Raw genomic sequence first — 111,365 nt, forward strand, 5'->3', positions numbered from 1 at the left:
CGACACGATCGTGAACGCCTGGGGCAACGCCGACCTGACGTTCGCATCGGGCCTGACCTCGCCGTATACGCAGCTCTGGAGCCTCCCGGTCAAGACGATCGACCCTCAGCTCACCCAGTTGGACGCCGTCCTTCGTGGACCTGAGCCGCCGACCTGGTTCGTGATCCGCAAGCACGTCCACTCCTGGGGACTTGACACTGCACAGACCGGCTTGATTCTCGATCACGACTACCACCGGGTCGCCCGCCTCTGCGGCCACGCCATCTTCCTGCGAAACGGGGTCGACCGGCCCACACCTCGCATCGTCGGCGACTGCCGGGGTGCCACCACGCCACTCGTCACGATGAAGGAACTCATCCCATGAACCCAGTGGTCATTATCCCGACCTACAACGAGGCGCTCGGCGTCCGGATCTTGCTCGACACGGTGCTGCGCACAGCCCCGGACATCGAAATCCTCGTCGTCGACGACAGCAGTCCGGACGGCACCGGAGAGGTCGTGAAGGCGCATCCGAAGTATCCCACCCAGATCCACCTCTTGACCCGGCCTCAGAAGGACGGGCTCGGCGCGGCCTACCGCGCCGGATTCGCCTGGGCCCTGGATCGCGGCCACGACGTGATTGTCCAGATGGACGCCGACCTGTCACATCCGCCCGCCAAGATCCCGGAACTCGTCGCTGCCCTTGAGCAGACCGACATTGCGATCGGGTCGCGCTACGTCAAGGGCGGTGGCGTCGGCAACTGGACCTTGCGCCGGCGTCTCATCTCACGGGCAGGCAACGCCTACGTCCGCATCGTCCTGGGTCTGCGGGTGCGGGACGCCACGGCAGGGTTCCGAGCCTTCCGCCGCGACGCCCTCGTGAAGCTTGGAGCGCTGGGATCACAGTCGAGCGGCTACTCGTTCCAGATCGAGAACACCTGGCGGACTGCCCGCCTCGGCCTGAGCACCACCGAAGTTCCCATCACCTTCACAGACCGCACGATAGGTGTGTCGAAGATGTCACCAGAAATCGTCCGAGAGGCGGTGCTCCGGGTTCTGGCGTGGCGCTGGCACGAGCTCCGCCACGGCCGGCGTACGGTCGCTGGGGCGAGGGCAGAACGGACGATCGATGCTCGTGTTTGATCGCATTGCTGGTCGTCTGTCGAGTCCCGAGGTCGTCAGCTTCCTTGCTGTGGGCGGTGTCGGGTACATCGTCGACATTTCCGCCTTCAACTGCCTTCGGTCGGCTCCGGTCTTCGTCGCCCTGGATCCGTCGGTAGCAAAGACTGTCGCCGTAGGCCTCGCCATGGTCGTGACGTACATCGGCAATCGAGCCGTCACGTGGCGCGGCGCAAGTGCCGGTGGCCGTCACCGTGAGGTCGCGCTTTTCGTCCTCTTCAACGTCATCGGCCTCGGGCTCTCCGTCCTAACTCTGGCGATTTCGCACGACGTACTCGGCTTGACCAGCAGAGTCTCCGACAACATCTCAGCGAATGTCATCGGGCTTGGTCTCGGCACCTTGTTCCGATACTGGTCTTACAAGCGATTCGTCTTTGCGACCGCGGAACCTGATCCAGGTGCGATTCGAGGCCGACAGGTGAAGTCCTGGTCATAGCGAGGGTTGCTCCCGCGCTCCCGTACCGACCGTCATCGCGTCGACCAGCGTCTCGAACACGCCCGGCACGGGAGTGGACCCGCCTCGACGCAAACATCCGAGAGTCACCTGAAGTCAAAGACGTCGCCTTCCGTCATGTTTGCCGGAGCGGCAACAGCACCGTGATCGTCATGCGATCGTCGTGGTCGCACTCCAGATCCAGAGCCGCCCCGAACCGTTCGTGGTGACCACCGAAGCACAGGCGAACCTGACCCCCCGCGCCCGCGACGATGATGTCCACCAAGGAGAGTCCGAGCCCTGAGCCGGGACGTGCTCGGGCATCTGGTGATCGGGCGAAGCGTTGGGTGGCGGTGCTGAGCAGGCTCGGGTGCATGCCGTCGCCCGCGTCGGCGACGGCAAGCCGAGCCAACTCGTCGATGGCCTCCACCCTGACCATGACAGGCGGTGCACCGTGGAGCGCGGCGTTGTCGAGCAGGTTGTCGATCAGCTGGATGAGACGCGTCGATCCCACCGCGACGACGGCAGGCCCTGACGCCGCCACGTGCAGGGCGTCTGGAGCGCTGAACGGTGAGGCAGGCGTCGCCAGTGAGCGGCGGAGCTCAACTCGTTTGAGAGCCACTGCGGCGAGGTCCGCGGACTCGGCTGAGGCGGTGGCGGACTGTTCGGTGCCGAGGGCGAGCAGTTGTTCGGCCAGCCGGGACAGACGGCCCACGTCCGTGCCGATCTCCTCGAGGATGCCTTCATACTCAGCGACACTGCGACGCCGGCGCAGCGCGAGCTGCACGCGGCTGGTCAACAGGGTCAGGGGGGTGCGTAGTTCGTGGCTGGCGTCGTTGACGAACCGCCGCTCGTGCTCGAGGGCATCCTCGAGGGCCGACAAGACGTCGTTGAGCGTATGGCCGAGGCGGGTGACTTCATCGTCGCGGTTAACGGGGATGTCGAGTCGCACGCCTGAGGCTCCGGACGCGATGTCGGCAGCCTGCGATCGGTAGCGTTCGACTGGTCTCAGTGCGGCGCGGGCCAAGCGGTCGCCGACCAGGGCCGTGATGATCAGGGCGCCGAAACCCGCGGCAACGAGTTGTCCCAGGAGCTCGCGCAGCGCTTCATCGCGTTGGTTGCGTTTGGTCGCCACGACCAGCACGGCGGCAGCGCCGTTGGCGCGAGCGGGCAGTGCTTTGGCGTAGACCCGCAGCGGCCGGTCGCTGGCGGGGAGGAACTCTCCTACATCCTTTCGGAGCGGATGCCGAAGTGCGGCACGGATCTCGCTGCGGTTCAGCAGGGGTCTCGGGCCGGCGGTCTTGTCGGCGGTCAGGACGTGGCCGGCTCGATCGAGGACTTGGTAGTGGTCGCCGGCGGCGTGCAGCGCGTCGTCATCGGAGATCTCGCCTGTGGAGGTGACCAATGGCGCGACAACCCGGGCGGTCTTGGCCAGTTCTGTGTTGAGTCGGTGGTCGACGGCGTACTGGACTCGCCAGTACACGAACGCTGCTGCCGCGGTCAGCACGAGCAGCATGGTGGCCGAGAAGCCTGCGACGAGGCGCACCCTCAGTGGTAGACGGGAGAGCCGGCCTCCGTGGGTCCTCATCGGGGGTCCGCGTCGACCCGATAACCGGCCCCGCGCAGGGTGGTGATCGTCTGGGTGCCGAAAGGTTTGTCGATCTTCGTTCGCAAGGTGGCGATGTGCACGTCGATCACGTTGCTCTTCAGATCCGTGTCGCCGTCCCAGACCTCGTCGAGGATCGCGAATCGCGTCACGCATTGCCCGGCGCGATCGAGCAGCAGTGCGAGGATGTCGAACTCGCGCGCCGACAGATCGATCTCAGCGTCGCCGCGGGTGACGCGCCTGGAACCCGGATCAAGTTCGAGGTCGCCAGCACGCAGTGGTCCACGCTGTTCCGGAGCAGATGCTCGGCGGTGCAGGGCTCGGATCCTGGCCAGCAGCTCATCCAGGTCGAATGGTTTGGCGAGGTAGTCATCCGCGCCGGCATCGAGCCCGGCGATGCGGTCCGGAACCCCGGCGCGCGCAGTCAGCATCATCACCGGCGTGCTGACGCTGAGCTCACGGAGGCGACGACACACCGCCATGCCGTCGAGGCCAGGCAGCATCCAGTCCAGCAGGAGGACATCGAAGTCGCGTTCCGAACCACCGGGAAGCGCTGCTTTGAGGGCGCTTCGACCGTCGTGGTGGAGCTCGGTCTGCCACCCGGCCTCTGACAAGGCTTGAGCGAGGATGCCCGCCAGTCGCACGTCATCTTCGGCAATCAGGACGCGCCCGCGGCTGGTCACCTTTCCAGAGTAGTTCGGCTACGTGAAGTCTCGATGAAAGTCGACAACCGCTCATGCCGGGCCCCGGAGTGGGGCGAAGACTTCATTTTCTCTTCATCTGAAATTCCTAGCGTTGATCCAGGGATCGGGTCAGTGGATCCGACAGGGAAATGAAGGGCGGTGGGGACTCATGGGGACGGTCCTGTCTTCGGATGCAGCCGGGCTCCTGGTCCGGCTTGGCATTGACGTGTTGGCGTTGTTCGTGCTGGTGGGCTGGCTGTATCGGCGCCGGCACTCCGCGCCGGCGATGCCGCTGGTGTTCGCGGTCTTGAACATCGGTCTGTTCGCCGCGCTGTCGGCGATCTCAGCCGGCAGCTTCAAGGCCGGCGTGGGTTTCGGCCTGTTCGGTCTGCTCTCGTTGGTCCGGCTGAGGAGCACCGCGTTCACCCTGAAGGACGTCGCCTACACCTTCATCGCCCTGGTGCTCGGGCTCGTCAACGGGCTCCAGGAGCGCCAGCTGTGGCTCGTCGTGGTCCTCAACGTTCTACTGGTGCTGGTGGTCGCGGTCACCGACGACTCCCGCACCCAACCCGCAACCCGCGTCATGCGCCTGACCATGGACCATCTGGTCCTGGATCCGGAGGAAGCTCGCCTCGAGCTGTCCGCCCAACTGGCCGTGCCGATCGTCGCCGTCATCATTGACGACGTCGACTTCGTGCGCGAGACCACCCGGGTTGCCGTCAGGTATGCAGTCGCCGACCAGGTCTGGCAGGCCACCGACGCGCCGGACGCCAGCTCTGCACCGGACGCCGAGCGGGTGGACGCGTGACCGCGCTCCGCCACGAGCCCGAGCTGGGCGAGAGCCTCACCGATCTCTTGCTCTTGTCCCAGCTGCATCCGGTTTCGTTGGAAGCGGTAGTCGACAACGCGGCCCTCCTGCACCGTGTCGACCGCAAGTACCTGGTCCCGGTTGAGACAGCCCGCAGCCTGGTCGACGCGCTCGACGGAAGTCACGCCGTGCTGCAGATTGCCGGTCGCCGATCAACGACGTACCGCAGCACATACTTCGACACACCGACGTTCAGCTCATCGAAGGCCCACGTCCAGCGCCGCCGCCGCCGATGGAAGGTCCGGAGCCGCCTCTACGTCGAGGACCAGCTGTGCCGCATCGAGGTCAAGACGAAGAACGGCCGCGGCGACACGATCAAGACCGTCGCGCCCTCAAACCCTGGCCACTATGCCCGCCTCGAAGGCGCTGAGCACGAGTTCGTTCGTACGGTTCTGGCAGTGACGCACCCTGAGGTCGAGGTCGATGCGCTCGTCCCGACGGCAGAAGTCACGTACGCCCGGGCCAGCCTTGCCGATCTCAAGGCTGGCACCCGCGTCACGTTCGACTGGAACCTGCTGGCAACGCTTCTCGGGGGTGAAGCTTGGGTTGATGAGAACTACGTGTTGATCGAGACCAAGGGTGGGCAAGTCTCCACGCGGGCGGATCGCGTGCTGACGAGTCTCGGCGCCCGGCCGCGGTCCTTCAGCAAGTACGTCGCCGCGACCTCACTCATACGACTAGAGATCGCCGACAACGACCTGCGGCATCTCCGCGGCACCAGCCTGCACTCCAGACTCCACCCCAGCTCGCCGAACGGACACCCATGACCCGCAATACACCTCCCACCAAATCTCCGAGCCGGATCAGGCTTCGCTATCTGATCGTCCTAGTCCTGGCGGTGCTTGCCGTCGCAGCAGGGTTCGCGCGACCGCTCGTCGCCGACAACGCGGCCAAGCTCTCCGCCACCGACCGCATCAGAGCCAGCCCGCCACCGACGCTGTTCAGTGACGCACAGATCGCGCCGATCTCGGCCGATATCGCTGCCCAGGTCAAGACCGCGACGACGCTCATGGCGTCGTGGTGGAAGACCCACGGGACCGCGCCCGACGACAAGGCATTCCTGGCCTGGGTCGAAACCCAGGTGCCCGCGCCGCCGTCAGTCGCGCAGCGCCAACGCCAGCTCAAGCAAGTCCAGGCGCTCGACAAGCAACGCACCCCCGCCGGAGTCGCGGCCGCCACGTGGTTGGAAGCCCACGGCAAGAAGGACATCTGGAAGCTCTACCTGCACGACCAACGTGAGCTCGAGCCCGCCAAGACCGGCAAGGCCGACAAGAAGGAGCTCAAGCTCATCCTCAGCATGGCCAAGACAGCTGCCGACGACCTTGGCACGAATTACCAACAACCAGCGCCGTACGTCCTCGACCCGTCGCTGCGCACCGACCACACCGTCAAGAAGGGCGCGGTCTGCCCGTGCTCATATCCGTCCCGTCACGCCGCGCGAGCCGCCGCAGCGCGGACATACCTCGGCCAACTCGAACCCCACCGCATCGCGGACTACCGATGGATGGAGGGCGAGATCACGTACTCACGGCTCTACATGGCCGGCCATGTCAGCAGCGACATCACCGTCGGCAGCCTGCTCGGCGACATGATCGGTCAATACGTTTTGGTCACTCGTGGGCATCAATCGGTGACGAAGTAGGCATATCGGAGTGTCGTCTAAGCACTTCAGTTTGCCGACTCAGTGGAGCTGTCAACATCGCGTCAGACTAGGCCGTTCGTGCAACCCGCCGATCGAAAATGGCCGTTCTTCCTCAACGACGGTCATCAACGCTTGCCGTCCAGGGGTATCCGACCCCGGCCGTCGAGCTCGCCGGACGACCAGACTCCGGCCTCGGGCACGAGTTCATGATCATGGACCTTGCCGCAGGGGACCCGATGCTGGCGTGGCTGAGGGGTCTCGGCGCCGTGACGGCTCTGCCGAGACCTGCCCGTCAGCTCCCCGAGGTGCTGGCAGACTCCATGGCTCGCTTGCACCAGCTCGACCCGACGCCAGTGCGCGACCGTCTTGCGTCGTCCGGCACTCACGCCTGGGATGGGCCAAGTGGGAGAGAGTCTCGGCGCGGACCGCGCGGCTGCTCGCTCGAGAGGATTTGGCCGAGGTCGTGAACTGGCTCGCTACGCATCGACCGATGCGTGAGCCGGATGTGATCTGTCATGGCGATCTGCATCCGTTCAATGTGCTGGTCACCTTGGGTGGGTCGATCACGGTTCTCGACTCGTCAGCGGCGCTACTCGCGCCAGCAACCTACGATGTGGCCTTCACCGGGCTGATCCTGACTGAGCCGCCGGTGGCAGTCCCGCGGCCACTGCGGCCGCTTGCCCGAATAGCGGGTCGATTTCTGGGGCGTCGGTTCCACGCCGAGTACCAGAACTCGCAGGGCATTTGCTGGACGATCGCTCTTTGAGCTGGCACGAGGGGGTCGTGTGCCTAAGAGCGCTTGTCGAAGTCGCTGGCTGGGTTGCGGCCGGCCAACTGAGCGAACGGCGCGGTCATCCGTGGCTCGTGTGCGGACCGGCGCTACCTGCTCGCCTGCACGCTTTGACCGGGGCCGACCGACGTCCGCTCGCGCTGAAAACAGGTTGGTTTTGGCGCGTTGACCCACTGGGTGACGATCCTGGAAGTCGGTCAAGCGGATCTCTAAAGAGATTTCTTGAACGACAGAATCGTGTGGCATGCTTGTCAAGAGAAGTCTTGAACAACATTTTCGGAGGTGACCACGGATGGGCGACCATCAGGCCAAAGCAGCCTTGTACGACGCGCTGGCCGAAGCGGCGAAGGCGCTCGCAAATGGTCGGCGGGCGGAGCTCGTCGACGTGCTGGCACAAGGCGAGCGATCCGTGGAGGAACTGGCAACGGAGATCCATCAGTCGGTTGCCAACACCTCGCAGCACCTGCAACGGCTGCTGAAGGCAGGGCTGGTCACTTCCCGCCGAGACGGCACTCGAATTCACTACTCGCTGGCCAGTCCGATCGTCGGGTCACTGTGGCGCACCATGCGGGAGGTGGCCGAGCTTCATGTCGCGGAACTGGATCGCCTCGCCTCCGACTACCTGGGGGACAGAAGCCAGCTCAACACCGTGACCCGGGACCAGCTCCGGGCCCGCCTTCGGCAAGGCGACGTCGTCGTGCTTGACATACGCCCCGAGCCCGAGTTCGCGGCCGGCCACATCCGCGGTGCAATCTCCGTGCCACCCCAGGCATTGAAGTCGCGACTGGGGGAGATCCCCGACGGCGCTGACGTTGTGGCCTACTGCCGCGGGCCCTACTGCGTGTATGCGGACGAGGCGGTGCGGCTCCTCACGCGCCGCGGGGTCAGCGCATCCCGCTTGGAGGACGGCTTCCCCGAGTGGGCCGCGGCCCGACTTCCGGTGAGTGGTCGATCCTCGTGAGAGAGGTGGGCGGGGTAAGAATCGAGGCCCTGGTCGACGTGGGTCTGGGCAACAGTGCCTACCTGGTCGACCTCGGTGACGGTCGAGCCTTGGCGGTCGATGCCGCACGTGACCTGCGATCGGTCCGCGAACTGGCTGAACGGCGCGGGCTCACCGTCGCGTATGCCGCTGACACTCACCTACATTCCGACTTCCTCTCCGGGGCGGTGCAGCTCGCTGCCACCGACGGCGCGGTCGTGTTGGCATCCGGAGCTGGGAATCGTGCCTTCCCGCATTGCGGCCTGCGCGACGGCGACGAGGTCGACCTGGGTGGGCTGGTGCTACGCGCCTGGGCGACGCCGGGTCACACTGACGAACATCTCGCATTTCTTCTCCTGGACGGCGACTCGCCCGTCGGTGTGTTCACGGGAGGCTCTCTCATTGTCGGTGCGGCGGCCAGGACCGACCTCGTCGCGTCCGACCGCACCGAGGAATTGGCTCGGGCGCAGTATCACTCCCTCGAGCGCCTGATGCGTTTGCCCGACGAGGTCGCCGTCTGGCCGACCCACGGCGCGGGGAGCTTCTGCACCTCGCCGCCGGGGTCTGAGCGAACGAGCACCGTTGGACACGAGCGAGCCACCAACTCGCTGTTGGCGGCCCCGAGCGAGGATGCGTTCGTGGCCCGAATGCTCGGCTCGCTGGGATCCTTCCCGACGTACTTCCGCTGGCTGGGGGAGGCCAACCGCCGCGGCCCCGAAGTGCTTCCAGAGCCGTTGACCTTTGCGCCGCTCACGGTTGAGCATGTGCAGCGACTCGTAGAAGAAGGGGCGACGGTCGTCGACGTCCGTCCGATCGAGGAGTACGCCGCAGCGCATGTGCCCGGATCGCTGTCGATCGAGCTCCGCCCGGCGTTCGGCACGTGGCTCGGCTGGTTGCTGCCCGAAGGTGCCGTGGTCGTTGTGCTCCGCAATCCCAACCAGGACTCCGACGAGATCCTCGGCCAGGCCGCCAAGGTCGGCTATGACATCGCCGGTGAGCTGACCGGGGGAATCGCGGCTTGGACCGAGGCTGATCTGGTGACGACCTCGACGACGCTGGTCGTGCCGACCACGATGACGGATGCCGACCGGGTGCTCGACATCCGCCAGGACTCAGAGTTCGCTGCCGGGCACCTACCGGGCGCCGAGCACCACGAACTGGGGAGTCTCGCCGACGCACGGGCGTTGTCGATCAGCGGGCCGGTGACGGTGATGTGTGGACACGGAGAGCGGGCGATGTCCGCGGCCAGTGTCCTGGAGCGGGCCGGCCGCAACGACGTGAGTGTCCTGCTCGGCGGGCCTTCGGACTGGGCTACCTCCCACGGTGTCGAGCTGGAGTCCGACCCGTGACGGCTGGCCCGACGAATCGGTCACGGTCCGTACGTCTCGGGCTGCGCGCCAATCTGGCCCAGTTCTCGCTGCTGGTCGCGGTCAACGCGCTGGTGGGCGGGATGCTCGGCCAGGAACGCACCGTTCTGCCGCTGCTCGCCGATCAGGAGTTCCACCTCGACGCCTACACGGCCGGGATGACGTACATCCTGGCTTTCGGCGTGGCCAAAGCGGCCACCAACTACCTGGCTGGGACTTGGTCGGATCGCTACGGGCGCAAACCGGTGCTGGTTGCGGGCTGGCTGGTCGCCGTGCCGGTGCCGTTGCTGCTCATCTGGGCACCCTCGTGGTGGTGGGTGGTCGCAGCCAACATCCTCCTGGGCGTGAGCCAGGGGCTGACGTGGTCAACCACCGTGATCATGAAGATCGACATGGTCGGTCCGGAGCGGCGTGGGCTTGCGATGGGGCTCAATGAGGCGGCCGGCTACGGTGCCGTTGCCGCGACCGCGTTGGCAACCGGCTACATCGCGTCCGAGCAGGGACTGCGCCCGGAGCCGTTCTACCTCGGGATCGCGTTCGCTGCGCTCGGACTGGGTCTGTCCACGCTGTTCGTGCGAGAGACCCGCAGCTACGCCGACGCCGAGGCTCGCGCGCACGTGCCCCAGGCCGACGGCAGCGAGGCCCTCCTGCACGGAGGACTCACTCAGCGCGAGGTTTTCGCCCAGACCAGCCTGCGCGAGCCGGCCCTGTCCTCGGCGTGCCAGGCCGGGATGGTGAACAACCTGAACGATGGTTTGGCGTGGGGCCTCTTCCCGCTCCTCTTCGCCAGCGGTGGGCTGTCTGTAGGGCGTATCGGCATCCTTGCTGCGCTGTATCCGGCGGTGTGGGGTCTCGGACAACTCGGAACCGGTGCATTGTCGGACCGCATCGGGCGTAAAGCCCTGATCGTCGACGGCATGCTCACCCAAGCGGTTGCCCTCGGCCTTGTCGCAGCCTCCGACACCTTCGCGCTCTGGGCCGTCGGCGCCGCAATGCTCGGAGCAGGGACCGCCATGGTCTATCCAACTCTGCTTGCCGTGATCGGCGATGTCGCCCACCCTGCGTGGCGGGCCCGGTCAGTCGGCATCTACCGCCTTTGGCGCGACGGCGGCTTCGCGGTGGGCGCCGCCCTGTCCGGTGCCGTCGCGGACCTGTGGGGCATACGCGCTGCGGTGTGGACCGTGGCAGCGCTGACTGCGCTCTCGGGCGCTCTGGTGGCCACCCGCATGTACGAGACCCGCCGCCACACGTGATCTGTCAGCCTCCACCTTGCGCGTTGCGGCAACGGTTGAGTCTATTGAATTCAAGAATTTGCTTGACAAGGAAGACTCGAGTGGTGCTTAATCAAGCAAGGTCTTGAATAGCAGTTGGATACCCAGACCCTCAATCCGCGGCCGGGTCCGCCGACCGTCCATCCAGGAGGAAGCCATGACTGTCACAGCGAACCCGAACAAGGAACTTTGGGAGAAGGGCGACTTCACCCAGGTCGCCGCGTCGATGCGCGCCAGCGGGGAAGCTCTGGTTGCACGCCTGGGCATCACGCCCGAAACGCACGTGCTCGATCTCGGCTGCGGTGACGGCACGACCGCCCTGCCGGCGGCGCGGCTCGGCGCGGATGTGCTGGGCGTGGACATTGCCGGCAACCTGGTGGCGGCGGGCAACCAACGGGCCCAGGCAGAAGGCTTGAGCAACTGCCGGTTTCAAGAGGGCGACGGCTCACACCTGGACGACCTGGCCGACGACTCCTTCGACCTGGTTGTGAGCATTTTCGGGGCGATGTTCGCCCCGCGCCCGTTCGATGTCGCCAAGGAGATGGTCCGGGTGACCCGGCCAGGCGGCCGGATCGTGATGGGCAACTGGATCCCGAACGACCCGACCCTCGTGGCCCAGATCCTGAGGATCTCCGGCTCGTACTCTCCGCCGCCGCCGGAGGGCTTCATCAGCCCGATGACGTGGGGCGTGGAGGAGAACGTCATCGAGCGGTTCGGGCAGGCGGGCGTCCCGGCCGAGCGGGTTTCGTTCGATCGCCAGACCTACACCTTCGAGTTCCCGACGGCTCCGACAGAGTTGCTTGCGACCTTCCGTGAGTACTACGGGCCGACCATGAACGCCTTTGCCGCAGCAGATGCGGACGGCAGGACCGAGGCTCTGCAGAAGGAGCTGGCGGCGCTGTTCACCAGCCAGAACACCAGCCCGAACGCCGACACAACCTCGATTCCTGCGACCTTCCTGCAGGTCACCGTGAACGTCTGACCAAAGCCAGGGGACGCCCCACCCACGAGGAGTACCGGTGACCGAACGACTGCAGCAGGACGACATCACAGGACTCAACCGACGCGGCATCCGTATCGACGTCGACCAGTTGTCCCGGCAGGTCAGGCTCCGCAACCGAGACCACCTGACGCTGCTTGACGCCGTGTCGTTCGCTGTCGCCCCTGGCGAGCTCGTCGCGATCGTCGGTCCCAGCGGCGCCGGCAAGACGACGTTGCTGGAGGCGGTGGCGGGCATCGCTCCCGCTGACTCAGGCTCGGTGCGCTTCGACGGCGTCGACGTGTACGCAAACTTGAGGACATTTCGCAGTGTGCTCGGGTACGTGCCGCAGGACGACATCATCCACGTCGACCTGCCCCTTGAACGCACGCTCCGCTACGCGGCCCGTCTGCGGCTCCCGTCGTCGACAACGGCGGCGGACGTCGATGGAGCGGTCCGTGATGCACTCGACGCCGTCGGCCTGAGAGATCAGGCTGAGGTCCGGGTCGCCTCGTTGAGCGGTGGGCAGCGAAAACGCGCCAGCATCGCCGTCGAGCTGCTCACCGACCCGCACGTCTTCTTCCTGGATGAGCCGACGTCGGGCCTCGACCCCATCACCAGCTCCGAGCTGATCGGCCACTTGCGCGAATTGACCAGCCGGTCGGCGACGGTCGTGTTCACCACGCACGCGGTCGACGACCTCGCTGCGTGCGATCGTGTCGTGTGCGTGACGCATGGTGGGCGACTCGGCTTCGTCGGGACTCTCGATGAGGCGCTTGAGCTGTATGGCGTCGGCTCGGTGCACGAGCTCTACCGGCACCTGACGGATCCAGACGGCAGTCACCACTCAGCCCTCGTGGGCCCTGCCGAGCCAGTTCGCGACGCACGTCACCAAACCGTGAACTGGCGACCGGTGGCGAGCGGGCTCACGCAATGGGGTGTCCTCACCCGGCGGACACTGGAGACGCTCGTGCGCAACCGCTTGACGCTCGCGATCCTCGTCGGGTCTCCAGCAATGGTCATCGGCATGTTCGCCATCCTCTTTCAGCCGGGCGCGTTCGACTTCGAAGACCCGAGCCCAAGCTCGATGGTGATGATCGGCTTCTGGGTAGTCTTCGCAGCGTTCTTCTTCGGACTCACTTACGGCTTGCTGCAGATCTGCACCGAGCGAGCGATCCTGCGGCGCGAGCACCTGGTCGGACTGCGCCTCGGCGCCTATGTGGCCTCAAAGGTCACGGTTCTGGTGCCCTTCCTCCTGCTTGTGGTCGTGGGGATGCTGGGCGTGCTTCGGCTGTTGGACAGACTGCCCAGTCGCCCATTCTCGACATACATCTCGATGGGGGTCGGTCTGTCTCTGTGTTCCGTTGCGGCCCTCGGCCTCGGCCTGCTCACCTCCGCCGCAGTTGGAACCGTGCCGCAGGCGACGCTTGCGCTGCCCATGCTGTGTTTCCCCGCAGTCTTGTTCTCCGGGGCCATCCTCCCGGTGAACCTCATGGCCGGGGCGGGCGCAGCCCTAAGTGCCGTGATCCCAACCCGCTGGGCTTTCGAGGCCATCGGCAATGACCTCGGGGCGCGACACATCCTCGCCGAGGGCGGCTCACCACTCGGGCCGCCGCTGCTCGAGTCATATGGCGATGCGGGCACCATGTCCATCGGCACCTATTGGCTGATCCTTGCAGCGTTCGCCGCCGTCTTCCTGATCGCCACCTGGACGGTTCTCGTCCACAGCACACGCAGATCGCGTCGTTGACGGGGTACTCGCCCCGCCTTGCATGCCGACATGCCTCACGATCAGCTCATCGAACGCCGAGATGGCAGTGCTCGTCGCCGAGACAATGGCGCTGAGCCTCATGTCTGGGCTGCCGGAAAATGTGTGGTGACCACCACCCTCAGCGTGGAATCGCCTACCTCCGCCTGGAACCACCGCGCGCAAGCAGGGCCGTGTGACGGGAGAGAACGCGATCGGCGGCCACGCCCGATTCGCGGGGAGCCTGGCCCCAGGTCGTCAAGGTCTTCGACTCGTCGCCGCACGCACGGGACTGCGCGAGCACGAAGCCAAGGCGGTGGGGCACACCCCGGTCACGACCCAGTCGGCCCCGGACGACCACAAGGCGTACTACCCCGGTGCCAAGGCCATCACGATTCGCTCACCGGCGACGGCGAGACCGGACAACTGCTCGGCGCCCAGCTAGTCGGTGCCCGCGGCACTGAGACGGCCAAGCGAGTCGACACCTTCGCGGTCGCGCTCTTTCATCAGATGACTGTTGAGGGCACGGCGGAGCTTGACCTGTCGTACACCCCACCGCTGGGTTCTCCTTGGGACGCGGTCCAGATCGCCGCGCAGGCGTGGGTGCAGAACCAGGTCACATAGACCTGGAGCGTGTCAGCCCCGCGTCAGCGAACTCGCGTCGGGCAACACTGGGGCAACACCAGGATCAAAAATCGCCGCTATCTGTCACAAATGTCCAACAATGACAGATCGAAAAAGGCCTGAAATTTCAATGAAAAACAGCAGTGACCACCACTGTCCCATCAGGCCTCATTTCAACTCTCAAGGCGGTAGCGCGGGTTCGAATCCCGTCGGGGCTACCATGGCGAAGACCCCCTGACCAGCGGAAACGCTGGCCAGGGGGTCTTCTGTGTTCGATCCTGCTCAGCGGACCTCGTGGCCGGAGATCAGCAGGTGGAACGACCTGCCGTCGAGACCGAGCCGCTCATGGCGCACGCCGAGGCCGGCCTCCGCGAGTCCCGCCGTCAGCTCCTCCGGCGACCGGAGGCGGAAGCCGTGCTGCGTCATGGGCATACGAGCCATCGCCGCGGGGTCGCCTATGCCGATCACCGCCCGCCCAGCCGGTCGCAGCACCCGGGCCAGCTCACGGAACACCGCAGCGGCGTCCTCGATGAAGTACAGCGTGTTGACGGTGATCAGGCCATCGACTGATGCGTCCTCCATCGGCAGCTTCTCGAGCACCCCGCCGACAAGAGTCATCTGGCCGGCGACCACCTCAGCCCGGTGCCGGCGTTGCGCCGCGGCGAGCATCGTGTCCGACAGCTCGACGCCGTGGACGTGCCCGGCTGGGCCGACGGCATCGAGCAGCAGCTGGAGCCCGAGACCCCCGCCGAAGCCGATGTCGGCACCGACCTGGCCCGGCTGCAGCCCAGCTTCCTTCACAGCCGCGGTGACGGCTGCACGATTGCCGCGATTGAGGCCGCGGCCCAGCAGCCGACCGCGCAGCCCCTCCGGCCGACCGAGCTGCCGGGCCAGACCTACCATGAACCGATCGCGAGCACTCATGAACTCACTGTCGCACGCGGCGACTTGATGGCCCCGCGTCCATGTCCGAAACCCGCCGGTAAGTGTCGGTCCCGGCCGTCATGATGGACGTATGCACACCGACCACGAACGCTGCTACCGAGCCGCATCGTCGCGCGACGCGCGCTTCGACGGCGTCTTTTACGTTGGCGTGAAGACGACCGGCATCTACTGCCGGCCCTCCTGCCCGGCGGTCACGCCGAAGAAGGAGAACGTCACGTTCTATGCCACTGCGGCCGCAGCCCAGGACGCGGGTTTTCGCGCCTGCCGGAGGTGCCGCCCCGACACGACGCCCGGCTCACCTGAATGGAATGTCCGCGCCGACGCCGTCGGTCGCGCGATGCGGCTGATCGCTGACGGCGTCGTGGAGCGGGAGGGCGTCGAGGGACTCGCAAGCCGCCTCGGCTACAGCCAGCGGCACGTGACCCGCATGCTGACCCAGGAGCTCGGTGCCGGCCCGTTGGCCCTGGCCCGCAGCAACCGCGCTCATGCAGCCCGGGTTCTCATCGAGACCACCGACATGCCGATGTCCGACATCGCGTTCGCGGCCGGCTTCGCGTCGATCCGGCAGTTCAACGACTCCGTGCGTCACGTCTACGCCCTCTCGCCGACCGAGATGCGAGGCCGCCGCCGCAGCACGCCGACCGGTCGCGTGACGTTGCGCCTTGCCGTACGCCAACCGTTCCACGCCGACGGGCTGCTCGAGTTCCTCGGTGGCCGCACGATCGCGGGCGTCGAACGGATCGACGGTCGGACGTACGCCCGGGTGCTCCGGCTGCCCCATGGCCTCGGCGCGGTCCAGCTGACGCTGCACGACGATCACGTCGCCTGCGAGCTCGAGCTCGCCGATCTGCGTGACACCGCGGTGGCCGTGCAGCGCTGCCGTCGTCTGCTCGACCTCGATGCCGATCCTCTGGCGATCGACGAGGTCCTGTCGGCCGATCCGTTGGTCGCCCCGCTGGTGGCGTCCACGCCCGGCCTGCGACTGCCGAGCCAGGTCGACGGGTTCGAGGTCGCGGTCCGCGCGATCGTCGGCCAGCAGGTGTCGGTCGCCGGTGCGCGTACGATCCTCGGCCGGTTTGCCCAGGCTTACGGCACGCCGGTCACGTTCGACCTCGCCGCCGCGCACGGCCTGACGCACGCATTCGCCACTCCCGAAGCGCTCGCCGAGGCCGACGACACGGCGTTGAGCATGCCCCGCAGTCGCGCCAGGGCGCTGATCGGCGTCGCACAAGCGGTCGCTGACGGCAAGATCGAGCTTGATCCCGGCGCTGACCGCGACGCCGTGCGAGCCGACCTCGTCGCGCTGCCCGGCATCGGGCCGTGGACCGCGGACTACATCAGCATGCGGGCTCTCGCTCACCCCGACGTGATGCTCGAGACCGACCTGATCATCCGCCGCATGCTCGAGCGCCACGGCGTCGAGCCTGAGCGGACCGAACGATGGAAGCCATGGCGGTCATACGCCGCCATGCACCTCTGGCGCGCAAGCGTCGATGTCGAAGGGACACCGAAATGACCACACGTTGGATGGAGTCGCCGATCGGCGGGCTCCGCATCCATGCCTCCGCTGGCCTGATCACGGCGATCGACTTCGGAGCGACCAACCCGCGCAAGCACCGGGCGAACGACCCGCTGCTCGACCGGGCCGAGCAACAGCTCAGCGAGTACTTCGCGGGGGAGCGCACCGAGTTCGACCTGCCGCTCGCGAGCGAGGGATCGGAGTTCCAGAAGAAGGTCTGGGCCGAGCTGCAGCGCATCCCGTACGGCGAGACGGCCAGCTACGGCGACATCGCCCGACGTCTGGGCTATGAGCCAGTCATCTCGCGGGCGGTCGGCGCAGCCAACGGCGCCAACCCGATTCCCATCGTGGTGCCGTGCCACCGCGTCATCGGGTCGGACGGCTCGCTGACCGGATACGCCGGCGGGCTGGAGCGCAAGAAGACGCTCCTCGACCTCGAGGTGCCCGGCCTGTTCTGATCGTTCGTGCGGTCCGACCCGCTCGTTTGCCCTCCGTTCACGTTCGTGCGCCAAGGTGCGAGGCACCCGAACCCGGAGGTGGAGATGGCCGACAAGTCCCGCGCCAAGGCTGCGCGCGGCAAGACTGACAAGGCGGGCAAGAAGCTCGCTGCCGCGACCGCGACGGTCGAGGAGCTGACGGCCGAGGTCAAGACGCTGCGAACCCGCGTCAAGGCTCTCGAGGCTGAGGCCGAGACCTGGAAGAAGCGTGCGGAGAAGCACAAGTCGCGAGTCCACCAGGTGCGCGCCAAGGCCGAGAAGGCGATTGCCGAGGCGACGGCGAAGCGGAAGAAGGCCAAGGCGAAGGCACGTCAGGCGATTGCGGACCATCCGCGGGCCGAACCGCTGGCTCTCAAGAATGCTCCCGAGCTGCCGCAGCCGACCTGGACGGTGACGCGGCTCCGTGCGGCGGCCAAGGACCAGGGCATCGCGGGCTACTCGCGCATGCGCAAGGACGAGCTGCTCGCGCAGCTGATCTAGGGGGCGACGGCTGTGGACAACGAGCTCGACGGCGGCCGGTGTCTCCGCAGATCGTTGAGCATGACCTCAATCGACATTCCGGATGTTCACACGGTGGCCGACCTGGAGCGCGTATGGCGCAGGCTCATCGAACCCCTGGGGTTCGGCAGCCGGCAGATCTTCGCGATCATGCTCGATCGTGACGGCCGGGTGCACCCATCGATCGTCAACGTGACGGACTGCCCGGCAGCGCCCGACGGCCGGATGCTCGTCAGCCTCGCGCGATCACTGCGGGAGGTGCTCGATGAGGCCGATCCTGACGGCTCCATCGCCCTGCTATGGGCTCGTCCCACGCAGGCCGGGACGCGGGCGTCCGACATCCAATGGGTGCGGGCGATCACCGCGGTCACGCGGGCACACTCACTCGGCGAGTGGCCGCTGCACACGGCTGACGACTCGGTCCTGCGGGTGATGTCACCCGACGACCTCGCGGCCTAGTTGGAGCGGCGGAGGCTCTGCGAGAGGCGTTCGGCGGCGGCGACCACGGCGGGCGCGTGCATACGGCCGGGCTGACGGGTCAGGCGCTCGAGCGGTCCCGACACCGACACGGCGGCGACGACCTTTCCGGAGGGGGAGCGGACCGGTGCGGAGACCGAGCCGACGCCCGTCTCACGCTCGCCGACGCTCTGCGCCCAACCGCGGCGACGTACGGCTGACAGCTCCGCGGCCGAGAACGTGGCCTTGAGCAGCCCCTTGTTCATGCGCTCGGGGTCTTCCCACGACAGCAGCACCTGCGCGGCCGAACCGGCGCTCATCGTGAGCTGGCCGCCGACGGGGATCGAGTCGCGGAGGCCGGTCGGGCGGTCAGCAGCGGCGACACAGACGCGGAAGTCGCCCTGGCGACGGAACAGCTGAGCGGACTCGCCGGTGATGTCACGCAGGCGTGCGAGGACGGGTCCCGCGGCTGCAAGCAGGCGGTCCTCGCCGGCGGCAGCGGCGAGCTCGCCCAGGCGCGGGCCGAGGATGAAGCGTCCTTGCATGTCACGGGCGACGAGCCGATGATGTTCAAGTGCCACCGCGAGGCGGTGGGCGGTCGGCCGCGCAAGCCCTGTGCTCGCGACGAGACCGGCCAGTGTCGCGGGTCCTGGCTCGAGCGCGGCGAGCACGAGAGCGGCTTTGTCGAGAACGCCGACTCCGCTAGAGTTGTCCATGTCTTGATACTGCCGTATCGCATTGTGAGACGCAAGTGCATACTGGTGGGGACGCCGTAGGGCATCGAACGCAGCTGAGGAGAGCACCATGGGCAAGACCCTTGCCGAGAAGATCTGGGACGAGCACGTCGTACGCAGCCACGAGGGCGAGCCCGACCTGCTCTACATCGACCTTCACCTGATTCACGAGGTGACGAGTCCTCAGGCATTCGACGGGCTCCGGATCGCCGGGCGCACCGTGCGCCGCCCCGACCTCACGCTCGCCACCGAGGACCACAACATCCCGACGACCGACCTCGACAAGCCGATCGCCGACCTCGTGTCGCGCACTCAGGTCGAGACGCTCCGCCGCAACTGCGAGGAGTTCGGCGTACGCCTGCACCCCATGGGCGACATCGACCAGGGCATCGTGCACGTCGTCGGCCCGCAGCTCGGCCTCACGCAGCCCGGCATGACGATCGTGTGCGGCGACTCGCACACCTCGACGCACGGCGCGTTCGGGTCGATCGCATTCGGCATCGGTACGTCCGAGGTCGAGCACGTCCTCGCGACGCAGTCGTTGTCGCAGGCCAAGCCCAAGATGATGGCCGTCGAGGTCGTCGGGGAGCTGCCGCTGGGCTCGACCGCCAAGGACCTGATCCTGTCGCTCATCACGCAGGAGACGACCGGCGGCGGCCAGGGCTACATCGTCGAGTACCGCGGCGAGGCGATCCGCAAGCTGTCGATGGAAGCCCGCATGACGATCTGCAACATGTCGATCGAGTGGGGCGCCAAGGCCGGGCTCATCGCGCCGGACCAGACGACGTACGACTACCTCCAGGGCCGTCCGAACGCGCCGCAGGGCGATGACTGGGACGCCGCGGTGGCGTACTGGGACAGCCTGGTCACCGACGACGACGCCGAGTTCGACAAGGTCATCACGATCGACGCGTCGACCATCACGCCGTTCGTCACGTGGGGGACCAACCCGGGCCAGGGTGTCCCGCTGTCGGGCAACGTGCCCGACCCGGCGTCGTTCGAGGACGACAACGAGCGCATCGCTGCCGAGAACGCCCTGCGCTACATGGGCCTCGAGGCCGGCACGCCGATGCGCGACATCAAGGTCGACACGGTGTTCATCGGCTCGTGCACCAACGGTCGCATCGAGGACCTGCGCGTCGCCGCCAACTTGATCGAGGGCCACAAGGTCGCTCCGGACACCCGCATCCTGGTCGTGCCGGGCTCCGTGCGCGTACGCCTGCAGGCCGAGCAGGAGGGTCTCGACGTGATCTTCAAGGACGCCGGTGCCGAGTGGCGCGGCGCGGGCTGCTCGATGTGCCTCGGCATGAACCCTGACCAGCTCACGCCGGGGGAGCGCAGCGCGTCAACCTCCAACCGCAACTTCGAGGGCCGACAGGGCAAGGGCGGACGTACGCACCTCGTGTCGCCCGACGTCGCCGTCGCGACCGGCATCCTCGGCCATCTGGCCGGGCCTGCCGACCTCGCCGAGCTCGAGAAGGCAGGAGCCTGACCCATGGAGAAGTTCAGCAGTCATACAGGTGTGGGCGCTCCACTGCGTCGCAGCAACGTCGACACAGACCAGATCATCCCCGCGGTGTGGCTCAAGAAGGTCACGCGTGACGGCTTCGAAGAGGGGCTGTTCTCGGCCTGGCGCAACGATCCGTCGTTCGTGCTCAACCAGGACGCCTACAAGAACGCCACGGTGCTCGTTGCCGGTCCGGACTTCGGCACGGGTTCGTCGCGTGAGCACGCCGTGTGGGCTCTGCAGAACTACGGCTTCAAGGTCGTCATCTCGCCGCGCTTCGGCGACATCTTCCGCGGCAACTCCGGCAAGGCCGGGCTGCTGGCGGCGCAGGTCGACGACAAGGTCGTGCAGCGCCTCTGGGACTATCTCGACACCAACCCCGGCGCGACGATCACGATCGACCTCGAGTCGCGAACGGTCAAGGCCGGCGACGGCGTCGACGCGATCGAGGACTCGTTCACGATCGACGACTACACACGCTGGCGCCTGCTCGAGGGGCTCGACGACGTCGGCATCACGCTGAGCCACGAGGACGACATCGTCACCTACGAGAAGTCACGCCCGAGCTTCAAGCCCGCCACCCTCTGACCCCACCGCTGACGAGTCACCGAGCAAGGCGTGACGAGTCACTGGGCGAGGGGTGACGAGTCGCTGCGGGCGTACGGAGTGACTCCTCGGACCGTAGTGAGTGACTCCTCAGCGCAATGGGACTGACTCGTCAGCGCCTATTTCCAGAGCTTGATGGACGTGATGTCGCCGGAGGGTGCGGTCTCGATGAAGACCCGCTGGCCCACGCGCAGGTGACGGATGTGCTCGGCGAGCGACGCAGCGGGGAACTCCAGCGGCATGCCCTCGTCGGTCAGGAGGCTCCCGGCCCGGGTGGACTGGTCGAAGCTCGCAACGGTGCCCTGCATGGCAGTCACCCTAGTCGGCAGCGGAAGGATTAGGCTCCCCCTCATGGTGAAACGTCCTGTTCCGCTCACGATCAAGGTCATCAAGTTCTTTTTGCGGCCGATCCTGATGATGGTCACCAAGCGGGACTGGCAGGGCATGGAGAACCTGCCGGAGGGCGGATTCGTCCTCGCGCCCAACCACGTTTCGCACGCCGACCCCTTCCTGATCGGGCACTTCATGCTCGACAACAACATCTCGCCGCGGTTCCTCGCCAAGGACACCCTCGTCGGCGCGAAGGGTTATGGCTGGATCCTGCGGAAGGCCGAGCAGATCCCGGTCTATCGCAGCACCGAGGGGGCGGCCGAGTCGCTGCGAGCGGCTTCTGCCGCCGTCGAGGCAGGCCACGTCGTCACGATCTACCCCGAGGGCACCATCACCCGCGACCCGGCAGCATGGCCCATGAGCGGCCGCACGGGCGCCGTACGCGTCGCGCTCAGCACCGGCAAGCCCCTCGTGCCGCTGATGCAGTGGGGTCCGCAGGAGATCCTCTGGCCGTACGCCAAGAAGCTGCGCCTGTTCCCGCGCAAGACGATTCACATCCGCATCGGCAAGCCCGTTGACCTGTCCGACTTCGCGGGCAAGGAGCTCACCGAGGAGGTGCTCCACGCGGCCACCGATCGGCTGATGGACACCTTGACTGCCATGATGGCTGAGGTGCGGGGCGAGTTGCCCTCGACACCTCGCATCGATGTGCATACCTTGAGCAAGCCGCGGAGCAACTACAAAGCCGTGAACACCTCGAAGAGACGGGAACCGTGAATGGCGCAGACAGCCGTGATGGGCGCAGGATCGTGGGGCACCGCCTTTGCCATGGTGCTGGCCGACGCCGGCAACGACGTACGCCTGTGGGGTCGGCGACCCGAGCTGTGCGAGGCGATCAACACCAAGCACGAGAACTCCGACTACCTGCCCGGGATCGCGCTGCCGAACGAGATCACTGCGACGCACGACCCCGCCGAGGCCATGGCCGGTGCCGAGGTCGTCGTGCTCGCCGTCCCGTCGCAGCAGCTGCGTGACAACCTCAAGTCGTGGAGCGAGCACGTCCCGGCCGACGCCGTCATGGTCAGCCTGATGAAGGGCGTCGAGCTCGGCACCCACAAGCGCATGAGCGAGGTCATCGCCGAGATCACCGGGGCCGGACCTGAGCGCATCGCCGTGGTCTCAGGCCCCAACCTGGCCCGCGAGATCGCCAACCGCGAGCCCGCCGCCAGTGTCGTGGCATGCGAGGACCAGGGCGTCGCCGAGCGGCTGCAGAAGCTGTGCCACACGGCGGCGTTCCGCCCCTACTCGATGACCGACGTCGTCGGCTGCGAGCTCGCCGGCACGGCCAAGAACATCATCGGCCTCGCTGTCGGCGTGTGCGTCGGTCTCGGCTACGGCGACAACACCAAGGCCTCGGTCATCACCCGCGGGCTCGCCGAGACGGCGCGCCTCGGTGCGGCGATCGGCGCCGACCCCGTCACGTTCATGGGGCTGGCCGGCATGGGCGACCTCGTCGCCACCTGCATGTCGCCGCTGTCCCGCAACCGCACGTTCGGCGAGAAGCTCGGTCGCGGCATGAGCGTCGAGGAGGTCATGGCGCAGACGAGTCAGGTCGCCGAGGGCGTGAAGTCCTGCGTGTCGGTCAGCGAGCTGGCCAAGCTGCACGACGTGGAGATGCCGATCGTCGAGCACGTCGCAGCGCTGATCGCCGGCGAGATGAGCCCCGATGAGCTGGTCGCGGCTCTGATCTCGCGGCAGGCCAAGCCCGAGACCGTCTGAAACGCCTCGCCGATTGAGGTGCGGAGCCTCGGAATCAGCGTGGTTTCGAGACGCTCGTTCCGCCCCCACTCGCTGCGCTCGCGGGAGGTGCCCCCAGCTCCTCAACCACCGTCAGGCGAAGGCTGCGAGGACGTTCTGGATGTCGATCCAGAGGTCCTCGACGTCCTCGATGCCGACCGAGAACCGGATCAGGCCCTCCGGCACCGACTCCGGCTCGGCCGGGTGCCGGCGGCGACGCTCCCACGTCGACTCGACGCCGCCGAGGCTCGTGGCATAGGTGATGATGTCGCTCTGCTCGGTCATCTTCTGCGCGACCTGTGCACCACCGACGACCTCGAACGCGATGATCGTGCCGAAGCCCGGATAGCGGGAGTAGACGATGCGGTTGGACGCCGAGAGCCGCTTGTGGAGCTCTTTGGCATTGGCCTCGGCCCGGTCGAGCCGGACGTGGAGCGTACGCATGCCGCGGGCGGCGAGCCAGGTCTCCATCGCGCCGGGGATCGCGCCGAGCACCGAACGGCGCTTCTCGATCGCGGCATAGGCCCGATCGCTGTTGGTCACGACGGCACCGAGGATAACGTCGCTGTGCCCGGACAGCAGCTTGGACGCCGAGTGCACGACGAAGTCCGCGCCCTGCGCGAGCGGCTTCTGACGCAGGGGAGTGGCGAACGTGTTGTCAACCGCGACTGCCGCGCCGGACCGTCCCGCCGCCTGGGTGATCGCGGGGATGTCGGCGATCTCGAGCGACGGGTTGGTCGGCGACTCGATCCATACCAGAGCGGCATGCTCGGCGGCGTTGATGACGAGCTGGGTGTTGTCGATGTCGACGAGCCTGAGCTCGATCTGGCCGCGCCGGTCGCGTTCCTTCAGCTGGCTGAGCGTGCCGTAATAGGCGTGACGCGGCGCCACCACGGTGGCCTTGGCGGGAACCAGGTCGAACAGGGCGCTGCTGGCGGCCGTGCCGGATGCGAAGGCCAGGGCGCGACCACCCTCGAGCGCGCCGAGCACCGTCTCGAAGGAGTCCCATGTGGGGTTGCCCTGCCGGCCGTACTCCGAAGGACCGCCGGGCACGAGCGCGCTCGCGAGGGTCATGGGTGCGTTGAGCGGTCCCCCCGGGACCCGTTTCGGCCGCCCCGCGCCAACGGCGATGGTGGAGGGCGAGAGTTCGTGTCCGGGCATGAAGACATCATGCCCTGACCGGTATTGTGCTCGGCAATGAGCCTCTCGGTGGACACCTCAGTCGGCAAACCAAGACTTGCTGTCATTTTCGGCGGCCGTTCCAGTGAGCACGGGGTGTCGTGCCTGACCGCTCGCGAGGTGATCGCGGCGATCGACACGGATCGCTACGACGTACGCCCCGTGGGGATCACGCGCGAGGGCGCGTGGGTCCAGGAGACCGCGCAATGGCCTGAGCTCGAGCCCGGCCAGCTCCCCGAGGTGCGTGACGACTTCCCGCCGTTCGTGTGGGAGGACCTACGCGGGTTCGATGCGGTGTTCCCGCTGCTGCACGGCCCGTGGGGCGAGGACGGCACGATTCAAGGTCTGTTGGAGATGGCGGACGTACGCTACGTCGGCGCCGGCGTGCTCTCGAGCGCCGTCAGCATGGACAAGCCGTTCACCAAGACCGTGTTCTCCGCTGCCGGGCTGCCGCAGATCCCCTACGTCACGGTGCTGCCGTGGCAGTGGAAGGGGGAGCGCGACCGCGTCGAGGCGCGCATCCGTGCGCTCGGGCTGCCGGTCTTCGTCAAGCCCGCCCGCGCCGGCTCCAGCTCGGGCGTCACCATGGTCGACACGTGGGAGCAGCTCGACAGCGCCATCAACAAGGCGCGCGACTTCGACCCCAAGGTCATCGTCGAGGCGGGCGCCAAGGGCAAGCGTGAGCTCGAGTGCGCCGTCATCCAGGACCTCGATGGCAAGCCGGTCGCGAGCCTCGTCGGTGAGATCACCGTCGCGGAGGACTCCGCCCACGAGTTCTACGACTTCGAGGCCAAGTATCTCGACGGCACGAGCACCAACGTCGTCCCGGCGGACATCTCCGTCACGCTGGCCGAGCGCATCCAGACGTATGCCGTGCAGGCCTTCGAGGCGGTCGGCTGTGAGGGCCTCGCCCGTGTCGACTTCTTCCTCACCGACGACGGCCTGGTCATCAACGAGCTCAACACGATGCCGGGCTTCACGCCCTACTCGATGTTCCCGGTGCTGTGGCAGGCGAGCGGGATGTCATACCCCGATCTGGTCGACCGCCTGATCCAGCTAGCTCTGGGCCGCGAGACCGGCTTGCGCTAGACGCTTCTCCCTAGACGCAGGGCTTCTTGACCGGGTCGTGCCGGGCCACGGAGTCGGCAAGGTCGGCGAGGGCGTCGGCCTCAGGCTCGTAGTCGTGCGGGACCTCGACGCTGACATAGAAGTCGCGGCCGATCGTGGTGAACAGGTAGCCGTCGGACGTCGTCTCGGTGAACCACCCGACGTCGTCGACCATGTCGCACCGTGAGGCCGGTCCGAGGTCTGCCGGCTTCTCGACGCCGCACCGCAGGATGATCGCGGGATCACCCCACGCCGAGGCGTTCTCGTCCTTGACGAGGCGGTTCTTCTGACCGGCGACCTTCAGCGGACGGTCGGCGAACAGTCCCTTGCAGTTGACCGCCGTGCCGGGCTCCATCGGGTACTCGTCGACCGACAGCTCCGACCCGCAACCCGCAGTGACGAGCGCCGCGCTGAGCACAGCGGCGAGGAGAAGGCGCCGGGACACCTCTAGATGCGAACGATGGGGCAGGTCAGCGTACGGGTGATGCCGGGGACGTTCTGGATCGTCGTGACGACCAGGGCGCCCAACTCGTCGACGCTGGGACCCTCGGCGCGCACGATGACGTCGTAGGGTCCAGTGACGTCCTCCGCGAGCGTCACGCCATCGATGGCGGCGATCGCGGTGGCGACCTCGGCGGCCTTGCCGACCTCGGTCTGGACGAGGATGTATGCCTGCACAGCCATCGTGAAACTCCTTCGGTTGACCGGACTGTGCCACGCTACCCGATGCGCCTCCGCACGTGCGCCGCCGCCTGCGACACAATGGCGCGTATGGCGACCAGTGCTCCGGAAGAACCCACGATCGGCGACATCGGAGAGTTCGGCCTGATTGATCAGGTGCGCGCCCAGATCGGCGACAATCGCCACGTCCTGCTCGGCCCGGGCGACGACGCCGCCCACATCTCGACCAAGGACGGCAGCTTCCTGGTCTCGACCGACCTGCTGGTCGAGGGCCGCCATTTCCGGCGCGACTGGTCGTCGCCGCACGACATCGGCCGCAAGGCGGCCGCCTGCAACCTCTCCGACATCAACGCCATGGGTGGGGTCGCAACGGCCCTCACGGTGGGATTCGGAGCGCCCTCCGACCTACCGGTGTCGTGGGTGCTGGAGATGACGCGCGGGTTCGAGGTCGAGTGCGCGCACGTCGGGGCCCACATCGTCGGTGGCGATGTCACGGCGTCGGACAAGATCATCATCGCCGTCACGGCGATGGGTGACGTCGTACGCCCGGTGCTTCGCTCCGGCGCGCTGCCGGGCGACGTCGTCGCGTACGCCGGACAGCTCGGACTGGCCGGCGCGGGATTCGCCGCCCTGAGCCGCGGGTTCCGATCGCCCAAGGCAGCCGTCGACGCGCACCGCGTGCCGCACCCGCCGTACGCCGCCGGGCCCCAGGCCGCCGGTGCGGGCGCGACCGCCATGACTGACATCAGCGACGGCTTGCTGGCCGACCTCGGCCACATCGCCGAGGCCAGCGGCGTCGCGATCGACCTCGACTCGTCGGCGTTCGTGGTGCCCGAGCCCGTGGCGACGGTCAGCGAGGCGCTTGGTGTCGACGCCCTGACATTCATGCTGACCGGCGGCGACGACTACGCCCTCGTCGCGACGTTCAGCTCGCAGGCGGCACTGCCAGAGGGCTGGACCCGCATCGGCGCGGTGTCTGACGGCAAGGGCCTGACGGTCGACGGCAAGGCGTACGAAGGCCCAGCCGGCCACCAGCACTTCCGCTGAGACCGAGGCTCAGCTGATCCAGTACCTGCGCTTGGGGATGTCGGCGACTCCCGGGACGACGCTCTCGAGCATCCCACCGCCGGACTCGATGACCCTGGCCGACGCGAGGTTGTCGTCGTCGCAGGTGACCAGGACCGGGCTGATGCCTCGGACCCGCAGCAGGTCGACCGACTGACGCAGGATCTCCTTGGCATACCCGTGACCGCGGAACTGCGGCCGTACGGCGTAGCCGATGTGCCCACCCAGCGTGCGGAGGAACTCGTTGAGCTCGAACCGCAGCGACGCCCGGCCCACCACGACGCCGTCGACATCAGCGACCAGGTCGGCGTTCGCGACGAATCCCTGCGGGAGGTCGCGCCCGTGCTCCCAGCCGTGGACCAGCGCGACGTAGTCGGGCCACGGCAGGTCGGGCCGGTAGCGGTACGACCAATGGCCGCCCTCGGCCTCGAACTCGGCGACGGCCGCCTTGGTGTCGGCTTCGTCCGCGAGTGCGAGACGGCGAACGACGAGGCTCAAGCGTGGATCTTCGCGAACGGTTGGGCGKCCTCCAGCTCGTAGGCGAGCTCGAGGAGGGTCTGCTCGTCGCCGTGGTCGGCCGAGAAATGCACGCCGATCGGCATGTCCGCCGACGAGCGGCCGAGCGGCAGCGAGATCGCGGGGCCGCCGGCGGCGTTGTTGAGCGGAGTGAAGGCGGCGTACTGGACCAGTCGCTCGAACATCACGGGGAAGTCGACGGCGGGGGACAGGTAGCCCAGCTCGGGAGTCGCGTACGCGAGTGTCGGCGACACGATCACGTCGACGTCGGCGAAGGCCGCGCGATAGCGCAGCTCGGACCGCTTGAGGCCGCGGATGGCGAGCGGTGTGCGCCACGCCTGGCGTACGAATCTCCTGGCGAGGCCGCGCGTCAGCGGGTCCGTGAGCGTCTTGTCGAAGTCGGGGCTCATGACCTTGCGGCCGAAGTGCTGCGTGGAGAACGCCAGCAGGCCCCAGTAGTGCTTGAAGTCCTCCATGAACGTCTTGTCGACCGGGAGTGGGACCTCGACGACGTCATGCCCCAGTGAGCCGAGCAGGTCGGACGTCGCGAGGACCGCCTTGCGGGTGTCCTCGTCGGTCGGCCGGCCGGTGACCGAGTCGAGGATCATGCCGACGCGGAGACGCCGCCCGGCCGGTCCCTCGACGAGCCCGAGGGGCCTGAGGTCCGGTGCCGGCCGGTATGCCTGGGTCGCGGCCATGAAGTGGGCGGTGTCGCGCACCGTGCGCGTCACGACACCGTTGGAGATGATGTCGACCGGAAGCTTGGCCGAGTCCGCGGCGGGCACGACGCGCCCGCGAGTCGGCTTGAGTCCGACCAGGCCGCACGCTGCGGCCGGTATGCGGATCGAGCCGCCACCGTCGTTGGCGTGAGCGATCGGCACGACACCGGACGCCACGAGCGCTGCGGCTCCGCCGGATGACGCACCCGCGGAGTAGCCGGTGTTCCAAGGGTTGCGGGTCGGCGGCAGGGTCGCGTACTCCGTCGTGGCATTGAAGCCGAACTCGGGCATCGTCGTCTTGCCCAGCACCGTGAATCCGGCAGAGAGGAACTGGTCCGTGAACGGCGCGTGGGCAGCCGCCGGACGTGCCTTGACCGCGAGCGAGCCCTGGTCCGACGGCAGCCCGGCGACGTCGGTGTTGTCCTTGACGAAGGTCGGGACGCCGGCGAAGACCCCCTCGGCCGGGAGCTCGGACGCCGCGAGACCGCGCTCGAAGTCGCGATGCTGGATCGCGTTGAGCTCGGGATTGACCCGCTCCGCCCGGGCGATCGCCGCCTCGGCGGCTTCACGGGCGCTGATGTCTCCCGTGGCAATAGCAGCGGCGACCCCGACAGTGTCGAGGTCGCCGAGTGCGTCATCGCTGAACGCGTGGACGCGAGTGGTTATCTCCTTGGTCACGAGATGACTCTAGGGTCACATCGCAACCAACGGCCAGTGGCTAGCTGCCAGAAGTCAGCGAGAGACCTTGCCGGCCTTGAGGCACGAGGTGCACACGTTGAGGCGCTTGGGGGTCCCGTTCACGACAGCGCGAACGCGCTGGATGTTGGGATCGAAACGACGCTTGGTGCGTCGGTGCGAGAAGGAAACGTTGTGGCCGAAGCCAGGTCCCTTGGCGCACACATCACAGACCGCAGCCACGGCGAACTCCTGAAGATTGAGACTACTTGGATGAATGGGGCTGTCCCCGCGACCAGACGGTGCGACGACAACCGCTCAAGAATAGCCGAAGACCCGACGCTGACGCGAATCAGCCCGGCTGCTCCCGTGGTTGCACGGTGGTGACCGATAGCCTCGCCCCATGGGCCTCACCCTCAACCCCGCGGCGTTCCGAGCGTGGACGCAGCTGTGTGCCGGGGCCCTGTCGTCGGCCCGGGCCGAGATCGACGCGCTCAATGTGTTCCCCGTGCCCGACAGCGACACGGGGACCAATGCCTACCTGACGTTCGCCTCCGGCGCCGACGCCGTGTCGGCCATGGGTTCCGACGTGCCGTTCCCCGAGCTCGTCAAGGCGTACGTCGACGGCCTGCTGACCGGAGCCAAGGGCAACACCGGCGTGATCCTGTCCCAGCTCGTGCGCGCGTGCTTCCGCGACCTCGACCTGTCGGGTGGAGACGTCACGGCCGAAGACGTTGCGCGTTCGTTCGTCGCCGCCTCTGACGCTGCATGGGCCGCGGTCGGCGCTCCTGTTGAGGGCACGATCCTGTCGGTCGCCAAGGCTGCCGCCGTCGGCGCGACCGAGTCGGCCGAGGCCGGTGTCGACGGACGCACGGTGTTCGGCAAGGCCGCCAACGCAGCACGTGAGGCCCTCGCCCGTACGCCTGAGCAGATGGAGCTGCTGGCGCGGGCCGGCGTCGTCGATGCGGGCGGCCGCGCGCTCGTCGTGGTCCTGGATGCCACCGAGCAGGCGCTGACCGGCCGCATCCCGAAGCCGGCCGCCAGCAGCATCCCGGTGCCGGCCGTGGGTTCCGGTGACGACCTGAGCGCGGACGGTCCGTCGTACGAGGTCATGTACCTCCTCGAGGCGGACGACGACCGCATCGCCGAGCTGCGTTCGGCCCTGTTGCCCCTCGGCGACTCGCTCGTCGTGGTGGGCGGCGATCGGCTCTGGAACGTCCACGTGCACGTCGACGACGTCGGCGCGGCGATCGAGGCCGGCATCGCAGCCGGTCGCCCCTACCGCATCGCCGTCACCCACTTCGCCGACCAGATGGCTCAGGCGCCACGCACCGGCCGGGTCGTGATCGCCGCGACGACCGGCGACGGTCTCACGGCGCTCTGCCAGGAGGCCGGCGCCAAGACGCTCGAGTTCACCCGCGAGCGTCCGTTGACGATCGCCGAGATGAGCGCCTCGTTGCGCGACGCCGGCGCCAGCGAGGTCATCGTGCTGCCCAACAACCAGAGGTACGTCCGGCAGTTCGAGGCTGCCGCCCAGGCCGCCCGTCAGGACGGCATTCGGGTCGCGGTCATCCCGACTCATGCGCAGGTGCAGGGCCTGGCCGCCCTCGCGGTGCACGATCCCGGTCTCGGCTTCGACGAGGTCGTCGTGGCGATGTCGAGTGCTGCCGCGCACACCCAGCACGGAGCCGTCACGATCGCCTCGGAGCCTGGCATGACGATGGTCGGCCCGTGCGACGTGGGCGACGTGCTCGGCGTCGTGGCGGGCGACTTCGCGGTCGTCGGCCAGGACATCCTCGCGGTGGCCTACGAGGTCATCGACCGGATCCTGTCACCGGCCGGTGAGATGCTGACGGTCGTGATGGGTGAGGACGCCGAGGGGCTGATCGAGGAGTCGATCTCCGAATACCTCCGCACGCTGCGACCCGACGTCGACCTCGTGGTCTACGACGGCGGCCAGGAGAACTACCCGCTGTTCATCGCGGTGGAGTGATGGTCGAGCTCTCGACCAAGCTGGTCAACGTCCTCGGCGACAAGACCACCAAGCCGCTCACCAAGGCGTTCGACATGGTCGTCGTCGAGGATCTCCTGCGCCACTATCCGCGGCGCTACGCCGAGCTGGGCAAGCTCACGGACCTGTCACAGCTGGAGGTCGGCCAGCACGTCACGATCATGGCGCGGGTCGCATCGGCCAAGAACTACTCGTTCGGGCCGGGTGGCCGGCGCACGCGCACCGAGGTCGTCGTCACCGATGGCACCGGCTACCTGACCCTGACGTTCTTCCAGCAGGCCTGGCGGCTCAAGGCGATGCAGGAGGGCTCGCTGGGTCTCGGGGCCGGCGTTGTCACCGAGTTCAACGGGAAGCTCCAGCTGACGCACCCGGACTGGGAGGCGCTCACCAAGACCGACGACCCGGCCGGCGGAGCACGGCTGGGGCGTGGCGTCATCCCGCTGTACCGGGCCACCGCCGCGATGGCCTCGTGGAAGATCGAGCAGTGCGTCGGCATGTGCCTCGACGCGATCAGCCCCCTTGACGACCCGCTGCCTGAGGACGTGCGCGCGTCGCACGGCTTCTACGACCTCAAGGGCTCGTTCGAGGCGATCCACCGGCCACGCAACGCCAAGGACTGGCAGGGCGCCCGGGACCGGTTCCGGTTCGAGGAGGCGTTCGTCGTCCAGACGATCTTCGCCCAACGTCGCAACGCCCTCGAGCACGAGCGGGCAGCGTCGCGTCCGATCGCGCCCGGCGGGTTGCGCGAGCGCTTCGAGCAGCAGCTGCCGTTCGAGCTCACGGCCGGCCAGAAGACCGTCGTCGAGGAGATCTCGAGCGACCTCGCCCGCACGCATCCGATGCACCGGCTCCTGCAGGGTGAGGTTGGTTCCGGCAAGACGATCGTCGCGCTGCTGGCCATGCTTCAGGTCGTCGACGCCGGCGCGCAGACGGCCCTGCTGGCGCCGACGGAGGTGCTCGCGGCGCAGCACTATCGCGCGATCACCGCGATGCTCGGCGACCTCGCCAAGGGTGGCATGCTCGGCGGCGCCGACGGAGCCACCCGCGTACGCCTGCTGACCGGGTCGCAGGGTGCCAAGGCTCGCAAGGAGTCGTTGCTCGACGCCGCGTCCGGCGAGGCCGGCATCGTGATCGGCACGCACGCGCTGATCCAGGACCACGTCCAGTTCGCCGAGCTCGGCCTGCTGGTCGTCGACGAGCAGCATCGCTTCGGTGTCGAGCAGCGGGCTGCCCTGGTCGATCGTGCCGAAGTCACCCCGCACGTGCTGGTCATGACCGCGACCCCGATCCCGCGCACGCTGGCGATGTCGGTGTTCGGCGACCTCGAGGTCTCGACGTTGCGCGAGCTGCCGGCGGGTCGCCAGCCGATCCAGACGACCGTCGTGCCCTACGCCGAGCGGCCCCAGTGGCTCGACCGCGGCTGGGAGCGCGTACGCGAAGAGGTCGGCCGCGGCCGTCAGGCGTACGTCGTGGTGTCGCGCATCGGCGAGGGCGACGACGGCGGTGACAAGGACACCAAGTCGTTGATCGAGCTGCGCGAGGAGCTCGAGGGCGGTGCGCTGCACGGGCTGCGACTCGGCAGCCTGCACGGGCGCATGACGCCCGACGACAAGGACGCGACGATGAATGCGTTCGCCCGCGGCGAGATCGACGTGCTCGTCGCGACGACTGTGGTCGAGGTCGGCGTCGACGTGCCCAATGCGACGGTCATGGTCGTCATGGATGCCGACCGGTTCGGCATGTCCCAGCTGCACCAGCTGCGGGGCCGCGTCGGTCGTGGCTCCGAGGCGGGGCTGTGCCTGCTCGTCACGGCGTCGGAGGGTGACTCGCCGGCACGGGAGCGGCTCGACGCGGTGGCTTCGACGTCCGACGGGTTCGAGCTGTCCCGGCTCGACGTCGAGCTGCGGCGCGAGGGAGATGTCCTCGGCGCGCGTCAGTCGGGCATCCGGTCGAGCCTTCGACTGCTGTCGGTGGTCAAGGACGGCGAGGTCATCGAGGAGGCCAGGCGGGTCGCTGATGCGATCGTCGAGGCGGACCCGACGCTGGCGTCGCATCCGGCCCTGGCCGCTGCGGTGCAGGAGCTCGAACGCTCCGAGCAGGCTGACTACCTGGAGCGCACGTGACCCGCATCATCGCGGGGCGTTACGGCGGGCGGCGCATCCAGACTCCCCCGGGTGACGGCACCCGGCCGACCTCCGACCGCGTGCGTGAAGCGATGTTCTCGTCGATCCAGTCCGAGCTCGGCGGCTTCGAGGACCTGCGTGTCCTGGACCTGTTCGCCGGATCTGGCGCGTTGGGGCTCGAGGCGCTGTCACGAGGAGCGGCGTTCGCGGAGTTCGTCGAGTCCAACGCCAAGGCGGCCGCGGTCATCAAGCGCAACCTCGCCGATCTCGGCGCGTCCGGCACCGTCACGCGTACCAGCGCCGAGAAGTACGTCGTGCGCCCGGCAACGGAGCCGTTCGGGCTGATCTTCCTCGACCCCCCTTACGCGCTCTCCACGGCCGAGGTCGGTGCTCTCGTCACAGCGCTGAAGCAGCCCGACGCGCTGTTCGTCGTCGAGCGGTCATCACGCGATCCGTTCACCTGGCCCGAGGGAGTCGAAGGTCTCCGAGACAAGACGTACGGCGAGACCCGGGTTTGGTACGGTCGCTGACATGACGAAGGTCGTGTGTCCCGGCTCCTTCGACCCCGTGACCAACGGTCACCTCGACATCATCGAGCGGGCGTCGCGGCTGTTCGACGAGGTGGTTGTCGCGGTCCTGGTCAACGAGAGCAAGAAGGGCCTCTTCACGATCGACGAGCGGCTCGAGCTCCTGGACCGGGCCACGTCGCAGTTCCCGAACGTCACGACCGCGTCCTTCAAGGGCCTGCTCGTCGACTTCTGCGCCGATCGCGGTGTCTCGGCGATCGTCAAGGGCCTGCGCGCCGTCACCGACTTCGACTACGAGCTGCAGATGGCGCAGATGAACAGCAGTCTCACCCAGGTCGACACGCTCTTCATCCCGACGACGCCGGAGTACTCATTCCTGGCCTCGAGCCTCGTCAAGGAAGTCGCCAAGGGCGGCGGTGACGTCTCCCGCCTCGTCCCCGACTTCGTCCTGGCCGAGCTGAAAGCAAAGTACGCCTGAGTCGTCTCGATACGCCTCCCTCGCAGAGCTCGGTCGGCTACTCGACCGGCGAGTACTCGCTGATCGAGTAGCAAGCTCGCTCAGCGAGCGGCGTATCGAGATCTCGTGAGATCAGCTCAGTCCGGGAGCATGGGCATGGGGTCGCGTTCCTTCTTGCCCAGCTGCACTGCTCGACGCAATGACGACGAGCCGTACTTGTCGCGCACTGCGTCGATCGCCTCGTCGAGCTCAGCACCGCTCGTGACGTCGAGGGGCAGTGCCAGCTGGGCCGGATTGTCGTCGAGTGACCCGACGGCGACGCCGATGAGGGTCAGCCCGCGCTCCTTGATCGCCGCGGCGCGCGATGCCAGCAGCAGCCGGGCGACCTCGAGCACCGTGGTGTTGTGGGCGGTCGGCCGGTCCAGCGAGTGGGAGCTCGTCGAGCGAGTGAAGTCGCCGAACCGCAGCCGAATGGTCACGGTGCGGCCCGTACGCCCCGCAGCGCGCATGCGCCGGGTGACCCGGTCGACGAGGGTCAGCAGCGCCAGGTCGATCTCGGCCGGGGAGTGCGGGCCACGGCCGATCGCGTGCTGGGCGCCCATCGACCCGCGCCGCTTGCCGACGACGACCGGCCGAGGGTCGCGGTTGTGCGCCAGCGCGTAGAGGTGGTGGCCGGACCCCGGACCGAGGAGCTGGACGAGCTCGATCTCGTACATCTCGGCGACGTCCCCGACCGTGACGATCCGCCGGTCGCGGAGCTTCTGCGAGGTGACCTTGCCGACGCCCCAGAGTCGCTCGACCGGCAGGGCGTGGAGGAACTCGAGCTCCTTCTCGACCGGCACGACGAGCATGCCCTCAGGCTTGGACACGGCGCTGGCGACCTTGGCGAGGTACTTGGTGCGCGCCACGCCGACCGAGATCGGCAGCCCGACCTTGGTGCGTACGTCCTGGCGCAGCTGCTCGGCGATCGACGACGGCAGGCCGCGTATGCGCCGCAGCCCGCCGACCTCGAGGAATGCCTCGTCGATCGACAGCCCCTCGACCACCGGCGTGGTGTCGCGGAACACGTCGAACACGTCGCGGCTCGCCTGCGTGTAGGCCTTCATGCGCGGAGGCACGACCACGGCCTCGGGGCACAGCCTCAGCGCCTGGCGGCCACCCATGGCCGTACGCACACCGCGAGCCTTGGCCTCATAGCTCGCCGCGAGGACGACGCCGCCACCGACGATGACCGGACGACCGCGGAGTGAGGGATCATCGCGCTGCTCGACCGACGCGTAGAACGCGTCGAGGTCGGCGTGCAGGACGGTACCCTCGGTCATACCTGCATCGTGTCACCGAACGGGGACAAACGGCCTGTCTGGTTCCTAGCGGCGAAGCCGCGGGAGCGAGCTCTGCGAGCGAAGGGCGATTGGCCTCGGCTGGGCCCGGCGGGTTACGATTCTCTTCGGCCTGTTCGCAGGTTGAAGTTTTGTCGTGCACTTGGACAGATGGGCAAGCCGTGCTTTCGGGACCTTTGGTTTTCGACACCCACGAGATGGGTCGCAAACCGGGCGCCGAACGTACATTCACCCTGACGGTCCCGGCGCCGGCAGACATGGGTTACGACGTCTACAGCGTGCCCGAGGATTCCCCGATGGAGATTGAGCTCCGGCTCGAGGCCATCATGGAAGGTGTTCTGGCAACAGGCACCATCTCGGCGCGGGCCGTGGGCGAGTGTGTGCGGTGCCTGGACCCGATCGACGAAGCTGTCGTGGTGGGATTCCAGGAGTTGTACCTCTTCGAGGCACCTTCTGACACAGAAGAGGCCGAAGAAGAGGAGTTCTTCCTCGAGGACGACCTGCTCGACCTCGAGACCGTCCTGCGGGACGCGGTGGTGCTCGCACTGCCGCACAACCCGTTGTGTGGTCCGGAGTGTCCGGGACTGTGCCCCGAATGTGGAGCGCGGCTTGCGGATGATCCAGATCACACACACGGTGAGGCGATTGACCCGAGGTGGGCATCGTTGAGCCAGCTGGCGGAGCAACCGGTCCCGCCAGCCGACCAGACAGGGTCGGACATCACGTCCGACGACAGCAAGGAGTAGATCGTGGCAGTCCCGAAGAGGAAGACATCGCGCAGCAACACGCGCCATCGTCGTGCACAGTGGAAGACCACCAAGACCGCGATCGTCGACTGCGCGAACCCTGCGTGCGACTCGAAGGTGCAGCCGCACCACGCGTGCACCAAGTGCGGACAGTACGGAGCTCGCGGCGAGCGTCGCCAGGTCCTCTGATCTCTGCATCATTTGATGCTGATGGGCTCCGGCAGGTTCTCGGTGTGGAGGACCTGGATGCGGGGCTCCTTCAGCATGCCCTGACACATCGCTCGTACGCGTACGAGAACGGTGGCGTCCCCAACAACGAGCGCCTCGAGTTCCTCGGAGACTCGGTGCTGGGCCTCGTCGTCACCGACACGCTCTTCACCGAGCACCCGGAGCTCCCTGAGGGGCAGCTCGCCAAGCTCCGCGCTGCGGTCGTCAGCGCCAAGGCCCTCGCCGAAGTCGCCCGCACTCTCGGCATCGGCGATCACGTACGCCTCGGCCGTGGCGAGGAAGCCACAGGCGGCCGCAACAAGGCGTCGATCCTGTCCGACACCGTCGAGGCGCTGCTCGGAGCGATCTACGTGCAGTTCGGCATCGAACGCGCTGCCGAGGTCATCCACCGCATCTTCGACCCGGTGATCGCCGTGGCCGCAGAGCTCGGCGCCGGCCTCGACTGGAAGACGTCGCTCCAGGAGATCGCCGCCAACAACGAGCTCGGGGTTCCGCACTACGTCCTCGAGGGCACCGGTCCGGACCACGACAAGTCGTTCACCGCCGAGGTGCACGTCGGCGAGCGGGTCTTCGGCGGCGGCACCGGTCGCTCCAAGAAGGAAGCCGAGCAGATGGTCGCTGAGATCGCCTGGCGGTCGATCAGCGCCGCCCTCGACAGTTCTGTCGCCGATCCCGCCTAGGCTTCACTCGTGCCCGAGCTGCCAGAGGTCGAAGTCGTACGCCTCGGCATCCACGATCACGTCGTCGGGCGCACGATCACCCACGCCGTCGTCCACGACGTCAGGTCCGTGCGCCGGCACCTCCCGGGTGCGACCGACTTCACGCACCGCCTCGAGGGCCGTACGGTCGTCGGCGCCGCGCGGCGCGGCAAGTACCTCTGGATGCAGCTCGACCATGGCGATGCCGTGCTGTGCCACCTCGGCATGAGTGGGCAGTTCCTGATCTCCGAGGCCGATGCGCCGGCGCCCCGCCATCTGCGCATCGCGCTCACCCTCGACGACGGCCGCGAGCTGCGCTTCGCCGACCAGCGCATCTTCGGCGGCATGTCGTTCAGCGAGGACGGCGCCGACCTGCCGCCCGAGATCGCCCACATCGCCCGTGACCCGCTCGACCCGTTGTTCGACGCGGCGGAGTTCGCCGCCCGCCTCCGCAAGCGCGAGACCGGCGTCAAACGCGCGATCCTCGACCAGACGCTGATCTCCGGGGTCGGCAACATCTATGCCGACGAGGCCCTCTGGCGCACGCCGCTGCACTACGCCCGCAACACGCGACACCTGCGCTCCCGCGAGGTCGAGGGCCTGCTGGTGCACATCGGCGAGGTCATGCTCGAGGCGCTGGCCCAGGGCGGCACCTCGTTCGACGCGCTCTACGTCAACGTCAACGGCAACAGCGGCTACTTCGAGCGGTCCCTCCAGGCATACGGGCAGGAGGGCAAGCCGTGCCAGCGCTGCGGCACACCGATCCGCCGCGACGCGTTCATGAACCGCTCGTCCTACTGGTGCCCGAAGTGTCAGCCGCGCCCCCGCAACGGCAAGTTCTGACTCAGGTGACGCGGTAGATCTCGCGGATGGTCTGCACCAGGCCGACCAGCCCGAAGGCGAAGACCGCGGTCAATGCGAGCCGCGCCAGCCACGGCAGCACGGGGCTCACCCGGGAGCTCCGCGAGCCGATGACGGCGCGGAACACGACCCAGCCGAGCACGAGCAGGGCCGCGATCGGGGTCAAGGGGAACAGCCAGGGGACAAGGGGCAGGAACACCAGCCGATTCGTGGTTGTCATCAGCGTGGAGTCGGGGCGAAGCCACCGGTCGGCCAGGGGCGGGAGTGCCAACGCGTACACGAACGGGATGGCCAGGGTCAGGCCGATCGCGGCGTACGTCGGCTCGAGTCGGGTGAAGTCGACGCCGTCGGAGTGCACGAGCAGCGAGCCGACGACGACGGTCACGCCGACGGCGATGCTGGCTGACCGGAACCACGCCGGGCCGATGCGCAGGTCCCTGACGGCGACGTAGATCCCGCCGCCGAGAATGCCGAGCACCGTGCCGACCAGGAGCAGGTTGAGGGTGCCGCCGAGCGTGACCTGGCCCATCGTGAACCCGTCGTCGCTCACCACGCCGGCGTCCTCGGCGTTCAGGCTGGCAAGCAGGCTCATCGCCAGGCGACCGCCGACTCCGCCGGCCAGGAAGCCCACGATCGCCCCGGCAAGACTCGCCACGGCGAGCCGGCGCAGAGCCATGACTGCCGCGGACCGCCACGCGTACGAGGATTCGCTCATCGTCGTCCTCCCGGGTCATGTCCCCGAGTCGCGATCATCCCATGGGTGGGGGCGATAACCTGCGCGAGTGACCCTTTCGTTGCAGCCCATGTCTGAGGAGTACTTCGCGGCGTGGAACGAACGTCTCGTGGTGGAGTACGCCCGCGAGAAGGTCGAGGCCGGCTTGTGGACCGAGGAGCACGCCCTCGAGCTGTCGAGGGCCGAGCAGGCGGCGGCCCTTCCCGCCGGCCTGTCGACGCCTGGCCACGACCTGTTTGTCGGCGTGCTCGACGGTGAGGTCGTGGGCCACCTGTGGCTGTTCACCGATCCCAGGCAGCCGGTGCGGGACACGTTCATCTACGACATCGAGATCAACGAGTCGCATCGTGGTCGAGGGCTCGGTCGGGCACTCCTGACGGCGGCGGAGGCCTGGTGTGCCGAGCACGGCAGCTCATCGGTGCGCCTCAACGTCTTTGCCCCCAACTTCACCGCGCGAGCCCTGTACGAGTCCGCGGGCTACGTGCCGACCAGCACGCACATGATGAAGCGGATCTCGCGGGCGTGACCGACGCACCGTATGGCGAGGAGGCCCGCGCGCGCTTCGTCGACGAGCCGCCGAAGCGCTCGGGTCGTACGCCCTTCGAGCGCGACCGGGCACGGGTCGTGCACTCCGCGGCGCTGCGCCGGCTCTCGGCCAAGACGCAGGTCATGGGCGCCGGCTTCGACGACTTCGTCCGCAACCGGCTGACCCACACGCTCGAGGTCGCGCAGGTCGCCCGTGAGCTGGGCAAGGCGCTGGGCTGCGATCCGGACATCGTCGACTCGGCGGCTCTGGCGCACGATCTCGGCCATCCGCCGTTCGGCCACAACGGCGAGGCGGCGCTCGACGAGGCGGCACAGTCGTGCGGAGGCTTCGAGGGCAACGCCCAGACGTTGCGCATCCTCAGCCGGCTGGAGTCCAAGGCGTTCGCCGCCGATGGCTCGAGCGTCGGCCTCAACCTCACCCGCGCGACGCTTTCGGCGTGCGTGAAGTATCCGTGGCTCCGCGGCGAGGCGCCCGACTCCAGCGGCAAGTTCGGGGCGTACGCCGATGACGTGGCGGTCTTCGACTGGCTCCGCGAAGAGGCGCCGGCCAAACGCCGACCGATCGAGGCGCAGGTCATGGATCTCGCGGACGACATTGCGTACTCCGTGCACGACGTCGAGGACGGGGTTGTCGGCGGCTGGTTCGTGCTGCGCTCCGGTGAGCTCGACCGCGAGTCGATCCACGCCGTGGCGCGGGACTGGTACGACCCTGGCGCCTCGGACGACCGGCTCGACGCGGCACTCGAGCGGCTCCAGGAGCTGTCGGAGTGGCCCTCAACGCCGTTCGACGGTAGCCGGGCGGCACGGGCGGTCCTCAAGAGCCTCACGAGCGCGCTGATCGGTCGTTTCGCGCACGCCGCCGAGCTGGCGACGGTCGAGAGGTGGGGCGGAGGGCCGCTCATACGCTTTGCCGCCGACCTCGAGGTGCCGGACGACACGCGTGATGAGATCACGGTGCTCAAGTCGATCGCGGCGCACTACGTGATGCGGTCGGACGACAGGGCGGGGCCGCTCAGCCGACAGCGTGAGCTGCTGCTGGCGCTGGTCGAGGTGCTCGACAAGTCCGACGGCCAGGAGCTCGAGGCCGAGTTCGCCCTCGACTTCGTCAACGCCGCCGATGACGCCGCCAGGCGCCGGGTCGTGATCGACCAGGTTGCCAGCCTGACCGACGCCTCCGCGCGTACGTGGGCCCTCCGCCTGCTCAATTGACGAGGTTTGCGTCATACGAACTGAGGTCTCAAGACCACACTTCCTATGACGTAACTCGGCCGTGGGTGGCGGCGACTAACATTCACCCCATGGCCGGACGCATCAAGGACGAGGACATCCAGCTCGTCCGTGAGCGCACCCGCATCGACGAGGTCATCGAGCAGTACGTCACGCTCAAGAACGCTGGCGGAGGCTCCCGCAAGGGCCTCTGCCCGTTCCACGACGAGAAGTCGCCGTCGTTCAACGTCCGGCCCTCCGTCGGGTCCTACCACTGCTTCGGCTGCGGAGCCGGTGGCGACGTGTTCCGGTTCGTCATGGAGATCGAGGGCCTGAGCTTCGTCGAGACCGTCGAGCGGCTCGCGGTCAAGGCCGGCATCACGCTGCGCTACGAGGACGGCGGGCACACCGGACCCCGACGCGACCCCAACCAGCGGCCGCGTCTGCTCGCGGCCCACCGCGAAGCGGGCGAGTTCTATGCCGCCGCGCTCCAGAGCTCCAAGGACGCCGAGGCCGGCCGCCAGTTCGTCAAGGATCGCGGCTTCGACCAGTCCGCCGCCGAGAAGTTCGGCATGGGATTCGCGCCGCGTGGGGGAGAGGCGCTGGTCGCCCACCTCAAGTCCAAGGGCTTCACCGACGAGGAGCTCACGATCGGTGGCCTGGCCGCCAGTGGCTCACGCGGGCTCTACGACCGGTTCCGCGGGCGTCTGCTGTGGCCGATCCGCGAGATGACCGGAGAGATCATCGGCTTCGGTGCCCGGCGGATGTTCGACGACGACCGGATCGAGGCCAAGTACCTCAACACGTCCGAGACGCCGATCTACAAGAAGAGCCAGGTCCTCTACGGCCTCGACCTGGCCCGCCGCTCGATCTCGTCGTCGAGCCAGGCCGTCATCGTCGAGGGCTACACCGATGTCATGGCGTGCCACGAGGCCGGTGTCACCACCGCGGTCGCGACCTGCGGCACTGCGTTCGGCGAGGACCACGCCCGCGTCATGCGCCGGCTCATGCTCGACGACCAGGCATTCCACGGCGAGGTCATCTTCACGTTCGACGGTGACGAGGCCGGTCAGCGAGCCGCTCTCAAGACGTTCAGCGGCGACCAGCAGTTCGTCGCCCAGACCTATGTCGCCGTCGAGCCCCGCGGCATGGACCCGTGCGACCTGCGCCTCGCGGAGGGCGACGCGGCGGTGCGCGAGCTCGTCGCATCACGCATACCGCTCTATCGCTTCGTCCTCGACAACATGCTGAGCAAGTACGACCTCGACCGCGGCGACCAGCGCGTCGACGCCGTACGCGAGGCGGTCTCGCTGGCCTCCGCGATCCGCGACAAGTCCAAGGTCGACGAGCTGCTCCGGGAGATCGCCGGACGAGTCGGCACCGACATCGAGCAGGTTCGCGCCGAGCACCGCAGGCGTACGACGGCGACGAAGCCCGCGACCGGGACCGCAACGCCGACGACAGCCGAGGCGCCGCCACCGGCCGAGCCGCCCAGCCAGGTCGTCAGCTTCGGTGCCCCGCAGTTCGCCGACGAGCGGGAGGCACTCAAGGCGATCGTGCAATATCCGCACCTCGCCCGCGAGCACGCCGACGAGCTCGACGACAACGACTTCACCCACTTCGTGTCCAAGTACCTTTGGAAGCACATCCAGGGCATGACCTGGCCGACCGCACCCGACTCCAACTGGCTGCCCAGGCTGGCCGAGTCGGTCCACGACGAGGACGCCCGCCGTGTGCTGTCGGTCGCCGCGGTCGAGCCGATGAGGGCGCGTGAGAACAACACCGGCGCGGTCGTGGCATCGGTGATCCTGCGGCTGCAGCTGCTGACCTGCGGGCGCCGCATCACGGAGGTCAAGTCCAAGCTCCAGCGCACCAACCCGATCGAGCAGGCCGAGTCCTACAACCGCATGTTCGGCGAGCTCATCGCGCTCGAGCAGCAGTTCCGCACGTTGCGCGATCGCTCGCTCGGTGGCGACATCCCCAGCTGACCCGCGCTCGTTCGTCGGTCCACAGTTCGCATTCGCGGCACTGCTCGAGGGCGGTGAGCCGTCGGAGTCTGTTGGCATGGACCGATTCGTACGCGAGCTGCTCTCGCTGCCACCGATGGACGCGGCAGAGGAGATCGCCCTCGCCCGGCTGGCGCGACGCGGGGACCAAGCCGCACGCGAAGCCCTGATCACCGCCGGTATGCGGTCCGTGGCGATGCGCGCCCGACTTCGTGGCCTCAGCGGCGAGGACCTGCGCGACGCTGTGCAGTCGGGCGCGATCGGGCTGATCCGTGCGATCGACCGGTTCGACCCCGACCGAGGTGCGCGGCTCGCGACGTACGCGTGGCACTGGATCGGCTCGGCGATGGCAATCGAACACCGCCCGGAACAACCGCTCGGCGATGAGGATCGCCCGGCATCGCAGCCCGAACCGTGCGACATCGACCTCCTCGACGGCATGCCGGACGAGCTCGCGGAGGTGCTCCGCATGCGCTTCGGTCTCGGCGATCCGTTGGCCGTCCCGATGCCTCGTCGGGTGGTCGGCGAGCGGCTCGGCCTGACCGTCGCCCAGGTGCGCACCGTCGAGGCCAAGGCGATGCGACAACTCCGGAGGCGGCTTGCTAAAGTAGTTGACCGTGCTCCTTCGCAAGAGGAGCCGATCCCCCATAGCTCAATTGGCAGAGCATTCGACTGTTAATCGGAGGGTTCTTGGTTCGAGTCCAAGTGGGGGAGCATCACCCGAACGGCGCCGATCTCGGCGCCGTTTCGTGGTTTCTGGGCAGGTTCTGCGCTGGGCGTGACATCTTGCAGGCGACACGCCCACGTGAGCCTGCAACTCGTCACGCCCAGCGCGTCGCGTGGATTCTGGGTAGCTGCTCCACACGCGTCAGATGGCAATCGTGGGGTACGCGCCCCACGTGGACATCAAGCCAACGGCCCAACGACTGGGACACGACGCCGCCGCGCTGTCCGGCAAGGCGCTCGCGGGCGTTTTCGGCGCCGCAGCGCGGATCCGCCCGGCCCACAAGCCGCTGCACCCCAGAGGCGAGCTACACACCGCGACGATCGAGCGCTCCGGCCTCAGGGACGGCATCGGCGTGCCCTGGATCGACGAACCCGGCACCTCGACTGGCCTCGTACGCGTGTCACGCGCCATCGGGATCCCCGAAGCGCTGCCGGACATCTATGGCCTCTCATTGCGCCTTCCGCTCTTCGGGGGAGCGCACGCCGACATCCTCTTCGCGACGACGGGGCTCGGCCGGCTGTCGCGCTTCGTGCTGTTCCCGGCGCAGCATCCGGGGCAGCGCGCGTACTCGACACTGCTGCCCTACCGCGCGACGTCCGGCCCCGTCGTCCTGGCAGCCGTACCGGTGGGGACCGACGGCCTGACCTTCGACCTCGCCTGTGCCGGCCTCGGCAGTGCCTGGCAGTCGTTCGCTCGGATGACGCTCACCGAGGCGTCGTCAGAGGACTCGCCGTCGTTCGACCCGGTCCGCAACCAGCTGCCGGGACTGGCGTACTACGAATGGGCGGCCAAGATGCGCGAGGGCGCCTACCGGGCCGCCCGCCGGTCACGCGACGGTTGAGGTCACTCGCCCCAGGTCATCGAGAAGACCTCGAACGGCGTCGCGTGCGTGACGCCGAGCCGTGAGCCGGTCGGCCGCGACATGCCCTCGAGCATCTCGGCCGGATCGAAGTTCTCCCAGCCCAGTCCGTCGATGTATGCCTTGTGGGCCTTGAGCGACTCGACGCCGCGGTCGAACGTCTCGGTGGTGTCCGCGCCGTACGTGCTGTTGGGGGAGCCCGAGGCCCAGACCTGCTTGACGCCGCCCCATGGCTCCAGGCCGCGGACGAGCTGCTCGGGGAAGATCCACCGGTTGCCCGCGTCGCTGGCGCTGTTGAGCGCCGCCCGCCCGACCGCCATGTGATCGGGCTGGTTGGGCATCGTCCCGCCCCACGTCTCGCGGAAGTTGTTGGTGATGATGATCTCCGGGCGGTGCTGGCGCACGACCTCGGTGATCGCGCGACGCAGCGGCACGCCGTACTCGATGACGCCGTCGGGCAGGCCGAGGAACTCCACCTGCTCGACGCCGACGATCTTCGCCGACGCGATCTGCTCGGCCATCCGGATCTCACGGCACTCGTCCGGAGCGAGGCCGTCGATGCCGGCCTCACCGCTGGTCACCATGCAGTAGACCGCGGTCTTGCCCTGATCGGTCCAGCGCGCGATCGCAGCGGCGGCGCCGAACTCGACGTCGTCGGGATGCGCCACCACCACCAGTGCGCGTTCCCAGTTCTCGTCGACGGGCTCGAGTGGTGTGGGTTCCATACGGTTAGGCTAAGCCCGCACTCCCTGGGGAGGTAGCTCAGCTGGTTAGAGCAGGGGACTCATAATCCCTGGGTCGCGGGTTCGAGCCCCGCCCTCCCTACTGAATTTCCCTGGTGACGCCCCCGGGAGACGAAACCCTGGACTCCCGGCCGTGGCATCTCAACCGGGGGCGTCGACGCCACCGTAAACCGAGTGTCAAGAACCAGACTGTCTGCTTTGCTCGGCTCAGCTCATCTGGGTCAGCGAGAGGATGTTGCCCTCGGAGTCCTTGAACCACGCTCCACGGCCTTCCGAGTAGGTGGCCACGCCGTTCTCGGTCTTGAGGCCCGGGAGGTCGTAGTCCTCGAACTCCACGCCCCTGCTGCGCAGGTCAGCCATCTCGCTGTCCAGATCGTTCGTGACCCAGCTCAACGCCGTGTTCTGAGCGGTGCCTGCGAACTGGGATTCGTACAGCAGGATCTTCGCTCCGTTCTTGCCTTGGTAGACCAGTCCGTCCCCGCGCTCTTCGGACGGCTCCAGGCCCAACTTGTCCTTGTAGAACTGCCGTGCTCGTCCGATATCCGAGGCAGCGAGGACTGCGTAGATCTCTGAATCGCTCAACATGTTTTCTTCCTCTCTTTGCACCCCGAAATCGACGGTACGCCGGTCGATCGGCTAGCGCGATAGTCACTGTGAGCCACTCGGTGACTGACCCATACGACACAATCGGGGGCATGCGCGACGCGGTGATCTTCGACATGGACGGCACGCTGTGCGACACCTCGACGATCGAGCACCTCATCACGGGGGAGGACAAGGACTTCCACGCGTTCCATGCGGCGTCGGCGACCTGCCCGCCGCGGCCCGAGGTGGTCAAGGCCGCACAGGCCGAGCACGAAAAGGGGCGGGCGATCCTCGTTGTGACGTCGCGGGAGTTCATCTGGCGCGACCTCACGCTCGACTGGCTGGTCGAGCACGGCATTCCGTACGACGCGCTCTACATGCGGATCGTCGGCGACTACCGCAAGGACATCCAGATCAAGAAGGACATCCTCGCTCAGATCGCCGCCGACGGTTTCACGGTGCTGGAGGCCTGGGACGACAAGCCGGCCGTGATCGACCTGTGGCGGGACGCGGGCATCGCGGTCCACGTCGTCGACTGAGTCAGTTGCGGCGCCGCTCCACGTCCGCGACGATCTCGGCGGCAATGAGTCGCAGCTTGACGTTGCGGTGCTGCGAGAGCCGGGTCAGGAACGCGAAGGCACGCTCGTCGTTGAGCTCGTAGCGCTCCATGATGATGCCGACGGCCTGGCCGATCGTCGTTCGCGTGCGGATCGCATCGTTGAGGTCGGCGATCTCCTGGGCATAGCCGATCGCGACCGCAGCCTGGTGGGCGAACAGGTTCGCCAGCGTCGTGAAGTCCTGGAAGGCGCCGACCCGCCGCGAGTAGATGTTGAGTGCGCCCTGCGATGCCGGCGCGTCGAACAGGCGCAGACCGGCCTGGGCGCGGATGCCCCTCGACACGACGTACGGGCCGTAGTTGGGGAACCGCTCGTCCGAAGCCATGTCCGGCGCGATGACGTGTGCCGTGGTGACTGCCGCGTCGTAGCACGGGCCCTCCTGGAGCTCGTACTGCTTGGCGTCCAGTTCCAGTACCAGCGAGTCAGTCGGCGCAACGGTGTCGATGCTGTCGTCTGAGTGCTTGACCGTGATCGAGGCGTACTCGACGTCAGGCAGCACCTCGACCGCTGCGGAGGTGATTGCCTGGAGCGTCGCATCGAAGTCGCCGGGCTTGAGCGCCTCGGCGAGACGTCGAACGCTGTCCTCCAGAGCCTCGTCTGCCACGAAGAACTCCCTACCCGGATACCCGAGGGTCATGCGCCGCCTGCCGCTGTGCATCAAGCGTTCACCCGACGTTGGGCCGCGCGCCGATCGGCGCCTCTAGCGTCGTCGTCAGCAACCGCCGACGCCTCGGGAGGACCCCGCATGTTCACGATTGAACCCCGCAAGAAGCACGACGAGCAGTCTCTGCACCGCCCGGGACGCTCCTCGGTGACGTGCCTCTACCGCTGCGGCAACGCGTGCGCCCAGGCGGCGCCGAACTGCTCGGAGAACGAGTACTTCGGCGACATGATGCGGTCGGCGGTCTCCCGCCGTGGCCTGCTGCGGGCAGGCGCAGTCGTCGGTGTCGCAGGTCTGGTCGCGCCCACCCTCATCGGCGGGCAGCCGGCAGCGGCAGCGACGACGACCAAGACCCTCGCGAAGGGGTATGCGCCTGGCCTCGGGTTCGCGACCGTGCCGCCCAACGTCATCGACGACGTCGTCGTGCCGACCGGGTACGACAAGAAGGTCGTGATCGCGTGGGGTGACCCGCTGTTCAAGGGCGTCCCGGCGTTCGACGTCCACGCGCAGTCGGCTGAGGCGCAGCGCGGTCAGTTCGGGTTCAACAACGACTTCCTGGGCCTCCTGCCGTACGGGCGGGGGACCAAGCTGCTCGTGATCAACCACGAATACACCAGCGAGACGCTGATGTTCCCGGCGTACGACGCGGCCAACCCGACGCGTGAGCAGGTCGAGATCGCCTGGGCGGCACACGGCTTGAGCGTCGTGGCCGTCAAGGAGTCGGACCGCGACGGCTCGCTGCGACCGATCGTCGGCGACCGCAAGAACCGTCGACTGCACACGGGTTCTGCGTTCGAGCTGACCGGACCGGTCGCCGGGCATCCGCTCGTACGCACCAAGGCCGACCCTGACGGGCGCACCGTGCTCGGCACGCTCAACAACTGCTCGGGCGGGCTGACGCCGTGGGGGACCTGGCTGACGGCCGAGGAGAACATCAACCAGTACTTCGCCAACGCGGCGACGGTGACGGAGCCGGTCCAGGCCGCGCGGCTCAAGCGCTACGGCATCGCGGGCACCGCTACCGAGCGCAAGTGGGAGCGCTTCGACGACAGGTTCGACATCGCGAAGGAGCCCAACGAGCCGAACCGCTTCGGCTGGGTCGTCGAGGTCGACCCGTACGACCCGCACTCGACGCCCAAGAAGCGCACGGCTCTGGGCCGGTTCAAGCACGAGGCGGCGCAGCCGCGCATCACGAGCGACGGCCGGGTGGCTGTCTACATGGGCGACGACGAGCGCTTCGACTACTTCTACAAGTTCGTCTCCGACAAGCGGGTGGAGCGCGGCCAGAGTGCCGCCGCCCGCCGCCACAATGCGACCCTGCTCGACGAGGGCACGCTGTATGTCGCCAGGTTCACCGGCGACTCAGGTCAGGTCGACGGCTCCGGCGAGCTCCCGGACGACGGCCTGTTCGACGGCAGCGGGGAGTGGATCCCGCTGGTGCGCGGCACCCACTCGTACGTCGACGGCATGACCGCCGAGGAGGTGCTGCTGTTCACCCGACAGGCCGCTGACAAGGTCGGCGCCACGAAGATGGACCGTCCTGAGGACGTCGAGCCGAGCCCCCACACCGGCAAGGTCTACATCGCGCTGACCAACAACAGCAACCGCGGAGCCACGGGCGCGGCCGGTGCGGACGAGGCCAACCCGCGCAACAACAACAAGAACGGCCACGTCATCGAGCTCACCGAGTCGCACAACAACTCCGGCGCGACGAAGTTCCGGTGGAGCGTGCTGCTGCTGTGCGGCGACCCGCAGGACCCGGCGACGTACTTCGCCGGTTTCGACAAGAGCCAGGTGTCGCCGATCTCGTGTCCCGACAACCTCGCGTTCGACGGCTACGGCAACCTGTGGATCTCGACGGACGGCAACGCGCTCGGCTCCCACGACGGACTGTTCGGGCTGGCGCTCGAGGGCCGGTATCGCGGCCAGGTCAAGCAGTTCCTCAGCGTGCCGAACGGTGCGGAGACGTGTGGTCCGTACGTCGATCGGGAGCGGGTCATGGTCTGCGTGCAGCACCCCGGTGAGGTCTCGGGGGCATCGGTCGAGGCCCCGGCATCGACCTGGCCTGATGGTCCCGGATCGGTGCCCCGTCCCGCGGTCGTCGCCGTGTGGCCGAAGCGCCGCCTCCGCGGACGCTAGAGCCCAAAGGTGTCCCGCTGGTCCTTGGGCACGAGCTCGAGGAACTCGGGGTTGTCGCGGATGACCTTGGGGACGAAGGGGCAGTAGGGGAGCACGGTGCCGTCGCGCTCGGCGATCTCGGCGAGCGCGCCGCGGACCAGCTCGCTGCCGACCCCGTGGCCCTCGAACTGGGTGAAGACGCGGGTGTGCGGGAGCGCGTACTCCTCGCCGTGCTTGCGGTAGTCGAGGAAGCCGGCGAGCTCGCCGTCGATCGTGATCTCGAACCTCGACAAGGCGGGATTGTCCGCCACTGTGGTCGTCATCCGACATTCCCTTCGGCCGAGATGTTGTCCGTACAGGAGAACATGCGTCACAATGGTCTCAGGTGCTCCCAAGACGCTGGGGAAGGCGACACTAGGGAGGCACCGATGAATATGTCTTCGCCGACCACCCCGACCCGGGGTGTTCTTTTCGTGCACTCAGCTCCGTCTGCGCTGTGCGCGCATGTCGAATGGGCTGCTGCTGGCGTGCTCGGTGGCACCCCTGACATCGCCTGGGTGCCGCAGATGGCCGAGCCGGGCACCTATCGTGCCGAGCTGTCGTGGCAGGCTGCGGCCGGCACTGCCGCGGCGCTGGCATCGGCGCTCCGAGGCTGGGACAAGCTGCGCTTCGAGGTCACCGAAGAGCCGACGGCGAGCAGCGAGGGCGCCCGCTACTCGTACACGCCGTCCCTCGGCATCTTCCACGCCATGGCTGGGCTGCACGGGGACATCCTGATCCCGGAGGACCGCATCAAGGCGTTCCGCGTCAAGGTTGCGCTCGGCGAGGTCGACATGGACACGGCGCTCGACGGATTGCTGGGCACGGCGTGGGATGCCGAGCTCGAGCCCTTCCGTCACGCGGGCGACGGTGCACCCGTGCGCTGGCTGCACCAGGTGATCTAGGGCGTCTAGCCGATCTCCACGGTGACTGCGGGCGTCGCCTCGTCGGTCTTCTTGTTGAGCAGGCGGAACTGTCGCTCGCCCGTGCGTGACGTGTAGAGCTCGGTCTTGAACTTGCCGCCGGCCCTGGTGGTGGTCTCGATCGGGAAGTCGTCCCAGTCGCTGCCCTCGTCCTTGACCTGGACCTGGAGCTCGGCGCCTTCGCCAAGGGCCGGGAACTTGCCCGAGATCATGAACCGCTCACCCGGGGAAACCTGGGGCGAGGACACCTTGATGGTCGGCTCCGGCTCGTTCGAGTTGGTCGGGGTCGTCTGGGTGGGCTCAGGTGTCGCCGTCGTGGTCGGCTCGGTCGTCGGGGCCGTGGTCGGGTTGCTGATCGCCGGCAGGTCGACGGCGCCGATGCCGGACGCCTCGATGAGGGCGGACCCGCCGAATCCGAGCGCCGCTCCGAGGACCACGCCGATGGCCACGAACCAGAAGACCAGGCGCTCGCCCAGATGGCGCCGGCGTATGTGCTCCTCGTCGCGCACCGGAGGCGCGGGGGACTCCAACGTCGTGGGCACCCGGCCGCTGCGCGCAGGCGGCGTGGAACCGTCATGGCGTACGACCGCGTCGACCGCGTCCTGGACCGTCACGAGGCTGTCGACGGTGTCGTCGGACAGGTAGACGTCGAACCGGCGGCCGAGCTCCTCGGCCATCTCCACGATCGTGAGCGAGTCGGTGCCGAGCTCCTTGAGGCTTGCCTCCGGCACGACGGCGTCGGCGGGGCAGTCGACGACTCGGACGAGGATGTCCGTGAGCTGTTCGCGGACGGTTGAGGAAGACGGCACGCGTCGAGTCTAACGAGCGAGGTCGACCAGCACGCGCGGAACAGGGGTGCGTGAACGCTCACAGAGGACCGCCCTAGGATGTCGGGATGGAAAGCGTCGAGGACGTCCAGTACCTGGTGGTGCACGGCTACCGGCGGGCGTTCCGCATCTCCGGCTCGGGTCCCGCGCTGCTCCTGCTGCACGGTCTTGCGTGCGACTCCTCGACCTGGCTCGACGTCATTCCGACCCTGTCGGAGCACTACACGGTCATCGCGCCCGACCTGCTGGGCCACGGTGAGTCCGACAAGCCGGATGCCGACTACTCGCTCGGCGGCTACGCCAACGGCATGCGCGATCTGCTCACGGTGCTCGGCATCGACAAGGTGACGGTCGTCGGACACAGCTTCGGCGGCGGCGTCGCGATGCAGTTCGCCTACCAGTTCCCCGACCGTACGGAGCGGGTCGTGCTGGTGTCGACCGGTGGCCTCGGCAAGGACGTCACCCCGCTCATCCGCTTCCTCACGGTGCCGGGCAGCAGCGCGGCGATCGCCGCAGCGACGTTCCGGCCCTGGCGCTCGCTCGTGGGCGGCACCATGCGAGCGCTCGCGCGGACGCCCTTGAGCGCCACGCGGGACCTCGACGAGGTAGCCCGGATCTACGAGTCACTGGCCGACCCGGCGACCCGCAGGGCCGTCCAACGAGTCACGAGCCATGTCCTCAACTGGAAGGGCCAGTTCGTCACGATGACGGACCGCAGCTATCTGGCCCGCCTGATGCCGGTGCTGGTCGTCTGGGGCCGCGACGACATGGTCATACCGTCCAAGCACGCAGACTTCGCGCCGACGCAGGTCTCCGATGTTCACGTTCTCAATGACTCGGGACACTTCCCCCACAAGGACCACCCGGAGGAGTTCTGTCGCCTCGTGATGGCGTTCATCGAGGCGAACGAGCCGGCGCAATATCACCGCGGTCGCTGGCGGGCGCTGCTGCGCCGTGGCGACCAGTACACGCTGGAGAGCGTGCCGACGGCTCCCGAAGCCGTCGAGCCGGCCATCAGCTAGGTACGGCCGGCCTGGCCTCGAGCGGTGGCGGAGCCTCAAGCTGGGCATGCTCCTTGCGGCGTTGTCGCTTGGTGTTGCCAGTCGCCCACGCGCCGATGACCACCGCCGCCCAGCCGATGAACGCGCCGGCGACGTCGTCGGCGAGGTAGTGCCAGCCGAAGTAGACCGTGGCCAGCACGACAAGACCGAGATAGACCCAGCCGATCAGCTGCACGACCTTGCGCTGGTTGGTCGCACGGAGGAACAGCGCGGCCGAGACCACGACCGAGACGTGCAGCGAGGCGAAGCCTGCGATGCCGTACGTGCTGCCGCCCGCGGGGTCCTCGTAGAACTTCGTGGCAGCACGGAAGAGGCTGCGTTGGAGCTGCGCGGCGCTGGTGTCTGGCAGGTCGGCGAACATCGAGGGCTGGACGAAGGCCGGGCCGAACGTCGGGAAGATGTAGTAGCTGATGACACCCAGCACCCAGTTGAGGCTGAGTGCCGTGGCGTACCAGGCGCCCAGCGACAGGTCCTTGCCCCAGACCAGGAATGCGCCCAGCGTCAGCGGGATCAGCGGCAGGTAGGCCACGTAGATGACCGAAAGCACCTGGGCTGCGAATCCGGTGCCCAACAGGTCGTGGAGCACCGGGGCCGGGTTGTGGTTGAAGAACAGGAAGTAGTCGATCTTGAGCATCTGCGTGTCGAAGTGCACCCCAGCGCGCGCCAGCGGCAGGTCGCTCTTGAGGTTTCGATAGCTGACGTAGCAGATGTAGAACGACACGAGCCCGAGCACGATGTAGAGGACGCGCTTCCACGTCCACTCCGCGCGGATGATGTCCATGAACATGAACAGCTGCGGACGGTCCTGGCTGGCGCGCAGCGGACCGAGGTCTTCGGGCATGCGATTGGCTTCGAAGCGCCGCGCGGCGACCAGTCGGTCGGCGCCGTTGGTCGTGAGCCACAGCGGGATGAGCAGGACGCCGAGCCATGCCCAGTCGCCAATGTAGGGGTGCGCGTAGTCCGCAACGGCGCGTACAGCCAGGAGTGGCAGCACGATGCGTACAGTCTGCCGAGCGAGGGCGCGGCGCCAGGAGATCGGGCGCAGGGTCGACTCGTCGAGCACGATGATCTCGGTCAGGCGGGAGATCGTCGTCATGCCGGTGGTGGTCTGACTCCTGAGCTCCAGCGAAGCGAAGCTGGCCACGACCGCCAGGGCGACGACCACGACGGACACCCGTCCCGCGGTCGACCCCTCCGCTGCCTTCCACCCGATCGACGCGATCCCCGCGACGAGACCCCAGAAGAAGGTCGTCACGAACGCGTCGAGGAGCCGGCTCCCGATCGGCGAGCTGTAGTCGAGTGAGTGGCGCCACTCCGGCGTGTCGGTGAACGTACGCCGGGACCGCCTGAATGCCGGGGGAGCGATGCCTGCGGCGAAGAACAGCAGGCCGATCACGGGCAGGCGGATGTAGGCCGGTCCGAGGAACCCATCAGGGTCGCGCAACGGGACGTCGTACTTCTGCGATGCGATGACAGCCGCCAACCCCACGACGATGGAGAGACACACCGCGAAGTGATAGGGCCGTTGACGCATGGACGCCATCCTATTGGGCGACCCTGAGAGGTCCTTGTGAGGGTTTGACTCCCAGGTCAGGCGTCGCCGCCCTCTTGGGGCACGTCGGCAACGGCCGTCGGGTCGTCGATGCGGAACCGGTTGAACGCCTCGCGGACGGTCTCAGGCCGTACGGTGCCGCGCTGAGCCAGCGTCTGCAGCACCGACACGACGATCGACTCGGCGTCGACCTGGAACGTACGCCGGGCGGCCGCGCGGGTGTCGGCGAAGCCGAACCCGTCGGTGCCGAGCGACTGCCACGGACCGGGCACCCAGCGGGCGATCTGGTCAGGCACGGCGCGCATGTAGTCGCTGACGGCGACCGTCACGGCGGACGTGTCCATGAGCTTGACCGTGATGTAGGGCATGCGGCTGTACTCGCCCGGGTGGTTGAGGTTCCACTTCTCGGCTGCGATGGCGTCGCGGGCGAGCTCGTTCCACGACGTCACGGACCAGACATCTGCCTCGACGCCGTAGTCGGCGGCCAGGATCTCCTGGGCCTTGAGCGCCCACGGGACCGAGACACCGGACGCCATGATGCGTGCCGAAGCCTCGCCGCCGGTCGCCTTGCGGTAGATGTAGGCGCCCTTGAGGATGCCCTCGACGTCGACGTCCTCCGGCTCGACGGGCTGGTTGATCGCCTCGTTGTAGACCGTCAGGTAGAAGATGATGTCCTCACCGTTGGGGAACGTCTCGGTGGAGCCGTACATCCGCTCGAGGCCGTACTTCATGATGTGGCTGATCTCGAAGCCGTAGGCCGGGTCGTAGTGCACGACCGCCGGGTTGGTCTGCGCGATCAACGGCGAGTGGCCGTCGGCGTGCTGCAGGCCTTCGCCGGTCAGCGTCGTACGACCGGCGGTGGCGCCGATCAGGAACCCGCGGGCCAGCTGGTCGGCCATCGCCCAGATCGAGTCGGCGGTGCGCTGGAAGCCGAACATCGAGTAGAAGAGGTAGACCGGGATCATCGGCTCGCCGTGCGTGGAGTACGCGCTGCCGGCCGCGATCGCCGAGGCCATCGCCCCGGCCTCGCTGATGCCCTCGTGCAGCAGCTGCCCCTGCGCCGACTCCTTGTAGGCGAGCAGCAGCTTGCGGTCGACCGACTCGTACGTCTGACCGGCCGGGTTGTAGATCTTGGCCGACGGGAACATCGAGTCCATACCGAACGTGCGGTACTCGTCGGGCGCGATCGGGACGATGCGGTGGCCGATCTCGGGATCCTTCATGAGATCGCGCAGCAGGCGTACGAAGGCCATCGTCGTGGCGATCTGCTGCTTGCCGGAGCCCTTCTTGAGCTCGTCGTACATCTTGTCCTCGGGCAGCTTGACGCTGACCGGGTTGACGACGCGCTTGGGCAGCGATCCACCGAGCGCCTCGCGCCGGGCCCGCATGTACTGCATCTCCTCGCTGTCCTCGCCCGGGTGATAGAACGGCGCGATGTCGCTGCCGTCGATCTGGGCATCGGAGATCGGGATGTTGAGGCGGTCGCGGAAGCCCTTGAGGTCGTCCTTGGTGAGCTTCTTCATCTGGTGGGTCGCGTTGCGACCGGCGAACGACTCGAGCAGCCAGCCCTTGATCGTGTGCGCCAGGATGACGGTCGGCTGACCCGTGTGCTTCTGGGCGGCGTCGAACGCGGCGTAGACCTTGCGGTAGTCGTGGCCACCGCGGGGCAGACGCTCGATCTCCTCGTCGGACAGGTGCTCGACCATCTTGCGCAGGCGCGGGTCGGGGCCGAAGAAGTTCTCGCGGTTGTAGGCACCAGACTCGACCGACAGGGTCTGGAACTCGCCGTCGGGCGTGCGGTTCATCTGGTTGACCAGGACGCCGTCGGTGTCGCGGGCGAGCAGGTCGTCCCACTCACGTCCCCAGACGACCTTGATGACGTTCCATCCGGCGCCACGGAACGTGGACTCGAGCTCCTGGATGATCTTGCCGTTGCCGCGCACGGGTCCGTCGAGCTGCTGCAGGTTGCAGTTGACCACGAACGTGAGGTTGTCGAGCTCTTCGCGGGCCGCGATGCCGATGGCGCCGAGCGACTCGGGCTCACCCATCTCGCCGTCGCCGAGGAACGTCCACACGTGCTGCTGGCTCGTGTCCTTGATGCCGCGGTTGTGCAGGTAGCGGTTGAAGCGAGCCTGGTAGATCGAGTTGATCGCGCCGAGGCCCATCGAGACCGTGGGGAACTCCCAGTAGTCCGACATGAGGCGCGGGTGCGGGTAGGACGACAGGCCGTTGCCCGCGCCGTGCGAGTGCTCCTGACGGAAGCGGTCGAGCTGGGTCTCGCTGAGGCCGCCCTCAAGGAACGACCGGGCGTAGATGCCGGGTGCCGCGTGACCCTGGAAGTAGATCTGGTCACCGCCGCCGGGATGGTTCTTGCCACGGAAGAAGTGGTTGAAGCCGACCTCGTAGAGGCTGGCGGCCGACTGGTAGGACGCGATGTGTCCACCGACGCCGAGTCCCGGCCGGTTGGCGCGCGACACCATGACGGCGGCGTTCCAGCGGATGTAGGCACGGATGCGGCGTTCGATCGCCTCGTTGCCGGGGAACCACGGCTCGCGCTCGGGCGGGATCGTGTTGATGAAGTCGGTGCTGCGCAGCGCGGGCACGCCGACGTTCTGCTCGCGGGCGCGCTCCAACAGCTTGAGCATGACGTAGCGCGCGCGGCTGCGGCCGCGGCTGTCGATCATCTCGTCGAGCGAGCTGACCCACTCGGATGTCTCGTCCGGATCGATGTCGGGCAACTGGGTCGGAAGACCCTCGTGAATGACAGCCGGTCGTTCGGGGCCGGATTGCGGCATGGTTGCTCCCTAGAAGTCTTGTGGACGTGTCCATCATTCCACCCCGGGTTCGCTACTGTGTTAGCGGCAACAGTGCTGACGAACCTACTTTTCAGTAGGTTTTCCACGAACGTAGGGAGACATCGCGGTGGACGCGGGCAAGTTGGGCTTCGGTCCTGACACCGTCATCCAGGAGCTTGGCTGGGATGAGGACGTCGACGAGGAGCTCCGTGTCGAGATCGAGCGCGTCACCGGCAACAATCTGGTCGATGGTGACCATGGTGATGTCGTCGACGGAGTGATCGTCTGGTGGCGTGACAAGGACGGCGATCTCATCGATGCGCTCGTCGATGCGCTCCAGGATCTCGCCGAGGGTGGCTCGGTCTGGTTGTTCACTCCCAAGGTGGGTCGGCCCGGATACGTACCCGGGGCCGATGTCGTGGAGGCAGCGCCGATCGCCGGTCTGTCGACGACCACGACGTCGTCGGCCTCGGACGACTGGGCCTCGACCCGTCTGACGGCTCACAAACGCTGAGCCTGCGTTGCGGCGTCGATAGGCTCGAGACATGAGCCTCGACGTTGGATCTGTCGCGCCCGACTTCACCCTCAAGAGCCAGCACGGCGAGGACATCACACTCTCGTCGTACCGAGGTCACCAGAGCGTCGTGCTGGTGTTCATCCCGTTCGCCTTCAGCGGGACCTGCACTGACGAGCTCGCTGAGATCCGCGACGGCATCGAGGCGTTCGAGGCCGAGAACGCTCAGGTGCTCGCGATCTCGTGCGACCACTTCTTCGCCAACAGGGCGTTCTCGGACCGCGACGGGCATACGTTCCCGATCCTGAGCGATTTCTGGCCTCACGGCGAGGTCTCCAGGGCGTACGGCACGTTCAACGAGGATGCCGGAGCGCCCAACCGCGGGACATACGTGATTGATCTGGAGGGGGTCGTGAGGTGGATGGTGCAGAAGGGAATAGGCGAGCGGCGCGATCTCGCCGAGTGCCGGGCTGCACTGGCCGAACTTTCCTGAAATCTTCCCAAATTACCTGCGGTCGCACCCACGAATGAGGTTTGATTGAGCTGCCGCGGCTGCCAGGGACCCGAGACCTTGGCAGCCGCGGTTCCGCCTGTCCCGGCGACCTGCGAATGCGGCTCTTGCGCGCCGCTTGCGGTATCGTTCCGCTGGTCCTGAGGGCGAATAGCTCAGTTGGTTAGAGCATCCGGTTTACACCCGGAAGGTCGGGGGTTCGAGTCCCTCTTCGCCCACATCGGCAGCGACCCCGGCCTGTTCATCGGCCGGGGTCGCTTGCTGTTGAGCGAGGCGCATTCCACGCGGGCTCAGCCGTCGTTGCTGGGTGCTCCGGAGATCGCCTCGACGAGCTCGCCGACGCGGTCCTCGGGCAGGTTCTTCGCGACGTCAGCCTGGCTGACGATGCCGACGAGGTCGTGACCGTCGATCACGGGCAGGCGGCGTACGGCGTGCTGCGTCATGGTGTGGAGGGTGTCCTCGATCGAGTCATCCGCGCCGATCGTGACGGGCTTGCCGTGGGCCAGGTCGCCGGCTGTCTTGGTGCTGGGGTCGATGCCGTCAGCGACGCAGTTCACCACGATGTCGCGGTCGGTCAGCATGCCCTTGAGGCGATGGTCCTCGCCGCAGATCGGCAGCGCGCCGACGCCGAGGTCACGCATCTTCTGTGCGGCCTGGACGAGCGTCTCGCCGACGTCCACACACTCGACGCCTCCGGTCATGATGTCTCGTGCAGTAGTCATCAGTTCCTCCATCCGATGGTTCGTTGTCACCGGAGGGCATACCCACGAGGTCGCGGGGATAACGATTGCGTCGGGTTCGGGCACATTTTCGATTCCGGACAAGGCGTCGTCCTGCTGTGGAACCATGTTGATATGGCTCCCGACTACATCGAGATCGATGCTGACGGGGTGCAGCGGGTCCTGGTGGACGGCAGCCTCGAGAGCGTCCGATGGGCCGAGCTCACCGAGATTCGCATCGCGACGACTGCCAACGGACCGTTCAGCGAGGACCTGTTCTGGATGTTGTTCGGCGCTGACCGGTGCACGGGTGTCGCCCTGCCCGGTTCGTACGTGGACGAGCCGCTGCTGAGACGGTTCCAGGCGCTCCCGGGGTTCGACAACGACCAGGTGATCGCCGCCTTGAGCAGCACGCGGAAGGCACAATTCGTGGTGTGGGTCAGCGGAGCGCGATGAGCGTACGCGGCGTTGTCGCCGTGCTGTGCGCGGTCGCCGCGTTGTCAGGCTGCACGGACTCCGAGCCGGCTACGCGTTCCACGCCTGCTGTGACGACCACGCCATACCCGACGCCGAGCCTCGGCCCTCTCGGCCAGCCGGGTTGCAAGCCGGCATCGCCGTTCAGCTCGATGGAGCTCCAGGGCACGCCGGAGGAGCGCGGCACGAGCCTCTACGGCCTGGCGTTCGTGCGTTCCGACGAGCCGTTGAGGGTCGACGTCGACATCAAGGTCGCGTGGCGCATGACCGGCAAGGGAGACCTGGCCGTACGCCTGATCGATCCGGACGGGCACCGCAAAGCGCTCGCCTGGGGACCCGAGGCCCACGGCGGGAGCACGTACCACCGGCCCGGCGACGAGTGGGGGACCGGCTTCAAGCTCGACCAGCCCGGCTGCTGGGAGATCCGCATGTCGAGAGACACGAGCCACGCGAGTGTGTGGATCGATGCCCAACCCTGACCTGGACAGCGTCGTCACGCGGCTTCGCGCATCGGGCAGCGTCTTTGCCGAGGACGAGGCCGAGCTGCTGGTCGCTGAGGCCCAGACGCCCGACGAGCTCGAGTCGATGGTCGAGCAGCGGGTCACCGGGCTGCCGCTGGAGGTCATCGTCGGGTGGGCCGAGTTCTGCGGACAGCGCATCGTGGTCGAGTCCGGGGTCTTCGTGCCGCGGAGACGTACGGAGGCGGTGGTGTGTGAAGCCGTGGCCCTGGCGCGACCCGGCGCCGTCGTCCTCGATCTTTGCTGTGGCACCGGCGCCGTGGGTGTCGCGATCCACGCCGCCGTCGAGAGCGTCGAGCTGTATGCGTCGGACATCGAGCCAGCGGCCGTACGCTGTGCGCGCCGCAACGTCGACCCGCTCGGCGGTCGGGTCTTCGCGGGAGACCTCTACGAGCCGTTGCCTGCTTCGTTGCGCGGCCGGATCGACCTGATCGTCGTCAACGCCCCGTACGTCCCGACGGACGCCATTGCGCTGATGCCGCCCGAGGCGCGAGAGCACGAGCCGCACATCACGCTCGACGGGGGAGCGGACGGCGTCGACATCCAGCGGCGGGTTGCCGCCGAAGCAGGCGAGTGGCTGGCGCCCGAAGGCCACCTGCTGATCGAGACGAGCCGTGAACAGGCAGATCGTACGGTCGAGGCATTCCTCTCCGGCAGCTTGACCGCCGAGGTGCGCCGGGCAGAAGACATCGACGGAACCGTAGTGATCGGCGCACGCGCGGGCTGAATCTTTTGCCGACAGTTGTCCACAGCGTCGGCCGCCGGGCAGAGCTGGTGTCGGGGTCGGCTGACACAGTGGGGTCATGACTTCGACGAGCACCGAGCTGGACGCCACCACTGCCCTTCGGCAGCTGACCGGGCGTGGCGACGCGGTCTTCCACGATGGGCAGCTCGAGGCGATCCAGGCGCTCGTCGACGACCGGCGCCGCGCGCTCGTCGTGCAGCGGACCGGTTGGGGCAAGTCTGCGGTCTACTTCATCGCGACACTTCTGCTTCGGCAGCGTGGTGCGGGTCCGACGCTGCTGGTTTCGCCGCTGCTGGCTCTGATGCGTGATCAGGTGGCTGCCGCGGCACGGGCCGGCGTTCGTGCGGTGGCGATCAACTCGGCCAACCCGCACGAGTGGGAGGACACGCAGGCCAAGCTCGCCGCCGACGAGGTCGACATCCTGCTGGTGTCGCCCGAGCGGCTCAACAACCCGCGCTTCCGTGACGAGCAGCTGCCGGCGCTGATCGACCGCATGGGCATGCTGGTGGTCGACGAGGCGCACTGCATCTCCGACTGGGGTCATGACTTCCGCCCCGACTACCGCCGGCTCTCCGAGCTGATCGGCCGGCTGCCGGACGACCTGCCGGTCCTCGCGACGACCGCGACCGCCAACGCCCGGGTCGTCACCGACGTCGCGGAGCAGCTCGGCTCGGTCGATCAGGTGGCGACGATCCGCGGCTCCCTCGCGCGTACGTCCTTGCGGCTCGGCGTGCTCGAGCTCACGGGGTCCCGCGACCGGCTCGGCTGGCTGCTCAGCCACCTCGCGGAGCTGCCGGGCAGCGGCATCATCTACACACTGACGGTCTCGGCCGCCGAGGACACCGCGCGGCTCCTGCGTGAGGGCGGGCACGCCGTGCGCGCCTACACCGGACGCACCGACCCCGAGCAGCGCGAGGAGCTCGAACGGCAGCTCAAGGACAACGAGCTCAAGGCGTTGGTGGCGACCAGCGCGCTCGGCATGGGCTTCGACAAGCCCGATCTCGGCTTCGTCATCCACCTGGGTGCACCGTCGTCCCCGGTCGCCTATTACCAACAGGTCGGTCGTGCCGGGCGCGCCACCGACAACGCCGAGGTCCTCCTGCTCCCGGGGCGCGAGGACGCCGAGATCTGGCACTACTTCGCCACCTCGTCGATGCCGAGCCAGGAGCGTGCGGCCGCCGTGATCGGCGAGCTCAGCGACAAGCCGTTGTCGACGCCTGCACTCGAGGCCCTCGTCAACATCAGGCGTACGCCGCTTGAGCTGCTGCTCAAGGTGCTCGACGTCGACGGTGCAGTCCGGCGTGTCCAAGGCGGCTGGGTCGCAACCGGCCAGCCATGGACGTACGACCGCGAGCGCTACGAACGCATCGCCGAGGCTCGTGCCGCCGAGCAGAAGTCGATGCTCGACTACGAGCACGCCTCGACCTGCCGCATGGAGATCCTGCAGCGCGACCTCGACGACCCGACCGCGGCGCCGTGCGGTCGCTGCGACAACTGCGCAGGCTCATGGTTCCCGACTGACGTTGCCGACGAAGCCGCCCAGGTCGCGTCGAGCACGCTCGACAAGGTCGGCGTCGAGATCGAGCCCCGGGCGCAGTGGCCCACCGGCGCGACCCGGCTCGGCGTCGAGGCCAAGGGCAAGATCGCCGAGGACGAACGGGCCGAGCCGGGCCGTGCGGTCGCCCGACTCACCGATCTGGGCTGGGGAGGGGTGCTGCGTGAGCTCTTCTCGCCCGGCGTCGACGACGCGCCAGTGACCGACGAGCTGCTCGGCGCCTGCGTGCGCGTCCTCAAGGACTGGGACTGGGCACAGCGGCCGGCCGCCGTGGTGAGCATGCCGTCCCGGTCCCGACCCCAGCTCGTCGACTCGCTGGCCCGCGGGATCGCCCGGATCGGCCGGCTGGAGGACCTGGGCACGCTGGATCTCCTCGGCGAGGGATCGCGCGGCGGCCCGGGTGGCAACAGCGCCTACCGGCTCGCCGACGTGTGGGGAACGTTCGGGGTCGGCAACGAGCTCGCTGCGGGGCTCGCGGCACTCGGCGGTCAACCCGTGCTGCTGATCGACGACCGGATCGACAGCCGCTGGTCCATGACGGTCGCGGCCCGTGAGCTCCGCCGCGCCGGGGCCGGATCGGTGCTCCCGCTCGCTCTCGCAGTCGTCGCCTGAATCCCCTCGCTAGAGTGCGGTCATGTCTACATTGCGTGACGTCGTCGGCGTCCTCGACGGCCTGTACGACCCGCGGTGGGCCGACAGCTGGGACGCCGTCGGCACGGTGGCCGGCGACCCGGACGCGGAGGTCACCAAGGTGCTCTTCGCCGTCGACCCGGTGCAGGCCGTGGTCGACGAGGCGGTTGCCTGGGGCGCCGATCTCGTGGTCACGCACCACCCGCTGTGGCTCAAAGGGGTCACCAGCGTCGCGGCGACCTCGCCCAAGGGTCGCGTCGTGCACACGCTGATCAGCAACGGCATCGCGCTCCACACCTGCCACACCAACGCGGACAGCCCGCCGCTCGGCGTCTCTGAGTCGATGGCCCTCGCACTCGGACTGAACGACGTACGTCCGCTGGAGGCCGATCCGGCAGAGCCGACCGACAAGTGGGTCGTCTTCGTGCCCGAGGCGGACGCCGACACGGTGGCCGGCGCGATGCACGACGCGGGCGCCGGGACGATGGGCGACTACGACTCGACCCGTTTCGAGTCGACCGGCACGGGATCGTTCCGGCCGCTGGAGGGTGCAGACCCGGCGATCGGCGAGGTCGGGACGGTCGAGCATGTCCGCGAGACCAGGATCGAGATGGTGGCGGACCGCCGCCTGCGGGAGGACGTACGCTCTGCGCTGCTGGCCGCTCACCCGTACGAAGAGGTCGCCTATGACGTGCTGGAGCCCGCCGCCAAGGCGGCGAACCGCGGCAGCGGGCGGATCGGCACGCTGCCCACGGAGATGACGCTGGCCGACTTCGCGGCGCACGTCGCAGAGCGGCTGCCAGAGCACCGCAGCGCCACACGTGTGGCAGGGGACCCCGATCGCCGGGTCCGTACGGTCGCCCTCTGTGGGGGATCCGGTGACTTCTTGCTCGCCACGGCGGACGCAGCCGGCGCTGATGTCTACGTGACCTCGGACCTGCGGCACCACCCGGTCAGTGAGCACCTCGAGCAGCCGGGGGCGTGCGCGGTCATCGACGTTCCGCACTGGGCGGCGGAGTGGACCTGGCTGCCCGTCGCGGCGGCCGCACTCAGCGAGCGCGTGCCCGGCGTCGAGGCCAAGGTCTCCACGATCGTCACCGATCCCTGGACGTCTCACGTTTCGTGAGTGCGGCCGTGTCGTGCGTGCCGTGACGAGGATCCCCGTGCCGGCGGTACGGTAGCCCTTGTGAAAGCCGACCCCGCTGCCCAGTCCGCCCTGCTCGACCTGCAGGCCCAGGACTCCGTTCTTGCCCAGCTCCAGCACCGCAAGAACTCCCTGCCCGAGCACGCTCAGATCGAGGACCTGCAGGCCAAGGCGAGCGAGCTCGACGGGGCACGCATCGAGGCCGACACCGAGGTGTCCGACCTCAGCCGGGCCCAGAAGAAGGCCGACGCCGAGGTGGAGCAGGTCAAGGCTCGCCGCACCCGCGACGAGGAGCGCCTCAACTCCGGTGCGATCAGCAACCCCAAGGACCTCGAGAGCCTTCAGCACGAGCTCGTCGCGCTCGAGCGCCGCATCTCGACGCTCGAGGACGATGAGCTCGAGGTCATGGAGAAGCTCGAGGAGGCGCAGATCCGGCTGGCCGCGATTCAGGCCGATCTCACCGCCATCAACGAAGACCTGGCGCAGGCCGTCGCCGCCCGTGACGCCGCGATCGCCGTGCTCGACGAGCAGGCAGCCGGCGCCCAGGCCGACCGGGCGCAAGCGGCGTCGGGTGTCCCCGACGACCTCATCGCCCTCTACGACAAGGTCCGGGCCCAGTACGGCGGCCTCGGTGCCGCAGCGCTTCGTGCCCGTCGGTGCGAGGGCTGCCGGCTCGAGCTCAACGGCGCCGACCTGCGCGACATCGCGGCCGCTCCTGAGGACGACGTCCTGCGGTGCCCCGAGTGCGGCCGCATCCTCGTACGTACGCCCGAGTCCGGGCTGTGACCTCGCGGATCATCATCGAGGCCGACGGCGGCTCGCGGGGCAACCCGGGCCCCTCGTCGTACGGTGCGCTGGTCCGGGACGCCGACACCGGGATGGTGATCGCCCAGCGCGGCGCGACCATCGGGATCGGGACCAACAACGTCGCTGAGTACACCGGCCTGATCGCCGGGCTCGAGCTGGCCAGGGAGTACGTGCCCGACGCCACCGACGTCGAGGTGCGGATGGACTCCAAGCTGGTCATCGAGCAGATGGCCGGACGGTGGAAGATCAAGCACCAGAGCATGAAGCCGCTCGCGGTCGAGGCGCAGCGCCTCCTGCCGCCGGTCGGCGTGACGTGGACCTGGGTGCCGCGCGAGCAGAACTCGGCTGCCGATGCGCTCGCCAACGCGGCGCTCGACGACGAGGCCGCAGGCGGGTCCGGAAAGGTCGGTGAGCCGGCTCCTCACACGGCAGCCGTGGCGGCGCCAGCGACCCCGAGCGCCCAGCTCGGCTGGCGCGGCGGTGCGCACGGTGAGCCCACCACGATCATCCTGCTGCGCCACGGGGTCACGCAGTCGACCGAGCGCAAGCTGTTCTGCGGGAGCGGGGGAGCAGACCCGGGCCTGACGCCGACCGGTGTCGAGCAGGCGCAGCGGGCCGCCGGCTGGCTCAAGCGGCTGGGTGGCGTGGACGCGATCGTCTCGTCGCCGCTGCAGCGCACACGCGAGACCGCCGCGGTCGTGGCCAACGAGCTCGGCCTCGACGTCGAGCTCGAAGCAGGCCTGGCCGAGGCATCGTTCGGGGAGTGGGACGGCTTCACCTTCGCCGACATCATGGAGCGCTGGCCGGCCGAGCTCAACGACTGGCTCGCGTCGACCGCGGTGGCGCCGCCGGGCGGTGAGCCGTTCGACGAGGTCTACGAGCGGGCGTCGGCGGCGGCTGACCGGATCCTCGAGGCGTACGCCGGCAAGACCGTCGTCGCGGTGAGTCATGTGACGCCGATCAAGATGCTCGTGCGGCGCGCACTCGATGCGCCGATGCAGGTCATCTACAAGATCGAGCTGTCGCCGGCGTCGATCACGACGATCCAGTGGTTCGCGGACGACACCTCGTCACTCCGCAACTTCAACCTCGTCCCCGACTAGACCAAGGACCTTTCGGCTAGACCTCGGCGACGACGATGTCGAGACGCTGGCCGTCGCGCTCGACGGTCCAGCCGAGATCGGCCAGCACGGACTGCAGCTCGTCGACCGTACGGGGATCGGCGCCGGACTCCAAGAGCCCTCGTACGATCCGGCCCTTGGTCGCCTTGTTGAAGTGGCTCACGACCTTGCGGGCGCCCTGGTGCTCGTGGAGCACACGCATCGTCGCAGTACGAGGGGCGAGCTCGGCGGGCGGCTTGCCGAGGGCCGTGTAGGTCCCGGAGCGCAGGTCGATCAGGAGCCCGTCGCCGGCCAGCTCGTCCATGACGCGCGGGAGTGGCGTGCGCCAACGGCCGGCGACGGTGCCAAGCCGCGGGAGGGTCACGTTGCCCGACAACCGGTAGGCGGGGATCAGGTCGTCCGGTCTCAGCAGGCCGAACAGCGCACTGGCGATCGCGAGCGACTCGTCCGCACGCTTGCGGGAAGCCTCGTCGAGGCTTGCGAGGTCGAGCTCGGAGAACAGGACGCCGGTGTAGATCTCGTCCGCCCGGGCTGTCGGCTCCTCCGGGAGCGCGGCGTTGACCGCGATCGCATCAGCCTGCGTCGTGCCGAGCCCCAGCACCTCCATGGCGCGCTTGGGGTTGCCGTTGCAGAGCTTGACGAGCGTACGCAGCAACTGTGCGCGCACGGGCGTGAGGCGGCCGAACGAGAGCGACTCGAGATCGAGCGGTGCTCCGCTCTCCGGCCGGGTCTTGCCTTCAGAGGGCGGGAGCAGGATCAGCACGGGACGACTTTAGCGGCCCTGCCGTCACCAGATGAGAGACGTCCACGCCCACAGCACGACAGTGCAGGCCACCACGAGCAGCGGCGTCGTGGCGAGGCCCAGCACGTGGAACTCCCGCACCGACGAGAGGGTACGGCCGCCCGACTGACGCCACAGCAGGTTGGCCAACGAGCCGATCACGGTCAGGTTGGCGCCGACGTTGACGCCGATCAGCAACGCGAGCACCGCGACCGGCCCGGCTGCTGCGGCGGCCGGCAGCAGGAGCAAGGTCGCAGGCAGGTTGTTGACGACGTTGGCCGCCACCATGGCGATGAGGGCGACGACGATCAGCGAGCCCAGACCCGTGCCAGCGGGCATCGAGTCGTCGAACCACTCGCCGAACGACGTCGTGCCCAACCAGGCGACCGCCAGGGCCCACACGAGGACGAAGACAGCGAGTGGGATGTTGGCCGCCTCGATCAGGTCAGTCCATGTCGTGTTGCGCCGCACCAGGGCGTACCCACTGACCAGGATGGCGCCAGCAAGAGCGGGCACCCACGGCGTCGCGCCACTGGCGAGCGCGAACAGCACGACCATGACGACGGCGACCGGGAACAGCGGGACGGCGTACGTGTCACCGGTCGGCGGTTCGTACGTCTCGCGGAGCTCGCTCCGGAACCACCAGCGCAGCACGGCGTACTCCGCGGCGACCGCCACGAGCCACACCGGCAGCATCGCCCACGTGAACCCCACGAAGGTCAGCCCGGTGGCGCCGAACACCAGCAGGTTGGTCAGGTTGGAGACCGGCAGCAGGGTCGACCCGGAGTTGGCGATCCGCACCGATGCGTACGCGTGTGAGCGGTGCGGGCTCAGACCCGTCGCGGCGATCAGGATGGGGGTCAGCAGGACGACGGTTGCATCGAGACTCAGCACGGCAGTGACCGCGGCGGCGAGCCCGATGCTCCAGGCCAGCAGCCTGGTGCTCGAGCTCGCGGCAGCCCGTGACATGTGGCCGCCCAGGACCTCGAACAGGCCTTCGTCGGCGCAGGCCTGCGCCAGGACCATGATCGAGACCAGGAAGGCGATCGTCTCGGACAGCGAGGCCAGGTCGTGGGTCACTGGGACGACGCTAGCCGACGAGCATCCAGATCCCGACGCCGGCGAACAGCAGCGCGGAGACCAGGTGCACTGCCCTGATCGGCAGGACCTGGAGCAATGCGCGACCGACGAAGACCGCGAGCACGATCGAGAAGAGCATGCCGACCGTGCTGCCGATCCAGATCAGCATCCAGTGGTACTGGGTCGACAGCGTCATGGTCGCGAGCATCGTCTTGTCCCCGAGCTCGGCCAGCAGGAAGGCGACCCCGACCACGACGATCGCGGTGCCACCGGTCGCCGGCGGCTTCGGCTCGTCGCCAGCGGCCAGGTGGCGCAGCGTCCAGGCGGCGAATGCGAGGAACAGGACACCACCCGCGACGCGTACGGCCTGCTCGGGCAGGGCGTCGCCGATCGCGTTGCCCACCAGCGCCGAGACGAGGTTGGTGAGCGTGCAGGCAATGCCGGCGCCGATGATCACGGTCCGCGCCCGGTAGCGCGTCGCGAACGTCATCGACATCAGCTGGCTCTTGTCGCCGAGCTCGGCGATGAACACCAACGCCGCACTCAGCAGCACCGCATACATGAAGAAAGCTCCTCGTCCACCTGGACGAAGAGCCGGGATGACAAGCCTTCGACCAGGCATTGCCATTGACAAATTCTGGTCGAAAGTCTCGTCCGCCACCGTGAGGTGGCCTGCTGCACCGGAACCCACAGTTTCGTGGAGTCAGTATGTCGACACAGCCGTTGGGGACTACTCCCTTTCGTGTCTCCAGCCTAGCGGACGGCTCCACGGGGCTGCGGTGGGCGGTAGGCTGGAGGACGCGAATGAGTCGGCCGGGCGGCCGCGGCACGCTCCACCGCGAGGTGGAGAGGTGTCGAGGAAAGTCCGGACTCCGCAGAGCGACGGTGGTGGCTAACGGCCACCCACGGCGACGTGCGGGACAGTGCCACAGAAATCAAACCGCCAACGGCCTCTAGGGGTACGGGTAAGGGTGAAACGGTGAGGTAAGAGCTCACCAGCGCTCCGGGTGACCGGGGCGGCTAGGTAAACCCCACCGGGAGCAAGACCAAGAGGGGGCTTCGGCCCCTGCGCTGACGGGCTGCTCGCCCTATGTCAGCGGGTAGGTCGCACGAGGCGTCCAGCAATGGGCGTCCCAGATGGATGGCCGCCCGGGCCACTTCGGTGGCCCGACAGGATCCGGCTTACAGGCCGGCTCATTCGCACCCAGGCCGCCGCCGGTCAGGCCGGCGCTGATGGACTCAGCCGGTGTCGGCGAGGTGCAGGGAGTGCTGGATCGCCAGGGCGTCGAACTGCCACGTGATCTCGCGGACGATGTCGACGACATCGGGGTCCTCGGTCTCGATCGTGACGACGAGGTGGCGGTTGTTGTTCCAGCCCGGAGAGTCGATCGTGATGTCCGGGATGGCACCCAGAGCAGTCGACACGGTCGTGAACGCGTCTTCGCTGCTCATCTGCATGTTCAGCACAACACGATGCATGTTCGACCTCCCCGTCTGGGTCTCCACATCTAGAACGACGGCGAGCCCAGGAAGTTAGGCGTGCTCGCCATCACGTCCCCCGTACGCTGGTGAAGGCAGGCCTCGCCGCTCGTCGGCAGAGGGCGCGGACCGCATCAGACGCCCACGACTTCCCAGGAGTTCTCCTTCATGAGCACTGTGCCCAGCATCGCCCTGAACAACGGAGTGTCCATCCCGCAGCTCGGCTTCGGGGTCTATCAGGTCCCGCCGAAGGACACCAAGGCGGCGACGCTCGCGGCCCTCGAGGTCGGCTACCGCCACATCGACACGGCGCAGGGCTATCACAACGAGGAGGGCGTCGGCGAGGCCGTGCGTGAGTCAGGACTGGACCGCAGCGAGGTGTTCGTGACCAGCAAGCTCAACAACGGCAACCACGCTCACGACGACGCCCTTGCAGCCTTTGACGGGACTCTCAAGGCGCTCGGGCTCGACTACGTCGACCTGTTCCTGATCCACTGGCCGCTCCCGGGCAGCGACATCGACTTCGTCGAGACCTGGAAGGCGATGGAGGAGATCTACCGCAGCGGCGGGGCCAAGGCGATCGGCGTCTCCAACTTCCAGACCAATCACCTGCGCCGGCTGGTCCAGGAGACCGAGATCGTCCCCGCGGTCAACCAGATCGAGGTGCACCCCTACCTGACGAACGAGGCCGTGCGCGCGGTCGACGCCGAGCTCGGCATCGCGACGGAGGCGTGGTCCCCGATCGCGCAAGGACTCGTGCTGGACGATCCGGTCATCACCGGGATCGCGAAGGCCCACGACCGAACCCCGGCGCAGGTCGTGCTCCGCTGGCACGTGCAGCGCGGCGACATCGTCTTCCCCAAGTCCGTCACGCGGAGCCGGGTCGAGGAGAACTTCGCGCTGTTCGACTTCGAGCTCTCCGACTCCGACATGGGCCTCATCTCGGCGCTCAACAAGGATCACCGGACGGGGCCCGACCCCGACACGTTCAACTGAGTGGGTCGAACAACACTGTCACAAAGAGTTACAGCTGACGGCGCCTGCGGGATACGCTTCCGGCCATGAGTGAACACCACCCACCTGAGCCGTCGCCCGTCTACACGTACGCCGTCGGGGCGGGCCTAGGCCTGCTTGTCGGCGGAGCGGTCGGCCTGTTCGCCGGTGACGACCTCTTCCTGCCGGCCGCGTTGCTCGGCGCCGGCATTGGAATCGTCGTGGCCTTCCTCGTGAAGGCCTTCTTGCGCTGAGACCCGTCAGGGCAGCGTCAGGATCTCCGCGCCGTCGGCGGTGACCAGGAGCGTGTGCTCGAACTGAGCCGTGCGCGACTTGTCCTGCGTCGTGGCGGTCCAGCCGTCGTCCCACATGTCCCACTCGACCGATCCCAGCGTCAGCATCGGCTCGATCGTGAAGGTCATGCCCTTCTCGATCACGGTGTCGTAGGACGGCTCGTCGGAGTGCGGGATGACGAGCCCGTCATGGAATGCGGGGCCGACGCCGTGCCCAGTGAAGTCGCGGACCACGCCGTAGCCGAACCGCTTCGCGTACGACTCGATGACCCGGCCGATCACGTTGACCTCGCGGCCTGGCTTCACAGCGCGGATCGCGCGCATCGTGGCCTCATACGTACGCTCGACGAGCAGGCGTGACTCCTGGTCGACGTCGCCGACGAGGTACGTCTTGCTGTTGTCACCGTGCACGCCGTCGATGAAGGCCGTGATGTCGATGTTGACGATGTCGCCGTCCGCCAGCGGACGGTCGTCGGGGATGCCGTGGCAGATGACCTCGTTGACGCTGCTGCACAGCGACTTGGGGTAGCCGCGGTAGCCCAGCGTCGACGGGTAGGCGCCGTGGTCGACCAGGAAATCGTGGCCGATGCGGTCGAGCTCGTCGGTCGTCACGCCCGGCACGATGGCGGCCTCGACCGCGTCGAGGGCCTGTGCGGCGATCCGACCGGCAACACGCATCGCGGCGATCGTCTCGTCGTCGCGCACGTACGAGCCGCGGTAGGGGAGTGGCGCGATCTGCCCGACATACTCGGGACGTTCGATCGAGGCGGGCACCACGCGCTCGGCGGACAGGCGGCCGGCAGTCAGGACAGTCACCCGCAGAGTCTAGAGACTCCGCGCCAGCGCGAGTCATCGGTAGCGTGGGTACGTGGATGGAGCTGACGCCGGCGGGTGGTCCGACGTTGCCGACGGTTGGGCCGAACTGTGGGGACGGTTCGCCGAGCCGGCCTGGTCGGCCGTGCTCGAGTCTGCGGATCTGGCCGCGGGAGCCCGCGTCCTCGACGTCGGCTGCGGCTCCGGCGACCTGCTCGCGCACCTGGATCAGCGCGGATTCTCGATCGCGGGCATCGACCCTGCTCCGGGCATGGTGACCCTGACCCGGGCCCGGGTGCCCGGGGCCGACATCAGGTCAGGTGGTGCAGACGACCTGCCCTGGCCGGACGACACGTTCGACCTGGTGACCGCGGTCAATGCGTTGCAGTTCGCCGAGGACACCGACGATGCGCTGGCCGAGCTCGTACGGGTGACCGTCCCCGGCGGGGCCGTCGCAGTCGTCAACTGGGCGGGGCGTGATCACAACGACCTCGACACGATTGAGGCAGCTGTGGCGCAGGCCGATGGCGATGAGCCGCGTCCCGATGGCGAGCTCCGCGTGTCCGGGGGTTTGGAGCGCTTGCTTGGAAGTGGCGGGGTCGAGATCGTGTCGAGCGGCATGGTCGAGGTGCCGTGGCATGCGGCAGACGACGACACGCTCGTACGCGGGGTGCTCCTGGGCGAGGATCCCGAGACCATCGCGGAGCTGTCACCCGTCGTGATCGCGGCGGCGGCACCGTTCCGGACCGTTGATGGCGGGTACATGTTGGTCAACCACTTCCGGTACGCAGTCGGCCGCACTCGGGGCCGAACCGGATAGCGTTGGACCCGACTCCGAAAGGGTGTGCCACATGAGCGAGGGCAAGTTCTACTTCTGCACCAAGCACAACACCGTCGAGGGCGAGGAGGGATGCCGCGCCACTGACCGGCTCGGCCCGTACGACACGGCCGACGAGGCTTCGCACGCGTACGAGATCGCCGCTGCGCGTACGAAGGCGTGGGACAACGACCCGGAGTGGAACGACGAGCCCGAGCAGCCAAAGGAGTGAGCCGGCGCAGGGTCAAGCTCGATCGATCCGGGCCGTGGATCGCGATCGTCGGGCTGTTGATGGTGCTCTGGTGCTCGGTGTCGACCGGCCTCTTTGCGCCATGGTGGGGGATCGTCCTCGCGTTCGCGCTGCTGATCCCGCAGGTGTGGCTCGTCGCGCGGTGGGCGCGCAGCCACCCGCGGCGGACCATCGCCGTGCCGGTCGTCGGGCTCGTGCTGTGGGCAGGGCTCGCCTGGTTCGGCGCAACCCACTGGGACTGGAGCCCGTAGAGGTCTCGCTGGGAGTGACGTTTGGGTCGCGAATCGCCGTGTAGCCCCGACGCAAACGTCACTCCCACGCGACGCAATCAGCTCTCGAAACTGTGCTCTGCGGCGGGGAAGGCGCCGTTGGCGACGTCATCGGCATACGCCTTGGCGGCCTCGAGCATGACGCCATGCAGATCGGCGTAGCGCTTGACGAAGCGCGGCGCCTTGCCGGTGCGCAGGCCCATCATGTCCTGCCACACCAGCACCTGGGCGTCGCAGTCGATGCCGGCGCCGATGCCGATCGTCGGGATGCGCAGTGCCTTGGTGACCTCGGCGGCGACGGGTGCCGGCACCATCTCCATGACGATCGCGAAGGCCCCGGCCTCCTCCAGCGCCTTGGCCTCGGCGATGAGCTGCTCGGCTGCGCTGCCGCGGCCTTGCACGCGGTAGCCGCCGAGGTTGTGCTCGGCCTGTGGCGTGAAGCCGATGTGCGCCATGACGGGTATGCCGGCATCGGTGAGCAGCTTGACCTGCGGCACCATCGGCAGGCCGCCCTCGAGCTTGACGGCGTGCGCGTTGGCTTCCTTCATGAACCTGACGGAGGTGTCGAAGGCCTGCTCGGGGGAGCGCTGATAGGAGCCGAACGGCAGGTCCGCGACGATCAGCGCCCGCGTCGTCGAGCGCGTGACCGCGCGGACGAGCGGGATGAGCTCGTCGACCGTGACCGGAAGCGAGGTCTCGTTGGCGAACACGTTGTTGGAGGCGGAGTCGCCGACGAGCATGACCGGGATGCCGGCCTCGTCGAACGTCGCTGCGGCGTACTGGTCGTACGCCGTCAGCATCGCCCACTTCTCGCCGCGCTCCTTCATCTGCTGGAGGTGATGGATGCGGATCTTGCGGATCTGCGTGCTTCCGGCCGGGGCAGCGGGCGCTGCGGCCGGTCCGGAGCCGTACGGGGCGGTCTCTTCTGGGGTGGCGTCAGCCATGGCCGTTCTCCTTGTCGTCTCGCAGCTCCTCGCGGAGTCCACGGATGTCTCCAGCGTGCCAGAAACCGAGGCTGGGCGGCGTGATGCGGCTCACGGTGGTTGAGGTGCGGAGCGAAGCGGAGCCTCGAAACCACTGTGGTTTCGAGACGCTCGTGCCTCGCTCCTCAACCACCGGGTCCGTTACAGCTTCTCGCGCCAGCGATGGGTGATCGGGACGCGGCGGTCGCGGCCGAAGTTGCGGCGCGAGACCTTGGGTCCCGGCGGGTACTGGCGGCGCTTGTACTCCGCCTTGTCGACCAGCGTGATGACCCGCTCGACCAGGGCTGGGTCGAATCCCTCGGCGATGACGTCCGCGGAGCCGAGGTCACGCTCGACGTACGCGTCGAGGACGGCGTCGAGCAGGTCATAAGGCGGCAGCGAGTCCGAGTCGTACTGCCCGGGCCGCAGCTCGGCCGACGGCTGCTTGGTGATCGTGTCCTCGGGGATCGGTGGCGTCTCGCCGCGATCCGCAGCGACCTTGTTGCGCCACTTGGCGAGCTCCCAGACGAGGGTCTTGGGCACGTCCTTGATGGGGGCGTACGCGCCGACGGCATCGCCGTAGATCGTGGAGTAGCCCGTCGCGAGCTCGGACTTGTTGCCGCACGCCAGCACGAGGTGACCGTGCTGGTTGGACAGCCCCATCCAGATCACTGCGCGGATGCGGGCCTGCAGGTTCTCCTCCGCGAGTCCGTCGAGGTGTAGCGCCTTCTGGTATGCGTCGAAGATCGGCGCGATCGGGACGGTGTCGAGCGACAGACCCGTGCGCCGGGCCTGCTCGGCGGCGTCGGACCTGGAGTGCTCGCTCGACCAGGCGCTGGGGTTGGAGACGCCGAAGACGTTCTCCGGCCCCAGGGCGTCCACGGCGATTGCGGCGACGAGCGTGGAGTCGATGCCGCCGGACATGCCGAACAGCACCGACCGGAAACCGTTCTTGTGCACGTAGTCGCGCAGTCCGACGACCAGTGCGGTCCAGATCTCCTCGAGGCGTGGCATGCGCTCGTTGTGGACCGTCGGCAGCGGCTCGTACGCCTCGAAGGGCTCGGAGCTGACGATCGTACGTTTGATCCTGAGCCCGCCGAACCGCTCGTCGGCGTCCGGCATCGCCGGAGTCGCCGCGGGGAGGTCGAGGTCGACGACGAGCAGCTCGGGGTCGAACTGTCCTGAGCGCCCGAGGACCGTGCCGGCGGAGTCGACGACGATCGAGTCGCCGTCGAAGACGAGCTCGTCCTGCCCGCCCACGAGGTTGACGTAGGCCAGCACGCACTCGCCCTCGCTGGCCCGTCGCGCGCACAGCTCCAGGCGAACGTCGTCCTTGTCGGCCTCGTACGGCGAGCCGTTGGGTACGACCAGCAGTGCCGCGTCGGCGGCCTTGGCGGCGGCCGACGGGCCGTCGCGCCAGAGGTCCTCGCAGATCGCGAGCGCGACGTCGATGCCGCCGATCTGGACGATGTTGATCGTGTCACCGGCGACGAAGTTGCGGATCTCGTCGCCCACGCCGTAGTTCCAGAGGTGGTGCTTGGCCTGGCGGGTGACGATCTCGCCGCCGTGCATCACGGCGACGGAGTTGGTGGGCGCGTTCTTGGGGATGCCGATCGTCTCGGTGATGTGCTGCGCCTGGTCGAGGAAGCCGACCATCGCGACGAGGTCACCACAGCCCTCGTCCTTGAGGCGTACGGCGAGGTCCTCGGCGGCTGCGCGCGATGCCTTGATGAGCGACGCGCGCATCGCGAGGTCCTCGATCGGATAGCCCGTCAGCACCATCTCGGGGAACACCACGAGGTGGACGCCCCTGGCCACGGCTTGCTTGCAGTAGTCGACGACGAGATCGGCGTTGGCGGCCAGATCGCCGACCGTGGCATTGACCTGGGCAAGGGCGAGACGCATCTGAGGCACGGGTTCAGCGTATAGGCGGCGCGCGCACCGGGCAGGTCTGCGTCTTGGACTGATTGACAAGGCGACCTCGGCTCACTAGGTTTGCAGCACAAACTAGTTTGGAGCACATCATGGAACGCAGGGACATGACGACCGCAGCGGCTGAGAACGCCTACTTTCGCGGGCTCTTCGGAGTCGTGGGCGGACTGCTGCTGATCCTGGCGGCGCTGGGCAACGCGGGCTGGGGTCCGTTCGAGCACGACCTTGCCTTCTTCGTCGGTCTGGGGGTCCTGGGCGTGGCGGCTGTGGCGCTCAACCAGTACTACAACGACAGGTACGGTCGATCGCGGCCGACGATGCGCCACCACCGACGTATGGCTGTGGCGATGTTCGTCGGCGCGCCCGCGGTGTTCCTCGGGTCGCTGCTGCTGTCGAGCCGAGCATCGTGGTCACTCAACCTGCCGCTCAACACGATCGCCATCTCCATGGCACTGATCACGCTGACGGTGATTGCCGCGACGGTCAGCTTGCGAGCGCATCATCTCGTGATCTTCGGCGCGTTGCTCGCCGCCGGTCTGCTTCCGGTCTGGGAGCGTGAAGGGATGAGCGGCAACACCGGGCTCTGGATGGCCGGAGTCGCCTTCATCCTCAACGGCGTGCTCGACCACCGGCTCCTCATGCGCAGGTTCGGTCCCGCACGCGAGGAAGATCACGCCGGTGCCTGAGGACGACTTCACCCTCGACCGGCTGATCCACGAGCCCGGCCGGCTGGCGATCCTCACCGTGCTGACATCGGTGGCCGACGCCGACTTCGTGTTCCTGCAGCGCACGACGGGGCTCACGAAGGGCAACCTCTCGAGTCATCTCGCCAAGCTCGAGGATGCCGGCCTGGTGGAGATCGAGAAGCGATTCGTCCGCAAGAAGCCCAACACCAGGGTCACGCTCACCCAGGACGGTGCCGAGCGGATCGCCCGTCACTGGGCTCAGCTGGAACGCCTCAGAGGGCTCTCCGACCCTGAGCGGACGCGTTAGTCGAGGCCTCGTGACCTCACGGCGGGTCTTCCCTCCTGCCTCGGACGCGGGTAGTACTGGGAGGTAACCGCGGAGGGACGAAGGGGACGCCATGAGCACCGAGACCGTCGGCACGAAAGCCAATGTCAGCGAGAAGCAGGCGCGGGAGGTCGCCGAGGCGGCGCGAGAGTCGGGATGGCAGCGGCCCAGCTTCGCCAAGGAGCTCTATCTCGGCCGGTTCGACTGGACGCTGGTCCACCCGCATCCGCGCCAGGACGCTGCCGAGGCGGCGGGTGGTGAGGAGTTCCTCGCGAAGCTCAGGGCGTACTGCGAGAGCCTTGATGGCTCGCGGATCGAGCGCGACGCGCTGGTCCCCGACGACTATCTCAAGGGGTTCGCCGATCTCGGTGTCTTCGGCATGAAGATCCCCAAGGCATACGGCGGCCTGGGGTTGTCGATGCTGCACTACGGCAAGGCCCTGACGCTGATCGGGTCGGTGCACCCGAGTCTCGGCGCGTTGGTGTCGGCACACATGTCGATCGGCGTGCCGGAGCCGGTCAAGATGTTCGGCAGCGACGAGCAGAAGCAGGCCTATCTGCCCCGCTGTGCGGCGGGCGCGGTGACGGCGTTCCTGCTCACCGAGCCCGATGTCGGCTCCGACCCGGCGCGCATGGGCTCGACGGCGGTGCCGACCGACGACGGCAGCGCGTACGTGCTCGATGGGGTGAAGCTGTGGACAACCAACGGCGTCATCGCCGAGATCGTCGTCGTGATGGCGACGGTGCCCAAGCGCGAGGGTCAGCGTGGCGGCATCACGGCGTTCGTGGTCGACATGGACACGCCCGGCATCACCGTTGAGAACCGCAACGCGTTCATGGGACTCCGCGGCATCGAGAACGGCGTGACCCGGTTCAACGGCGTACGCGTGCCGGTCGAGAACCGCGTCGGCCGGGAGGGCGACGGGCTCAAGATCGCGTTGACCACGTTGAACACGGGCCGGCTGTCGATCCCCGCGATGTGCGCCGGGGCCGGGAAGTGGTCGCTCAAGATCGCCCGTGAGTGGTCGAATGCGCGCGTTCAGTGGGGGCGCCCGGTCGGCAAGCACGAGGCAGTTGCGCAGAAGCTGGCGTTCATCGCGGCAACGACGTTCGGGATGGAGGCGGTGTTCGAGCTGTCGGCCGAGCTCGCCGATGCCGGCAGCAAGGACATCCGCATCGAGGCGGCGCTGGCGAAGCTGTGGTCGAGCGAGATGGCCTGCCAGATCGCCGACGAGCTGGTCCAGATCCGTGGCGGCCGGGGCTACGAGACCGCCGAGTCGATGGCGGCGCGGGGTGAGCGGGCCGTGCCCGCTGAGCAGCTGGTCCGCGACATGCGGATCAACCGGATCTTCGAGGGGTCCTCGGAGATCATGCGGCTGCTGATCGCGCGCGAGGCGGTCGACACGCACCTGACCGTCGCGGGTGACCTGGCCTCTGCCGAGGCAGACCTGTCGTCCAAGGCCAAGGCCGCCGCGAAGGCCAGCGGGTTCTACGCGACGTGGCTGCCCAAGCTCGCAGCCGGCAAGGGCAACGTCCGATCGTCATTCAACGAGTTCGGCGCGCTCGCCAAGCACCTGCGGTACGTCGAACGGTCGTCGCGCAAGCTGGCCCGCCAGACGTTCTACGGGATGAGCCGGTGGCAGGCGAAGCTCGAGTACAAGCAGGCATTCCTCGGCCGCATCGTCGACATCGGCGCCGAGCTGTTCGCGATGGCGGCGGTGTGCTCACGCGCCGAGATGCTGCGGACGACGGAGCCCGCGCAGGGCGCCGCCGCGTACGAGCTGGCCGAGATCTTCTGCGCCCAGTCCAGGCTGCGCGTCGAGGAGCTGTTCAACGGGCTGTGGCACAACACCGACGACGCCGACCGGGCGCTCGCCGACCGCGTTCTCGACGGCGAGTTCAGCTGGCTCGAGGCCGGCGTCATCGACGCGTCTGAGGGCACCGGCCCCTGGATCGCGTCGTGGGAGCCCGGCGAGTCGGCCCACAAGGACGTACACCGTAAATACCGGTAACCAGACCCTGTAACAAGCCCGTAACACGTCGTCGTCACACTGTCAGCATGGGTAAACAGGAAGACTTCGTGCTGCGCGCCCTCGAGGAGCGCGACGTCCGGTTCGTACGTCTGTGGTTCACCGATGTGCTCGGGTCACTGAAGTCTGTCGCCATCGCGCCGGCTGAGCTCGAAGGTGCCTTCGCCGAGGGCATTGGCTTCGACGGCTCCGCGATCGAGGGCTTCGCCCGAGTGCACGAGTCCGACATGCTCGCGATGCCCGACCCGTCGACGTTCCAGATCCTCCCGTGGCGCGGCGAGACGCCCGCGACGGCGCGCATGTTCTGCGACATCCTCATGCCCGACGGCACGCCGTCGTACGCCGATCCGCGCCACGTGCTCAAGCGCACGCTGCAGAAGGCCGCCGAGGCGGGATTCACGTTCTACACGCACCCCGAGATCGAGTTCTACCTGTTCAAGGGCAAGCCGGGCCTCGGCGAGCAGCCGGTGCCGGTCGACGACAGCGGCTACTTCGACCACACGGCCCAGGGCGGCGGCCAGGACTTCCGTCGCGAGGTCATCACGATGCTCGAGAACATGGGCATCTCGGTCGAGTTCAGCCACCACGAGAACGGTCCGGGCCAGCAGGAGATCGACCTCCGCTACGCCGACGCGCTCTCCACGGCCGACAACATCATGACGTTCCGCACGGTGGTCCGCGAGGTGGCTCTGAGCCAGGGCAAGTGGGCGTCGTTCATGCCCAAGCCGTTCACCGCGCACCCGGGCTCCGGCATGCACACGCACGTGTCGCTGTTCGAGGGTGACGAGAACGCCTTCTACGAGGCAGGCGCCGAGTACCAGCTGTCCCAGACCGGCCGCGCGTTCATCGCCGGGGTCCTCGAGCACACACCCGAGATCACCGCGGTCACCAACCAGTGGGTCAACTCCTACAAGCGCCTGGCCGGCGGGGGAGAGGCACCCAACTACGTCTGCTGGGGCCACAACAACCGCTCCGCCCTGATCCGCGTGCCGATGTACAAGCCGCACAAGGGTGGCTCGGCGCGCGTCGAGCACCGCGGCATCGACTCCGGCAGCAACCCCTATCTCGCGTTCGCTCTGGTGCTCGCTGCGGGCCTCAAGGGCATCGAGGGCAAGTACGAGCTGCCGGCCGAGGCCGAGGACAACGTGTGGGGTCTCACCGAGAACGAGCGCAAGGCGATGGGCATCGCGCCGCTGCCGCGCAACCTCGACGAGGCCATCCGGACGATGGAGAGCAGCGAGCTCGTCGCCGAGACGCTCGGTGAGCACGTCTTCGACTTCTTCCTGCGCAACAAGCGGGCCGAGTGGCAGGACTACCGGTCCCAGGTCACCCAGTTCGAGCTCGACCGCCTCATGCCCATGGTCTGACGACCGAATGTCGGTGCCTCGGCCGGGCGGGTAGCCTGCTCGGGTGGCAACAGACGCGCGTGAGCTCGCCCTGGCACTTGCCCGCAAGGGGTTCCGCAACGGCGAGGGTGCCGTCGCAGACCTGACGAGGCTGGGCGACGTACCTGACTCCCTCGTCGACCAGATCGCCGGTGTGGCGAGCCCTGACACGGCGCTGTCCTCGCTCTCCGCGATCGGGGAGCGGTTCGGCGCGCCCCGGCTGCTCGAGCTGCTGGACTCGGACGCTGAGCTGCGCCAGCGGCTGCTGGTCGTCCTCGGCACGAGCGAGGCGCTGGGCGACTTCCTCGTACGCCATCCCGAGCACCTGCTCGACCTGAGCTCGACAGAGCTGTCGCCGACGCCGATCACGCTCGACGTACGCCGCCGGCAGATGGAGGAGGCGACGACGGCCGACGAGCTGCGGGTCGCGTACTACCGCAAGCTCCTGCACATCGCGGCCCGCGACCTGACGGCGCTCACGTCGTTCGAGGAGTCATCCGGCGAGCTCGCCGACCTCGCAGTGGCGACCTTGGGCGCAGCTCTGCGGATCGCCACGGCGGCCGAGGACGCAGCGGACCTCTGCCGACTCACCATCATGGCGATGGGCAAGACCGGCGGCCGCGAGCTCAACTACGTCAGCGACGTCGACGTCATCTTCATCCACGAGCCCGCCGAGGGAGCCGACCCTGGCGCGGCGATCGGTGCGGCCACCCGGCTCGCGGCCGCGGTCATGAAGCTGTGCCGAGAGCACACCGGCGAGGGCACGATCTGGGAGGTCGACGCCAACCTTCGGCCCGAGGGCAGCTCCGGCCCGCTCGTACGCTCGCTGTCGAGCCACATCGCGTACTACGAGCGGTGGGCGACGACCTGGGAGTTCCAGGCACTGCTCAAGGCCCGCTATGCCGCAGGTGACGAGGAGCTGGCGCAGGGCTATCTCGATGCGCTGTCGCCGATGATCTGGATGGCCAGCACGCGCGACAACTTCGTGTCGGACGTACGCGCGATGCGTCGTCGGGTCATCGAGAACATCCCGCCCAACCATCGGGACCGGCAGCTCAAGCTCGGCGCCGGCGGGTTGCGCGACGTCGAGTTCGCGGTGCAGCTGCTGCAGCTCGTCCACGGCCGGGCCGACGTCTCGCTGCGCAGCCCGACGACGGTGCATGCGCTCCAGGCGCTGATCGAGGGCGGCTATGTCGGCCGCCGCGACGGTGCCGCGATGGAGGAGGCGTACGAGTTCCTGCGGACCCTCGAGCACCGCATCCAGCTGTTCAAGCTGCGGCGCAGCCACATCGTGCCGGACGACGCCGAAGACCTGAGGCGCATCGGCCGCAGCATGGGGTTCCGGCAGAACCCGGCCGAGAACCTCACACGCGAGTGGCAGGCGCACCGGCGCATCGTCCGCCGACTGCACGAGAAGCTCTTCTACCAACCGCTCCTCGAGGCGGTGGCGTCGCTGCCGACAGCCGGCCTGCGGCTCACCCCGCTGGCTGCCGAGCAACGGCTCACGGCACTGGGATTCGCCGATCCCAAGGGCGCGCTTGCGCACATCCAGGCCCTGACATCAGGAGTGTCGCGGCGCGCGGCGATCCAGAAGTCGCTCCTGCCGGCGATGCTGGCGTGGTTCGCCGAGTCGCCGGACCCCGACGGTGGCCTGCTGGCGTTCCGCAAGATCTCCGAGGGCCTCGGCGAGACGCACTGGTATCTCCGCAAGCTTCGCGACGAGGGTGAGGGTGCCGAGCAGCTCGCGCACGTCCTGTCGTCGAGCCGCTACGTCACGGACCTGATCCTGCGGGCACCCGACTCCGTCGCGCTGCTCGGTGACGATGCCGAGCTGCGGCCGCTCGAGCGTGACCGCCTGCGCACGGAGGTCGAGCTGGCGACGAGCCGGCACAAGAATCCGCAGGATGCGATCCGGGCCGTACGCCGGGTGCGCCGCCGCGAGCTGTCCCGCATCGGCATCGCCGACGTGCTCGGCCGCCTCGACATCCTCGAGGTTGGCGAGGCGCTGACGGACGTGTCGACTGCGACGCTCGACGGTGCGCTCAAGGCCGCGACCTCGGCGGTCGAGGCTGAGCGCGGCACGATGCCGACCCGCCTGTCGATCGTGCTGATGGGGCGCCTCGGCGGCGGTGAGGCGGGCTTTGGGTCGGACGCCGACGTCATGTTCGTCCACGACCCGGTCGACGGTGCCGACGAGACGGAGGCCGCCGAGGCCGCGATGGCTGTCGCGCAGGGCCTGCGCAAGATGCTGGCGGCCCCGGCTGACGACCCGCCGCTCGACGTCGACGCGGACCTGCGGCCCGAGGGCAAGAACGGGCCTCTCGTTCGTACGTTCGCGGCCTACAAGGCGTACTACGAGAAGTGGTCGGCCGTCTGGGAGGCCCAGGCGCTGCTGCGAGCCAGCGCGACGGTCGGCGACCCTGGCCTCAACGAACGCTTCACGGCTCTGATCGACCCGTTGCGGTGGCCGGAGGGCGGCGCGACGTCGGCGGAGATCCGTGAGGTGCGCCGCATCAAGGCCCGCGTCGACTCCGAGCGCCTGCCTCGTGGCGCCAACCCCAACACGCACCTCAAGCTGGGCCGCGGCGGACTCGCCGACGTCGAGTGGACCGTGCAGCTGCTGCAGATGCAGCACGCGCACGCCGTGCCCGAGATGCGTACGACCCGGACCCTCGACGCCCTGCACGCGGCGATGAAGGCCGACCTCGTCAGCCATGAGGACGCCCAGGCGCTCGAGGCGTCCTGGCGGCTCGTCAGTCGCATCCGCAACGCCGTCGTCCTGATGCGCGGCAAGCCTGCGGAGTCGATGGTCGAGCAGGCCAGCGAGCGCGCAGGCGTGGCCCACCTGCTGGGCTACGGCATGGAGCAGAGCGAGCGCATGGTCGACGAGTACCTCCGCACGACCCGGCAGGCCCGCAAGGTCGTGGAGCGCATCTTCTACGAGTGAGCCGTTCCAGCGCGCCACGATTTGTGACGTTTCGCACCGAAATCGGCGCGCGAGTCGTGCATTTCGTCACAAATCGCGGGGAGGGGCAGGCAGGGCTCACGGCGTGATCGAGTCGACGTAGGTGTAGGCGGCGTCGAGCTGCTCGGACCAGGTCGCATCGTCCGCGTCGTCCGGCACGAGCACCCACTCCCGGCGGGGCACACCGCCCATGACCATGCGGTCGGCGACGCCGGACTCGGCGAGGGCGTCGGCGTGGGCCTCGGGAACCTTGATCAGCAGCCCACCGGCCTTCGCGGCCACCGCGAAGACCTTGCCGCGTACGCGCAGCCCGGTCGAGCCGAACATGCGCCCCCAGTCGACGCCCGGCAGCGCGAGGTGTGACACCGCGAGCTCCTCGAGCCGCGCGTGGGCAGCTTCTTGCCGTTCGTTCCTCGCCATGTCGTCAGGATGCCACCGTTCGCCGACAGTTTCGGCTGAACGCTCAGGCGCTCCTGCGCAGGAGGTTCTCGCGCTCGCTGACGCTCAGCCCGCCCCACACGCCGTACGGTTCACGGACCGTGAGCGCGTGATCAAGGCACTCCTTGACGACCGGGCAGACCGCGCAGAGCGCCTTGGCCGCCGCCTCGCGGGCGCGGCGACTCGGGCCACGCTCGGCGTCCGGCGAGAAGAACACGGACTCGTCGACGCCCTTGCACGCCGCGGCGTACTGCCACTCGTACGACTCCTGCAGCGGCTTGGGCAGACGGCTGATGCTGGCCATGTCAACCCTCCGCCGGTCGTGTCATCGAGAGCTGGAAGACGTCGAGGTAGCCCGTGCGGAAGCCGGCCTCGCAGTACGCGAGATAGAACTCCCACATCCGGCGGAACGTCTCGTCGAACCCCTGCGCCCTGATCGCGTCCCAGTGGACGTTGAAGTTGTCGCGCCACTCGTGGAGGGTGCGTGCGTAGTCCTGGCCGAGCGATCGCCGGTTGGTCACCGCCAGCGAGGTGTGCTCCTGCAGCGTCTGGTCGATCGCCTCGAGGGAGGGGATGAGGCCACCGGGGAAGATGTACTTCTGGATCCACCCGTATGAGTTTCGGGTCGCGAGGTAGCGGTGGTGCGCCATCGTGATCGCCTGGATCGCGACGCGGCCACCGGGTGCGAGCAGCCCGTCGATCGTGGCGAAGTAGGTGGCCCAGTACTCCTCGCCGACCGCCTCGATCATCTCGACGCTGACGATCGCGTCGTACGTGCCGGTGACCTCGCGATAGTCGACGAGCTGGACGTCGACCTCGACCCCGGCCTCGGCGAAGCGCTGCTGGGCGAGGGCGGCCTGCTCGGACGACAGGGTGATCGTGGTGACCTTCGCGCCGCGCTGGGCGGCGCGGATCGCGAGCGCACCCCAGCCGCTGCCGATCTCGAGCAGCCGGGTGCCGGCGGTGACGCGGGCGTCGTCGAGGATCGCGTCGATCTTGCGCACCTGTGCGGCCTCGAGATCCTGCGCGGCACTCTCGAACCACGCGGACGAGTACGTCATCGAGGGGTCGAGGAACTCCGCGAACAGGTCGTTGGAGAGGTCGTAGTGCGCCTCGATGTTCTTGCGCGAGCCCTGGACCGAGTTGCGCTGGTGGTGCGGCAGCTTCCGGTCGACGAAGCCCCGGAACTTCTGCAGCGGCACCGGGACGATCGTCGCCATGCGGGCGGCGAACGGCGCGAGCAGGTCGGCGAGGTCGGTGCCCGCGCCTGTCGTCCAGTCCCCGGCCATGTAGGCCTCGCCGAAGCCGATCTTCGTGTCGGCGCCGAGCCGGGCGAAGAACGCCTTGGGCCGGACGATCCGCATCTCGGGCGAGTCGGGGCCGCCGGCGCCCCAGCCGCTGCCGTCCGCGAACGTCAGGCGTACGGGCACGCGGTTGATGGTCGGCTGGAGGATCGCCTTGGCGATGCGCGCCTTGAGCGGGGTGCGGGGGGCACGCGCAATGCCCGGCCAGGGCGCGGTGGCTGATTGGGTCATTGCGTGCCCTCCTGTGGTTCGTGTGCCGGTCGGGGGATCACCGGCAGCCTGCGGAGCCAGAGCCAGACCCCGTGCATGCGGATCAGGAGGCTGGTTCGCTGGGTCATGAGCGGGTTGGTGATCACGAGCCGCGCGAGCCGGCCTGGCGTCGCTGCTCTTGGTTTACCCCGGAATGTCGCGCTGAACACCGCCTCGTCGCCCTGTCGCAGGATGATCGTCGACGAGACCTTCCGGGGTGTCAGGGTGAACTGCAGGTCGTACGCCCCGTCGACCGTGAAGAACGGCGACACGTAGAACGCCTTGTCGACCTGGCTCCGCCCGTGGTCGTCGGTATCCAGGAGGTACGCGTGCCGTTCCCCGTACGTGTTGTGGACCTCGGCGACGATGCAGGTCAGCGACTCGTCGGGGGCGATCGCCCAGAACACGCTGAGCGGGTCGAACGTATGACCCAGGACGCGGGCGTTGGCGAGCATCAGGACGCGGTGACCGCTGATGTCGACGCCCTGCGCCTTGCAGAAGCGCTCGATGTTGTGGCGGATCGTGTCATCGGGGTCGCCGATGTGGTCGGCGGCGCTGAACGTCGAGAACGGCCGCAGGAGGCGCGGCATGCGCGGCAGCTCGTCGACGTCGACGAGCCACTGGTAGACGCGGTTGGTGAACCGGTGGCGCAGGGGAGTGCGGCGCGTATGTCCGACCGTGCCCTCCACGAGGGCCGGCAGCACGGGCAGCGCGGGCGTCACCATGGCGTCCCCAGCGCAGCGGCCGCCTCGACGCCGGAGCGGCAGCCGTCCTCGTGGAAGCCCCACCCGTGATAGGCGCCGGCGAACACCGTCTGATCCGTCGTCAGACGCTTGAGCTCGCCCTGGGCCGCGACGGTCTCATGCGTGAAGACCGGGTGGCTGTAGTCCATTCGCGCCACCACGGTCGACGGGTCGATGCCGTCGACGGCGTTGAGTGTCACGAGGAACGGCTCGGTGCTCTCGATGCCCTGGAGTCGGTTCATCCAGTACGTCACCGCCGTCCGGTCACTGCGCTGGCTGCAGTCGTCCATCTGGTAGTTCCACGAAGACCTCGCCTGCGGAGCCTCCGGCAACCGGCTGGCGTCGCGGTGCAGCACCGTCACGTTGCGCGAGTAGCCGAACGTGCCGAGGAGGCGCCGCTCGTCCTCGCTGGGGTCGGTCAGCAGCGCCAGGGCGTCGTCGGCGTGGGTCGCGATCACGACGGCATCCGCGTGGTGCAGGGTGCCGGCGGAGTCCATCAGCTCGACCTGATCGGGCTTGCGGGTGATCGCCGTGATCTGGTGCGAGGCGCGGACGTCGCCGACCGCGGCGCTGAGCTTCGAGACGTACGTGTTGGAGCCGCCCGCGACGGTGAACCACTGCGGTGATCCCTTGATCGACAGGAATCCGTGGTGCTTGAGGAACTCGAACAGGTATCGCGCCGGATAGCCCAGCGCAGTCTCGTGACCCATCGACCACACGCACGACACGACCGGGATCGCGTAGTGCGAGATGAAGTAGTCCGAGAACCCGTTGATCCGCAGGAAGTCGCCGTACGTGAGTGGGTCTGAGGTCTCCTCGCTGTCGAGCATTGTCTGCGCGAGGCGACCGAACCGCTTCACGCTGACCAGCATCGCGAGGTAGCGCGGGTCGGCCAGACGCCGCCGCTGCGCGAAGATCCCCCTGCCGCCGCGACCACCGGCGTACTCCAGCCCGCAGCCGTCGCAGTGGATGCTCATGCTCATCTCGGTCGGGTGGACCTCGACGTCGAGCTCGGCGAACAGCCGGCGCAGCAGGGGATAGGTGCGGTCGTTGTGGACGATGAACCCACTGTCGACCCGGTGGGTCCCGTCGACGTCGTCGACCGTGTGGGTGTGGGCATGCCCACCGATCCGGTCGTCCGCCTCGTAGACCGTCACGTCCCAGTCGCGCCGGAGCACGTAGGCGGACGTGAGGCCCGAGACTCCCGAACCGATGACCGCCACTCGTCGCCTGCCAGCATTAGTGCTCATGCTGGCTATTCGTTGCTACTTGATGGTCGGATTGCTCTCTTCTGCGTCCAGTCCTGCCCGCTTGCTGGCCTCGGCGATCTCGAAGATCTCCGTGCCGAAAGCGCCGATCTCGGTCGTGATCTTGCGCGCCGACTCGAACAGGATCGCCACCACATGACCTGCGCTGGCTATCGCGGCCTCGGTGGACTGCTGAAGGACATCCTTGGCGATCTCACGTCGGCTCAGTGCCATCGGGGTCCCTCTCGGTCGCAGTCGACTATGAGGTCAATTGTGGCGCACGCGCCTCTTCCATGCGACGCGCGGCCTCTTCGCGCTTGGCACGACGCAGGGCCTTCGACTCGGGGCTGTTGCCGATCTTGTACGGGTCGTCCGGCTTGTGACCGAGCTTGGCCAGCTGCTTGATGACGCTGGCGATCTGCTTGGAGAGCCGGCCGGTGTTGTACTGCAGGCCGTACTTCTCGACGAGCAGCTTGACGTCCTTGGAGACCTCGGGGTAGCGGCGCGCCGGGATGTCGGGGAACAGGTGGTGCTCGATCTGGTAGCTCAGGTTGCCGGTCAGCACGTGGAACGGCTTGTGGCCCGAGATGTTGGCCGAGCCGAGCAGCTGGCGGAGGTACCACTGGCCGCGCGTCTCGTTCTGCGCGTCCTCCTCGGCGAAGGTCTGCACCTCGGCCGGGAAGTGGCCGCAGAAGATGATGATGAAGGACCAGACGTTGCGGATGACGTTGGCGACGATGTTGGCGACCAGGATCGCGACGGGCGCCCACCAGCCGACGAAGGGCACCAGGGCGATGCCGAGGACCGGCCAGGCGATGTAGTCCTTGAAGACCTGCTTGCGGATCTTCTGCAGAGCGCGCTTCTTGCGGCCCTGGAAGTCCTCCTTGGTGATCTTGCCCTGGAGGTACTGGTCGAGCTCGACGCCGTGGTACATGATGCCCCACTCGAAGACGAGCATCAGGACGAACGCCAGCGGCAGGTTGAAGCGGTGGCTGGCGTACCACGGCTGGTCCTCGTCGATCCGGAACATGTTGTAGCCGATGTCGCGGTCCATGCCGTGGATGTTGGTGTAGGTGTGGTGGATGTAGTTGTGGCCGTGCTTCCAGTCCTTGGAGGGGGCGATGTTGTCCCACTCGTAGCGGCTGGCGTCGATCATCGGATCGTTCATCCAGTCGTATTGGCCGTGCATGACGTTGTGGCCGATCTCCATGTTGTCGAGGATCTTGGCCAGGCCGAGGAACAGGATGCCGGCGATGAACGCGGGCGGGAAGAACGGCATGAAGATGCCGATGCGGCCCAGCACCTCGCTGGCCTTCTGCGCCCTGATGACGCGGCGGATGTAGTCGGCGTCCTTCTGGCCCAGGTCGTCCAGGACGCGCTGGCGCACGGTGTTGAGCTCCTCGCCGAACTCCTCGAGCTGCTCGTACGTCATCAGGTCGAGGCCGATGGTGGCCTTCTTGTCGCTCGTGGGATTGATCAGCGACAGCGGCGCGGCGTTGTGGTTGCGCGCGCTGTGCGGCTTGATGGGAGCGTTCTTGGTCTTGGCCATGGTGGTCTTCCCTCTCCTAGAGTGCGACGTTGACGTCGCCGACGGGGACGTGCACACAGATCTTGATGGTCTCGTCGGTGTTGGCGCTGATCTCGTTGCTGATGACGTGGCGCACCGCACCGTGGTTCTTCTTGACGACGCAGGTGTTGCAGACGCCCATGCGGCAGCCGAACTCCGGCTTGAGTCCGGCGGCCTCGGCCTGCTCGAGGATCGTGGCGCCGGAGTTGTCCGCCTCGATCTTGGCGTCGTCGAACGTCAGGGTCCCGGTGGCGTCGGCCGCGTCGAGGTCGACCGAGGGGACCTTGAAGTACTCCATGCGGAGCTGCTCAGCGGCACCCAGCTCGGCGTAGGTGTCGCGGACGGTCGCGATCAGGCCGGCGGGCCCGCAGACGTACGTGAGGGTCTCGGTCGGGTCGATCCCCAGGTGCTTGAGGTGGTCGATGTGGAAGCGGCCCTTGAGCTCGACTCCGGGCTCGGGCTTGCGGGTGTAGATGCGCTGGACGGTCACGTTGGACTCGGCGGCGAGGGCGTCCAGATCCGATGTGAACATCTCGTCCTCGCGCGAGCGCGCGTAGTGCAGGAAGGTGATGTTGCCCTGGTGGCCGGTGTCGCGCAGCGTGCGGATCATCGACATGACCGGCGTGATGCCCGAGCCACCGCTCACGAGCAGCAGCGTGTCGGGCACCTCGCGGGGGAGGACGAACTCACCCTCGGCCTGCGAGAGGTAGACGACGGTGCGGGGCTTGAGCTCGTTGTGCAGGAACTGCGAGACATACCCGTCGGGGTGGGCCTTGACCGAGACGCTGAACGTGCCCTTCTTGGCCGCTCGCGAGCTGGAGACCGAGAACACGCGAACCCGGCGCGTGCCGTCGACCTCGACGCCGAACTGCACGTGCTGGCCGGGGACGAATCCCTTCCAGGCGCCATTGGGGCGGAGGATCACGGTGCTGGCGTCGCCAGTCTCCTGCACGACCTCGACGACCCGGGCGCGGACGTTCTCCGCCGCGAGCATCGGGTGGATCTGGTCGAGGTAGTGGTCAATCGTGAAAGGGGAGGTCAGAGAGGCGACCGGGCGCGAGGTGAGCGCCTTGCGGATGATGCCCATCTGTAACCTCCTCGAAAATCAGTGAACATGCGTACACTCAAAGTGTGCACGACTCTCGGGTCAGGCGCAACCGACGCGCCGCGTGACCTCGACCACCAGCGACACAGGTGTGCACCGAAAGGAGGTGGCTAGGCTGTGAAGGTGACTGAGCCCGCGCAATCTGCCTCGCGCCAGGCGCAGAAGGAGCGGACCCGTCAGGCCATCCTCGCCTCGGCGCTGGAGCTGAGCCAGGAGAAGGGGTTTGCGCAGGTCAGCCTGCGTCAGGTGTCCCGGCACGCGGGCGTCGTGCCCACCGCGTTCTATCGCCACTTCGAGTCGATGGACCAGCTCGGGCTCGCGCTCGTCGAGCAGTCCTTCTCGACGCTGCGCCGCATGGTCCGCGACGCGCAGCGCGATCCGCACGTGTTCGACAACATCATCGACGCCGCCGCCGACGTGCTGGTCGAGGCGGTCAAGCAGAGCAAGGCGCACTTCGCCTTCGTTGCTCGGGAGCGCGTCGGCGGCCCCGAGGTCGTACGCACGGCGATCCGCCACGAGCTCGACCTGTTCGTCAGCGAGCTCGCGGTCGTCCTCGCGAGGCTGCCCAACATCGAGAACTGGTCGACCGAGGACGTCCAGATGGTGTCGCGGTTGTTCGTCCGCAACATGGTCTCCAACGCCGAGGAGGTCGTGGAGATGCCGGACGGGCGCCCCGACCTCGAGGAGCAGATCAAGGAAGGCGCCCGCAGGCAGATGCGCCTGATCGTCGTCGGCTTCCGGGACTGGCGCAGCTGACTTTCGGCCCCTAGCCCGAGGAACGAGGGCGGGAGGGAGCGCAGCGACCGAAGGGGCGTACGACGACAGGCTTGCGTGAATGAGGATCTCACCGCGCTTCGGTCGCTGGCGCTCCCTCCCGTTCGGCCGCGGGCGGCCTCACTAGCGAGCGGGTGGGCAGAAATACCCATGCTGGTCTGGGCGGAAATGCATGTCCTTCCCGATGCTGCCGGTGGCTCGCCGTTCGTACGGTCGTGACGCAACCACCAGGAGGCATCATGACCACCCAGCACATCGAGACCGTGATCGTCGGAGCCGGCCAGGCCGGCCTGTCCGTCGGACATCACCTGAAGAAGCACGACCGCCCGTTCATCATCGTCGACGGCAACGACCGGATCGGCGACAACTGGCGCGAGCAGTGGGACACGCTCCGGCTGTTCACGCCTGCCAAGTACAACGGGCTCCCCGGCATGCGGTTCCCCGCGGAGAAGTGGCACTTCCCGCAGAAGGACGAGGTCGCCGACTTCGTCGAGGCGTACGCCCTCAAGTGGGACCTGCCGGTGCGGATGAGCACCAGGGTCGACCGGCTCCAGGCGCGACCCGGTGGCGGCTACACCCTCGCGATCGGCGCGGACGCGATCACGTGCGACAACGTCGTCGTGGCGACCGGGACCTTCGGACGTACGCCGTATGTGCCGGACTTCGCAGCTGAACTCGACCCGTCGATCGTCCAGATGCACTCCAGCGAGTACCGCAGGCCGGCGCAGCTGCAGGAGGGGCCGGCACTGGTCGTCGGCGCCTCGCACTCCGGGACCGACATCGCGTACGAGCTGGCCCTGACCCACCCGACGATCCTGAGCGGACGGGACTGCGGGCAGATCCCCGGCAAGCACGAGGGGCGAGGCAGGAGAATGGCGCTGCCCGTGATGCTCTTCGTGGCTCGGCACGTGCTGACGCGCCGCACACCCATCGGCCGCAAGGTGATGGGGGAGATCCGCTCGCACGGCGGCCCGATGTTGCGGGTTCAGCGCGCCGACCTCAAGGAGCGTGGCGTGGACCGCCGGCTCGCGCGGGTATCAGGCGTCAAGGGCGGGCTCCCGGTGCTCGACGACGGGAGCGTCGTCGACGCCGCCAACATCATCTGGTGCACCGGGTTCCAGCAGGTCTTCGACTGGATCGACCTGCCGGTCATCGGCGAGGACGGCTGGCCCCAGGAGTATCGCGGCGTGGTGGACTCGGCGCCGGGCCTGTTCTTCTGCGGGCTGGCGTTTCAGTTCGCCTTCAGCTCGATGGTGTTCCCCGGGATCGGCCGTGATGCGGAGTTCGTCGCGTGCCGGATCCTCGAACGCTCGGGCAAGAAGGCGAGTCTGCAAGCGGCCTGAACCGACGCCCTGACGCGCGTATGCTCCCGAGAAGGAAGTGATGCGCGATGGGCGTGGTCGATGAACTGATCCGGGCTCGCGAGGCGTACGAGCGTCGCGACTGGGTCGCCGCGTACGGCGACCTGTCGCAGGCTGACGCGGATGCCATGAACGCCGACGACTTCGCCCGCCTGGCGACGGCCGCCTATCTCCTCGGCCGCACGAACGACTGCCTCCAGGCGATGCAGCGCGCCTATCAGGGGCACCTCGCGGCCGGCGATGTCCTGGCGGCGGTCCGGGCCGCGTTCCGGCTCGCGATGGTGCTCATGGAGAGCGGCGAACCCGTCGTCGGAGCCGGCTGGATCGCGCGCGGTCAGCGGCTCCTCGACGGTGTCACCGGCGACGTCGTCGAGCGCGGCTACCTGCTGGTGCACCAGATGTTCGGGCACGTGAGCCAGGGCGAGTTCCCGCAGGCGCTCGAGCTCGCCGGCGGCGTCGCGGACTACGGTCACCGGTTCAATGACCCCGACCTGATCGCGATGGGCCTGTCGGCTCAGGGTCGGCTGCTGTTGTATGCCGGCCAGGTCCCGCGCGGGCTCTCGCTGATGGACGAGGCAATGGTGGGCCTGGCCGCAGGCGAGGTGAGCCCGGTGTTCGCCGGCACCATCTACTGCACGATGATCGAGGGCTGCCAGGAGGTCTCCGACTTCGCTCGGGCGGCCGAGTGGACCCATGCCTTGACGACCTGGTGCGAGGTCCAGCCCGGGCTGGTTCCGTTCACAGCCCAGTGCGCCGTGCATCGCGGCCAGATCATGCGTGTGCGTGGGGCGTATGACGAGGCACTCGACGAGTTCGACCGAGCCGTGCGCCGCTACGTCGAGGCCGGGACGACGGCACCGGCCGGGCTGGCGATGAGTGAGCGTGGTGACGTGCTGCGCCTTCGCGGGGAGCTCGACGCGGCTGCCGAAGCGTACGAGCAGGCGATCGGTTACGGTCACGAGCCGCAGCCCGGCCTTGCGCTGCTGTGGCTCGCCCAGGACCGTCCCGACGCAGCGCAGGCGGCAATCCGTCGGTTGCTCGCCGAGCCCCGGGACCCCGTCCATCGATCGCAGCTCCTGCCTGCGTCGATCGACATCCTGCTTGCCGGGGGAGAGGTCGACGAGGCCCGCCCGCTGGTCGAGGAGCTGAGCGGTCTCGCCGCCGCCTTCGGCTGCGCGGCACTGCGCGCGATGGCGGCATACACGGCCGGGTCGCTCGCGCTGGCCGACGGTGATGCGATGACCGCATTGCCGTCGCTGCGCAAAGCGATGCGGCAGTGGAGCGAGCTGAGTGCGCCCCATGAGGTGGCGCGGTGCCGGCTCCAGATCGGCCGGGTGTTCCTCCAGGTCGGTGATCACGACTCTGCAGCAGGTGAGCTCGCGGCGGCTCGGCGTACGTTCGCCGAGCTGGGCGCGGCGGCGGTCGCCGACGTCGACCTCGCGGCCGGGCTCGCACCGGCGCCGGGTGGCCTCACCTCACGGGAGGTGGAGGTGCTGAGGCTGGTCGCCGCAGGGCAGAGCAATCACGACATCGCCTCGACGTTGGTCCTCAGCGAGAAGACCGTCGCCCGGCACATCAGCAACATCTTCGCCAAGCTCGACGTGCACTCCCGGACGGCGGCCGCGGCGTACGCCTTCGAGAACCGTTTGGTCTAGCGGCGTCTCGGTGGTTGAGGAGCGAAAACGAGCGTCTCGAAACCACTGTGGCTTCGAGGCTCCGCTTCGCTCCGCACCTCAACCACCGGAGAGTCAGGCGGTGTGCGAGACCTGCTGGCGGCCGTACTCGTTCTGCGCGTAGGTCGCCAGGTTGTCCAGCGCCTTGACGAAGACGTCGTCGCCGATCGAGTCCTCGAGCTCCTGCAGGACCTCCGGCTCGGCGGTGAAGTCGGCCTCCCACGTGACGTACGAGCAGGAGTGCCCGGCGTCCTCGACGAGGATCGTCGCGCGGTGGTTCGCGATCGGGAACGGCGGATCGGGGATGTGGTACGACAGCGTCATCGCCTCATCGTCGCGTGACACGATCGTGACGACGAGGTCGGCGGATGCCTCGGGCCCGTTGGCGTAGATGCGAAGCGTGGGGTGCCATTCGGCGAAGTTGCCGGCCAGCTGCCACACGTGCGGAGCGGGGGCGGCGACAAACGTACGACGGGTGATCCGGGGCATTGAGTTCCTTCGGCGCGGCAACAGACGTATCCCCACATTGTCGCCTGTTGACAGGGATCCCGGACCATCAAAGCCGTGAGGGATTGCTCACGCGTCGGCGAGCCCCAGGTCGCCGGCGAGACGCAGCGTCGTCTGCTCGAAATAGCCCTCGTAGTCGCTCACCGAGCCCTTGAGGTGGCCGAACAGCTCGAACGAGAGCGTCCCGAAGATCGTCGACCAGGCCATGAGCGTGCGCATGACCAGCTCCGGGAGTGCGTCGAGACGCATCCCGCTGCGATCGGCGATGAACGCGATGGCGTCCGCGACGACCCCGGCCGGATCGACTGCCACGGCGGGGGGTTGCGTCCCGGCCGATGCGGTGCCGGCCTGGTGCGCCCCGACGATGATCTCGACGAGTCGCGCGATGACGCGAGTCGCGGGCATGACGGTGTCCTGCGGAGCTGCATAGCCGGGGACGGGGGAGCCGTAGATCAGCGCGTAGTCATGAGGGTTCGCGACGGACCAGTCACGCGTCGCCTTGCACGTCGCCATCCAGCGAGCGAGGTGGTCCGCGCGGTCCTCGACGGCGTCGTCTGCCGCCTCGGCAGCGGCACCGAGATCGTCGTAGGCGGCGATGATCAGCGCGGTGAGCAGCTCGTCCCGGCTGGCGAAGTAGCGATAGACCGCGGACGAGACCATGCCGACATCGCGCGCCACGGCGCGCAGCGACAGCTCGCCGGGCCCGACCTCGCGGAGCTGGGCGCGCGCAGACTTCAGGATCTCGGCGGTGATCTCCTTGCGGGCCCGTTCGCGGGCGGTGGGTGCGACTGCCATGTGCCCACTGTGGCGTACGACGAGAGCGGGTGCAACAAACGAGAGCAGTGCTCTTGCTTTCCGGCTCGACGTCTGGCAGGCTCTCAACCGAGAGCGGTGCTCTCCCAAATCGGAAGGACCATCATGACGGATCGTCACCTCATTGTCGGAGCTGGACCGGTCGGCCGCCACGTCGCTCAGCTGCTCGCTGCCCGTGGCTCAGAAGTCGTCGTCGCCACCAGGTCCGGCACGGACACCGGCATCGACGGTGTGACGCACGTGAAGCTGGACGCCTCGGATGCCGACGCGTTGAGCGCTGCTGCCGAAGGCGCCGCGGTGCTCTACAACTGCGCGAACCCGGCCGACTACACGACGTGGCGCGAGTTCTGGCCGCCGCTCGCGGCTGCGTTCCTGGTTGCCGCCGAACGCTCGGGCGCGGTCTACGCCATCACCGGCAACCTCTACCCGTACGGACCGGTCGACCAGCCGATGAAGGAGGGCATGCCCGATGCGGCGACCGACTACAAGGGCGGCCTTCGCGCGTCGATGTGGGCCGAGGCCAAGGCGCTGCATGACGCCGGCCGCATCCGCGCCGTCGAGATCCGCGGCTCGGACTACGTCGGCACAGGCGTCGGCCGCAACGGTCACGTGACCCGCCAGCTTCCGCGAGCGTTGAAGGGCAAGCGGGCGTGGGTCTTCGGACGCAAGGATCAGCCGCACACGTTCACCGATGTGCTCGACACCGCGCGCCTGCTGATCGCCGCGGCGGACGATGAGTCCTCGCACGGCCGTATCTGGCACGTGCCGAGCAACCCGCCACGTACGCAGGAGCAGGCGATCACCGACGTGCTCACCAGCGTCGGCAAGCCGGCCGTCGGCGTCAGCGTGATCCCGAAGCCGATGTTCGTCGCACTGTCCTGGGCCGTGACGATCGTCCGCGAGCTGCGCCAGCTGTCGTACCAGTGGACCGAGCCGTACGTCCTGGACGACAGCGACGCCCGGGAGCACTTCGGCATGGAGCCGACGCCCTGGGACGAGGTCTGCCGCCGCAGCGCCGTCGTCTGACCTCAGGCCTCGTCAGCGGCACCCATCAGCGAGAGCATCTCGTAGGCCGGGTCCCAGCCGAGCGACTCGTAGAGCAGCCGCCCCTGGGCTGACGCGGCCAGCACTCCGCGGCGTGCGCCGGAGTCCAGCGCGTACGTCGTGAGGGTGGCCATGACCTGCCGGCCGAGGCCTCGCCGCTGGAACGCGGGCGTGGTCTCGACAGCGTCGAACGTCGCGTCCTCGCCGAGCATGCCGATCGTGCCCTCAGCGGCGACACGATCGCCGGCCTCGAGGACATACCGGGCCCGGTGATCGTCGACGTCCCACCGCTCGGTGAACTCCGGGTCGAGCGCCGGTGCGGCGATCGGCACGAAGGTCGTGGCCATCAGCGTCTCGTCGTCACGATCGATGCGTACGCCCGGGGGCAGGTCCAGCGCGAGATAGGCGCTGGCGTCGCTGGCGATCACGGTGAGCATGGCTCGCGCGTCGCCGTCGATGTGACGGAACAGGTCGGCGAAGGCCTCCGGCCCGGGGTCGATGCAGATCAGCTCGGACTCGCGGGTGCGCGAACGGACATGCACGAGCGGCCAGCCGTCGACGGTCGTCGTCTCGAGCGCCCGGGCGTGCACCCAGGTCGTGATCCAGCGCTCGACGAGCTCGTGTCCTGTGCCGATCGTCATGGCTGCCATTCAATCAGCGCCGTCCATCAGCGCCGATCAGGTGGCCGGATCGACATCCCCTTCCACATCGTCGGACGTGTCGTCGTCTGGTGCCTCCGTGGTCGCAGGGTCGTCGGGGCCCTCGGCCGGGTCTTCGGGATGTGGTGTCGTCATGGCGTTCCTCTCGGTCACGATGCCCATACCCATCTGCCCGCAGGTCACTCGGAGAACCTGTCCGGCTCGCCATGGGTGCGCCATGATGAGGGCACCACGAGAGTGAGGACTTCGGGATGGCGGCGAACGCGGAGTGGGTCGAGCTCAGGGTGCACGGGGTCAGCGGTACGCCGCCGGAGTCGCTCCTCGCCCATCCACATGTCGCCCAGATCGACGGCGGGGGAGCCAGTCGCTTCTTCGGGGCCGTGGACTCCGACGGCGTGATCCTGCCCGGCAAGGACGGGCAGGTCCTCGAGGCGTACCACTGGGGTCACTACACGTCCGGCACGTCGTGGCAGGCGCTCTGGCTGCTGCTCGTCCCGTTCGGCATGATCAACGCCGCGCAGTTCATGCTCCCAGCGCCGGCCGGCCGGCCCAAGCGCTCGGTCAACGCGCAGGCCGCGGCGAGTGCGTTGCTCCGACTGCTGGCCCTGATGCTGACCTTGCTGCTGGTGTTCGCGGTGGGCCTGACGTTCATGGACCTCGTGGCCTGGCGGTGGGCGCCGACCTCGCGGCTGCTGGCGTCATGGAATCCCTCAGCGGTGCTCATGATCGCGACACTGCTCACCGCGGCCGTCGTCATCGGGTTGTGGCTCCTCGGCCGCATCACCGCGACGTCGGCCCCTAACATCACCGGCGGCATGACGCCGGAGGAGGCGCGGACGCGTGCGGAGGAACGCGGCACCCCGCTGGCCGATCCGTACTTCTACCAAGGCACGTCCGACTCGCCGACCCTCAGCCGACTGCACCTCGCCGCCAGCCTGCTGCTCGTCGCGGCCATGGCGCGATGGGTGCGAGAGCCCGACAGCGACGGCATCATCGTCCTGGTCTCGCTGGGGTTGCTGCTGGTCGTGGTCGTCGTGGTGTCACTGCTGGGTGACCCGGAGTCACTGGCCGTGGCCGAGCTCGACGAGGCGGGCCAGCGTATGCGTGCGAGGTGGCACGCTGCCGTCGCTCACGGATCGTGGATCGCGTGCGCCGCCGGGGTCGTCCTGATCGGCCTGGCAATGTCGCTGATGCCGGGATTCGCGCCGCCGAAGGATCCCCGGCTGCGCGTGCCGGTCGAGGGCTACGAGCTCGTCTCCGTCTGCCTGCTGCTCGCGGGGGTGGTCGGCGTGTGTGCGTTGGTGCTGGTCAACTGGCGGATCGTGGCGACCACGCCGACGACGACGCCGGCCGCCGACGACCCGGCCTGGTACTTCCGCCCGTACGCCCGAGGGTGGGCCGCGAGCGTGGTCGCGGCTCTCTCGGTGTTCATCGGCGTCGGGCTGTCGGCATCCTTGCCCACCGCCGTCTCGTCGGTGCTCCAGCTCACGAAGAAGAAGGTCGGCGTCACGCCGATGCTCGACCGCGTGTCGTACGGCTGGGGGCTGACGTTCTTCGTCGTGCTGGCGATCGGCCTGTGGCTGCTCGGCGACTTCATCGCCCGCAAGGCCAAGCTCGCCGCGCGGGCCAGGGCGATGTTCGAGGGTGCCGCGCCGATCGACGCGGGGGAGTACGCCGTGCCGCGGTGGCGCCCCGATGCGGGCTCGGCCGTGCTGGCGATGTGGATCGCCCGGGTCAAGAACCACCTCCCGACGATCGCGCTGGCGTTTGTCGGCGCCGGCGTGGTGATGTCGCTGGCGATCGTCTACGAGATCCACCCTGCGTGGGACGACCCGCGTGACTGGCGCCCGCAGCGGGCGTGGGGCTGGTTCGACGAGCTGTCGGCGGGACGGGACAAGGTCTCGCTGTCGCCGACCGAGAGCTCGTTCAGCAATGTCACGATGGTCGGCGGCGCGTGGATGCTGCTGGGGCTCGCTGCGCTCATCGTGTTGCTCGCGCGGCGCGGTTTCAAGGCCGACACGTCGCGCCGCGGCGTCAATGTGGTCTGGGACGTCATCTCGTTCTGGCCCCACGCCGTCCACCCGTTCGTGCCCAAGCCGTACTCCCAGCACACCGTCATGCACCTCCGTAAGCGGATCAAGCAGCACCTCGCGACCCGCCCCGCGAGTGGCCGCGACGTGATCGTCAGCGCGCACAGCCAGGGCAGCCTGATCGCGTTCGCGTCGCTCCACCTGCTGAGCGACGAGCAGCGCGCGCGGGTCGGACTGCTGACGTACGGCTCACAGCTGCGTCAGATCTTCCCGCGGGCCTTCCCGGCGTACGTCAACTACGACTCGGTCTCGCGGTTGCACCTCGACCTGCACCGCGGATGGATCAACCTCTATCGCGAGACCGATCCGCTCGCGGGGCCCGTCCTCTCGTGGAATCACCTGGGGGAGGGCACTGACCTCGCCACGTCCGGCCGCTTCGTCGACGGCACGGCCGTGGAGGCGGTCGACGAGTACGTCCTGGGTTCCGGCGTCCGCCGCAGCGGCGACGACTGGCGCCTCCTCGACCCGCCGCCGGTCACGACGGGCACGCAGTACGGTCCGTCGACCCGACTGTTCAAGCACAGCGAGTTCTGGCTCGACCCGGCATACCGGGTGGCCCTCCACAAGCTGCGGGGGTTGTGACGCCACCTGTCTAGCCGAGGGAGGCAGTCAATCCCTCGAGCGGGACGAAGCCGTCCAGCCCTGCCGGAACGCAGCAGGTCAGGTCGGTCCGGCAGACGTGCGGAGGCGGGGCCGACTCGAGAACGGCACGCACGGAGTCCAGCTGCACGGCGAAGGCGGTGAGCTCCGTGATGCGGGCCGCGATCTCGGCCAACTTGCCGTCGATGAGCCGTGCGACCTCGTCATGGGTCGAGGTGCAGTTGGTGCCACCCCAGATCGGGAGAAGCTGGACGATCTGTTCGCAGGTCAGGCCCAGCCCCCGTGCTCGAGTGACGAAGAGGAGCTGCGTGGACGAGTCCTCGTCGTACTCGCGGTAGCCCGTGCCGGTCCGGGCGGGCTCGGCCAGGAGACCGATCCGCTCGTAGTAGCGGACCGTCGAAACCGGGACACCCGCCTTCTCGGCGAGCTCGGAGATGCGCACCTTTCCACGGTAAACCTGCAGGTTTCAGGGTCAAGGGCTTGACCTTGAACTCGAGTGCAAGGTCTACGGTCGCGCCACGGACCGACAATCGGCCCCGACCGAGGAGGGCATCATGCACACCACCAGCAAGACCGTTCCCGTGGACGACATCGAGATCGCCTGCACCATCGTCGGCGAGGGCGCACCGCTCGTCGTCCTGCATGGCGCCATCGGGTTGGGCAGCACGTACACGCGGGCGCTCGACCCATGGGGCGAGGAACTCCAGCTCATCCACTACGACCAGCGCGGCAGTGGGAACACGCCGGTTGGCGATGTGCAACGCGTGACGTTCACCGGCGGGGTCGAGGACCTCGAAGGGCTCCGCCAGGCTCTGGGCCTTGGACGCATCCAGGTCCTCGGACACTCAGCCGGCGCCTACCTTGCTGCGCTGTATGCCGCCGAGCACCCCGCAACGACAGCCGCCGTGGTGCTGCTCAATCCGGGCCCACCGCTGGCGCCGGAGCTGATGGAGCGATTCGGCAAGGAGATGTCGAGTCGTCGCACGCGATCCGACGACGCCAGCCGCAAGGCGATCGAGGAGTCCGAGGAGTTCAAGGCGGGGCAGCCTCAAGCTTTGGAGCGTCACCAGCTCAACACGTTCATCCCGTTCTTCAGGACACGGGTGACTGTCGAGGAGGTCCGTCTCGGGTTCACGGAGATCACGGCCGCCAACATCCAACACGTGCCACAACGGATGATGGGCAGCCTGCGTGGCGTCGACCCGGTCACGAGGTTCAGCGACATCACGGCTCCGACCCTGGTGGTGCACTCAGAGCTGGACCCGATCCCGCCCGAGTGGACCCGATTCGTGGCCGCGTCCATCCCGCAGGCCGACTTCGCGCTGATCGAGGGCGGAAGCCACTTTCCGATGGTCGAGGATGCCGAGCAGCTGCACGCAACAGTGCTGCCATGGCTGAGAAAGCACTCCTAGCCGGGTGGCCTACAGCCTCGGGGTCTCGTAGCCCTTCGCCGGTACGAGCTGATCGGCCTTGTGCCACTGGATCGTGAGGCTGTTGCCGACCCCACCGGTGACGACGGCGACGAGGGCGAGCCATTCGCCCGAGGAGGTGCGCCGCCACTCGATCAGGAGACCGGCCCATGGCGTCATGGCGTACTGGGCGGACGGTTTGACCCAGACGTGGCGGGCCGGTTGCTTCACGGGGTCGCGACCGTCCGGGAACTCACTCTCGGATCGGTCGACGAACCCCATGGGCACAGAATAGAACATATGTTCGATGGTCGGGAGTGCGGATCGAGGATGCTCAGCGGGGCGCCGTCACACCCCACAGGGCAGCTACGTGGCGGCTGTCGGTGCCGCAGCATCCGCCGAGGACGGCGAGCTCGGAGGCCTGCTCGCGCAGGGACTTGGTCGAATCGACCAGCAGGCCGAGGTCGCCAGCGTCGAGTACCTCCATGGCGTCGAGCTCCTCATGGGACATGGTCGAGGCGTTGGGTCGGAAGAACCTGAGCCGTTGCTGCCAGTCAGCGCCGTCGAGTCCGGCCAGCACGTGGGTCGGATGGGCGCAGTTGACGCCGTACCAGTCAGCGGGGTCGGTTGACTCGAGGGCGCCGATCGCGTCGGACAGGGTGCTGCCGTCAGGGAGTCGCCCGTCGGTCTCAACGGTGAATGAGATCGCGACCGGGAGGTTCGATGCCCGCGCCGCGCGTACGACTCCCTTCGCTTCGGCCGGCTCGGTCATCGTCATGGCGTGAACGAGGTCTGCCCCCTCCGCGGCGAAGGAGCGCACCTGCGCGGAGTGGTAGTCCGCCGCCTCGTCCGCGTCGGCGCAGGCGGCGATGTAGCCATCCCCGCGTGGCCCCACGATCCCGCTGACCAGTGCCCTCGGCGTCCCGGATGTTTCCGCGACGCCGCGGGCGAGACCCACGGCGGCACGGTTGGCCTGGTCCAGCCGGTTCGCGTCATACCCGAGCACCGTGCCCCAGTCGGGATTGGCTCGCCAGGTGGGCGTCTCGACGAGCAGGCCGGCCTCGACCGTGTAGGCGATCGCCGCGTACTCCGCGTAGTAGTTCCTGAGGGCGGCGGATCCCTCCTCGTCCTGTACGAGCGGGAACGAGGCGAACTCGGGCAGGTCGATGCCGTGGTTGAAGAGGAGGTCGGTCTCGAGGCCGCCGTCGGTGACCCAGCCGCCGCCGTCCAGAAGATCGCTTGTACGCATGGCAACTCCTCGGCATGAGACTGATCAGTCTGTTGTACGGCAGACGTCGGGCAAAAGGAACCACCGCAACCTCCGCGCAACCACGGCCACGCGACTGTGGGGTTCCAGCCAACCTTTTACAGGGAGTGCCATGAAAGCCGCAGTCGTCACACAGCTAGGTCAGCCCATCGAGATCCAGGACCGTCAGGTCCCTGAACCGTCAGCGGATCAGCTACTCGTACGCATCGAGGCATCGGGTCTGTGCCACACCGACATCCATGCCGCTCTCGGTGACTGGCCGGTGAAGCCGTCACCCCCGTTCGTCCCGGGTCACGAAGGTGTCGGCATCGTCGAGAAGCTCGGCAGCAGCGTCAGTGCTCACCAGCTCGGCGATCGTGTCGCCATTCCATGGCTCGGACAGGCGTGTGGTGAGTGCCGCTACTGCGTGGACGGCCGGGAGACCCTGTGCGAGAGCCAGCAGAACAGCGGCTACTCGATCGACGGGGCGTTCGCTGAGTACGCCGTTGTCGATGCCAGGTATGCGGTCAGCGTGCCGGCCGGCGTCGAACCGTTCGACGCGGCTCCACTGAGCTGCGCAGGCCTGACGTCGTACAAGTCAGTCAAGGTGGCCCGCGTACAGCCTGGCGAGACCGTGGTCGTGTTCGGCATCGGCGGCCTTGGGCACCTCGCAGTGCAGTACGCCCGCCTGGTCGGCGCGACCGTCATCGCGGTCGACATCGACGACGAGAAGCTCGAGCTTGCGACATCGCTCGGCGCGGACCACGTCGTGAACGCGGCGAAGGTCGACCCGGTCGGCGCAATCGCCGATCTCGGCGGAGCCGACGTTGCGTTGGCGTATGCCGTGGCGCCGGTGGCCTTCAACCAGGCATTTGCGTCGCTCAACCGGGGCGGCCGCCTCATCTGCGTGGCGCTTCCCGCCGAAGGCACGATGAGCATTCCGATCTTCGAGACCGTCCTCAAGGGGATCGAGATCATCGGGTCCATCGTGGGCACGCGACAGGATCTGGCCGAGGTGTTCCGCCTGCACGCGCAGGGCAGGACCCGGGTCATTGCTGAGGGACGCAAGCTCGAGCAGGTCAACGATGCCATCGACGAGCTGCTGGCCGGGAAGATCGCCGCACGGCTCGTCTTCGAGTTCTGAGGCCTTGCATCCAGACGAGCGAAACCCCCGGGATCCTCTGGATCCCGGGGGTTTCGCGGCCCATGGGCCAGAATCGTCGATGTCTGCAGAAGGAGTGAAGCGGTGAGCGGTACCAAGCTCGTGATGGGAGCCAGCGGCTTCGTCGGTTCGCACGTGACCCGTCAGCTCGTCGAACGCGGTGACCAGGTCCGGGTCTGGATCCGTGAGTCCAGCTCGACGGTGGCGTTCGACGACCTCGACGTCGAACGACATCACGGCGACCTGGACGACGCCGCCGCGCTCCGCACCGCGATGAAGGACGTCGACACGGTCTTCTACTGCATCGTGGACGCGCGCGCGTGGCTCCGGGACCCTGCGCCGCTCTACGCCACCAATGTCGAGGCGCTGCGCCTGGTGCTGGATGTAGCCGTCGAGGTCGGGGTGCCGCGGTTCGTCTTCTGCAGCAGCGTCGTCACGATGGCCATCACCGAGTCCGGTTCTGCAGACGAAACCATGCCGCACAACTGGCGACACCTGGGCGGCGCCTACATCGAGTCCCGGATCCAGGCCGAAGACCTGGTCCTGCGTCACCACCGCGAGCACGGACTGCCGGCGATCGTGCTCAACGTCGGCACGACGTACGGGCCGCGGGACCACGGCCCGACACCGCACGGAAAGCTGGTCAGGGCCGCTGCTCGAGGCAAGGTGCCTGCGTACGTCAAGGGTGTCTCGATGGAGGTGGTCGGGATCGAGGACGCAGCCCGAGCCTTCCTGCTCGCCGAGGAGCACGGCCGGCCCGGTGAGCGATACATCGTCTCCGAGCGCTACCTGCCGATCAAGGACCTCTTCGACATCGCAGCCGCCGAGGGCGGTGCCAGGCCACCAAGGATCGGCATCCCACTGCCGGTGATGCGGGTCATCGGGGTTGTCGGCGGAGGAACTTCTCGGCTGCTTCGCAAGGACTCGGTGGTCACCTCGACCAGCGTCCGTTTGATGCACATCCAGACCCCGCTCGATCACAGCAAGGCGACGCGCGAGCTCGGCTGGGAACCGGCCCCGATCGCGGACTCGATCCGGTCGGGCGTGAAATGGTTCCTCGACAAGGCGTAGCTAGCCGGCGGCAAGCTCCCTGAGCCGGACCACGGCATCACCGACGTGTCCGGCGTACTTGTTCAAGGCGGCCAGGGCCCGAGGCTCGTGGAGGTGCTGGGGGAGCGCCTGCATCATGTTCAAACGGGTGGAACCGACCCAGGCCTGGAGGTCCGATTCCCCGCGCCAGCCACCCTCGGTGCTCCAGGTCCGGGCGACCATACGCGGCCACTCGTCGACCGATCTCGTGAACGGGTTCGGCGGGCAGAGCCGGTTCTTGTGCTCGTCGTCGTCCCGATGTGCCTCGACCCAACCCAGGAGAGCGGCGTTGAACGGTGGGGTCTTGTGCCGCACCTGCTGCAGCGTGATCCGCCCTGGGCTGAAGATCGGGCGGGGATCGACGAGCCGCAACCCGCCGGCGCTGGCGTCGATGTGCAGCGCGCCACCGGTCGGCACCTCGCCCTGTTCAAGGACCAGGCGGTCGCGCTCGATGCGCACGACGCGGCCCAGGCGCACGACGTCGGCGACCCGTCTGGCCTGGTCGATCTCATGGCGGCTCAACATCGCGCCCCGATACATCGTCGCCGGTGTTGTTGGGTCGAGCCGGATCAGCCGACCGTTCTGCTCGAGGTCGGCGATGAGGTCGGCCCGGTTCGACGCCCGGGCGCCGACCTCGGCGTCCGTGGCGAAGCCCTCGAGCGCGTCCACCACGAGGTCGAGCGCCTGGAAAGCCTCGCGGTCGTGGAAGTACGCATCACGTGGTCGGACCCAGCGGATGCGCTCGGGATCGACGTCGTTCCCGAGCAACCAGAGCACCGCATCGACAGCGGTCTTGCCGGAGCCGAGCACGGTGAAGGCCGAGGCGCTGCCGGCAACCTCGGGCAGCCCGTTCACCGGGATGAACGACGCGTCAGCTGCGACCTCGAAGGTGGGGATGTGCGTCGCGGGGATCGAGACCTCGAGGAACCGTGCGTCGACGACCCGGCGTCGAATCCCGACGTCGTGCACCACGCCTGTGGCGATGTCACGAACCTGAGCGTCACCGTTCTCGTCGTCCAGCACCTCGTGTCCGAACATCAGGCGCACGCGGCCGGTTGCGGTGAGTCGCTCGGCAACGTCGCGGAAGTAGGACCAGAGCTCGTCGGCGGTGGCGCGCTCGTACAGGCCGGCATTCAGCCCTGCGGTGTCGATCCGGTCGTGGCCGAGGCGTAGCGAGTCGACGCCGTAGTACGCCGAGGGGGAGTGCAGCCGGACGAACGGGTAGACGTCGATCCAGTGTCCGCCGGGAGCATGGCGGCGGTCGACGATGACGATGTCGGCGTCGCTGTGCGCCGCCAGAGTGTCCGCGAACGCCAACCCACTGATGCCGGCGCCGATGACGAGGTAGTCGGTGTGCAGGTCCACGCCCACAGGATCGCCCAAAACGACGGCCAGCGTAGGAAGACGCTCAATACCGTCTTGCAGTCCGACCGAACGCGTTGATCACGACCAATTCAGCCTCGTTGACCAACCGGGCCCATTCGTGAGGGGTGGTAGGGGTGGTAGGGGTGGTACGGCAGGCCTGGCGCGAGTCTGGAGTCTCCCGTCAGGCCCACCGGCTTGGGGGGCGAGCGTGGCGGCGAAGATCGCCGTCTGCCCGCCGTGTTCGTTGCGAGCCAGGATCAGTTGCTCGACGTCGGTCAGGTGGCGAAGGTCCGGGACGACGATTCCCCACGCGGCTTCGTCGTGGGCCACCTCCATCAGTGCGCTGAATGTCGACGGCGCGTCGCCTTCCGCCACGAGGACGCCTCCAAGGCTGAACTTCTCGCGGATGGCGAAGGCCTCGAGCTGGGCTTTCACCTGCGGCAGGTCGGTGCCGCGCCTGAGCAGATCGGCACGAATGTAGCCGAGCAGCCGCGGCGGCTCCTGGCCGCTCATGACCCGGCCTCCAGGAGAAACCATCCGGCGCTGTCCGGCGGCACCTTGTCCGCAACCTCCGGGTCGCTGCCCAGCAGGAGCTGGGACCCGGGCGGGGAGCACACGGGGTGAGGGGAGCAGTTGACGACGCACACGAGGTCGTCGCCGCGCGTGAACGCGAGCACACCCGGCTCGGTCGGCAACCAGCGGAACTCGCCCATGGAAAATGCCGGGACACGGTGTCGCAGGGCGAGGGCCTCGCGGTACAGCTGGAGCATGGACTCGCTGGACTCGAGCTGGCGATCGACCGAATAGTGGGTGAACCATTCGGGTTGAGGCAGCCAGGGTGGCGTGTGGGTGCCCGTCGGGGAGAAGCCGAACGTGTCGCCGGTGGACGTCCAGGGCAGCGGGACCCGGCAGCCGTCCCGCCCACGGCGAGCGCCACCGGTGCGGCGGAACATCGGGTCCGTGAGCACGGAGTCGGGGAGGTCAACCACCTCCGGCAGACCCAGCTCCTCACCTTGGTAGAGGTAGACCGATCCGGGCAGCGCGAGCATCAGCAGCGCGGCAGCGCGGGCTCGGGTGAGCCCGAGGTCGACGTCTCCCGCGGAAAAGCCGGGAGCGCCACCGGCGTACCGCGTGACGGACCGTGGCATGTCGTGGTTGTTGAGCACCCAGGCCACCGGGGAGTCGTGAGCTGCGACCGTTTCCAGCCCGCGGTCGATCACCTGTGACAGCGACTCGGCGCCCCACGGGGCGCGGAGGAACTCGAAGAAGAAGCTCTGGTGCAGCTCGTCGGGACGCTGGTAGGACGCGAGCTCGGCGGTGTCCAGCACGCCGACCTCGCCGACCAGCATCCGCTCCTGGCCGGTCCGTTCGGTGTACTCCTCCACGAGGGCTCGCCAGCTGCGCCACACCTCATGAACCTCGGGCTGATTCCAGGCGTGTGGGTTGAGCGGGTCGCCGGTGAGCTCGTCGTCGATCGCGAATTCGTGGTCCGGCAGCCCGTCCCGCTTGTGGAGACCGTGCGCGACGTCGATGCGCAGGCCGTCCACTCCGCGGTCCAACCAGAACCGGAGGACCGCCTCGAAGTGCTCGGCGACGTCCGGGTGACGCCAGTTGAAGTCGGCTTGCTCGGGAGCGAACGTGTGGAGATACCACTGCCCGGGGGTGCCGTCCGGTTCGCTGATCCGGTGCCAGGCCGGGCCGCCGAAGATGGAGCGCCAGTTGTTCGGCGGCAGCTCGCCATAGGGACCCCGGCCGTCGGCGAAGTGGAAGCGTCGTCGCTCGGGGCTGTCCGGACCGGCAGCCACAGCAGCCCTGAACCAATCGTGCTCGATCGAGCAGTGGTTGGGCACCACGTCGACGATGACCTTGAGGTCCAACCGGTGGGCGGCGCGGAGCAGCTGGTCGAACGCTGCCAGATCGCCGTACTCGTGGTGGACGGTGAGGTAGTCGGCGACGTCGTAGCCGTGGTCGTGCTGGGGAGAGGCGTAGAACGGGTTGAGCCAGATCGCGTCGACGCCGAGGCTGCGCAGGTACGGAAGCCGTGCCCGCACGCCATCGAGGTCACCGATGCCGTCGCCGTTGGAGTCCTGGAAGCTGCGCACGTACACCTGATAGATGACGCCAGTCCGCCACCACCCGAGCATGTCACCGGACCTCCCGCTACTGTTCGCGGAGATTGAGTCGGTGGTCGTGGTGGACATGGAGACCTCGGGTGGTGGGGACGGCGTTTGTTAACGCTCTCATCGGCGTCCCATACCGGACATCGGGACAAATACGTAGATGACTACGTAGATGCGCAGACCTACGTAGGCCGCGCCGCGGCTGCCGTCAGCGAGGCCGCTGTTCGGCGACCCAGCCGGCGACCTGAGCGCGGGAGGTCATGCCCAGCTTGCTCAGGATGTGGTCGACGTGAGTCTCGACGGTGCGCTGCGAGATGACGAGCCGCGCTGCGATCTCCTTGTTGCTCAGCGCTTCGGCGAGAAGCGCGGCGATCTCCGTCTCGCGCCTGGTCAGGCCACCGGGCACTTCGGCTCGAGCCCCAGTGGACGCGGCGGTCTCCTCGGGGACCTCGACCTCCTCGTCCTCTCCGAGGGCGAGTGCCAAGGCCTGCTCGAAGGAGTACGACGCTCCCTCCGCGAAGGCGTTCGCAAACATCTCGGTGTCGGACGGACCGGAGCCCAGTGCCTCGCGCAGCATGGCTTCGGACCTCTTGTCGAACACGCTGTACGCGTTCGTCTCGTCGACCTTCGCGCCGCTCGTACGCCAGATGGCCTGCGCGGCACCGAGCAAACGGGCCGCGCGCTCGCCGGGGTCCGCGAAGGCGGCGCACCAGGAGAGCGCCTGGACGCCGAAGCTGATGCCGGTGAGGTCGTGCATCGGCAGAAAGAGTCGGACGCTCCGGCGCAGCGAACGCGTCGCCTCGGCAAAGTCGCCTGTGCGCCACTGCGCGATACCGACGCTCCAGAGCCCGTAGCCCATCGAGGACTGCGCCCCGTGGCGCTCGGCCAGCTCGAAGGCCTCCCGGCCGAACTGGCTGGTCCTCGGGTCGTCGAGGAAGAAGGTGCATGCGGTGAGCAGGATCAAGGTGTCGAACTCCCCGAGCGGGTTCCCGAGCGCTTGGAACTCCCGTCGAGCCTGCTCGAGCAGCTCGATGGCGCCCGGCAGGTCGCCCTGATAGAGCGTCGCGTGCCCTTCGCACTCCTTGATCCGCGCATGCAACATGTCGTCGTCGAGTCCGGCGGCGATCTGTTCGCACTCGGCCAACATCGTGGCGTGCCGGTCGAAGTCGGTCGCGAACATGGCGAGGTAGCTGGCAGCCCACAGCGCGTGCGCCCGGCCGCTGGTGGGGTCGGTTGCTAGGTCGAGCCCGCGGAGGAGATAGCGGTAACCCTCGCGGAGGAACCCGGCGAACCAGAAGTTCCAGATGGAGGCCGCGATGTCGCACGCACCGGCGGCCTCGCCGGGCTCGGTGAGGCAGAACTCCAGCGCCGCCCGGATGTTGCCGGACTCGCGCCGCAGTCGGATGAACCAGTCCGCTTGGCTCGGGCCGAAGCCTTCGTCGGCGAACCGGTGCGCGAGCGACCGGTAATGATCCCGATGCCGGAGACGAAGCGCTCGCACCTGGTCTGGGTCGGTGACGCGCCCAGCGCCGTACTGCCTGATGCTCTCCAGCATCTGGTACCAGGCAGTGTGGTGCTCGGTCGCCTGGTGCCGGAGGACGATCGACTTGTTGACCAGGCTCGCGACGAGATTCAGGACGTCGTCGCGCGAGATCTCGTCGCCGGCGCAGACTTCCTCTGCGGCTTCGAGGTCGAACCCTCCGGAGAAGACCGAGAGCCGGGCCCACATGACCTGCTCGGCGGGCGAGCAGAGGTCGAAGCTCCAGCCGACGGTGGCGTCCAGCGTCTGCTGCCGGGCCGGTGCCGCAGGCCGACCGCTGGCGAGCAGCCGGAAGCGATCCTCGAGCCGCTCGAGGATCTGGACGGGGGAGAGGATGCGCAACCACACCGCCGCGAGCTCGATGGCCAAGGGAATCCCGTCGAGCCGTCGGCACAGCTCGACGACCGCGGCTCGGTTCCCCTCGGTGATCGCGAAGCCCGGCGCAACCGACGCTGCGCGGTCCAGGAAGAGGCTCACCGACTCGTATCGCGTGGGATCGCCGGCACCCACCTCTGCCTCGCCGTCGGGCGTGGACAGTGGAGGCACCGAGAGGATCTGCTCGCCCTCGACACCGAGCACGTGCCTGCTGGTGACCAGGATGCGCAGGCCCGGCGCTGCGGCCAACAACTTGCTGGCCAGCACCGCGCAGGCGTCCGTGAGGTGCTCACAGTTGTCGAGCACCACCAGGAGACTCTTGTTTTCCAGGTAGTCGGCGAGGTCGCTCGAGGGGTCGGGAGAGACCTGGCGCAGCTCGAGGGTGTTGGCCACGGTGTGGGGCACGAGCTGGGGGTCGTGAAGGGCCGCAAGCTCGACGAACCACACGCCGTCGGGAAACGTACGCCGGACCTCGGCCGCCATCCGCAGCGCCAGCCGCGTCTTCCCGACGCCCCCGGCTCCGATGAGGGTCAGCAACCGGCCACTGGCGAGCAGTCGCCGGGTCTCGCTCAGCTCGCGTCGTCGTCCCACAAAGCTGGTCAGCTCAGCGGGCAGTGCCCCCCGACTTGACCCTGCCAGCTTCGTCGTCGCCATACCGGATTCCGTCTCTGCCGTCTGACCCTTGCGTGTACCGACGCGTACACCTCAAAAGGTGAGTCTATGACCGGCGCCCCAGTTGCGCTGCACCAAGGAAAAGGCTGGAACGGCAGATCGCCCCCAGCCAGGCGGCTGGGGGCGATCTGGTGAAGCTATTTCGGAGTCCCTTACGACTTAAATGTCGTAGTAGAGCTCGAACTCGTGCGGGTGCGGGCGCAGCTGCACGGGGAGGATCTCCTCCGTGCGCTTGTAGTCGATCCACGTCTCGATCAGGTCGGGCGTGAACACGTCACCAGCGGTGAGGAACTCGTGGTCGGCCTCGAGCGAGTCGAGCACCGCGTTGAGGGAGGTCGGAACCATGTCGATGGCTTCGTACTCCTCCGGCGGCAGCTCGTAGATGTTCTTGTCGATCGGGGCCGGCGGCTCGATCTTGTTCTTGATGCCGTCGAGTCCGGCCAGCAGCAGCGCCGAGAAGGCGAGGTACGGGTTGGCCGACGGGTCGGGGCAACGGAACTCGATGCGCTTGGCCTTGGGGTTCGATCCCGTGATCGGGATACGGACACAAGCCGAGCGGTTGCGGGCCGAGTAGACGAGCGCGATCGGCGCCTCGAAGCCCGGCACCAGGCGGTGGTAGGAGTTGACCGACGGGTTGGTGAACGCAAGCAGCGACGGCGCGTGCTTCAGGATGCCGCCGATGTAATGACGCGCCAGGTCGGACAGTCCGCCGTAGCCGGCCTCGTCGTAGAACAACGGGCTGCCTTCGTTCCAGATCGACTGGTGCACGTGCATGCCCGAGCCGTTGTCTCCGAAGATCGGCTTCGGCATGAAGGTGACCGTCTTGTCGTTGGCCCACGCCGTGTTGCGGACGATGTACTTGAACTTCATGACGTCGTCGGCAGCCTTGAGCAGCGTGTCGAACCGGTAGTTGATCTCGGCCTGACCGGACGTGCCGACCTCGTGGTGGCCGCGCTCGAGGGTTAGCCCGGCGTTGGTGAGGTTGGTCATCATGTCGTTGCGCAGGTCGGCCGTCTTGTCGGTCGGCGCGACGGGGAAGTAGCCGCCCTTGTAGCGGACCTTGTAGCCACGGTTGTCGCCGATGTCGTCACCGGTCGACCAAGCGGCCTCGGCCGAGGTGATCTCGTAGAACGACTTGTTGGCGCTGGTGCCGTAGTTGACGCGGTCGAAGATGTAGAACTCGGCCTCGGGCGCGAAGTACGCCGTGTCGCCGATGCCCGTTGTCGCGAGGTAGGCCTCGGCCTTGCGGGCGATGTTGCGCGGGTCGCGGGAGTAGGCCTCGCCGGTGATCGGGTCGTGGACGAAGAAGTCCATCGCGATGGTCTTGCGAGCCTTGAACGGGTCGACGTACGCGGTCTTGATATCCGGGAACAGCACCATGTCGGACTGGTCGATGGTCTGGAAGCCGCGGATCGACGAGCCGTCGAATGCGACGCCGCTGGCGACCATGTCGGCGTCGAACGTCGAAGCCGGCAGGGTGACCTGCTGCTGGATGCCGGGCAAGTCGGTGAAACGGACGTCCAGGTATTCGACACCTTCGTCCTTGATGAACTTGAACAACTCGTCGGCATTGCCGAACATGGGGCCTCCTCGGCCGCTGGGCGGCCTGTGTTGTCGATGACAGGTGAGTGCGTCGCTGCACCGTACCGCTGACGCTATGGTCGGGCAGTTTCCCGACCGTCACTGAATTGTTTCAGGAATGTTACAAGTGCCCGTGACAGGCGCAATCACAGCGTCTGTAGGCTCGCCGCGTGCAGACTCCCTCGCTCCTACGGCGCCTCGGCGCCCTGCTGGTCGACTGGATCATCGCGTCGCTCAGCGCAGCCGCTCTCGCAGGCACCCACTATCCGCCGGAAGACATCAAGGAGAACCTCATCATCACGGCGTTCTTCGTCGTTGAGATGTCGGTCTTGACGGGCCTGCTGGGCTACTCGATCGGCAAACGGATCTTCCGGCTGAAGGTCGAGAACCCGGACGGACGGCCGATCGGTCTCCCGCGGGCGTTCCTGCGCTCGTTGCTGGTCTGCCTGGTGATCCCGGCGATCGTGATGAACGACGACAAGCGCGGCATCCACGATCTCGCCGCCGGGTCGCGCGTCGCGCTGGTCTAGTCACCGGTCCTTGAGCTTGTCGAAAGGACATTTCGACAAGCTCAATGTGCGGAACGTCAGCCGCGCATCGCCTTGCGGGAGCCCTTCATGCTCGTCGGCACAGGGCCGCGCGGCATGGGGGCGGCGGGACGCATCGCGTCGAGCGCCTTGAGCTTGTAGAGGACGGCCGTCATCTGCGCCGGCTTGATGTTCTTGGGCAGCTTGCGCAGGTGCTTGATGAGCTTGGTCAGCTTGACCTCGTCGGGGCCGTTGCCGACCACGATGTCGATCACGGGGACCTCGTCGCCGCCGATGCGGGCGTGCTTCTTCTTCTCCGCGGTCAGCAGGTTGCGGACGCG

General features: G+C 67.9%; 116 protein-coding genes, 3 tRNA genes and 1 other RNA gene (2 of these 120 cut by a window edge). 72 read left to right on the top strand and 48 right to left on the bottom strand.

Annotation, left to right across the window (positions count from 1 at the left end; translation table 11 throughout):
- The 3 genes in view from AC1DVU_RS09745 to AC1DVU_RS09755 are tightly spaced (each overlapping or abutting the next) and all read left to right on the top strand, a layout consistent with a single transcriptional unit that may run on beyond the window.
- On the top strand, nt 1-364 hold the 3' end of the coding sequence (locus AC1DVU_RS09745) for a hypothetical protein (RefSeq protein WP_476922233.1). The gene continues 1,187 nt to the left of window position 1, outside the view; only the last 364 of its 1,551 coding nucleotides appear in the window; its start codon lies off the left edge, out of view; the stop codon is at nt 362-364.
- Entirely contained in the window at nt 361-1,122 is a 762-nt protein-coding gene (locus AC1DVU_RS09750; RefSeq protein ID WP_476922234.1) for a polyprenol monophosphomannose synthase, read from the top strand. Before AC1DVU_RS09745 ends, AC1DVU_RS09750 begins: the two co-directional genes overlap by 4 nt.
- A complete protein-coding gene (locus tag AC1DVU_RS09755; RefSeq protein ID WP_476922235.1) occupies nt 1,109-1,594 on the top strand; it encodes a GtrA family protein in 486 nt (161 codons plus the stop codon). The genes AC1DVU_RS09750 and AC1DVU_RS09755 overlap by 14 nt, the downstream gene beginning before the upstream one ends.
- A 133-nt stretch (nt 1,595-1,727) precedes the next feature.
- On the opposite strand, the gene AC1DVU_RS09760 is transcribed toward AC1DVU_RS09755, so the two are convergent.
- Nucleotides 1,728-3,179 (bottom strand): ATP-binding protein, encoded by a 1,452-nt coding sequence (locus AC1DVU_RS09760; protein ID WP_476922236.1) that lies wholly within the window; start codon nt 3,177-3,179, stop codon nt 1,728-1,730.
- Nucleotides 3,176-3,880, bottom strand: a complete 705-nt coding sequence (locus AC1DVU_RS09765; RefSeq protein WP_476922237.1) for a response regulator transcription factor — start codon at nt 3,878-3,880, stop codon at nt 3,176-3,178. Before AC1DVU_RS09765 ends, AC1DVU_RS09760 begins: the two co-directional genes overlap by 4 nt.
- A gap of 169 nt (nt 3,881-4,049) precedes the next feature.
- On the opposite strand from AC1DVU_RS09765, the gene AC1DVU_RS09770 reads away from it, so the two are divergent.
- The 10 genes from AC1DVU_RS09770 to AC1DVU_RS09815 all read left to right on the top strand — a co-directional run bounded on the left by AC1DVU_RS09770 (nt 4,050) and on the right by AC1DVU_RS09815 (nt 13,968).
- The gene (locus tag AC1DVU_RS09770) at nt 4,050-4,688 is read left to right on the top strand and encodes a DUF4956 domain-containing protein (protein WP_476922238.1); all 639 of its coding nucleotides are present in this window, start codon (nt 4,050-4,052) and stop codon (nt 4,686-4,688) included.
- Nucleotides 4,685-5,515, top strand: a complete 831-nt coding sequence (locus AC1DVU_RS09775; RefSeq protein ID WP_476922239.1) for a VTC domain-containing protein — start codon at nt 4,685-4,687, stop codon at nt 5,513-5,515. The genes AC1DVU_RS09770 and AC1DVU_RS09775 overlap by 4 nt, the downstream gene beginning before the upstream one ends.
- Complete coding sequence (locus tag AC1DVU_RS09780) at nt 5,512-6,390, top strand: hypothetical protein (RefSeq protein WP_476922240.1); 879 nt, start codon at nt 5,512-5,514, stop codon at nt 6,388-6,390. Before AC1DVU_RS09775 ends, AC1DVU_RS09780 begins: the two co-directional genes overlap by 4 nt.
- Nucleotides 6,391-6,634: 244 nt before the next feature.
- On the top strand, nt 6,635-7,156 hold the full coding sequence (locus AC1DVU_RS09785; RefSeq protein WP_476922241.1) for an aminoglycoside phosphotransferase family protein: 522 nt from the start codon (nt 6,635-6,637) through the stop codon (nt 7,154-7,156).
- A 316-nt stretch (nt 7,157-7,472) separates the two neighbouring features.
- Nucleotides 7,473-8,141, top strand: a complete 669-nt coding sequence (locus tag AC1DVU_RS09790; RefSeq protein ID WP_476922242.1) for an ArsR/SmtB family transcription factor — start codon at nt 7,473-7,475, stop codon at nt 8,139-8,141.
- Entirely contained in the window at nt 8,138-9,508 is a 1,371-nt protein-coding gene (locus AC1DVU_RS09795; RefSeq protein ID WP_476922243.1) for an MBL fold metallo-hydrolase, read from the top strand. Before AC1DVU_RS09790 ends, AC1DVU_RS09795 begins: the two co-directional genes overlap by 4 nt.
- Nucleotides 9,505-10,779 (top strand): MFS transporter, encoded by a 1,275-nt coding sequence (locus AC1DVU_RS09800; RefSeq protein ID WP_476922244.1) that lies wholly within the window; start codon nt 9,505-9,507, stop codon nt 10,777-10,779. Before AC1DVU_RS09795 ends, AC1DVU_RS09800 begins: the two co-directional genes overlap by 4 nt.
- Before the next feature lie 175 nt (nt 10,780-10,954).
- A complete protein-coding gene (locus AC1DVU_RS09805) occupies nt 10,955-11,779 on the top strand; it encodes a class I SAM-dependent methyltransferase (RefSeq protein ID WP_476922245.1) in 825 nt (274 codons plus the stop codon).
- Between the two features lie 37 nt (nt 11,780-11,816).
- Nucleotides 11,817-13,526 carry an ABC transporter ATP-binding protein/permease gene (locus AC1DVU_RS09810; protein ID WP_476922246.1) on the top strand — a complete coding sequence of 570 codons (1,710 nt, stop codon included), beginning with the start codon at nt 11,817-11,819 and terminating at the stop codon, nt 13,524-13,526.
- A gap of 193 nt (nt 13,527-13,719) precedes the next feature.
- The gene (locus AC1DVU_RS09815; RefSeq protein ID WP_476922247.1) at nt 13,720-13,968 is read left to right on the top strand and encodes a hypothetical protein; all 249 of its coding nucleotides are present in this window, start codon (nt 13,720-13,722) and stop codon (nt 13,966-13,968) included.
- Nucleotides 13,969-14,429: 461 nt separating this feature from the next.
- Here the strand turns inward: AC1DVU_RS09815 and AC1DVU_RS09820 are convergent, their stop codons facing one another.
- On the bottom strand, nt 14,430-15,071 hold the full coding sequence (locus AC1DVU_RS09820; protein ID WP_476922248.1) for a methyltransferase domain-containing protein: 642 nt from the start codon (nt 15,069-15,071) through the stop codon (nt 14,430-14,432).
- A 91-nt stretch (nt 15,072-15,162) separates the two neighbouring features.
- On the opposite strand from AC1DVU_RS09820, the gene AC1DVU_RS09825 reads away from it, so the two are divergent.
- The 4 genes from AC1DVU_RS09825 (at nt 15,163) to AC1DVU_RS09840 (ending at nt 18,065) form a co-directional block, all read left to right on the top strand.
- Nucleotides 15,163-16,608: an AlkA N-terminal domain-containing protein gene (locus tag AC1DVU_RS09825; protein WP_476922249.1), complete on the top strand. Its 1,446-nt coding sequence runs from the start codon at nt 15,163-15,165 to the stop codon at nt 16,606-16,608.
- The gene (locus tag AC1DVU_RS09830; RefSeq protein ID WP_476922250.1) at nt 16,605-17,069 is read left to right on the top strand and encodes a methylated-DNA--[protein]-cysteine S-methyltransferase; all 465 of its coding nucleotides are present in this window, start codon (nt 16,605-16,607) and stop codon (nt 17,067-17,069) included. Before AC1DVU_RS09825 ends, AC1DVU_RS09830 begins: the two co-directional genes overlap by 4 nt.
- An 84-nt stretch (nt 17,070-17,153) precedes the next feature.
- Nucleotides 17,154-17,588 carry a Rho termination factor N-terminal domain-containing protein gene (locus AC1DVU_RS09835; RefSeq protein WP_476922251.1) on the top strand — a complete coding sequence of 145 codons (435 nt, stop codon included), beginning with the start codon at nt 17,154-17,156 and terminating at the stop codon, nt 17,586-17,588.
- A 60-nt stretch (nt 17,589-17,648) separates the two neighbouring features.
- Entirely contained in the window at nt 17,649-18,065 is a 417-nt protein-coding gene (locus AC1DVU_RS09840; protein ID WP_476922252.1) for a hypothetical protein, read from the top strand.
- Here AC1DVU_RS09840 and AC1DVU_RS09845 read toward each other — a convergent pair.
- Nucleotides 18,062-18,778 (bottom strand): IclR family transcriptional regulator, encoded by a 717-nt coding sequence (locus AC1DVU_RS09845; protein WP_056213070.1) that lies wholly within the window; start codon nt 18,776-18,778, stop codon nt 18,062-18,064. The two genes, AC1DVU_RS09840 and AC1DVU_RS09845, sit on opposite strands and share 4 nt — an antisense overlap.
- A gap of 88 nt (nt 18,779-18,866) precedes the next feature.
- Between AC1DVU_RS09845 and leuC the strand changes: the two genes are divergently transcribed.
- On the top strand, nt 18,867-20,288 hold the full coding sequence (gene leuC / locus AC1DVU_RS09850; RefSeq protein ID WP_476922253.1) for a 3-isopropylmalate dehydratase large subunit: 1,422 nt from the start codon (nt 18,867-18,869) through the stop codon (nt 20,286-20,288).
- A 3-nt stretch (nt 20,289-20,291) separates the two neighbouring features.
- Complete coding sequence (gene leuD / locus AC1DVU_RS09855) at nt 20,292-20,891, top strand: 3-isopropylmalate dehydratase small subunit (protein WP_476922254.1); 600 nt, start codon at nt 20,292-20,294, stop codon at nt 20,889-20,891.
- Nucleotides 20,892-21,028: 137 nt separating this feature from the next.
- On the opposite strand, the gene AC1DVU_RS09860 is transcribed toward leuD, so the two are convergent.
- Nucleotides 21,029-21,217: a hypothetical protein gene (locus tag AC1DVU_RS09860; protein WP_476922255.1), complete on the bottom strand. Its 189-nt coding sequence runs from the start codon at nt 21,215-21,217 to the stop codon at nt 21,029-21,031.
- A 43-nt stretch (nt 21,218-21,260) separates the two neighbouring features.
- Between AC1DVU_RS09860 and AC1DVU_RS09865 the strand changes: the two genes are divergently transcribed.
- Together AC1DVU_RS09865 and AC1DVU_RS09870 are read left to right on the top strand one after the other, a co-directional pair.
- Complete coding sequence (locus AC1DVU_RS09865; protein WP_476922256.1) at nt 21,261-22,016, top strand: lysophospholipid acyltransferase family protein; 756 nt, start codon at nt 21,261-21,263, stop codon at nt 22,014-22,016.
- On the top strand, nt 22,017-23,018 hold the full coding sequence (locus AC1DVU_RS09870) for an NAD(P)H-dependent glycerol-3-phosphate dehydrogenase (protein WP_476922257.1): 1,002 nt from the start codon (nt 22,017-22,019) through the stop codon (nt 23,016-23,018). It begins immediately after the preceding gene.
- Nucleotides 23,019-23,129: 111 nt separating this feature from the next.
- Here the strand turns inward: AC1DVU_RS09870 and AC1DVU_RS09875 are convergent, their stop codons facing one another.
- Nucleotides 23,130-24,197, bottom strand: coding sequence for a trans-sulfuration enzyme family protein (locus tag AC1DVU_RS09875; RefSeq protein ID WP_476922258.1), 1,068 nt, complete (start codon nt 24,195-24,197; stop codon nt 23,130-23,132).
- Nucleotides 24,198-24,233: 36 nt separating this feature from the next.
- Here AC1DVU_RS09875 and AC1DVU_RS09880 point away from each other — a divergent pair, with 36 nt between their 5' ends.
- Nucleotides 24,234-25,304, top strand: coding sequence for a D-alanine--D-alanine ligase family protein (locus tag AC1DVU_RS09880; RefSeq protein WP_476922259.1), 1,071 nt, complete (start codon nt 24,234-24,236; stop codon nt 25,302-25,304).
- A gap of 10 nt (nt 25,305-25,314) precedes the next feature.
- On the opposite strand, the gene AC1DVU_RS09885 is transcribed toward AC1DVU_RS09880, so the two are convergent.
- Together AC1DVU_RS09885 and AC1DVU_RS09890 are read right to left on the bottom strand one after the other, a co-directional pair.
- Nucleotides 25,315-25,767: a DUF3515 domain-containing protein gene (locus AC1DVU_RS09885; RefSeq protein WP_476922260.1), complete on the bottom strand. Its 453-nt coding sequence runs from the start codon at nt 25,765-25,767 to the stop codon at nt 25,315-25,317.
- Between the two features lie 2 nt (nt 25,768-25,769).
- A complete protein-coding gene (locus AC1DVU_RS09890; protein WP_056213083.1) occupies nt 25,770-26,006 on the bottom strand; it encodes an Lrp/AsnC ligand binding domain-containing protein in 237 nt (78 codons plus the stop codon).
- Nucleotides 26,007-26,093: 87 nt separating this feature from the next.
- Here AC1DVU_RS09890 and AC1DVU_RS09895 point away from each other — a divergent pair, with 87 nt between their 5' ends.
- A complete protein-coding gene (locus AC1DVU_RS09895; RefSeq protein WP_476922261.1) occupies nt 26,094-27,050 on the top strand; it encodes a thiamine-phosphate kinase in 957 nt (318 codons plus the stop codon).
- Between the two features lie 9 nt (nt 27,051-27,059).
- Here the strand turns inward: AC1DVU_RS09895 and AC1DVU_RS09900 are convergent, their stop codons facing one another.
- Genes AC1DVU_RS09900 through rpmB form a run of 3 tightly spaced genes read right to left on the bottom strand, consistent with a single transcriptional unit; the run spans nt 27,060 to nt 29,221 of the window.
- Complete coding sequence (locus AC1DVU_RS09900; protein ID WP_476922262.1) at nt 27,060-27,566, bottom strand: GNAT family N-acetyltransferase; 507 nt, start codon at nt 27,564-27,566, stop codon at nt 27,060-27,062.
- Nucleotides 27,563-28,981 (bottom strand): amidase, encoded by a 1,419-nt coding sequence (locus tag AC1DVU_RS09905; RefSeq protein WP_476922263.1) that lies wholly within the window; start codon nt 28,979-28,981, stop codon nt 27,563-27,565. Before AC1DVU_RS09905 ends, AC1DVU_RS09900 begins: the two co-directional genes overlap by 4 nt.
- 54 nt (nt 28,982-29,035) lie before the next feature.
- Nucleotides 29,036-29,221, bottom strand: a complete 186-nt coding sequence (rpmB, locus tag AC1DVU_RS09910; protein WP_476922264.1) for a 50S ribosomal protein L28 — start codon at nt 29,219-29,221, stop codon at nt 29,036-29,038.
- Between the two features lie 160 nt (nt 29,222-29,381).
- Here rpmB and AC1DVU_RS09915 point away from each other — a divergent pair, with 160 nt between their 5' ends.
- Genes AC1DVU_RS09915 through coaD form a run of 4 tightly spaced genes read left to right on the top strand, consistent with a single transcriptional unit; the run spans nt 29,382 to nt 34,117 of the window.
- On the top strand, nt 29,382-30,971 hold the full coding sequence (locus AC1DVU_RS09915; RefSeq protein ID WP_476922265.1) for a DAK2 domain-containing protein: 1,590 nt from the start codon (nt 29,382-29,384) through the stop codon (nt 30,969-30,971).
- Nucleotides 30,971-33,112, top strand: a complete 2,142-nt coding sequence (recG, locus tag AC1DVU_RS09920) for an ATP-dependent DNA helicase RecG (protein ID WP_476922266.1) — start codon at nt 30,971-30,973, stop codon at nt 33,110-33,112. The genes AC1DVU_RS09915 and recG overlap by 1 nt, the downstream gene beginning before the upstream one ends.
- Complete coding sequence (rsmD, locus tag AC1DVU_RS09925; RefSeq protein WP_476922267.1) at nt 33,109-33,642, top strand: 16S rRNA (guanine(966)-N(2))-methyltransferase RsmD; 534 nt, start codon at nt 33,109-33,111, stop codon at nt 33,640-33,642. The genes recG and rsmD overlap by 4 nt, the downstream gene beginning before the upstream one ends.
- Before the next feature lies 1 nt (nt 33,643).
- A complete protein-coding gene (gene coaD, locus AC1DVU_RS09930) occupies nt 33,644-34,117 on the top strand; it encodes a pantetheine-phosphate adenylyltransferase (protein ID WP_476922268.1) in 474 nt (157 codons plus the stop codon).
- A gap of 116 nt (nt 34,118-34,233) precedes the next feature.
- Here coaD and dinB read toward each other — a convergent pair whose 3' ends face one another.
- On the bottom strand, nt 34,234-35,418 hold the full coding sequence (gene dinB / locus AC1DVU_RS09935; protein WP_476922269.1) for a DNA polymerase IV: 1,185 nt from the start codon (nt 35,416-35,418) through the stop codon (nt 34,234-34,236).
- Nucleotides 35,419-35,633: 215 nt separating this feature from the next.
- Between dinB and AC1DVU_RS09940 the strand changes: the two genes are divergently transcribed.
- The 4 genes from AC1DVU_RS09940 to mutM are packed head-to-tail and all read left to right on the top strand — an operon-like array spanning nt 35,634 to nt 37,951.
- Nucleotides 35,634-36,182, top strand: coding sequence for a YceD family protein (locus AC1DVU_RS09940; protein WP_476922270.1), 549 nt, complete (start codon nt 35,634-35,636; stop codon nt 36,180-36,182).
- Nucleotides 36,183-36,185: 3 nt separating this feature from the next.
- On the top strand, nt 36,186-36,371 hold the full coding sequence (gene rpmF / locus AC1DVU_RS09945; RefSeq protein ID WP_056213101.1) for a 50S ribosomal protein L32: 186 nt from the start codon (nt 36,186-36,188) through the stop codon (nt 36,369-36,371).
- A gap of 44 nt (nt 36,372-36,415) precedes the next feature.
- A complete protein-coding gene (gene rnc, locus AC1DVU_RS09950; RefSeq protein WP_476922271.1) occupies nt 36,416-37,090 on the top strand; it encodes a ribonuclease III in 675 nt (224 codons plus the stop codon).
- 9 nt (nt 37,091-37,099) lie between these two features.
- Nucleotides 37,100-37,951 carry a bifunctional DNA-formamidopyrimidine glycosylase/DNA-(apurinic or apyrimidinic site) lyase gene (gene mutM, locus AC1DVU_RS09955; protein WP_476922272.1) on the top strand — a complete coding sequence of 284 codons (852 nt, stop codon included), beginning with the start codon at nt 37,100-37,102 and terminating at the stop codon, nt 37,949-37,951.
- 1 nt (nt 37,952) lies between these two features.
- Here the strand turns inward: mutM and AC1DVU_RS09960 are convergent, their stop codons facing one another.
- Nucleotides 37,953-38,684 carry a hypothetical protein gene (locus tag AC1DVU_RS09960; RefSeq protein WP_476922273.1) on the bottom strand — a complete coding sequence of 244 codons (732 nt, stop codon included), beginning with the start codon at nt 38,682-38,684 and terminating at the stop codon, nt 37,953-37,955.
- A gap of 67 nt (nt 38,685-38,751) precedes the next feature.
- On the opposite strand from AC1DVU_RS09960, the gene AC1DVU_RS09965 reads away from it, so the two are divergent.
- The 6 genes from AC1DVU_RS09965 (at nt 38,752) to AC1DVU_RS09990 (ending at nt 44,028) form a co-directional block, all read left to right on the top strand.
- Nucleotides 38,752-39,228, top strand: coding sequence for an N-acetyltransferase family protein (locus AC1DVU_RS09965; protein ID WP_476922274.1), 477 nt, complete (start codon nt 38,752-38,754; stop codon nt 39,226-39,228).
- The gene (locus tag AC1DVU_RS09970; protein ID WP_476922275.1) at nt 39,225-40,457 is read left to right on the top strand and encodes a deoxyguanosinetriphosphate triphosphohydrolase; all 1,233 of its coding nucleotides are present in this window, start codon (nt 39,225-39,227) and stop codon (nt 40,455-40,457) included. The genes AC1DVU_RS09965 and AC1DVU_RS09970 overlap by 4 nt, the downstream gene beginning before the upstream one ends.
- A gap of 89 nt (nt 40,458-40,546) precedes the next feature.
- Complete coding sequence (gene dnaG, locus AC1DVU_RS09975; protein WP_476922276.1) at nt 40,547-42,442, top strand: DNA primase; 1,896 nt, start codon at nt 40,547-40,549, stop codon at nt 42,440-42,442.
- Between the two features lie 214 nt (nt 42,443-42,656).
- Complete coding sequence (locus AC1DVU_RS09980; RefSeq protein WP_476922471.1) at nt 42,657-43,139, top strand: sigma-70 family RNA polymerase sigma factor; 483 nt, start codon at nt 42,657-42,659, stop codon at nt 43,137-43,139.
- Nucleotides 43,102-43,174 (top strand) — tRNA-Asn (locus AC1DVU_RS09985). The genes AC1DVU_RS09980 and AC1DVU_RS09985 overlap by 38 nt, the downstream gene beginning before the upstream one ends.
- Nucleotides 43,175-43,359: 185 nt before the next feature.
- Nucleotides 43,360-44,028, top strand: coding sequence for a hypothetical protein (locus AC1DVU_RS09990; RefSeq protein WP_476922277.1), 669 nt, complete (start codon nt 43,360-43,362; stop codon nt 44,026-44,028).
- A 2-nt stretch (nt 44,029-44,030) separates the two neighbouring features.
- Here AC1DVU_RS09990 and AC1DVU_RS09995 read toward each other — a convergent pair whose 3' ends face one another.
- Entirely contained in the window at nt 44,031-44,771 is a 741-nt protein-coding gene (locus AC1DVU_RS09995) for a PIG-L deacetylase family protein (RefSeq protein WP_476922278.1), read from the bottom strand.
- A gap of 26 nt (nt 44,772-44,797) precedes the next feature.
- On the opposite strand from AC1DVU_RS09995, the gene AC1DVU_RS10000 reads away from it, so the two are divergent.
- Nucleotides 44,798-44,871: transfer RNA gene (locus AC1DVU_RS10000), tRNA-Met, on the top strand.
- A gap of 125 nt (nt 44,872-44,996) precedes the next feature.
- Here the strand turns inward: AC1DVU_RS10000 and AC1DVU_RS10005 are convergent.
- The gene (locus AC1DVU_RS10005) at nt 44,997-45,374 is read right to left on the bottom strand and encodes a VOC family protein (RefSeq protein WP_476922279.1); all 378 of its coding nucleotides are present in this window, start codon (nt 45,372-45,374) and stop codon (nt 44,997-44,999) included.
- A 110-nt stretch (nt 45,375-45,484) separates the two neighbouring features.
- Here AC1DVU_RS10005 and AC1DVU_RS10010 point away from each other — a divergent pair, with 110 nt between their 5' ends.
- Nucleotides 45,485-45,913: a phosphatase domain-containing protein gene (locus AC1DVU_RS10010; protein WP_476922280.1), complete on the top strand. Its 429-nt coding sequence runs from the start codon at nt 45,485-45,487 to the stop codon at nt 45,911-45,913.
- A gap of 1 nt (nt 45,914) precedes the next feature.
- On the opposite strand, the gene AC1DVU_RS10015 is transcribed toward AC1DVU_RS10010, so the two are convergent.
- The gene (locus AC1DVU_RS10015) at nt 45,915-46,595 is read right to left on the bottom strand and encodes a GAF and ANTAR domain-containing protein (protein ID WP_476922281.1); all 681 of its coding nucleotides are present in this window, start codon (nt 46,593-46,595) and stop codon (nt 45,915-45,917) included.
- A 141-nt stretch (nt 46,596-46,736) separates the two neighbouring features.
- Here AC1DVU_RS10015 and AC1DVU_RS10020 point away from each other — a divergent pair, with 141 nt between their 5' ends.
- Nucleotides 46,737-48,791, top strand: a complete 2,055-nt coding sequence (locus AC1DVU_RS10020; protein WP_476922282.1) for a PhoX family protein — start codon at nt 46,737-46,739, stop codon at nt 48,789-48,791.
- Here the strand turns inward: AC1DVU_RS10020 and AC1DVU_RS10025 are convergent.
- Nucleotides 48,788-49,093 (bottom strand): GNAT family N-acetyltransferase, encoded by a 306-nt coding sequence (locus AC1DVU_RS10025; protein WP_476922283.1) that lies wholly within the window; start codon nt 49,091-49,093, stop codon nt 48,788-48,790. The two genes, AC1DVU_RS10020 and AC1DVU_RS10025, sit on opposite strands and share 4 nt — an antisense overlap.
- Before the next feature lie 150 nt (nt 49,094-49,243).
- Here AC1DVU_RS10025 and AC1DVU_RS10030 point away from each other — a divergent pair, with 150 nt between their 5' ends.
- On the top strand, nt 49,244-49,714 hold the full coding sequence (locus tag AC1DVU_RS10030) for a DUF3145 domain-containing protein (protein ID WP_476922284.1): 471 nt from the start codon (nt 49,244-49,246) through the stop codon (nt 49,712-49,714).
- Between the two features lie 5 nt (nt 49,715-49,719).
- Here the strand turns inward: AC1DVU_RS10030 and AC1DVU_RS10035 are convergent, their stop codons facing one another.
- Nucleotides 49,720-50,541, bottom strand: coding sequence for an acyl carrier protein (locus tag AC1DVU_RS10035; protein WP_476922285.1), 822 nt, complete (start codon nt 50,539-50,541; stop codon nt 49,720-49,722).
- 86 nt (nt 50,542-50,627) lie between these two features.
- On the opposite strand from AC1DVU_RS10035, the gene AC1DVU_RS10040 reads away from it, so the two are divergent.
- The gene (locus tag AC1DVU_RS10040; protein ID WP_476922286.1) at nt 50,628-51,581 is read left to right on the top strand and encodes an alpha/beta fold hydrolase; all 954 of its coding nucleotides are present in this window, start codon (nt 50,628-50,630) and stop codon (nt 51,579-51,581) included.
- Here AC1DVU_RS10040 and AC1DVU_RS10045 read toward each other — a convergent pair.
- Both AC1DVU_RS10045 and aceE read right to left on the bottom strand, forming a co-directional pair.
- Nucleotides 51,574-53,154, bottom strand: coding sequence for a phosphatase PAP2 family protein (locus AC1DVU_RS10045; RefSeq protein ID WP_476922287.1), 1,581 nt, complete (start codon nt 53,152-53,154; stop codon nt 51,574-51,576). The genes AC1DVU_RS10040 and AC1DVU_RS10045 overlap by 8 nt on opposite strands.
- A gap of 56 nt (nt 53,155-53,210) precedes the next feature.
- Entirely contained in the window at nt 53,211-55,967 is a 2,757-nt protein-coding gene (gene aceE / locus AC1DVU_RS10050; protein WP_476922288.1) for a pyruvate dehydrogenase (acetyl-transferring), homodimeric type, read from the bottom strand.
- Between the two features lie 127 nt (nt 55,968-56,094).
- Between aceE and AC1DVU_RS10055 the strand changes: the two genes are divergently transcribed.
- The 3 genes from AC1DVU_RS10055 (at nt 56,095) to AC1DVU_RS10065 (ending at nt 57,210) form a co-directional block, all read left to right on the top strand.
- Complete coding sequence (locus AC1DVU_RS10055) at nt 56,095-56,481, top strand: DUF3052 domain-containing protein (protein WP_476922289.1); 387 nt, start codon at nt 56,095-56,097, stop codon at nt 56,479-56,481.
- A 31-nt stretch (nt 56,482-56,512) separates the two neighbouring features.
- Entirely contained in the window at nt 56,513-56,974 is a 462-nt protein-coding gene (locus AC1DVU_RS10060) for a peroxiredoxin (RefSeq protein ID WP_476922290.1), read from the top strand.
- A 162-nt stretch (nt 56,975-57,136) separates the two neighbouring features.
- Nucleotides 57,137-57,210: transfer RNA gene (locus AC1DVU_RS10065), tRNA-Val, on the top strand.
- A 72-nt stretch (nt 57,211-57,282) separates the two neighbouring features.
- Here the strand turns inward: AC1DVU_RS10065 and AC1DVU_RS10070 are convergent.
- Entirely contained in the window at nt 57,283-57,714 is a 432-nt protein-coding gene (locus AC1DVU_RS10070; protein WP_476922291.1) for a CBS domain-containing protein, read from the bottom strand.
- 132 nt (nt 57,715-57,846) lie between these two features.
- On the opposite strand from AC1DVU_RS10070, the gene AC1DVU_RS10075 reads away from it, so the two are divergent.
- The 7 genes from AC1DVU_RS10075 (at nt 57,847) to AC1DVU_RS10105 (ending at nt 64,687) form a co-directional block, all read left to right on the top strand.
- The gene (locus AC1DVU_RS10075) at nt 57,847-58,167 is read left to right on the top strand and encodes a hypothetical protein (protein ID WP_476922292.1); all 321 of its coding nucleotides are present in this window, start codon (nt 57,847-57,849) and stop codon (nt 58,165-58,167) included.
- Nucleotides 58,146-58,664 carry a hypothetical protein gene (locus tag AC1DVU_RS10080; RefSeq protein WP_476922293.1) on the top strand — a complete coding sequence of 173 codons (519 nt, stop codon included), beginning with the start codon at nt 58,146-58,148 and terminating at the stop codon, nt 58,662-58,664. Before AC1DVU_RS10075 ends, AC1DVU_RS10080 begins: the two co-directional genes overlap by 22 nt.
- Entirely contained in the window at nt 58,651-59,430 is a 780-nt protein-coding gene (locus AC1DVU_RS10085; protein WP_476922294.1) for a putative protein N(5)-glutamine methyltransferase, read from the top strand. The genes AC1DVU_RS10080 and AC1DVU_RS10085 overlap by 14 nt, the downstream gene beginning before the upstream one ends.
- A gap of 76 nt (nt 59,431-59,506) precedes the next feature.
- Nucleotides 59,507-61,615, top strand: coding sequence for a RecQ family ATP-dependent DNA helicase (locus tag AC1DVU_RS10090; RefSeq protein WP_476922295.1), 2,109 nt, complete (start codon nt 59,507-59,509; stop codon nt 61,613-61,615).
- A gap of 22 nt (nt 61,616-61,637) precedes the next feature.
- On the top strand, nt 61,638-62,759 hold the full coding sequence (locus AC1DVU_RS10095; RefSeq protein ID WP_476922296.1) for a Nif3-like dinuclear metal center hexameric protein: 1,122 nt from the start codon (nt 61,638-61,640) through the stop codon (nt 62,757-62,759).
- Between the two features lie 60 nt (nt 62,760-62,819).
- Nucleotides 62,820-63,563 carry a zinc ribbon domain-containing protein gene (locus tag AC1DVU_RS10100; protein WP_476922297.1) on the top strand — a complete coding sequence of 248 codons (744 nt, stop codon included), beginning with the start codon at nt 62,820-62,822 and terminating at the stop codon, nt 63,561-63,563.
- Nucleotides 63,560-64,687 (top strand): bifunctional RNase H/acid phosphatase, encoded by a 1,128-nt coding sequence (locus AC1DVU_RS10105; protein WP_476922298.1) that lies wholly within the window; start codon nt 63,560-63,562, stop codon nt 64,685-64,687. Before AC1DVU_RS10100 ends, AC1DVU_RS10105 begins: the two co-directional genes overlap by 4 nt.
- A gap of 16 nt (nt 64,688-64,703) precedes the next feature.
- On the opposite strand, the gene AC1DVU_RS10110 is transcribed toward AC1DVU_RS10105, so the two are convergent.
- Genes AC1DVU_RS10110 through AC1DVU_RS10120 form a run of 3 tightly spaced genes read right to left on the bottom strand, consistent with a single transcriptional unit; the run spans nt 64,704 to nt 67,128 of the window.
- Complete coding sequence (locus AC1DVU_RS10110) at nt 64,704-65,468, bottom strand: YaaA family protein (protein WP_476922299.1); 765 nt, start codon at nt 65,466-65,468, stop codon at nt 64,704-64,706.
- Nucleotides 65,469-65,492: 24 nt separating this feature from the next.
- Nucleotides 65,493-66,566: an SLC13 family permease gene (locus AC1DVU_RS10115; RefSeq protein ID WP_476922300.1), complete on the bottom strand. Its 1,074-nt coding sequence runs from the start codon at nt 66,564-66,566 to the stop codon at nt 65,493-65,495.
- Between the two features lie 10 nt (nt 66,567-66,576).
- Nucleotides 66,577-67,128, bottom strand: a complete 552-nt coding sequence (locus AC1DVU_RS10120) for a TMEM165/GDT1 family protein (RefSeq protein WP_476922301.1) — start codon at nt 67,126-67,128, stop codon at nt 66,577-66,579.
- Nucleotides 67,129-67,371: 243 nt separating this feature from the next.
- Between AC1DVU_RS10120 and rnpB the strand changes: the two genes are divergently transcribed.
- An RNA gene (gene rnpB, locus AC1DVU_RS10125) (RNase P RNA component class A) lies at nt 67,372-67,767 on the top strand.
- A gap of 38 nt (nt 67,768-67,805) precedes the next feature.
- Here rnpB and AC1DVU_RS10130 read toward each other — a convergent pair.
- On the bottom strand, nt 67,806-68,018 hold the full coding sequence (locus tag AC1DVU_RS10130) for a hypothetical protein (protein WP_476922302.1): 213 nt from the start codon (nt 68,016-68,018) through the stop codon (nt 67,806-67,808).
- Between the two features lie 195 nt (nt 68,019-68,213).
- Here AC1DVU_RS10130 and AC1DVU_RS10135 point away from each other — a divergent pair, with 195 nt between their 5' ends.
- Nucleotides 68,214-69,041, top strand: coding sequence for an aldo/keto reductase (locus AC1DVU_RS10135; protein WP_476922303.1), 828 nt, complete (start codon nt 68,214-68,216; stop codon nt 69,039-69,041).
- 65 nt (nt 69,042-69,106) lie between these two features.
- Nucleotides 69,107-69,292, top strand: a complete 186-nt coding sequence (locus AC1DVU_RS10140) for a hypothetical protein (protein WP_476922304.1) — start codon at nt 69,107-69,109, stop codon at nt 69,290-69,292.
- 6 nt (nt 69,293-69,298) lie between these two features.
- On the opposite strand, the gene map is transcribed toward AC1DVU_RS10140, so the two are convergent.
- On the bottom strand, nt 69,299-70,147 hold the full coding sequence (gene map / locus AC1DVU_RS10145; RefSeq protein WP_476922305.1) for a type I methionyl aminopeptidase: 849 nt from the start codon (nt 70,145-70,147) through the stop codon (nt 69,299-69,301).
- Nucleotides 70,148-70,199: 52 nt separating this feature from the next.
- Here map and AC1DVU_RS10150 point away from each other — a divergent pair, with 52 nt between their 5' ends.
- From AC1DVU_RS10150 to AC1DVU_RS10160, 3 genes are read left to right on the top strand one after another with little or no spacing between them, the layout of a single operon-like run.
- Entirely contained in the window at nt 70,200-70,964 is a 765-nt protein-coding gene (locus tag AC1DVU_RS10150; protein WP_476922306.1) for a class I SAM-dependent methyltransferase, read from the top strand.
- A gap of 31 nt (nt 70,965-70,995) precedes the next feature.
- Nucleotides 70,996-71,193: a hypothetical protein gene (locus tag AC1DVU_RS10155; RefSeq protein WP_476922307.1), complete on the top strand. Its 198-nt coding sequence runs from the start codon at nt 70,996-70,998 to the stop codon at nt 71,191-71,193.
- Nucleotides 71,190-71,462, top strand: coding sequence for a hypothetical protein (locus AC1DVU_RS10160; protein WP_476922308.1), 273 nt, complete (start codon nt 71,190-71,192; stop codon nt 71,460-71,462). Before AC1DVU_RS10155 ends, AC1DVU_RS10160 begins: the two co-directional genes overlap by 4 nt.
- A 77-nt stretch (nt 71,463-71,539) precedes the next feature.
- Here AC1DVU_RS10160 and panB read toward each other — a convergent pair whose 3' ends face one another.
- Both panB and AC1DVU_RS10170 read right to left on the bottom strand, forming a co-directional pair.
- Complete coding sequence (gene panB, locus AC1DVU_RS10165) at nt 71,540-72,424, bottom strand: 3-methyl-2-oxobutanoate hydroxymethyltransferase (RefSeq protein ID WP_476922309.1); 885 nt, start codon at nt 72,422-72,424, stop codon at nt 71,540-71,542.
- Nucleotides 72,425-72,604: 180 nt separating this feature from the next.
- Nucleotides 72,605-74,347: an NAD+ synthase gene (locus AC1DVU_RS10170; protein ID WP_476922472.1), complete on the bottom strand. Its 1,743-nt coding sequence runs from the start codon at nt 74,345-74,347 to the stop codon at nt 72,605-72,607.
- 119 nt (nt 74,348-74,466) lie between these two features.
- Here AC1DVU_RS10170 and AC1DVU_RS10175 point away from each other — a divergent pair, with 119 nt between their 5' ends.
- The 5 genes from AC1DVU_RS10175 (at nt 74,467) to AC1DVU_RS10195 (ending at nt 81,746) form a co-directional block, all read left to right on the top strand.
- Entirely contained in the window at nt 74,467-75,060 is a 594-nt protein-coding gene (locus AC1DVU_RS10175) for a hypothetical protein (RefSeq protein WP_476922310.1), read from the top strand.
- Complete coding sequence (locus tag AC1DVU_RS10180) at nt 75,053-75,367, top strand: transcriptional regulator (RefSeq protein ID WP_476922311.1); 315 nt, start codon at nt 75,053-75,055, stop codon at nt 75,365-75,367. The genes AC1DVU_RS10175 and AC1DVU_RS10180 overlap by 8 nt, the downstream gene beginning before the upstream one ends.
- A 91-nt stretch (nt 75,368-75,458) precedes the next feature.
- On the top strand, nt 75,459-77,396 hold the full coding sequence (locus tag AC1DVU_RS10185) for an acyl-CoA dehydrogenase family protein (protein ID WP_476922312.1): 1,938 nt from the start codon (nt 75,459-75,461) through the stop codon (nt 77,394-77,396).
- Nucleotides 77,397-77,443: 47 nt separating this feature from the next.
- Nucleotides 77,444-78,781 carry a glutamine synthetase family protein gene (locus AC1DVU_RS10190; RefSeq protein WP_476922313.1) on the top strand — a complete coding sequence of 446 codons (1,338 nt, stop codon included), beginning with the start codon at nt 77,444-77,446 and terminating at the stop codon, nt 78,779-78,781.
- A gap of 43 nt (nt 78,782-78,824) precedes the next feature.
- Nucleotides 78,825-81,746 (top strand): bifunctional [glutamine synthetase] adenylyltransferase/[glutamine synthetase]-adenylyl-L-tyrosine phosphorylase, encoded by a 2,922-nt coding sequence (locus AC1DVU_RS10195; protein WP_476922314.1) that lies wholly within the window; start codon nt 78,825-78,827, stop codon nt 81,744-81,746.
- 96 nt (nt 81,747-81,842) lie between these two features.
- Here the strand turns inward: AC1DVU_RS10195 and AC1DVU_RS10200 are convergent, their stop codons facing one another.
- From AC1DVU_RS10200 to AC1DVU_RS10235, 8 genes are read right to left on the bottom strand one after another with little or no spacing between them, the layout of a single operon-like run.
- On the bottom strand, nt 81,843-82,184 hold the full coding sequence (locus AC1DVU_RS10200) for an MmcQ/YjbR family DNA-binding protein (protein ID WP_476922315.1): 342 nt from the start codon (nt 82,182-82,184) through the stop codon (nt 81,843-81,845).
- 43 nt (nt 82,185-82,227) lie between these two features.
- A complete protein-coding gene (locus AC1DVU_RS10205; protein ID WP_476922316.1) occupies nt 82,228-82,506 on the bottom strand; it encodes a WhiB family transcriptional regulator in 279 nt (92 codons plus the stop codon).
- Between the two features lies 1 nt (nt 82,507).
- Nucleotides 82,508-83,737 (bottom strand): class I SAM-dependent methyltransferase, encoded by a 1,230-nt coding sequence (locus AC1DVU_RS10210; protein WP_476922317.1) that lies wholly within the window; start codon nt 83,735-83,737, stop codon nt 82,508-82,510.
- Nucleotides 83,734-84,480: a DUF1365 domain-containing protein gene (locus AC1DVU_RS10215; RefSeq protein ID WP_476922318.1), complete on the bottom strand. Its 747-nt coding sequence runs from the start codon at nt 84,478-84,480 to the stop codon at nt 83,734-83,736. Before AC1DVU_RS10215 ends, AC1DVU_RS10210 begins: the two co-directional genes overlap by 4 nt.
- Entirely contained in the window at nt 84,474-85,748 is a 1,275-nt protein-coding gene (locus tag AC1DVU_RS10220; protein WP_476922319.1) for an NAD(P)/FAD-dependent oxidoreductase, read from the bottom strand. The genes AC1DVU_RS10215 and AC1DVU_RS10220 overlap by 7 nt, the downstream gene beginning before the upstream one ends.
- Nucleotides 85,749-85,763: 15 nt before the next feature.
- A complete protein-coding gene (locus AC1DVU_RS10225; RefSeq protein WP_476922320.1) occupies nt 85,764-85,979 on the bottom strand; it encodes a hypothetical protein in 216 nt (71 codons plus the stop codon).
- Nucleotides 85,980-86,004: 25 nt separating this feature from the next.
- On the bottom strand, nt 86,005-87,294 hold the full coding sequence (locus AC1DVU_RS10230; RefSeq protein WP_476922321.1) for a fatty acid desaturase family protein: 1,290 nt from the start codon (nt 87,292-87,294) through the stop codon (nt 86,005-86,007).
- 16 nt (nt 87,295-87,310) lie between these two features.
- Nucleotides 87,311-88,399 carry a ferredoxin reductase gene (locus AC1DVU_RS10235; protein WP_476922322.1) on the bottom strand — a complete coding sequence of 363 codons (1,089 nt, stop codon included), beginning with the start codon at nt 88,397-88,399 and terminating at the stop codon, nt 87,311-87,313.
- Between the two features lie 141 nt (nt 88,400-88,540).
- Here AC1DVU_RS10235 and AC1DVU_RS10240 point away from each other — a divergent pair, with 141 nt between their 5' ends.
- The 3 genes from AC1DVU_RS10240 (at nt 88,541) to AC1DVU_RS10250 (ending at nt 92,207) form a co-directional block, all read left to right on the top strand.
- Entirely contained in the window at nt 88,541-89,173 is a 633-nt protein-coding gene (locus tag AC1DVU_RS10240; protein WP_476922323.1) for a TetR family transcriptional regulator, read from the top strand.
- A gap of 257 nt (nt 89,174-89,430) precedes the next feature.
- A complete protein-coding gene (locus AC1DVU_RS10245; RefSeq protein ID WP_476922324.1) occupies nt 89,431-90,534 on the top strand; it encodes a flavin-containing monooxygenase in 1,104 nt (367 codons plus the stop codon).
- A 47-nt stretch (nt 90,535-90,581) separates the two neighbouring features.
- A complete protein-coding gene (locus AC1DVU_RS10250; protein WP_476922325.1) occupies nt 90,582-92,207 on the top strand; it encodes a helix-turn-helix transcriptional regulator in 1,626 nt (541 codons plus the stop codon).
- 93 nt (nt 92,208-92,300) lie between these two features.
- Here the strand turns inward: AC1DVU_RS10250 and AC1DVU_RS10255 are convergent, their stop codons facing one another.
- Both AC1DVU_RS10255 and AC1DVU_RS10260 read right to left on the bottom strand, forming a co-directional pair.
- Entirely contained in the window at nt 92,301-92,714 is a 414-nt protein-coding gene (locus AC1DVU_RS10255) for an SRPBCC family protein (protein WP_476922326.1), read from the bottom strand.
- 87 nt (nt 92,715-92,801) lie between these two features.
- Nucleotides 92,802-93,527: a TetR/AcrR family transcriptional regulator gene (locus tag AC1DVU_RS10260; RefSeq protein WP_476922327.1), complete on the bottom strand. Its 726-nt coding sequence runs from the start codon at nt 93,525-93,527 to the stop codon at nt 92,802-92,804.
- Nucleotides 93,528-93,650: 123 nt separating this feature from the next.
- Between AC1DVU_RS10260 and AC1DVU_RS10265 the strand changes: the two genes are divergently transcribed.
- On the top strand, nt 93,651-94,571 hold the full coding sequence (locus AC1DVU_RS10265) for an NAD-dependent epimerase/dehydratase family protein (protein ID WP_476922328.1): 921 nt from the start codon (nt 93,651-93,653) through the stop codon (nt 94,569-94,571).
- A gap of 2 nt (nt 94,572-94,573) precedes the next feature.
- On the opposite strand, the gene AC1DVU_RS10270 is transcribed toward AC1DVU_RS10265, so the two are convergent.
- A complete protein-coding gene (locus AC1DVU_RS10270) occupies nt 94,574-95,230 on the bottom strand; it encodes a GNAT family N-acetyltransferase (protein ID WP_476922329.1) in 657 nt (218 codons plus the stop codon).
- 269 nt (nt 95,231-95,499) lie between these two features.
- Here AC1DVU_RS10270 and AC1DVU_RS10275 point away from each other — a divergent pair, with 269 nt between their 5' ends.
- The gene (locus AC1DVU_RS10275; protein WP_476922330.1) at nt 95,500-97,920 is read left to right on the top strand and encodes a hypothetical protein; all 2,421 of its coding nucleotides are present in this window, start codon (nt 95,500-95,502) and stop codon (nt 97,918-97,920) included.
- A 10-nt stretch (nt 97,921-97,930) separates the two neighbouring features.
- On the opposite strand, the gene AC1DVU_RS10280 is transcribed toward AC1DVU_RS10275, so the two are convergent.
- The gene (locus AC1DVU_RS10280; RefSeq protein ID WP_476922331.1) at nt 97,931-98,380 is read right to left on the bottom strand and encodes a MerR family transcriptional regulator; all 450 of its coding nucleotides are present in this window, start codon (nt 98,378-98,380) and stop codon (nt 97,931-97,933) included.
- 112 nt (nt 98,381-98,492) lie between these two features.
- Here AC1DVU_RS10280 and AC1DVU_RS10285 point away from each other — a divergent pair, with 112 nt between their 5' ends.
- Nucleotides 98,493-99,350 (top strand): alpha/beta fold hydrolase, encoded by an 858-nt coding sequence (locus AC1DVU_RS10285; RefSeq protein WP_476922332.1) that lies wholly within the window; start codon nt 98,493-98,495, stop codon nt 99,348-99,350.
- Nucleotides 99,351-99,359: 9 nt separating this feature from the next.
- Here AC1DVU_RS10285 and AC1DVU_RS10290 read toward each other — a convergent pair whose 3' ends face one another.
- Both AC1DVU_RS10290 and AC1DVU_RS10295 read right to left on the bottom strand, forming a co-directional pair.
- Nucleotides 99,360-99,629, bottom strand: a complete 270-nt coding sequence (locus AC1DVU_RS10290; RefSeq protein ID WP_476922333.1) for a hypothetical protein — start codon at nt 99,627-99,629, stop codon at nt 99,360-99,362.
- Nucleotides 99,630-99,681: 52 nt separating this feature from the next.
- Nucleotides 99,682-100,596, bottom strand: a complete 915-nt coding sequence (locus AC1DVU_RS10295) for a homocysteine S-methyltransferase family protein (RefSeq protein WP_476922334.1) — start codon at nt 100,594-100,596, stop codon at nt 99,682-99,684.
- A 130-nt stretch (nt 100,597-100,726) separates the two neighbouring features.
- Between AC1DVU_RS10295 and adhP the strand changes: the two genes are divergently transcribed.
- Complete coding sequence (gene adhP / locus AC1DVU_RS10300) at nt 100,727-101,737, top strand: alcohol dehydrogenase AdhP (RefSeq protein WP_476922335.1); 1,011 nt, start codon at nt 100,727-100,729, stop codon at nt 101,735-101,737.
- 102 nt (nt 101,738-101,839) lie between these two features.
- A complete protein-coding gene (locus tag AC1DVU_RS10305) occupies nt 101,840-102,826 on the top strand; it encodes an NAD-dependent epimerase/dehydratase family protein (protein ID WP_476922336.1) in 987 nt (328 codons plus the stop codon).
- Here AC1DVU_RS10305 and AC1DVU_RS10310 read toward each other — a convergent pair whose 3' ends face one another.
- The 5 genes from AC1DVU_RS10310 to glnA form a co-directional block, all read right to left on the bottom strand.
- Entirely contained in the window at nt 102,827-104,209 is a 1,383-nt protein-coding gene (locus AC1DVU_RS10310) for an NAD(P)-binding protein (protein WP_476922337.1), read from the bottom strand. It abuts the gene before it with no gap.
- A 78-nt stretch (nt 104,210-104,287) separates the two neighbouring features.
- Nucleotides 104,288-104,722 carry a hypothetical protein gene (locus tag AC1DVU_RS10315; RefSeq protein ID WP_476922338.1) on the bottom strand — a complete coding sequence of 145 codons (435 nt, stop codon included), beginning with the start codon at nt 104,720-104,722 and terminating at the stop codon, nt 104,288-104,290.
- Entirely contained in the window at nt 104,719-106,311 is a 1,593-nt protein-coding gene (locus AC1DVU_RS10320) for a glycoside hydrolase family 13 protein (RefSeq protein WP_476922339.1), read from the bottom strand. Before AC1DVU_RS10320 ends, AC1DVU_RS10315 begins: the two co-directional genes overlap by 4 nt.
- 226 nt (nt 106,312-106,537) lie before the next feature.
- Nucleotides 106,538-108,898, bottom strand: a complete 2,361-nt coding sequence (locus tag AC1DVU_RS10325; protein ID WP_476922340.1) for a LuxR C-terminal-related transcriptional regulator — start codon at nt 108,896-108,898, stop codon at nt 106,538-106,540.
- A gap of 177 nt (nt 108,899-109,075) precedes the next feature.
- Entirely contained in the window at nt 109,076-110,497 is a 1,422-nt protein-coding gene (gene glnA / locus AC1DVU_RS10330; RefSeq protein ID WP_476922341.1) for a type I glutamate--ammonia ligase, read from the bottom strand.
- 170 nt (nt 110,498-110,667) lie between these two features.
- On the opposite strand from glnA, the gene AC1DVU_RS10335 reads away from it, so the two are divergent.
- Nucleotides 110,668-111,027: an RDD family protein gene (locus AC1DVU_RS10335; RefSeq protein ID WP_476922342.1), complete on the top strand. Its 360-nt coding sequence runs from the start codon at nt 110,668-110,670 to the stop codon at nt 111,025-111,027.
- A gap of 56 nt (nt 111,028-111,083) precedes the next feature.
- On the opposite strand, the gene AC1DVU_RS10340 is transcribed toward AC1DVU_RS10335, so the two are convergent.
- Nucleotides 111,084-111,365, bottom strand: partial view of a DUF4191 domain-containing protein gene (locus AC1DVU_RS10340; protein WP_476922343.1) — the 3' portion only. Its footprint extends 426 nt past the window's final position; only the last 282 of its 708 coding nucleotides appear in the window; its start codon lies beyond the right edge, outside the window; it ends in the stop codon at nt 111,084-111,086.

Source organism: Aeromicrobium sp. P2_G6, from assembly GCF_056403535.1.

Coding starts and splice junctions, on each gene's coding strand:
- AC1DVU_RS10070 (WP_476922291.1), bottom strand. CDS start 57,714: ATGACTACTGCACGAGACATCATGACCGGAGGCGTCGAGTGTGTGGAC.
- adhP (WP_476922335.1), top strand. CDS start 100,727: ATGAAAGCCGCAGTCGTCACACAGCTAGGTCAGCCCATCGAGATCCAG.
- AC1DVU_RS10185 (WP_476922312.1), top strand. CDS start 75,459: ATGAGCACCGAGACCGTCGGCACGAAAGCCAATGTCAGCGAGAAGCAG.
- AC1DVU_RS10325 (WP_476922340.1), bottom strand. CDS start 108,898: ATGGCGACGACGAAGCTGGCAGGGTCAAGTCGGGGGGCACTGCCCGCT.
- AC1DVU_RS09770 (WP_476922238.1), top strand. CDS start 4,050: ATGGGGACGGTCCTGTCTTCGGATGCAGCCGGGCTCCTGGTCCGGCTT.
- AC1DVU_RS10265 (WP_476922328.1), top strand. CDS start 93,651: ATGACGGATCGTCACCTCATTGTCGGAGCTGGACCGGTCGGCCGCCAC.
- AC1DVU_RS10005 (WP_476922279.1), bottom strand. CDS start 45,374: ATGTTGAGCGATTCAGAGATCTACGCAGTCCTCGCTGCCTCGGATATC.
- AC1DVU_RS09875 (WP_476922258.1), bottom strand. CDS start 24,197: ATGCCCGGACACGAACTCTCGCCCTCCACCATCGCCGTTGGCGCGGGG.
- AC1DVU_RS10295 (WP_476922334.1), bottom strand. CDS start 100,596: ATGCGTACAAGCGATCTTCTGGACGGCGGCGGCTGGGTCACCGACGGC.
- AC1DVU_RS10090 (WP_476922295.1), top strand. CDS start 59,507: ATGACTTCGACGAGCACCGAGCTGGACGCCACCACTGCCCTTCGGCAG.
- AC1DVU_RS10170 (WP_476922472.1), bottom strand. CDS start 74,347: ATGCGTCTCGCCCTTGCCCAGGTCAATGCCACGGTCGGCGATCTGGCC.
- AC1DVU_RS09835 (WP_476922251.1), top strand. CDS start 17,154: ATGGCCGACAAGTCCCGCGCCAAGGCTGCGCGCGGCAAGACTGACAAG.
- AC1DVU_RS09790 (WP_476922242.1), top strand. CDS start 7,473: ATGGGCGACCATCAGGCCAAAGCAGCCTTGTACGACGCGCTGGCCGAA.
- AC1DVU_RS10230 (WP_476922321.1), bottom strand. CDS start 87,294: ATGGCCAAGACCAAGAACGCTCCCATCAAGCCGCACAGCGCGCGCAAC.
- AC1DVU_RS10155 (WP_476922307.1), top strand. CDS start 70,996: ATGAGCGAGGGCAAGTTCTACTTCTGCACCAAGCACAACACCGTCGAG.
- AC1DVU_RS10245 (WP_476922324.1), top strand. CDS start 89,431: ATGACCACCCAGCACATCGAGACCGTGATCGTCGGAGCCGGCCAGGCC.
- leuD (WP_476922254.1), top strand. CDS start 20,292: ATGGAGAAGTTCAGCAGTCATACAGGTGTGGGCGCTCCACTGCGTCGC.
- dnaG (WP_476922276.1), top strand. CDS start 40,547: ATGGCCGGACGCATCAAGGACGAGGACATCCAGCTCGTCCGTGAGCGC.
- AC1DVU_RS10020 (WP_476922282.1), top strand. CDS start 46,737: ATGTTCACGATTGAACCCCGCAAGAAGCACGACGAGCAGTCTCTGCAC.
- AC1DVU_RS10215 (WP_476922318.1), bottom strand. CDS start 84,480: ATGGTGACGCCCGCGCTGCCCGTGCTGCCGGCCCTCGTGGAGGGCACG.
- AC1DVU_RS10140 (WP_476922304.1), top strand. CDS start 69,107: ATGAGTGAACACCACCCACCTGAGCCGTCGCCCGTCTACACGTACGCC.
- AC1DVU_RS10175 (WP_476922310.1), top strand. CDS start 74,467: ATGGAACGCAGGGACATGACGACCGCAGCGGCTGAGAACGCCTACTTT.
- AC1DVU_RS09860 (WP_476922255.1), bottom strand. CDS start 21,217: ATGCAGGGCACCGTTGCGAGCTTCGACCAGTCCACCCGGGCCGGGAGC.
- AC1DVU_RS09995 (WP_476922278.1), bottom strand. CDS start 44,771: ATGGAACCCACACCACTCGAGCCCGTCGACGAGAACTGGGAACGCGCA.
- AC1DVU_RS09895 (WP_476922261.1), top strand. CDS start 26,094: ATGGCGACCAGTGCTCCGGAAGAACCCACGATCGGCGACATCGGAGAG.
- AC1DVU_RS10290 (WP_476922333.1), bottom strand. CDS start 99,629: ATGGGGTTCGTCGACCGATCCGAGAGTGAGTTCCCGGACGGTCGCGAC.
- AC1DVU_RS10255 (WP_476922326.1), bottom strand. CDS start 92,714: ATGCCCCGGATCACCCGTCGTACGTTTGTCGCCGCCCCCGCTCCGCAC.
- leuC (WP_476922253.1), top strand. CDS start 18,867: ATGGGCAAGACCCTTGCCGAGAAGATCTGGGACGAGCACGTCGTACGC.
- panB (WP_476922309.1), bottom strand. CDS start 72,424: ATGGCTGACGCCACCCCAGAAGAGACCGCCCCGTACGGCTCCGGACCG.
- AC1DVU_RS10120 (WP_476922301.1), bottom strand. CDS start 67,128: ATGTATGCGGTGCTGCTGAGTGCGGCGTTGGTGTTCATCGCCGAGCTC.
- AC1DVU_RS10270 (WP_476922329.1), bottom strand. CDS start 95,230: ATGACGATCGGCACAGGACACGAGCTCGTCGAGCGCTGGATCACGACC.
- AC1DVU_RS10315 (WP_476922338.1), bottom strand. CDS start 104,722: ATGAGCGGCCAGGAGCCGCCGCGGCTGCTCGGCTACATTCGTGCCGAT.
- dinB (WP_476922269.1), bottom strand. CDS start 35,418: ATGACCGAGGGTACCGTCCTGCACGCCGACCTCGACGCGTTCTACGCG.
- AC1DVU_RS10210 (WP_476922317.1), bottom strand. CDS start 83,737: ATGACCCAATCAGCCACCGCGCCCTGGCCGGGCATTGCGCGTGCCCCC.
- AC1DVU_RS10190 (WP_476922313.1), top strand. CDS start 77,444: ATGGGTAAACAGGAAGACTTCGTGCTGCGCGCCCTCGAGGAGCGCGAC.
- AC1DVU_RS09750 (WP_476922234.1), top strand. CDS start 361: ATGAACCCAGTGGTCATTATCCCGACCTACAACGAGGCGCTCGGCGTC.
- AC1DVU_RS10200 (WP_476922315.1), bottom strand. CDS start 82,184: ATGGCGAGGAACGAACGGCAAGAAGCTGCCCACGCGCGGCTCGAGGAG.
- AC1DVU_RS09780 (WP_476922240.1), top strand. CDS start 5,512: ATGACCCGCAATACACCTCCCACCAAATCTCCGAGCCGGATCAGGCTT.
- AC1DVU_RS10095 (WP_476922296.1), top strand. CDS start 61,638: ATGTCTACATTGCGTGACGTCGTCGGCGTCCTCGACGGCCTGTACGAC.
- coaD (WP_476922268.1), top strand. CDS start 33,644: ATGACGAAGGTCGTGTGTCCCGGCTCCTTCGACCCCGTGACCAACGGT.
- AC1DVU_RS10040 (WP_476922286.1), top strand. CDS start 50,628: ATGGAAAGCGTCGAGGACGTCCAGTACCTGGTGGTGCACGGCTACCGG.
- AC1DVU_RS09940 (WP_476922270.1), top strand. CDS start 35,634: ATGGGTCGCAAACCGGGCGCCGAACGTACATTCACCCTGACGGTCCCG.
- AC1DVU_RS10025 (WP_476922283.1), bottom strand. CDS start 49,093: ATGACGACCACAGTGGCGGACAATCCCGCCTTGTCGAGGTTCGAGATC.
- AC1DVU_RS09840 (WP_476922252.1), top strand. CDS start 17,649: ATGACCTCAATCGACATTCCGGATGTTCACACGGTGGCCGACCTGGAG.
- AC1DVU_RS10225 (WP_476922320.1), bottom strand. CDS start 85,979: ATGGCACTGAGCCGACGTGAGATCGCCAAGGATGTCCTTCAGCAGTCC.
- AC1DVU_RS10275 (WP_476922330.1), top strand. CDS start 95,500: ATGGCGGCGAACGCGGAGTGGGTCGAGCTCAGGGTGCACGGGGTCAGC.
- AC1DVU_RS10250 (WP_476922325.1), top strand. CDS start 90,582: ATGGGCGTGGTCGATGAACTGATCCGGGCTCGCGAGGCGTACGAGCGT.
- AC1DVU_RS09980 (WP_476922471.1), top strand. CDS start 42,657: ATGCGCGCCCGACTTCGTGGCCTCAGCGGCGAGGACCTGCGCGACGCT.
- glnA (WP_476922341.1), bottom strand. CDS start 110,497: ATGTTCGGCAATGCCGACGAGTTGTTCAAGTTCATCAAGGACGAAGGT.
- AC1DVU_RS09880 (WP_476922259.1), top strand. CDS start 24,234: ATGAGCCTCTCGGTGGACACCTCAGTCGGCAAACCAAGACTTGCTGTC.
- AC1DVU_RS10285 (WP_476922332.1), top strand. CDS start 98,493: ATGCACACCACCAGCAAGACCGTTCCCGTGGACGACATCGAGATCGCC.
- AC1DVU_RS10260 (WP_476922327.1), bottom strand. CDS start 93,527: ATGGCAGTCGCACCCACCGCCCGCGAACGGGCCCGCAAGGAGATCACC.
- AC1DVU_RS09825 (WP_476922249.1), top strand. CDS start 15,163: ATGCACACCGACCACGAACGCTGCTACCGAGCCGCATCGTCGCGCGAC.
- AC1DVU_RS10075 (WP_476922292.1), top strand. CDS start 57,847: ATGGCTCCCGACTACATCGAGATCGATGCTGACGGGGTGCAGCGGGTC.
- AC1DVU_RS10135 (WP_476922303.1), top strand. CDS start 68,214: ATGAGCACTGTGCCCAGCATCGCCCTGAACAACGGAGTGTCCATCCCG.
- AC1DVU_RS09820 (WP_476922248.1), bottom strand. CDS start 15,071: ATGAGTGCTCGCGATCGGTTCATGGTAGGTCTGGCCCGGCAGCTCGGT.
- AC1DVU_RS10130 (WP_476922302.1), bottom strand. CDS start 68,018: ATGAGCAGCGAAGACGCGTTCACGACCGTGTCGACTGCTCTGGGTGCC.
- AC1DVU_RS09805 (WP_476922245.1), top strand. CDS start 10,955: ATGACTGTCACAGCGAACCCGAACAAGGAACTTTGGGAGAAGGGCGAC.
- AC1DVU_RS10045 (WP_476922287.1), bottom strand. CDS start 53,154: ATGCGTCAACGGCCCTATCACTTCGCGGTGTGTCTCTCCATCGTCGTG.
- AC1DVU_RS10060 (WP_476922290.1), top strand. CDS start 56,513: ATGAGCCTCGACGTTGGATCTGTCGCGCCCGACTTCACCCTCAAGAGC.
- AC1DVU_RS09870 (WP_476922257.1), top strand. CDS start 22,017: ATGGCGCAGACAGCCGTGATGGGCGCAGGATCGTGGGGCACCGCCTTT.
- AC1DVU_RS10220 (WP_476922319.1), bottom strand. CDS start 85,748: ATGAGCACTAATGCTGGCAGGCGACGAGTGGCGGTCATCGGTTCGGGA.
- AC1DVU_RS10085 (WP_476922294.1), top strand. CDS start 58,651: ATGCCCAACCCTGACCTGGACAGCGTCGTCACGCGGCTTCGCGCATCG.
- AC1DVU_RS09915 (WP_476922265.1), top strand. CDS start 29,382: ATGGGCCTCACCCTCAACCCCGCGGCGTTCCGAGCGTGGACGCAGCTG.
- AC1DVU_RS09760 (WP_476922236.1), bottom strand. CDS start 3,179: ATGAGGACCCACGGAGGCCGGCTCTCCCGTCTACCACTGAGGGTGCGC.
- AC1DVU_RS10010 (WP_476922280.1), top strand. CDS start 45,485: ATGCGCGACGCGGTGATCTTCGACATGGACGGCACGCTGTGCGACACC.
- recG (WP_476922266.1), top strand. CDS start 30,971: ATGGTCGAGCTCTCGACCAAGCTGGTCAACGTCCTCGGCGACAAGACC.
- AC1DVU_RS09845 (WP_056213070.1), bottom strand. CDS start 18,778: ATGGACAACTCTAGCGGAGTCGGCGTTCTCGACAAAGCCGCTCTCGTG.
- AC1DVU_RS09960 (WP_476922273.1), bottom strand. CDS start 38,684: ATGAGCGAATCCTCGTACGCGTGGCGGTCCGCGGCAGTCATGGCTCTG.
- AC1DVU_RS09890 (WP_056213083.1), bottom strand. CDS start 26,006: ATGGCTGTGCAGGCATACATCCTCGTCCAGACCGAGGTCGGCAAGGCC.
- AC1DVU_RS09755 (WP_476922235.1), top strand. CDS start 1,109: ATGCTCGTGTTTGATCGCATTGCTGGTCGTCTGTCGAGTCCCGAGGTC.
- AC1DVU_RS09865 (WP_476922256.1), top strand. CDS start 21,261: ATGGTGAAACGTCCTGTTCCGCTCACGATCAAGGTCATCAAGTTCTTT.
- AC1DVU_RS09830 (WP_476922250.1), top strand. CDS start 16,605: ATGACCACACGTTGGATGGAGTCGCCGATCGGCGGGCTCCGCATCCAT.
- AC1DVU_RS10235 (WP_476922322.1), bottom strand. CDS start 88,399: ATGGGCATCATCCGCAAGGCGCTCACCTCGCGCCCGGTCGCCTCTCTG.
- AC1DVU_RS10205 (WP_476922316.1), bottom strand. CDS start 82,506: ATGGCCAGCATCAGCCGTCTGCCCAAGCCGCTGCAGGAGTCGTACGAG.
- aceE (WP_476922288.1), bottom strand. CDS start 55,967: ATGCCGCAATCCGGCCCCGAACGACCGGCTGTCATTCACGAGGGTCTT.